This window comes from Corynebacterium sp. HMSC064E10 (assembly GCF_001812505.1).
In the GTDB taxonomy this organism is placed as follows: Bacteria; Actinomycetota; Actinomycetes; order Mycobacteriales; family Mycobacteriaceae; genus Corynebacterium; species Corynebacterium amycolatum.
Genome location: NZ_KV809173.1, coordinates 173,015 through 256,757 on the forward strand (window position 1 = coordinate 173,015; position 83,743 = coordinate 256,757).

The 83,743-nt window shown below is 58.0% G+C and carries 74 protein-coding genes, 3 tRNA genes and 1 pseudogene (1 of these 78 only partly in view); 8 read left to right on the forward strand and 70 right to left on the reverse strand.

Annotated features, from left to right (window positions below; genetic code table 11):
- Positions 1–116, reverse strand: partial view of a GntR family transcriptional regulator gene (locus tag HMPREF2860_RS02540; RefSeq protein ID WP_070628778.1) — the start only. It extends 247 nt beyond the left edge of the window; the window shows 116 of its 363 coding nt (coding positions 1–116); it begins with the start codon at positions 114–116; its stop codon lies off the left edge, out of view.
- Positions 117–349: 233 nt separating this feature from the next.
- On the opposite strand from HMPREF2860_RS02540, the gene zwf reads away from it, so the two are divergent.
- From zwf to pgl, 3 genes are read left to right on the forward strand one after another with little or no spacing between them, the layout of a single operon-like run.
- On the forward strand, positions 350–1,855 hold the full coding sequence (gene zwf, locus HMPREF2860_RS02545) for a glucose-6-phosphate dehydrogenase (protein WP_038629644.1): 1,506 nt from the start codon (positions 350–352) through the stop codon (positions 1,853–1,855).
- A gap of 50 nt (positions 1,856–1,905) precedes the next feature.
- The gene (locus HMPREF2860_RS02550; RefSeq protein WP_038628980.1) at positions 1,906–2,922 is read left to right on the forward strand and encodes a glucose-6-phosphate dehydrogenase assembly protein OpcA; all 1,017 of its coding nucleotides are present in this window, start codon (positions 1,906–1,908) and stop codon (positions 2,920–2,922) included.
- Entirely contained in the window at positions 2,919–3,686 is a 768-nt protein-coding gene (pgl, locus tag HMPREF2860_RS02555; RefSeq protein ID WP_070628569.1) for a 6-phosphogluconolactonase, read from the forward strand. Before HMPREF2860_RS02550 ends, pgl begins: the two co-directional genes overlap by 4 nt.
- Positions 3,687–3,803: 117 nt before the next feature.
- On the opposite strand, the gene secG is transcribed toward pgl, so the two are convergent.
- From secG to aspS, 45 genes and pseudogenes are all read right to left on the reverse strand, one after another.
- Positions 3,804–4,040: a preprotein translocase subunit SecG gene (gene secG / locus HMPREF2860_RS02560; RefSeq protein ID WP_038628976.1), complete on the reverse strand. Its 237-nt coding sequence runs from the start codon at positions 4,038–4,040 to the stop codon at positions 3,804–3,806.
- A gap of 91 nt (positions 4,041–4,131) precedes the next feature.
- Complete coding sequence (gene ppc / locus HMPREF2860_RS02565; RefSeq protein ID WP_070628570.1) at positions 4,132–6,960, reverse strand: phosphoenolpyruvate carboxylase; 2,829 nt, start codon at positions 6,958–6,960, stop codon at positions 4,132–4,134.
- Positions 6,961–7,162: 202 nt separating this feature from the next.
- On the reverse strand, positions 7,163–7,951 hold the full coding sequence (gene tpiA / locus HMPREF2860_RS02570) for a triose-phosphate isomerase (RefSeq protein ID WP_070628571.1): 789 nt from the start codon (positions 7,949–7,951) through the stop codon (positions 7,163–7,165).
- A gap of 69 nt (positions 7,952–8,020) precedes the next feature.
- Positions 8,021–9,232 (reverse strand): phosphoglycerate kinase, encoded by a 1,212-nt coding sequence (gene pgk, locus HMPREF2860_RS02575; protein WP_070628572.1) that lies wholly within the window; start codon positions 9,230–9,232, stop codon positions 8,021–8,023.
- Positions 9,233–9,342: 110 nt separating this feature from the next.
- Positions 9,343–10,347, reverse strand: a complete 1,005-nt coding sequence (gap, locus tag HMPREF2860_RS02580) for a type I glyceraldehyde-3-phosphate dehydrogenase (RefSeq protein ID WP_049181090.1) — start codon at positions 10,345–10,347, stop codon at positions 9,343–9,345.
- A gap of 183 nt (positions 10,348–10,530) precedes the next feature.
- Positions 10,531–11,529, reverse strand: a complete 999-nt coding sequence (whiA, locus tag HMPREF2860_RS02585; RefSeq protein WP_038629636.1) for a DNA-binding protein WhiA — start codon at positions 11,527–11,529, stop codon at positions 10,531–10,533.
- A 191-nt stretch (positions 11,530–11,720) separates the two neighbouring features.
- The gene (gene yvcK / locus HMPREF2860_RS02590; RefSeq protein WP_038628961.1) at positions 11,721–12,668 is read right to left on the reverse strand and encodes a gluconeogenesis factor YvcK family protein; all 948 of its coding nucleotides are present in this window, start codon (positions 12,666–12,668) and stop codon (positions 11,721–11,723) included.
- A gap of 23 nt (positions 12,669–12,691) precedes the next feature.
- Positions 12,692–13,582 (reverse strand): RNase adapter RapZ, encoded by an 891-nt coding sequence (gene rapZ / locus HMPREF2860_RS02595; RefSeq protein ID WP_005510809.1) that lies wholly within the window; start codon positions 13,580–13,582, stop codon positions 12,692–12,694.
- Between the two features lie 112 nt (positions 13,583–13,694).
- Entirely contained in the window at positions 13,695–15,743 is a 2,049-nt protein-coding gene (uvrC, locus tag HMPREF2860_RS02600; RefSeq protein ID WP_070628573.1) for an excinuclease ABC subunit UvrC, read from the reverse strand.
- Between the two features lie 29 nt (positions 15,744–15,772).
- Positions 15,773–16,267: a PH domain-containing protein gene (locus HMPREF2860_RS02605; RefSeq protein WP_038628952.1), complete on the reverse strand. Its 495-nt coding sequence runs from the start codon at positions 16,265–16,267 to the stop codon at positions 15,773–15,775.
- 2 nt (positions 16,268–16,269) lie between these two features.
- Positions 16,270–16,752 carry a 6,7-dimethyl-8-ribityllumazine synthase gene (gene ribH, locus HMPREF2860_RS02610; RefSeq protein ID WP_038628949.1) on the reverse strand — a complete coding sequence of 161 codons (483 nt, stop codon included), beginning with the start codon at positions 16,750–16,752 and terminating at the stop codon, positions 16,270–16,272.
- A complete protein-coding gene (locus HMPREF2860_RS02615) occupies positions 16,753–18,015 on the reverse strand; it encodes a bifunctional 3,4-dihydroxy-2-butanone-4-phosphate synthase/GTP cyclohydrolase II (RefSeq protein WP_049181011.1) in 1,263 nt (420 codons plus the stop codon).
- An 11-nt stretch (positions 18,016–18,026) separates the two neighbouring features.
- Entirely contained in the window at positions 18,027–18,614 is a 588-nt protein-coding gene (locus HMPREF2860_RS02620; protein ID WP_049181010.1) for a riboflavin synthase, read from the reverse strand.
- Between the two features lie 69 nt (positions 18,615–18,683).
- Positions 18,684–19,736 carry a bifunctional diaminohydroxyphosphoribosylaminopyrimidine deaminase/5-amino-6-(5-phosphoribosylamino)uracil reductase RibD gene (gene ribD / locus HMPREF2860_RS02625; protein WP_049181009.1) on the reverse strand — a complete coding sequence of 351 codons (1,053 nt, stop codon included), beginning with the start codon at positions 19,734–19,736 and terminating at the stop codon, positions 18,684–18,686.
- Between the two features lie 16 nt (positions 19,737–19,752).
- Positions 19,753–20,421, reverse strand: coding sequence for a ribulose-phosphate 3-epimerase (rpe, locus tag HMPREF2860_RS02630; RefSeq protein WP_049181008.1), 669 nt, complete (start codon positions 20,419–20,421; stop codon positions 19,753–19,755).
- Between the two features lie 11 nt (positions 20,422–20,432).
- Positions 20,433–21,890, reverse strand: coding sequence for an RsmB/NOP family class I SAM-dependent RNA methyltransferase (locus tag HMPREF2860_RS02635; protein ID WP_049181007.1), 1,458 nt, complete (start codon positions 21,888–21,890; stop codon positions 20,433–20,435).
- On the reverse strand, positions 21,891–22,865 hold the full coding sequence (fmt, locus tag HMPREF2860_RS02640) for a methionyl-tRNA formyltransferase (protein WP_070628574.1): 975 nt from the start codon (positions 22,863–22,865) through the stop codon (positions 21,891–21,893). It abuts the gene before it with no gap.
- Positions 22,866–22,962: 97 nt separating this feature from the next.
- Positions 22,963–23,466, reverse strand: coding sequence for a peptide deformylase (gene def, locus HMPREF2860_RS02645; protein WP_038628930.1), 504 nt, complete (start codon positions 23,464–23,466; stop codon positions 22,963–22,965).
- 60 nt (positions 23,467–23,526) lie between these two features.
- Positions 23,527–25,563: a primosomal protein N' gene (locus HMPREF2860_RS02650; RefSeq protein ID WP_070628575.1), complete on the reverse strand. Its 2,037-nt coding sequence runs from the start codon at positions 25,561–25,563 to the stop codon at positions 23,527–23,529.
- 49 nt (positions 25,564–25,612) lie between these two features.
- Positions 25,613–26,830, reverse strand: coding sequence for a methionine adenosyltransferase (gene metK, locus HMPREF2860_RS02655; RefSeq protein WP_038628923.1), 1,218 nt, complete (start codon positions 26,828–26,830; stop codon positions 25,613–25,615).
- Positions 26,831–26,948: 118 nt separating this feature from the next.
- Entirely contained in the window at positions 26,949–28,229 is a 1,281-nt protein-coding gene (gene coaBC, locus HMPREF2860_RS02660; protein WP_070628576.1) for a bifunctional phosphopantothenoylcysteine decarboxylase/phosphopantothenate--cysteine ligase CoaBC, read from the reverse strand.
- Between the two features lie 27 nt (positions 28,230–28,256).
- Entirely contained in the window at positions 28,257–28,535 is a 279-nt protein-coding gene (rpoZ, locus tag HMPREF2860_RS02665) for a DNA-directed RNA polymerase subunit omega (RefSeq protein WP_005510796.1), read from the reverse strand.
- Positions 28,536–28,652: 117 nt separating this feature from the next.
- A complete protein-coding gene (gmk, locus tag HMPREF2860_RS02670; RefSeq protein ID WP_070628577.1) occupies positions 28,653–29,225 on the reverse strand; it encodes a guanylate kinase in 573 nt (190 codons plus the stop codon).
- 5 nt (positions 29,226–29,230) lie between these two features.
- Positions 29,231–29,557: an integration host factor, actinobacterial type gene (mihF, locus tag HMPREF2860_RS02675; protein ID WP_016422714.1), complete on the reverse strand. Its 327-nt coding sequence runs from the start codon at positions 29,555–29,557 to the stop codon at positions 29,231–29,233.
- A 419-nt stretch (positions 29,558–29,976) separates the two neighbouring features.
- The gene (gene pyrF, locus HMPREF2860_RS02680) at positions 29,977–30,846 is read right to left on the reverse strand and encodes an orotidine-5'-phosphate decarboxylase (RefSeq protein WP_049181002.1); all 870 of its coding nucleotides are present in this window, start codon (positions 30,844–30,846) and stop codon (positions 29,977–29,979) included.
- A gap of 1 nt (position 30,847) precedes the next feature.
- Complete coding sequence (carB, locus tag HMPREF2860_RS02685) at positions 30,848–34,207, reverse strand: carbamoyl-phosphate synthase large subunit (RefSeq protein WP_038628913.1); 3,360 nt, start codon at positions 34,205–34,207, stop codon at positions 30,848–30,850.
- Between the two features lie 24 nt (positions 34,208–34,231).
- Positions 34,232–35,464: a glutamine-hydrolyzing carbamoyl-phosphate synthase small subunit gene (carA, locus tag HMPREF2860_RS02690; RefSeq protein ID WP_370547304.1), complete on the reverse strand. Its 1,233-nt coding sequence runs from the start codon at positions 35,462–35,464 to the stop codon at positions 34,232–34,234.
- Positions 35,465–35,502: 38 nt separating this feature from the next.
- Entirely contained in the window at positions 35,503–36,864 is a 1,362-nt protein-coding gene (locus tag HMPREF2860_RS02695) for a dihydroorotase (protein ID WP_049181000.1), read from the reverse strand.
- Entirely contained in the window at positions 36,865–37,818 is a 954-nt protein-coding gene (locus tag HMPREF2860_RS02700; protein WP_016422709.1) for an aspartate carbamoyltransferase catalytic subunit, read from the reverse strand.
- Positions 37,815–38,384: a bifunctional pyr operon transcriptional regulator/uracil phosphoribosyltransferase PyrR gene (gene pyrR / locus HMPREF2860_RS02705; protein ID WP_038628907.1), complete on the reverse strand. Its 570-nt coding sequence runs from the start codon at positions 38,382–38,384 to the stop codon at positions 37,815–37,817. The genes HMPREF2860_RS02700 and pyrR overlap by 4 nt, the downstream gene beginning before the upstream one ends.
- A gap of 434 nt (positions 38,385–38,818) precedes the next feature.
- Positions 38,819–39,340 (reverse strand): annotated as a pseudogene (gene nusB, locus HMPREF2860_RS02710) (transcription antitermination factor NusB); the annotation flags it as partial.
- A 48-nt stretch (positions 39,341–39,388) separates the two neighbouring features.
- Positions 39,389–39,952: an elongation factor P gene (efp, locus tag HMPREF2860_RS02715; RefSeq protein WP_016422706.1), complete on the reverse strand. Its 564-nt coding sequence runs from the start codon at positions 39,950–39,952 to the stop codon at positions 39,389–39,391.
- An 88-nt stretch (positions 39,953–40,040) separates the two neighbouring features.
- Positions 40,041–41,213: a M24 family metallopeptidase gene (locus tag HMPREF2860_RS02720; protein WP_049180998.1), complete on the reverse strand. Its 1,173-nt coding sequence runs from the start codon at positions 41,211–41,213 to the stop codon at positions 40,041–40,043.
- On the reverse strand, positions 41,210–41,686 hold the full coding sequence (gene aroQ, locus HMPREF2860_RS02725) for a type II 3-dehydroquinate dehydratase (RefSeq protein ID WP_049180997.1): 477 nt from the start codon (positions 41,684–41,686) through the stop codon (positions 41,210–41,212). Before aroQ ends, HMPREF2860_RS02720 begins: the two co-directional genes overlap by 4 nt.
- Complete coding sequence (gene aroB, locus HMPREF2860_RS02730) at positions 41,686–42,792, reverse strand: 3-dehydroquinate synthase (RefSeq protein WP_038628901.1); 1,107 nt, start codon at positions 42,790–42,792, stop codon at positions 41,686–41,688. Before aroB ends, aroQ begins: the two co-directional genes overlap by 1 nt.
- Before the next feature lie 87 nt (positions 42,793–42,879).
- Positions 42,880–43,401: a shikimate kinase gene (locus tag HMPREF2860_RS02735; RefSeq protein WP_038628898.1), complete on the reverse strand. Its 522-nt coding sequence runs from the start codon at positions 43,399–43,401 to the stop codon at positions 42,880–42,882.
- A 40-nt stretch (positions 43,402–43,441) separates the two neighbouring features.
- Entirely contained in the window at positions 43,442–44,629 is a 1,188-nt protein-coding gene (gene aroC / locus HMPREF2860_RS02740) for a chorismate synthase (RefSeq protein WP_210386744.1), read from the reverse strand.
- Between the two features lie 94 nt (positions 44,630–44,723).
- Positions 44,724–45,335 carry a prepilin peptidase gene (locus tag HMPREF2860_RS02745; protein ID WP_049180996.1) on the reverse strand — a complete coding sequence of 204 codons (612 nt, stop codon included), beginning with the start codon at positions 45,333–45,335 and terminating at the stop codon, positions 44,724–44,726.
- A gap of 26 nt (positions 45,336–45,361) precedes the next feature.
- On the reverse strand, positions 45,362–46,177 hold the full coding sequence (locus HMPREF2860_RS02750; protein ID WP_038628896.1) for a shikimate dehydrogenase: 816 nt from the start codon (positions 46,175–46,177) through the stop codon (positions 45,362–45,364).
- Between the two features lie 14 nt (positions 46,178–46,191).
- Positions 46,192–47,418: an endolytic transglycosylase MltG gene (mltG, locus tag HMPREF2860_RS02755; RefSeq protein WP_038628894.1), complete on the reverse strand. Its 1,227-nt coding sequence runs from the start codon at positions 47,416–47,418 to the stop codon at positions 46,192–46,194.
- Positions 47,419–47,676: 258 nt separating this feature from the next.
- Entirely contained in the window at positions 47,677–48,180 is a 504-nt protein-coding gene (gene ruvX / locus HMPREF2860_RS02760; RefSeq protein WP_038628891.1) for a Holliday junction resolvase RuvX, read from the reverse strand.
- Positions 48,181–48,217: 37 nt separating this feature from the next.
- Complete coding sequence (alaS, locus tag HMPREF2860_RS02765) at positions 48,218–50,878, reverse strand: alanine--tRNA ligase (protein ID WP_049180994.1); 2,661 nt, start codon at positions 50,876–50,878, stop codon at positions 48,218–48,220.
- A 128-nt stretch (positions 50,879–51,006) separates the two neighbouring features.
- Positions 51,007–52,392, reverse strand: a complete 1,386-nt coding sequence (locus HMPREF2860_RS02770) for a replication-associated recombination protein A (protein ID WP_370643280.1) — start codon at positions 52,390–52,392, stop codon at positions 51,007–51,009.
- An 88-nt stretch (positions 52,393–52,480) separates the two neighbouring features.
- Positions 52,481–53,662 carry a phosphotransferase gene (locus tag HMPREF2860_RS02775; protein WP_049180992.1) on the reverse strand — a complete coding sequence of 394 codons (1,182 nt, stop codon included), beginning with the start codon at positions 53,660–53,662 and terminating at the stop codon, positions 52,481–52,483.
- A gap of 147 nt (positions 53,663–53,809) precedes the next feature.
- Positions 53,810–55,639 carry an aspartate--tRNA ligase gene (aspS, locus tag HMPREF2860_RS02780; RefSeq protein ID WP_038628885.1) on the reverse strand — a complete coding sequence of 610 codons (1,830 nt, stop codon included), beginning with the start codon at positions 55,637–55,639 and terminating at the stop codon, positions 53,810–53,812.
- Positions 55,640–55,910: 271 nt separating this feature from the next.
- Between aspS and HMPREF2860_RS02785 the strand changes: the two genes are divergently transcribed.
- Positions 55,911–56,798, forward strand: coding sequence for a KPN_02809 family neutral zinc metallopeptidase (locus HMPREF2860_RS02785; RefSeq protein WP_070628578.1), 888 nt, complete (start codon positions 55,911–55,913; stop codon positions 56,796–56,798).
- 27 nt (positions 56,799–56,825) lie between these two features.
- Here the strand turns inward: HMPREF2860_RS02785 and hisS are convergent, their stop codons facing one another.
- The gene (gene hisS / locus HMPREF2860_RS02790) at positions 56,826–58,109 is read right to left on the reverse strand and encodes a histidine--tRNA ligase (protein ID WP_070628579.1); all 1,284 of its coding nucleotides are present in this window, start codon (positions 58,107–58,109) and stop codon (positions 56,826–56,828) included.
- 43 nt (positions 58,110–58,152) lie between these two features.
- Positions 58,153–58,824, reverse strand: a complete 672-nt coding sequence (locus HMPREF2860_RS02795; protein WP_070628580.1) for an MBL fold metallo-hydrolase — start codon at positions 58,822–58,824, stop codon at positions 58,153–58,155.
- Between the two features lie 608 nt (positions 58,825–59,432).
- Here HMPREF2860_RS02795 and HMPREF2860_RS02800 point away from each other — a divergent pair.
- On the forward strand, positions 59,433–60,305 hold the full coding sequence (locus tag HMPREF2860_RS02800; protein WP_210386745.1) for a peptidylprolyl isomerase: 873 nt from the start codon (positions 59,433–59,435) through the stop codon (positions 60,303–60,305).
- A gap of 123 nt (positions 60,306–60,428) precedes the next feature.
- On the opposite strand, the gene HMPREF2860_RS02805 is transcribed toward HMPREF2860_RS02800, so the two are convergent.
- The 8 genes from HMPREF2860_RS02805 to ruvC form a co-directional block, all read right to left on the reverse strand.
- Positions 60,429–62,690 (reverse strand): RelA/SpoT family protein, encoded by a 2,262-nt coding sequence (locus HMPREF2860_RS02805; protein WP_038628875.1) that lies wholly within the window; start codon positions 62,688–62,690, stop codon positions 60,429–60,431.
- 7 nt (positions 62,691–62,697) lie between these two features.
- Positions 62,698–63,234, reverse strand: coding sequence for an adenine phosphoribosyltransferase (locus tag HMPREF2860_RS02810; RefSeq protein WP_070432221.1), 537 nt, complete (start codon positions 63,232–63,234; stop codon positions 62,698–62,700).
- A 110-nt stretch (positions 63,235–63,344) separates the two neighbouring features.
- Positions 63,345–64,562 carry a protein translocase subunit SecF gene (secF, locus tag HMPREF2860_RS02815; RefSeq protein WP_038628873.1) on the reverse strand — a complete coding sequence of 406 codons (1,218 nt, stop codon included), beginning with the start codon at positions 64,560–64,562 and terminating at the stop codon, positions 63,345–63,347.
- A gap of 6 nt (positions 64,563–64,568) precedes the next feature.
- Positions 64,569–66,494 carry a protein translocase subunit SecD gene (gene secD / locus HMPREF2860_RS02820; RefSeq protein WP_038628872.1) on the reverse strand — a complete coding sequence of 642 codons (1,926 nt, stop codon included), beginning with the start codon at positions 66,492–66,494 and terminating at the stop codon, positions 64,569–64,571.
- Positions 66,495–66,803: 309 nt separating this feature from the next.
- Entirely contained in the window at positions 66,804–67,268 is a 465-nt protein-coding gene (gene yajC / locus HMPREF2860_RS02825) for a preprotein translocase subunit YajC (protein ID WP_038628871.1), read from the reverse strand.
- Positions 67,269–67,334: 66 nt separating this feature from the next.
- Positions 67,335–68,447 (reverse strand): Holliday junction branch migration DNA helicase RuvB, encoded by a 1,113-nt coding sequence (ruvB, locus tag HMPREF2860_RS02830; protein ID WP_016422683.1) that lies wholly within the window; start codon positions 68,445–68,447, stop codon positions 67,335–67,337.
- 66 nt (positions 68,448–68,513) lie between these two features.
- Positions 68,514–69,134, reverse strand: coding sequence for a Holliday junction branch migration protein RuvA (gene ruvA / locus HMPREF2860_RS02835; RefSeq protein WP_038628870.1), 621 nt, complete (start codon positions 69,132–69,134; stop codon positions 68,514–68,516).
- 82 nt (positions 69,135–69,216) lie between these two features.
- Positions 69,217–69,774 carry a crossover junction endodeoxyribonuclease RuvC gene (gene ruvC, locus HMPREF2860_RS02840; RefSeq protein ID WP_016422681.1) on the reverse strand — a complete coding sequence of 186 codons (558 nt, stop codon included), beginning with the start codon at positions 69,772–69,774 and terminating at the stop codon, positions 69,217–69,219.
- Positions 69,775–69,889: 115 nt separating this feature from the next.
- Between ruvC and HMPREF2860_RS02845 the strand changes: the two genes are divergently transcribed.
- The gene (locus tag HMPREF2860_RS02845; protein WP_038628868.1) at positions 69,890–70,354 is read left to right on the forward strand and encodes a DUF3817 domain-containing protein; all 465 of its coding nucleotides are present in this window, start codon (positions 69,890–69,892) and stop codon (positions 70,352–70,354) included.
- A gap of 155 nt (positions 70,355–70,509) precedes the next feature.
- Here the strand turns inward: HMPREF2860_RS02845 and HMPREF2860_RS02850 are convergent, their stop codons facing one another.
- From HMPREF2860_RS02850 to HMPREF2860_RS02915, 14 genes are all read right to left on the reverse strand, one after another.
- Positions 70,510–71,262 carry a YebC/PmpR family DNA-binding transcriptional regulator gene (locus HMPREF2860_RS02850; RefSeq protein ID WP_005511479.1) on the reverse strand — a complete coding sequence of 251 codons (753 nt, stop codon included), beginning with the start codon at positions 71,260–71,262 and terminating at the stop codon, positions 70,510–70,512.
- Positions 71,263–71,341: 79 nt separating this feature from the next.
- A complete protein-coding gene (gene pdxT, locus HMPREF2860_RS02855; RefSeq protein ID WP_016422679.1) occupies positions 71,342–71,962 on the reverse strand; it encodes a pyridoxal 5'-phosphate synthase glutaminase subunit PdxT in 621 nt (206 codons plus the stop codon).
- Positions 71,962–72,840 (reverse strand): acyl-CoA thioesterase, encoded by an 879-nt coding sequence (locus HMPREF2860_RS02860; protein WP_016422678.1) that lies wholly within the window; start codon positions 72,838–72,840, stop codon positions 71,962–71,964. Before HMPREF2860_RS02860 ends, pdxT begins: the two co-directional genes overlap by 1 nt.
- 2 nt (positions 72,841–72,842) lie before the next feature.
- Positions 72,843–73,745, reverse strand: coding sequence for a pyridoxal 5'-phosphate synthase lyase subunit PdxS (gene pdxS / locus HMPREF2860_RS02865; RefSeq protein ID WP_005511452.1), 903 nt, complete (start codon positions 73,743–73,745; stop codon positions 72,843–72,845).
- Between the two features lie 139 nt (positions 73,746–73,884).
- Positions 73,885–74,388 carry a hypothetical protein gene (locus HMPREF2860_RS02870; RefSeq protein WP_016422677.1) on the reverse strand — a complete coding sequence of 168 codons (504 nt, stop codon included), beginning with the start codon at positions 74,386–74,388 and terminating at the stop codon, positions 73,885–73,887.
- A 53-nt stretch (positions 74,389–74,441) separates the two neighbouring features.
- The gene (locus HMPREF2860_RS02875) at positions 74,442–75,584 is read right to left on the reverse strand and encodes a glycosyltransferase family 4 protein (protein ID WP_038628866.1); all 1,143 of its coding nucleotides are present in this window, start codon (positions 75,582–75,584) and stop codon (positions 74,442–74,444) included.
- Between the two features lie 2 nt (positions 75,585–75,586).
- Positions 75,587–76,489: a phosphatidylinositol mannoside acyltransferase gene (locus HMPREF2860_RS02880; protein ID WP_070432220.1), complete on the reverse strand. Its 903-nt coding sequence runs from the start codon at positions 76,487–76,489 to the stop codon at positions 75,587–75,589.
- 11 nt (positions 76,490–76,500) lie between these two features.
- Complete coding sequence (gene pgsA / locus HMPREF2860_RS02885) at positions 76,501–77,202, reverse strand: phosphatidylinositol phosphate synthase (RefSeq protein WP_016422674.1); 702 nt, start codon at positions 77,200–77,202, stop codon at positions 76,501–76,503.
- Positions 77,196–77,831, reverse strand: a complete 636-nt coding sequence (locus HMPREF2860_RS02890) for an ATP adenylyltransferase (protein ID WP_042388668.1) — start codon at positions 77,829–77,831, stop codon at positions 77,196–77,198. The genes pgsA and HMPREF2860_RS02890 overlap by 7 nt, the downstream gene beginning before the upstream one ends.
- Positions 77,832–77,981: 150 nt before the next feature.
- Positions 77,982–79,976 carry a threonine--tRNA ligase gene (gene thrS, locus HMPREF2860_RS02895; RefSeq protein WP_222867254.1) on the reverse strand — a complete coding sequence of 665 codons (1,995 nt, stop codon included), beginning with the start codon at positions 79,974–79,976 and terminating at the stop codon, positions 77,982–77,984.
- A 159-nt stretch (positions 79,977–80,135) separates the two neighbouring features.
- On the reverse strand, positions 80,136–81,362 hold the full coding sequence (locus HMPREF2860_RS02900; protein ID WP_038628860.1) for a Dyp-type peroxidase: 1,227 nt from the start codon (positions 81,360–81,362) through the stop codon (positions 80,136–80,138).
- Between the two features lie 286 nt (positions 81,363–81,648).
- Positions 81,649–82,257, reverse strand: coding sequence for a copper chaperone PCu(A)C (locus HMPREF2860_RS02905; RefSeq protein ID WP_016422670.1), 609 nt, complete (start codon positions 82,255–82,257; stop codon positions 81,649–81,651).
- A 4-nt stretch (positions 82,258–82,261) separates the two neighbouring features.
- On the reverse strand, positions 82,262–82,852 hold the full coding sequence (locus HMPREF2860_RS02910; protein ID WP_016422669.1) for a copper resistance CopC family protein: 591 nt from the start codon (positions 82,850–82,852) through the stop codon (positions 82,262–82,264).
- A gap of 185 nt (positions 82,853–83,037) precedes the next feature.
- Positions 83,038–83,112, reverse strand: a tRNA-Val gene (locus HMPREF2860_RS02915).
- Between the two features lie 359 nt (positions 83,113–83,471).
- Between HMPREF2860_RS02915 and HMPREF2860_RS02920 the strand changes: the two genes are divergently transcribed.
- Together HMPREF2860_RS02920 and HMPREF2860_RS02925 are read left to right on the forward strand one after the other, a co-directional pair.
- Positions 83,472–83,544 (forward strand) — tRNA-Gly (locus HMPREF2860_RS02920).
- A 66-nt stretch (positions 83,545–83,610) separates the two neighbouring features.
- Positions 83,611–83,681, forward strand: a tRNA-Cys gene (locus HMPREF2860_RS02925).
- Positions 83,682–83,743 lie beyond the last annotated feature (62 nt).

Here is an 83,743-nt window from a genome sequence, read left to right on the forward strand (position 1 = left end):
TCCTTGGTTGAAGGGGCGCGACTCTCAGCCGCGAGCTCCCCGGACAGAATCATTGATTTCAGATTCTCGGCGATCTGGACGTAGATGGGCCGAGAATCCGCCTCCTTCGCCTGCATATCCACCTCCATGGTGTACGGGTATACCACCTATGCCATAAACCTAAAGCAGAAGAAAGGGGCCCGTCAAGGCCCCATCGAAGGAATCGGAAACGATTCCACCGGACTTTTCTCGATATGACATTATGTAAACCGTGAGTGATTCTCTGCAACGCAACGATCCGAACTCCCCTACTGCCAGTTCTCCGCACAACGGAGATGGCAGCACCAACCACGACGGATACGTCAACCCGCTGCGCGACCCGCAGGATAAGCGCTTGCCGCGTATTGCGGGGCCGGGTGGCATGGTAATTTTCGGAGTGACGGGCGATCTGGCCCGAAAAAAGCTCCTGCCTGCCATTTATGACCTGGCCAACCGCGGTCTGCTACCTGCCTCCTTCGCGTTAGTTGGCTACGGTCGTCGCGAATGGTCGAAGCAGGACTTTGAGGATTATGTGCGTACCGCAGTGGAACAGGGCGCCCGCACAGACTTCCGTGAGAGTGTCTGGCAGCGCCTGGCTGAGGGCATTCACTTTGTTACCGGTACCTTCACCGATGACGAGGCCTTCGATCGCCTGGCCGCGCAACTTGAGGAGCTCGATCGCTCCCGCGGCACCGCTGGCAACTGGGCCTACTACCTGTCCATTCCGCCAGCTAACTTCCCCGATGTCTGTCATCAGCTCGATCGTTCGGGGCTCGCGCAGTCGGGCGAGGATTATTGGCGTCGCGTGATTATTGAGAAGCCATTCGGCCACGACCTGGCTTCGGCCCAGGAACTCAACCGGATTGTGAACTCGGTGTTCCCAGAAGACGCTGTGTTCCGCATTGACCACTACCTGGGCAAAGAAACCGTCCAGAACATTCTGGCCATGCGTTTTGCCAACCAGTTGTTCGATCCGATGTGGAATTCTCACTACATTGACCACGTTCAGATCACCATGGCCGAGGACATCGGTTTGGGTGGTCGCGCCGGTTACTATGACGGTATCGGTGCAGCTCGTGACGTAATTCAGAACCACCTACTCCAGCTGCTGGCACTGGTGGCAATGGAAGAGCCCATCGCCTTTACCCCGGAAGAGCTGCAGGCGGAAAAAATTAAGGTTCTGCGTGCCGTCGAGCCAGTGCGTCCGTTTTCGAAATACACCGCACGTGGCCAGTACACCGCGGATTGGCAGGGCAGCAACTTTGTGCCAGGGCTGCGCGATGAGGAAGGATTCGACCCCGAGTCCACGACCGAGACCTACGCCGCTTGTACGCTCCAGATCAATTCTCGTCGTTGGGCCGGTGTCCCCTTCTACCTGCGCACCGGCAAGCGCCTCGGCCGTCGCGTCACTGAAATTGCGCTGGTCTTTAAGTCCGCACCGCACTTGCCTTTTGCGGAGACAATGACTGCCGCTCTCGGTCAGAACGCCATGGTGATTCGAGTCCAGCCTGACGAGGGCGTGCTCATGCGCTTCGGCTCGAAGGTTCCGGGCTCGGCCATGGAGGTGCGCGATGTCAATATGGACTTCTCCTACTCCGAGGTGTTTACCGAGCAGTCGCCAGAGGCCTACGAGCGCCTGATTCTGGATGCGCTTCTCGACGAGGCCAGCCTCTTCCCCACTAATGAGGAAGTCGAGCTGTCCTGGAAGATTCTTGACCCCATCATCGAGTACTGGGCCAAACGCGGCCGTCCCGAGGGCTACCCCGCAGGTTCGTGGGGGCCGTCCTCCGCTGACCACATGCTTGAGCGCGACGGTCGCGCTTGGCGACGGCCATAGGTTGCCGACCTCTCAGTTCTTAAGAATTTTCTGACAGAAAGAACACTTTCATGATTGTCAATTTGCCAGACACTGACACCGCGAGCATTGCTCGTCAGTTGGTGCAGCTTCGAGAGCAGGGCGGCATCGTTACCACGGGCCGTGTCCTTACCCTGATCGTTTTGGCCAAAAGCGAAGACGACCTGGAAAACATTATTTCCACGGTCAACTCCGTTTCCCGCGAGCACCCATCCCGTGTGCTGGTATTGGTCTCCGATGATCCACGCCTGGATAATCGCCTCGACGCGGAACTCCGCGTCGGTGGAGATGCCGGTGCTGCTGAGATCGTGGTTATGCACATGTCCGGTGAGATTGGTCAGCACCACAGCTCTGTGGTGACTCCCCTGTTGCTGCCCGATACGCCGGTCGTGGCGTGGTGGCCGTCTGAGGCGCCTCAAGTCCCAGCGGCGACACCAATCGGCAGGATTGCCCAGCGCCGTATCACCGATTCGTTGTGTGACCCGAATAGTAACGCTATCTACACGCGCCGTACGGGCTACACGCCTGGCGATTCCGACCTGAGCTGGTCGCGACTGACGAACTGGCGCGGTGTGTTGGCCTCGGCTTTCGACTTGCCGCCGCACTCGCCAGTGACCTCCGTGTCTATCTACGGTCCACAGGAGTCGCCATCGGTGGAGGTCGCCGCCGGCTGGTTGGCAGATCGCCTGGGGCTGCCGGTCAACCGCTACTCCACCGGGGAGAAGAAGATTCCGGTGGACGAAAAGGGCCGCGCCAAGCCACCGGTGACCTCGGTCGCGTTTGAGCGTGAAAATGGCCAGACCCTGCGCATCGATATTGAAAGCGCTACCACTGCATCGGTCACCAACGGAGAAAAGCCCCCGTTCAAGGTCGCATTGTCGCGTCCTACACGCTCCGAGTGCTTGGCAGAGGAGCTGCGTCACCTCGACCACGATACTGCCTACGGACGTGCCCTGCGTGGTCTCAGCCAGATTCACACCGTAGGCATGCAGACCCCAACGTCCACGATCACCAGCTTCGCGAACGAACCAGGAGTCTCTGACAAGTGACAACCGATAACGTCTTGAATACCGTCCCCGCCCCTCAGTTCCACCGCGCCGCCGACCAGGCCGGCATCGTCGAGGCTGCACGTCAACGCTTCATCGATGCGGTTGTCGCCGTCCAGAATGGCAACGTCTCTCCGGTCACCGATGACGGTTTTGTACGCGTCGTTCTCACCGGTGGCGGCGCAGGTACCGCTTTGCTCAGTGCGCTTGCCGACGATTCTGGAGACATCGACTGGAACCGAGTCCTGGTGTTTTTCGGAGATGAACGCTTTGTCGCTGCCGACTCGGTAGACCGCAATGCGCTGGCTGCTCGTGAGCGTCTCTTGTCCCCTGTCGGCGTGCCGGAGGAAAACATTTTCGAGTTCGCCGCTGCCGACAGCGGCATGACTACCACGGAGGCCGCCGAAAGCTACGAAGCTATCGTTCGTCAGAAGGCTCCAAACGGCTTTGACCTGCACCTTCTTGGTATGGGCGGAGAGGGACACATCAACTCGATCTTCCCACATACCGCAGCGCTCGCTGAGCAGGAACGCTTGGTCGTGGACGTGCATAACTGTCCGAAGCCACCACCGACCCGCATCACGTTGACTATGCCGGCCATTGCCAGTTCGCAGCGTGTGTGGCTACTGGTAGCCGGTGGTGAAAAGGCCGACGCGATCGCGGCGATCGCTCAGCAGGACGACCCAGCGCAGTGGCCAGCGGCCGGGGTCCGTGGTGCTCAAGAGACCGTTGTCTTTGTTGACGATGCTGCGGCTGCACAGCTTTAGGCTTCCGCTTCACCGTTAACAGCCAAGAAACAACAAATTCCCGTCGATAAGCGAAATGCTATCGACGGGAATTTTTATTACTTAAAGGCCTTCGGTGGGGCGTGCTGCGTGCGGAACCTACCAGCCGAAGGTATTGAACAGCAGCAACAGGACAATGCAGAGCAACCAGATAATCATGGTCACAATAGTGACGCGGTCAAGGTTCTTCTCCACCACAGTCGAACCGGACAGATTCGACTGCATACCGCCACCAAAGAGGCTGGACAGTCCGCCACCCTTACCCTTGTGGAGCAGGATGAACAGCGTCATCAGGATGGATGTGATGACCAGGACAATCTGAATGGCGAGGTACACGCGCACTTCCTTTTGAAACGTCGCTTCTTTAAGAACTCCAACTATACTAGCGCAATTGCTCCGCTGGCTAGGTATTCCCCAGCCGTCTTTTCTAACCGGAGTTGCGCAGTGCAGTTGCCAGACCGTTCATGGTCAGCTGAATGCCCCGACGCACCTTGTCGCGGTTATCGCCAGCACGGTAGCGACGCAGCATCTCCAGCTGGATGATGTTCAGCGGCATGAGGTATGGGAAGCGCATGTCCACCGAGCGCCTGAGCAGCGGATTGTCTTCAAGAAGGTCCTTGTACTCGGTTACCTTCAGGAACATCTTCAGCGTCAGGTCGAACTCAGCCTTGATGATGCTGTAGATGCGCTCACCGTCGGCCTTATTTTCGCACAGGCTAGCGTAGGCGCGCGCCAGGTTCAGGTCAGCCTTGGACATCACCTGCGCCATGTTCGACAGCACCGAGTTGAAGAACGGCCAGTCCTCGTTGAGCTGACGGAGTTCGGCTAGGCGGGAACCGTCCTCGTCCTCACCAATCCACTCCTGCAGTGCAGAGCCGACACCGAACCAGCCCGGCACCATAGAACGCTGCTGCGACCAGGACAGTACCCATGGAATTGCGCGCAAATCAGAGATGGTCTGAGTCTGCTTGCGTGAGGTCGGACGCGAACCGATGTTGAGGCTACCAATCTCATCGACCGGAGTCGACGATGTGAAGAAGTCGATAAAGCCCGGGTCCTCGTGCATGAGCTTCGAGTAGGCCTCACGAGACAGGTCGGAAATCTCCGACATGATCTCATGGGCGCGAGCTGGGTTCTTCAGGTCATCGACGTCGAGCAGAGTCGACTCGATAGTTGCCGAAACCAGCGCGGCGAGGTTCCTGCGCGCCGCCGCAGGGTGACCGTACTTCGCAGAGATAATCTCGCCCTGCTCGGTGACACGCACCGAACCCTGGACTGCGCCGGAAGGCTGCGCCAAGATTGCCTCGTAGGATGGTCCGCCACCACGGCCGACAGTACCTCCGCGGCCGTGGAAGAGACGCAGGCGAATGTCGTTGTCCTTCGCGGCTGCCACGATGGCGACCTCCGCGTCGTAAAGCGCCCAGTTTGCAGCGAAGTATCCGCCGTCCTTGTTCGAGTCGGAGTAGCCGAGCATGACTTCCTGCAGATCTCCGCGCGCAGAGACGTATGCGCGGTAGACCGGAATGTCCCACGCAGCACGCAGCACGTCGGCGCCAGCCTGCAGGTCTTCGATGGTTTCAAACAGCGGGATGACGTCTACAGAACCGGTCGGCTGGAATCCATTCGGACGAATCAGACCGACCTCCTTAAGCAGAATCATCGGCTCCAGCAGGTCGGAGACTGAGGTACACATCGAAATGATGCAGTGCGGCACTGCATCGCGACCGTACTTGCGAACCGCGCGCGATGCTGCACGCATAATGCCCAGCTCGCGGGCCGTGGCTTCAGAAAGATCTACGGAAGTCGAAACCAGCGGACGGGAGGACTGCAGTTCCTTGGTCAGCAGCTCGACCTTGTCGGCTTCCTTCAATCCTGCGTAATTGTCCACGACACCGGCAGCTGAGAACAGCTCGGTGAGGATTTCCTCGTGAGAGTCCGAATTCTGACGGATATCAATCGAGTACAGGTGGAAACCAAATACCTCAACTGCATCCATCAGATCGCGCAGACGGTGATCGGCGATGAGATCATCGTGGCTGGAACGCAGTGAGTCGTCGATAATCGAGAGCTCTTCAAGCAAGTCCTCGGCGCTGTCATACGGAGTGAACTCCGACCAGTCGCCCTCGATGATGGACTCATCGAAGAAGTTCACCGCTGTTGCCGCCACGCGACCGCGGATACCGTGAACCGCACGACGGTACGGCTCATCTTCACGGTTTAGTACGTCATTGTGGCCCCGGCTGGCCAAGGCGACCAGATCGACGGTGACCTTAGTCAGGCGGTCGCTGAGACTGAGTTCGCGCTCCAGCAGGTGCAGCTGCGAGAAATAGTGACGCAGGATGGTGCCCGCTGCTCGATCGGAGGCGTAGCGCAGCGTCTCCTCCGTCACGTATGGGTTGCCATCGTGATCACCGCCAATCCACGAGCCCATACGAATCGTTGGGTTAGCCTGCAGCTTGTCGCCGCCGAGCTGACGCAAGTGCTTGACGACGTCCCGGTTAATCTGTGGCACAGCTTCCAGCAGAGAAAGCTGGTAGTAGCGAAGACCGACCTCGACCTCATCGCGAATATCCGGGCGGTTCATACGAATCAGAGCCGTCTGCCACAGCGTCAGAATACGGCGGCGGATATCGGCATCAATCTCAGCGAGTCGGTCCGCGGTGCGTGCATTCAGCGGGGCTGCCTGGATCTCGTGGCGGCGCCGCATTGCGGCCGTGATGTGCTTCTGCACATCGAACACTGTACGACGACGAGTTTCCGTTGGATGTGCGGTCAGAACAGGGACGACCTCAATGTGGTCCATCATGTCCGCAATAGCGCTACCAGAAACCTTGGCGTCGCGAAGCTTCTGCCATGTTGCCTCCAGCGTGGAGTCCTGCGGCGGATCGCCAGCATCGAGAGAGGCCTCGATGCCTAGTTCTTCGTGCAGATCCTCAGCGAGGTTAGCCAAAAGTGCGAAGTGCGTGAAAGCACGGATGACCGGGCTTGCCTCGGCCGGGTCTATGTCACGGAAGAGGCCGGCGAGTTTCTCGATATCGCCATCGCCACGATGGAGTTCGAAGGCTGCGCGACGAGCATTTTCGACCAGGTTAAAGACCTCGTCACCCTCTTGCTCGCGGATTACCTGTCCGAGAATTCGACCCAGGTGGCGAATATCCTCCCAGAGCAAGTCCTGCTGCTTCGCGATAGCGGTCGATGAGGATTGCTCATTGCTTGCAGTGTTTCGGTCAGCATCACGATGTACTTGTTCGTTCATTGAGCACGTCCTTTTAAAATTGCCGGGCATTCAAAGTGGAAAGCCTCGGGAAATGTATTGCGCTGAATTATTGCCATTCGGTGTGTCTGGGTTGAGTCCGCCTAAAGGCAATAACCCCGAATCGGTTTTATGAGAATCAATAAAACCAATCCGGGGTCGCGCATGGCGCCTATCTTATCAGTTGATCTGATTTTATATGTAGTTAGGCGTTCTGAGCGGCATCTGCAGCAAGTGCACAGAGCTTGGCGAATGCCTCACCGTCGAGCGAAGCACCACCGACGAGGCCACCGTCGACGTCGGGCTTGCCGACGATCTCAGCGACGTTCTCGGCTTTGACGGAGCCACCGTAGAGAATACGCATCTCCTTGGCGATGGCCTCATCCGCAATTTCAGCGATGGTCTCACGGATAGCTGCACAGACCTCCTGCGCGTCTGCAGCCGATGCGACCTTACCGGTGCCGATAGCCCAGACCGGCTCGTAAGCGATGACGGTCTTGGCCAGCTCAGCGTTGGTCAGGTTAGCCAGGGAGCCCTTGACCTGAGAGACAACGTACTCAACGTGCTCTTCGGCTTCACGGACCTCCAGTGGCTCGCCGACACAGACGATTGGGTTCATACCCTCGCGCAGTGCTGCCTTAGCCTTCTTTGCGACCAGCTCATCGTCTTCTGCGTGCATATCGCGACGCTCGGAGTGACCGACGACGACCCAGGTACAGCCGAGCTTTGCCAGCATTGAGGAGGAAATCTCGCCAGTGTAAGCGCCGGACTCGTGGACTGAGACATCCTGAGCACCGTAGGTAACGCCGAGCTTATCGCCCTCAACCAAAGTCTGGACCGAACGAAGGTCGGTAAACGGTGGGATGACGGCGACGTCAACCTTGTCGTAGTACTCCTTCGGCAGAGCGAACGCGAGTTTCTGCACCACACCGATAGCCTCGAGATGGTTCAGGTTCATCTTCCAGTTACCAGCAATAAATGGTGTACGTGCCATAGTGGTGGAATTCACTTCCCTATCAATTAGTGGATTTTTAAGCGATGAAAACCAAGTGGTGGGAAAATCTTAGTCTTCCAGGACGGAGACGCCCGGCAGAGTCTTACCCTCGAGGAACTCCAGCGAAGCGCCACCACCGGTGGAGATGTGGCTGAAACCTTCCTCGTTCAATCCCAGGGTACGTACTGCCGCTGCGGAGTCGCCGCCACCGACGACGGAGAAGCAACCGTTGTTAGTGGTGGCATCGATGATGGCCTGTGCAACCTCGCGGGTGCCAGCTGCGAAAGCCTCCATCTCGAACACGCCCATCGGGCCGTTCCAGAACACAGTCTTGGACTCAGCCAGCACCTTGCCGAATGCCTCAGCGGAAGCCGGTCCGATGTCCAGGCCCATCCAGCCTTCCGAAATCTCGGTGGCGTCTACAACCTTGTTTTCAGCGTCTGCTGCGAACTTGTCGGCCACGACTACGTCGGTTGGCAGAACAATCTTGTCGCCGTAGCGGTCCAGCAAATCCTTACAGGTGTCAAGCATCTCTTCCTGCAGCAGGGATGCGCCAACGGCGTAGCCCTTGGCAGCCAGGAAGGTGAAGCACATGCCGCCGCCGATGACCAGGGAGTCAACCTTCGGCGCGAGAGCCTCAATAACACCCAGCTTGTCGGAAACCTTGGAGCCGCCGAGCACGACGGTGTACGGCTTTTCCGGGGTCTCTGCAACCTTGCGCAGAACCTCAAGCTCAGCCTGAACCAGGTTGCCGGCGTAGTGCGGCAGCTTCTTCGCGACATCGAAGACGGAAGCCTGGGCGCGGTGAACAACACCGAAACCGTCAGAGACAAATGCACCGTCCGGAACAAGTGCAGCCAGCTCGGCTGCGAACTCGGCGCGCTCTGCCTCGTCCTTGGAGGTCTCGCGCGGATCGAAGCGGACGTTCTCCAACAGAAGTACATCGCCCTCGGTCAAACCATTAGCGCGCTCGTGCGCGTCCTCACCGGAGACATCACCGGCGAGCGCGACGTACTGCTCCAGACGCTCAGAGAGAGCCTCAGCGACCGGGGCCAGGGAGAACTCGGACTTAACCTCGCCCTTCGGGCGACCCAGGTGAGCCATAACAACGACCTTGGCACCGGCGTCGACAAGAGCGGACAGAGTGGGCAGCGAAGCATCGATTCGACCCGGATCGGTGATTACGCCGTCCTTCAGCGGAACGTTAAAGTCGGAGCGGACGAGGACGTAACGGCCTTCAATACCTTCGTTGATCAGGTCTTTGACAGTCTTAACAGTCATCTCAATGAAATCCTTGTGAAAGTGTGTAAAAAACGGGCCGTGGGTGGCGTGCCCTACTCAGGCACAACCACCCCGGCCCGTTCGGGGTCTGGGATTAACCAGGTGTGTTATTAGAGGCGCTCACCGACGTAGACAGCCAGGTCGACGAGGCGGTTGGAGTAGCCCCACTCGTTGTCGTACCAGGAGACAACCTTGACCTGATCGCCGATGACCTTGGTCAGCGGTGCGTCGAAGATCGAGGAACGCGGGTCGCCCTCGATGTCCTTGGAAACGATTGGATCCTCGTTGTAGCCCAGAACACCCTTGAGCTCGCCCTCAGCAGCTTCCTTGATGGCAGCGTTGACGGACTCGACGGTGACCTCGTTCTTAGCAGTGAAGGTCAGGTCGGTGACAGAGCCGGTCGGGGTCGGAACACGCAGTGCGTAGCCGTCCAGCAGGCCCTTGAGCTGCGGCAGAACCAGAGCAACTGCCTTTGCAGCGCCGGTGGAGGTCGGAACAATGTTCAGAGCAGCAGCGCGAGCGCGACGCAGGTCCTTGTGCGGAGCGTCGTGCAGGCGCTGGTCACCGGTGTATGCGTGGATGGTGGTCATGAGACCGCGCTCGATGCCGAACTTGTCGTCCAGAACCTTAGCCATCGGAGCCAGGCAGTTGGTGGTGCAAGAAGCGTTCGAAATGATGTTGTGCTTCTCCGGGTCGTAGTCAGTGTGGTTGACGCCGACAACGAAGGTTGCGTCTTCGTTCTTAGCCGGAGCGGAGATGATGACCTTCTTGGCGCCAGCCTCGATGTGAGCCTTGGCAGCGTTGGCATCGGTGAAGAAACCGGTGGACTCAATGACGATGTCGACCTTGTGCTCGCCCCACGGCAGGTCCTTCGGGTCGCGCTCAGCGTATGCGGCGATGCGCTTGCCGTTGACGGTGAGGGACTCATCGTCGTAGGTGACCTCTGCGTCAAGCTTGCCCATGATGGAGTCGTACTTGAGCAGGTGAGCCAGGGTCTTGTTATCAGTGAGGTCGTTTACAGCAACGACTTCCAAGTCAGCGCCCGCAGCGAGCAGGGAGCGAAAGAAGTTGCGGCCAATGCGACCAAAACCGTTAATACCTACACGAACCGTCACAATAATCTCCTTAATGGATTGGCGAATCGATGCCACTTGTCAGGGCGCTGATTGCGCTCCAACAGGTTCACTACAGAAGTGTACGTTGGGTTTTTCATTCGCGCAGCGATGCTTTGGCGCAAAAATCCCAAATAAACGGAGATTCATCCAAATTTCCGCACCTGACTAGGCATAACAGGTGCTTTACTCGTCAACTTCTTTGTCAAAAAGTTCGTCTGTAACGACTGCAGTTGTGGGGGGAATTCCGAGTTCGTTTGCTCTTTTGTCCGCCATGGAGAGCAAACGCCGGATGCGTCCTGCGACTGCGTCTTTGGTCATTGGCGGATTGGCTAGCTGTCCAAGTTCTTCTAATGATGCCTGCTTGTGCTCGATGCGCAGCTGTCCTGCAGACACCAAGTGATCTGGTACATCGTCGCCGAGAATCTCTAGAGCGCGTTCTACTCGTGCTGCCGCAATAACGGCCGCACGAGCTGAGCGCCGCAGGTTGGCATCGTCGAAGTTTGCCAAGCGGGTGGCCGTAGCTCGCACTTCACGACGCATTCGCTGTTCTTCCCATTGCAGGCGAGTAGTCTGGGCTCCCATTCGCGTGAGGAGCGCACCAATCGCATCGCCCTCCCGGATGATAACTCGATCGCCACTGCGGGACTTATTTTCCTTGCTCTTAGCCGTAATTCCGAGCCTACGAGCACATCCCACCAATGCGAGTGCCGCTTCAGCTGAAGGAGCAGTGACTTCCAAAGCTGAGGAACGCCCAGGCTCAGTCAGTGAACCATGTGCCAAAAATGCACCCCGCCATGCAGCTTCCTGATCAATCTTCTGCCCCATGATCAGCTTGCGTGGTAGCCCACGTACGGGATGTCCTGCAGAGTCAATCAGGCCAGTTTGCCTAACGACAAGTTCCGCGCCATCGGTTACCCGCACGATGTACTTCGAGGTCTTTCGCAACCCACCGGGAGACAAGACATTGAGGCTGGCTTTGACATCGTAGAGTTCGGCCAGCATGGAGCGCAGGCGGCGTGCGACAGCGCCGGAATCCAACTCAGCCTCCAGCACAATCGAACCTGCCACCAGGTGGAGTCCTCCCGCGAAGCGGAACAGGGTCGCAATCTCCGCTGCCTGAGCGCTTTCCTGCGAAACTGACACGCGGGCTAGTTCGTCTTTGACCTTCGCCGTCAATGCCACGATGCTGTCGATCCTCATTTCATGTGTACGAGCTGGGTTTGGGCCTGGCTAATTTAAGTTTAATTAACCCCATTTGAGCTCTAGCAATAAACCTCAAGGATAGTATCCTGAACCAATCGAGTGGCAATTAGCTGATCGCCTGCTGCATCCCCGCAGGAGAATGCAGAAATACCCTCGATTGGCCGGACGCTTTAGAGGAACTGACGAAGTGCAGTAGCTAGCTTCTCCGGCGAATGCCGACCCGTCAGAGCTCCGTAGTCGTCCACTTCTTGCACATCGGCGAAGACCACTTTCGCATCTAGGCTGTCCGCCGCTCGCTGCAGGTATTCCCGTTCGGTATCCGCGAGCGGCGTGTTGTCGTCGACAAGCACGTAATTGAGCTTCAAGTTAGGTGCATGCTGCGTGAGCATATGGATGTGCCGTTCGGAAGAAAAACCGGCGGTCTCCCCCGGCTCGGCGACCAGATTAAGCACTACGACGGTTGTGGCATTGGTTTCTTGCAGAGCGTCCCGCAACCCGGGCACCTGAAGATGTGGCAGAACCGAAGTGAACCACGAACCCGGACCCAGCGTCACCAAATCAGCATTGAGGATAGCTTCAATGGCCTCCTCGGATGCCGGCGGCGCCTCAGGAATCAGCCGGATTCGACGCACCTGGCCAGGCGTGGTGGCCACTGCGACCTGGCCACGGACTTGGCGCACGACGCGAGCATCCTGCTCCAGGCCAACGACTTCGGCCTCAATCTCTAACGGGATTGGCGACATGGGCACGACGCGACCTTGGATTTGCAACAACCGGCCAATTTCGTCAAGCGCGTCGACTTCATTTCCCATCACACTGGTGAGGCCAGCAATGATCAGATTCCCAATCGCATGCCCTGCGAGTGCGCCAGTTCCGCCAAAGCGGTGCTGCAGTGTCTTTTCCCACAGATCTCCTTTTTCCGTATCTGCGGAAAGCGCGGCGAGCGCCATGCGAAGGTCTCCAGGGGGAATCTGCCCCAGCTCACGACGAAGGCGACCGGAGGATCCTCCATCGTCGGCAACTGTGACCACCGCTGTGACATGGTCCGCAACTTGACGGTCAGCTCTCAGCGTGGCAAATAGACCATGACCGCCGCCCAGACTGGTAATTGATGTCAATTTCTACACCTCCACGGAAACCGCTAATTGCGGTCAATATCGCGGTGGACGACGTTGACGTTGATCCCGGAAACTCCCTCGAGCTTCTTAGCCAGCGCCTCCGACATGGCCACACTTCGGTGGTGGCCTCCGGTGCATCCCACAGCGATAGTCATAAAACCCTTGCCCTCACGCCGGTAACCGGGCAAAACCAATTCAATCAAGTTTGTGACGTTGTCCAAGAACCCCTGAGACTCCGGTTGGGACAGTACGTAGTCGGCCACTGCTTTGTTGGTACCACGGCCCGCACGCAGCTCAGGTACCCAATAGGGGTTGGGGAGAAAACGGACGTCGAAAAGCATGTCGGCATCGCGCGGTGCACCGTGCTTAAACCCGAAGGACTCGATGGTAATCTGTTGAATCTTGCTAGCGGTATCCGACAGCTGATGCTCTAACTCACGGCGCAAATCGTGCACGCTCATGTCAGAGGTATCCACTACCAAATCCGACATGCCCTTTATGGGCAGCAGCATCTGACGTTCAGCTGCAATACCCTGTGAAAGCGTGCCATTTTCCTGCAGCGGATGTGTGCGGCGGACTGAGTCGTAGCGGGCGATGAGGGTGTCGTCGTTAGCATCGAAGAAGATGACATAGGGCTGGCGCCCCTCATTGCGGAGTCCGTCGAGCACCTCCCCCAAACTGCCCGCGAATGCGCGCGAGCGAACGTCGGTGACGATAGCGAGGCGCTCTACTGGAGAGTCCGCCTCAAACGACAACTCGACCATGCGCATAATCAACTCCGGGGGCAGGTTGTCTGCGACATACCAGCCCATCTCCTCCAAGACGCTGGCGGCCGTATTGCGTCCGGAACCGGACATGCCGGTAATCAGCACAAGTGACTTTTCAGCCTGAGGGGAATAACCCGAAGTAATCATGCCAATACTCTAATACAATTTCGGCCAACCGCTCTCGGTTTTACTAGCGGAAGTAAACCCGCTAGCACTGTTTCAAGTGCGGTTTTAGCCACTTGTTTACCTACTTCTACGCCTATTCTCCGGTACCGACATCCGAGTTTGGTTGTGAGGATTTTTCGTCTGGGTGGAGGTAATCGTAGACAGTTTTCGCGAGCGTCGGCCCGAAACCAGCTACCTCTTCTATCTGCCCGACGCTGGCCTTTTTCAGCGCCGCAACGGAGCCAAAGTGTTTGACCAACTCACTGCGGCGTGCTGGCCCCAGCCCTTTAATGCCATCGAGTACCGAAGAGCGCATGCGCTTAGAGCGCTGCTGACGGTGATAAGTAATGGCAAAGCGGTGCGCCTCATCACGAATTCGCTGGATAAGGTACATCGCTTCCGAATTGCGCGGCAGAATGAGTGGCTCATCATCGTCGGGAATCCACAGCTCTTCTAAGCGCTTGGCAATACCCACGAGCGTCACATCGGTGACCTCGAGTTCATCGAGGACTGCCTGAGCGGCTGCGACCTGCGGTGCACCACCGTCGACAATGAACAACTGTGGCGGGTAGGCAAATTTGCGGCTACTCCTCGACTGCTCATCGACGGCATCAGTCGTCTCTTCGACGAACATTTCGCTGGCATCATCGGGCATGGCGAGCTTGTCCTCGTTATGGCGCAGAAAACGACGGCGCACCACCTCAGCAATGGAGCCGACGTCGTCGGAGCGACCGTCACCCGCTGCATCCTTGATACGGTAGCGGCGATAGTCGGACTTCTTCGGCAATCCGTCCTCGAAGACCACCAACGAGGCCACCACATCGGTGCCTTGAATATGCGAGATGTCAGTGCATTCGATACGCAGCGGCGCTTCATCCATAAACAGCGCGTCCTGAAGTTCGGAGAGAGCCTGCGATCGAGTAGTTAGATCTCCACTTCGCTTTAGTTTGTGCTGGCGTAGCGCTTCAGCTGCATTTTTCTGCACGGTCTCCATGAGTGTCCGCTTGTCACCGCGCTGCGGGACCCGAATGTCCACATTGGTGCCACGAATATCGGCCAAAAATGCAGCAACCTCGTCAAGATCGTCGGGCGTGGCCTGGACGAGAATTTCGCGTGGCACAACTTGGGCAGCAGTGGTCGATTCATCGCCGTCGACATCCGCGTGCTTGGCGGCATCGCCATAGAACTGTGTCAGGAACTGCGTTAGCAGCCCACCCAAGCTGGGGTCTGTCTCTCCCTCTCGAAACTCTGTAGTCGCGTATTCGCCGGACTTCTCCACTACCCAGCCGCGCTGACCGTAAATACGTCCTGCTCGAACGTGGAAAATCTGCACGGCCGCTTCTAGTTCGTCGGTTGCTAGCGCAATAAAATCGGCATCGGCGGCGTCGGAAAGCACGACTGACTGCCGCTCCATGACCTTGTCGATGGCAGCGAGGTTGTCGCGCAGGCTCGCGGCGCGCTCAAAGTCTAACTCGGCGGCAGCTTCCTCCATTTCCTTCTTCAAGCGCCTGGTGACCGGACCCGTATTCCCGGACATGAAGCTGGTAAAACCACGGACAATTTCGCGGTGTTCTTCGGCACTGACACGGCCGACACAAGGCGCCGAGCATTTGTCGATATAGCCGAGCAAACAGGGCCGTCCCAGGGCCTGCTGCCGGTTGAAGACTCCCTTGGAACAAGTGCGGACCGGGAAAACTCGTGTAAGCAAGTCGAGGGTTTCTCGGATGGCCCACGCGTGTGAATAGGGGCCGAAATAACGCACGCCATTCCGGCGCGGTCCTCGGTAGAGAAACAGCCGCGGGTACAGCTCGCCGACGCTGACGGCCAACATCGGATACGACTTATCGTCGCGGTACATCACGTTGAACCGCGGATTAAAGCGCTTGATCCAGGTGTACTCCAACTGCAGCGCTTCGACCTCATTGTGGACAACAGTCCACGTCACCTTCGAAGCGGACTGCACCATCTGGCGGGTGCGGGGATGCAGCCAAGTTAAGTCCTGGAAGTAGTTAGACAGACGCGCACGGAGATTCTTCGCCTTGCCGACGTAGAGAACGCGTCCGGTTGAATCGAGAAAACGGTACACCCCCGGCTCCGTGGGAATGGTGCCGGGGGCGGGACGGTACTGAGAAGGGTCAGTCACTTACGGTGTCCTTAAAACATGTCCTTGGGTTAATCCTCCGGCATGAACTTGTCTTCAAGTTCACGGAACCGGCGGATGTCTTCCACGACGCGGCTGCCGTCGGCTGACTGGAGCGCGAGCATCGGCACAAACTCAAAGTCTGGCAGCTCCAAGCGAGCCCAGCGGGACTTCTTTGGAAAACTCAGGCCGTAGACATCGACCCACGGGTAGAACTTCGCATTGAGCAGATTGCGGACTTCCACGCCCGTGGCATTTACGCGAACGCGAGCCCGAGTCAGCAGCAGGATTACCCCGGCGATGATCAAACCAATCATTGGGAAAGCCAGCTGGTCAATAGTCGTCACCGAAGCGCCGGTGTTACCAAAGTCCACCACGATGCCCATGAAGATATGGATAGCGAAGACTACAACTGCAGCGATAATCGCCCACAGACGCAGCTTTTGCGAGGTGATTTCCAATAGCCATTTGTCTTCACTACCGGTGTCGACGGCAGTCGAATTGCTGTGGCGTTCGGAGTTACCCATTCTTACTCAGCTCCACCTTCACGAAGAGACTTCAACACGGCGACGGTATGCAGCGCTGCGGCCATGGCCTCGCGACCTTTATTCTCCACAGCTCCCTCACCGCCGGCACGATCAATTGCCTGCTGCTCAGTGTTGCAGGTCAATACACCATTGCCAACAGGTGTCTCACAGTCCAGTGCAATCCGCGTCAGCCCCTCAGTCACCGAGTCGCAGACATAGTCGAAGTGCGGCGTACCACCGCGGATAACGCATCCCAGCGCCACCACGGCGTCGTGAGTTCGCGCGAGCTGCTGTACCACAACCGGAATCTCCAGAGCACCGACGACAGTCACATCCGTGACTACAGCGCCGGCCTCCTCAGCCTGTGCCAGCGCTTCACGACGAAGCTGCCCAGTAATCTCCTCGTTCCAGTGAGAGGTGACCAGACCGACGGTCACACCAGTGGAATCGGGAACGGTAATTTCAGGAAGACCTGCGCCACTCATCTACTGTGCTCCTTCTGTCGAAATGCCGTGGGTCTCCATGTACTCATCCAACCAAGGAAGTTCATGGCCCATGCGTTCGCGCTTTGTCAACAAGTATTTCAAGTTATCCTCGTTGACCTCAACTGGCACCGGTACCCGGCGGCTCATCTCCAGTCCATAACCACCTAGGCCGGCGCGCTTGGTCGGATTGTTCGTCAGCAGCGCCATAGAGGTGACCCCAAGATCCTGCAGAATCTGTGCACCAGTGCCGTACTCGCGGGCGTCCGACGGCAAACCGAGTGCGAGATTGGCATCAACGGTGTCAGCGCCTTCATCTTGCAGGTGGTAGGCCTGCAGCTTCGGCATCAGACCAATGCCTCGGCCTTCGTGACCGCGCATGTAGAGAATGACGCCGCGCCCTGCCTCGTGGACCATGCGCATGGAGTTGTGCAGCTGTTGACCGCAGTCACAGCGGCGAGATCCCAATGCGTCGCCGGTGAGGCATTCGGAGTGCACACGCACGAGGACATCCTGGCCATTGTTGGAAGACACATCCCCCACAACGAGAGCGACATGCTCGACACCGTCGATAAGGCTGCGGTAACCAATGGCACGGAACTCGCCGTAGTCGGTCGGCAGCTTGGTTTCGACAACGCGCTCAATCAAGTGTTCGTTGTGGCGACGGTATTCGATGAGCTGCTCGATGGAAATCAGCGCTAAATCGTGGTCGTCGCAGAAGCGACGTAGTTCCTCCGCGCGCGCCATGCTGGTCGGGTCTTCCTCGGAGACAACCTCACACAGCACACCGGCAGGACGAAGCCCTGCCAGGCGGGCGAGATCGACCGCAGCCTCGGTGTGGCCGGCACGGATGAGGACGCCACCATCGCGAGCTCGCAACGGAACCACGTGTCCCGGTCGGGTGAAATCGTGCGGGCTGGACGTGGGGTCAGCCAGAGTACGAATGGTGTTCGCACGATCTGTGGCGGAAATACCGGTCGTACCGGTGTTGGCATCCACGGTCACTGTGTATGCGGTACCGCGGGCATCCTCATTCTCCGACACCATCGGTGGCAGATTCAGACGCTCGCAGTCCTCGGCGGTCAGCGGTGCACAGATGTAACCAGAGGAATAGCGAACCATAAAGGCAACAAGTTCAGGCGTTACCTTCTCTGCGGCGAAGATGATGTCGCCCTCGTTCTCACGATCTTCATCGTCGACGACGACCACGGCCTTACCGGCTGCGATGTCCGCAATGGCCCGTTCAACAGAATCGAACTTAATCACAGTCTTGTAGCTTATCTTTCCAACATTTTCTCGACGTACTTGGCTAGCACATCGACTTCCAAATTGACCTTGGTGCCTACTGCGGTTGAACCAATAACGGAGTCCGTCAGCGTCGTCGGTATCAGGCTGACCTCAAAGAACCCCTCGCCTACTGCAGAGACAGTCAACGAGGTGCCATCCACGGCAATTGAGCCCTTTTCCACGACATACTTGGAGAGCTGCTTCGGCAGAGAAATCCGCACTACTTCCCAGCGTTCCCCTGGCGTGCGCGAAATAACCTCGCCGGTGCCATCGATATGTCCCTGCACGATATGGCCGCCGAGGCGTTGCCCTACTGCGGTTGCACGTTCGAGGTTGACCTTGGAACCGACCTCAACCTGGCCGAGACTCGACCTATCCAGAGTCTCTTGCATGAGATCAGCGGTAAAGAAGTCATTGTCAAACTCCACGACGGTCAAACAAACGCCATTGACAGCAATGGAGTCACCGTGGTGCACGTCGTCAAGCACGGTGGTCGCGCGAATGGTCAGCGTAATGGAATCGGCTTCGCGGTGGATTTCGCGAATTTCGCCGAGTTCCTCAACAATTCCCGTAAACATAGTGGTCAGGAAAATCCTTTAACATTTGTTATAAATTGAAAGATTTTTACAAAATTAACTCTAGCCGGTCTACCCGCGATCTTTGCCACTGCGGAGTGCCGTGATCAAAATGTCATCCCCCAGAGTCTCTACCGCGGCGGTACGGAAACGGGAGATGTCAGTGATGGTGGTCTCGTGGTTGGCCGATGTCACTGGCAGACCAGCGCCGAGAAAGGCCGGGGCAATATAGGACTCAATCGCGTCGACAGCATCGGCTTCTAAGAAAGCGCTGGCGAGCCGTGGACCGCCTTCTACCAGCACGTCAATAAGCCCCATATCCGCCATTGTCTCCAGCGCCACTTCCACATCGTGAGTGCGAATGTGGCGGAAGTTATCACCACGGATATTCGCATCGGCGGCGACCTCCGAAGTGCCAATCGCGATGCGCAGAGGTTGCGTTGACAGCTCCTCGCCGTCTGGTGTGCGCGCGGTCAATCGCGGATTGTCGGCGAGCACTGTTCCCGTTCCGACGACAATCGCTTGCCGACGTGCACGATCGATATGTACCCGTGCCCGCGCCTGCTCCCCTGTGATCCACTGCGAGGTGCGGTCGGTAGCGGCAGCGAAACCATCCAGCGTGCCCGCAGTCTTCAGCGTGATGTGTGGGCGCCGAGTGCGCTGCCAATGTAACCATGGCCGTAAGTAGCCAGCGGCTACTCGGTTACGCTGGAATTCTTCAACGACCTCGATGTCTTTATAACGCAACCACTCGCTGCCGCCAGCGGCCACGGGATTCGGATCGGCGACTGCAAATATGACGCGGGAAACACCGGCTGCCGCAAGTGCCTCGGTGCACGGTGGTGTACGGCCGATATGATTGCACGGCTCGAGTGTGACCACTGCAGTGCCGCCCTGAGCTCGTGGCCCCGCCATCTCCAATGCCTGTGGCTCTGCGTGTCGCCCGCCTACAGGCTCAGTTCCGGCCACACCTACCGCGATCCCTGCGGTATCGAGGATGACGCAACCAATCGGTGGATTGGGATAAGTGGTGCCTCGAACTCGCTGGCCGGCTTCTATGGCCAATGCCATCGCTTGTTCGTCAGTCAGCGGCTGAGCGGAGACGAGATCCGGAAACTGTGCCACCGTTTCTCACCGCCGTCTACTTAGTTGCAGCAGCGGTTGCCAATGCGCGCAGCTCATCGACAGCCGCCGCACGATCATCAGCGCCGAAAACGGCCGACCCTGCAACGAAGGCATCGCAACCAGCGGCGGCAGCGGATTCGATGGTCTTGGCGGAGATACCACCGTCAATCTCGATCAGAGTATCCAGACCTTCGGCATCAATGCGTTCACGTAGCTTCTCGACCTTGGCCAGCTGATCCGGCATAAAGGACTGGCCCCCGAAACCGGGCTCGACACTCATGACCAGCGCCTCGTCGAATTCGGCGAGGTGATCCAGCCACGGCTCAATTGGGGTACCCGGGCGCAGTGAGAACCCGGCCTTCACGCCCTGGGAACGAATGTGGCGTGCCAGTGCGATGGCATCGTCGGCGGCTTCCACATGGAAGATAACGGAGCTCGCCCCCGCCTTAATGTAGGTGTCGACCCACTTCTCCGGGTTTTCAATCATGAGATGGACATCCAAGTACTTGTCCGTCACCGCAGCTACGGCCTCCAGCACCGGAGCGCCGAAGGACAGGTTGGGAACGAAGTGGCCATCCATGACGTCGATATGTAGCCAATCTGCATTGGCTACAGCCTCAACCTCGCGGTCGAGGCGAGCGAAGTCAGCAGCGAGAATGGACGGGGCAATAATTGGTGCGCTCATAACCTCTGAGCCTAGTCGTTCTTGCGCAAAACTGAGAAGAACATCGCATCGGTCCCGTGGCGGTGTGGCCACATCTGCACAGATGGATACGGTCCGACATCAGTCATCGGCGCTACCAACTCGTGTGCACTCAGCTCAGTCACCGGTAATTCCGTCACTGCCCTGTCGACAATGCCCCTGGTTTCCCGCAGATGCGGCGAACACGTGGAATAGACGATGATGCCACCCGGCCGTGCAAGACGCACAGCTTCGCTGAGCAGTTCAAACTGCAGCGTAGTCAACGAGTTCAGATCGGACGGCGACTTCCGCCAGCGCGCTTCCGGGCGACGGCGGAGCGAGCCCAAGCCAGAGCACGGCGCGTCTACCAAGATGCGGTCAAAGCCTGTCTCGAGCCCGGTATCACGACCATCCGCAACCGTTACAGTCACTGGTAGCCCGGTAGTAGCCTTCTTCACCAGTTCTGCGCGAGTCGCCGATACCTCAACAGCATCGAGCTTCGCGCCCTCAATAGCTGCAATGCCGCCGATGAAAGCTGACTTACCACCGGGGCCGGAACACAGATCTAACCAGCGGCCGCTGTCTTCACCGGCAACGGGTGCCATGGTGACGGCACGCGCAATGAGCTGAGAACCCTCGTCCTGCACCGCAGCCAAACCCTGTCGGACCGGCTCCAACTCTCCTGGGGCACCGGAGTCCAAGCGCACGCAGTACGGCGACCACTGTCCCTCTTCACCGCCAGTGATCAGTGCCAATTCTTCAGCAGTAATCTCGCCCGGACGAGCGACCAAGTGCACCAGCGGGCGGGCATCGTCGGCAGCGAGTGCCTGCTGCAGCTCACCGGCTTGTGCACCGAGTGCGCGGGCAAACTCCATAGCAATCCAGCGCGGGTGGGCATGCTTCATTGCCACGTAGCCAATCGGATCGGTCGCGGGATCCGGCGCAATCTCAGCCACCCATTCGCTTTCGGTCTTCGAGGAGACCTTCCTCAAAATGGCATTGACAAAGCCGCGCGCGCCAGGTCCCGCCACCTTCGCCACTGCCCGCACCGAGGTATCGACCGCTGCGTAGGCGTCGACGCGCGTACGCAGCAGCTGGTACGTGCCCAGGCGTAGCACGTCCATCACCGGTCCAGCAATATCGCTTAACGGGCGTGACGACGATGCCTCAATCACGGCGTCCAACAGGCCTTCCGCCCGCAGTGTGCCGTACGTCAGCTCCGTTGCAAAAGCAGCATCCCGCCCCTTGAGCTTGTGTGTCTTCAGCAACTTGGGCAGCAGCAGGTTTGCGTAAGCATCCTTCTCGCGAACGTCAGCTAGTACCTTCAGCGCGACCTTGCGTGGCTGGTCAATGCCACCGCGATTATCCCCTCCTCGGGTGTCACGGTTACGGTTGCGGTCATCGCGGTTCTGTCCGCCGCGGTTGCTGCGCTGCCGTCCGCCACCGGTGTGGCGGGGTTTGTCGTTGCCCATTTACTCGCAGACCTTTCCGCCGGGTTGGCTACCTCGCGCCCAGTCGGACGCATCCATCATCTTCTTACCCTGTGGCTGCACCTTCACCAGCTGCACATAGCCATCGGCACAACGCACGGATACCCGGTGTTTCTCCACTACCAACTCACCTGGTGTGGCGGCTGCCACCTCTGGAGCAGCTGCCTTTCGCACCTCGTCGACCGCAGCGCTGTCCTCGTCGGAAAGCGGGGTGAGCTCTCCGACCTTCAAACGTGAGCCGTCGAGGGTCGTCCACGCACCTGGAGCAGGCGTGAACGCGCGAGCGCGGCGGTCGAGAAGATGTCGCGGCTGAGTCCAAACGATTCGGGCATCCTCCGGCCCGAACTTAGCGGCGTAGCTGACGTCCTGTTCCGGCTGAGCAGTCGGACGCAACGCACCTGCTTCGATGCCGTCCATGGTGGCGGTTAGAAGATCCGCGCCGGAGAATGCGAGGCGGGTCAAAAGGTCGTCGGCATTATCGGTCGAGCGAATCGCTTCGGTGACGGTACCGAAAACTGGTCCGGTATCCAGGCCCTTTTCAATCCGGAAGGTACTGGCACCCGTGACTTCGTCGCCAGCGGCGATAGCTGCCTGCACCGGCGCGGCACCTCGCCAAGCAGGAAGCAGTGAGAAATGCAGATTTACCCAGCCGTGCGTCGGTACATCGAGCAACTCCTCCGGCACGAGATTGCCGTAGGCGACCACCGGGATGCAGTCGGCGTTTAGTTCGCGGATCTGCTGTTGGATTTCCGCATCGCGCAGGGTAGTCGGGGTGAGAACGGGAATGTCGTGTTCCAAGGCCAGAGCCTTCACCGGCGAGGGCGAAAGCGACTTACCGCGGCCACGGCGGGCATCGGGGCGAGTGAGAACAGCAACGATCTCATGGTGGGAGTCTTTGAGTAACTTCTTCAGTGCAACGACAGCGGGTTCCGGGGTTCCGGCAAAAATCAGGCGCACAGTAAGTGGATTCCTTCCTGGTGGACCTAGTTGTTCTAGTTAATCTAGTGATGAAACTCGGGGCGCCACGCCCGGGGGGGGGCTAGGCGCAGGTGAGTTAACCGCGGTTGAGGAACCATTCCTGCTCACGCAGAGAGCGCATCGCGGTCTTGCGCTCGTCGCCCTCGAGACGCTTCAAAAACAGCACACCGTCCAGGTGGTCGCTTTCATGCTGCACGCAGCGAGCCAGCAGATCGTCAGCTTCGAAGCTCACCGGTGTGCCGTGGCGATCCTGGCCAGTAACGCGCACACGTGCGTGCCGAGTCACGGGTCCATTAATCCCCGGGATAGACAGGCATCCTTCGATTTCGTGGACAGTCTCATCGCCGATGGCTTCCCATTCCGGATTGACGATGTGCCCGCGGGTGCCATTGCAGTCGTAGACGAAGACGCGCTGCAGCACGCCAACCTGGTTTGCTGCGAGCCCGACACCCTGTTGCTCGTCCATGGTGTCGAACATGTCATCAATCAGGTGCGACAGCGTCGCGTCGAAATCAGTGACGGTTTCCGCCTTGGACAGCAACACCGGATCGCCGAAAAGACGTACCTCACGAACTGCCATGAACTTAGAGCCTCCAAGAAAACTGGTGTGAATCAAGCAATAACGCGCTCATTTTAGCAGCTAGCCGAAATTAATCGGATCGACGACAACGCGCACCGGCGTCGGGTCCTTCCTAGTCGCGCGAACGACCTGTGCTGCCTTCAACGCCGCTCCCACTGCCCGTGCTTGACGACGGTCACAGCGAATCAACATCCGCTGAATAGGTGTACCCGGCTCCACGCCCGCTGGTGGCCTGGCGTTGCGGGGAAGGTCTACCGGCCCCAGAATTTCCGCACCCGATGGGACTTCCAGGGACTCCATGAAGTTACGCAGGCCCTCTTCAGTCCCATCCACCGCTGCCACGTGAAAGGCCGGAGGCAGAGCGGCAGCTGTGCGGTCGGCCAATTCCCTGTTCGCAGCGCCTACCGCGTCCCATGCCAGAAGATCGGCCACAGTCGGGACTGCAGCATCCGCATCGATAACCACCGCCCCGCCTTGCTCCCGCGGACGGGCAAGCGTGACAGCCCGAGACCAATGCGCATAGGCCTCTTCATGAGCGCGCAAGTCCTGCCGGCCAAGCATCGCCCAAGTGTCCAGCAGCATCACTGCACCGTAGCCCTCCGGCGAATAAGGCTCGGCTCCCGGCGTGGCCACCACGACCCTCGGGCCTTCGGGAATGTCGTCAACAATGCGTTCTCCAGAGGAAGCGATGACCGGGAATGGACTGAAAATACGGCCAAACTCCTCTGCCGTACGTTCACTGCCGACCACGACCGGCCGAATCTTGGTGGAACCGCAGCTATGGCAACGGTGGTGAATGTCAATACGACCACACCACCGACACGTCGGTGGTGCCGGGTCGTCCGGGTTATCGGACGGTGGAATTCCCAGTGGACCATTACACCAGCGACAGCGCGCAGGCGCGCCACAGGAGCGGCACGACAGTGTCGGCACATATCCCTTGCGAGGTACCTGGACCAGGATCGGAAGCTTTTCGCGCAGCGCGGCCTTTGCCCGTCGAAAAGCGATGGCAGGAAGGCGTCCCCTACTGACGTCATCCGGGTCTTCGGAAGTGTCCGTCGAGGCAATCATCTCCGGCATGGACTCAGCCAGGGTGTCAGTTCCCGCGACCAGATTGTGCGCCCAACCTGAGGAGACGAGCAGCTGCACCTCGGCTGTACGGCTATACGACGCAAAGATGAGAGCGCATCCTTCCTGCGCACTACGCGTCACCAACACCTCGCGAGAGTGCACGTAGGGTGCGCGGGGATCCACGAGGTTGTCATCGCCATCATCGACAATCACTGCTAAACGCAGATTCTTCACTGGCGCGTATGCTGCCGAACGCGTGCCGACGACTATGCGCCCCTGGCCGTGCAGGATATCCAGGTAGCGGCGATAGCGGGACTCGGGACCGAGGCCAGCCCCGAGAAGAGTGAGCTGACGGGCAGAAATAAGCTCGCGAAAAGCGCTCTCAAAGCGCGCCTGTGTGCGTGCGTCCGGCACAATGATGAGAACACCGCCACCATCGCGCGCGACCGAAACGCTGAGTGCGGCGAGCATGGTTGCCACCTGTTCGCCTGGAACTGGCTGCCACGCTGCGCGTGCCGGGGCACCCTTGCGGACGGAATCGACAAAGGATTCGCCGAAGACATAGTTGCCCCAAGCGGAAAGGTCCGGATCTTCGGTGGCAAGCTTTCCCAACTCCTCCCACGTCGGGGGCATGTTCTCCTTGCGAGCACGTTCGGCCCGTGCATGACGGGTTGGGATGGCGGAGCGAATGATGTTTGAGCGCGTTGCGCCGTAATACTCCGCCAGAGAATCCACCAACCGTCGAAGCTGAGGCGGATAGACAACCTCAGAGCTGATGACATCCTTGAGATAGGACAGTTTGCCGTCGTGAGTGGGCGTGGTACAGCGCTCCAGCACCAGCGCATTGACCAACTGGCCGTGGAAGCGAATCCGCACGCGGCAACCGACGACCGCTTCCTCCGCTAGCGCGCGCGGAACCAGGTAGTCGAAGGGGCGATCTAACTGCGGCAGCCCCAAAAGCGGAAGCACCCGCGCGACTGGCAGCTTCTCAGCTGCGGCGGCGGGTGCGAAGGGGGCGTCGGTCATAGAGTCTTACTCTACTGCCCTACCCCAGGGTAATGCTGGCGGGTGGTGTTTATCCCAGGCCAGCGGCTGCGCGGAGCTCTTCAACGCGGTTGAGCTGCTCCCACGGCAGGTCCAAGTCAGTTCGGCCGAAGTGACCGTAGGTGGAGGTCTGTGCATAAATCGGGCGCAGCAGGTCCAGGTCACGAATAATAGCGGCCGGACGAAGGTCGAAGACCTTGTTGATAGCCTCGCGGATGGCGTCGTCTGAAACGTGACCAGTGCCGAAAGAGTCGACGTAGAGGCCCACTGGGCGAGCGCGACCGATAGCGTAGGCGACCTGAATCTCGAGGCGGTCAGCCAGACCCGCGGCCACGGCATTCTTCGCAACCCAACGGGTGGCATAAGCGCCGGAGCGGTCCACCTTTGACGGGTCCTTGCCCGAGAACGCGCCGCCACCGTGACGAGCCATACCGCCGTAAGTGTCGACGATAATCTTGCGACCGGTCAGGCCGGCATCGCCCATCGGGCCACCGATAATAAACTGGCCAGAAGGGTTAACCAGCAGCTTCAATTCATCGGTAACAAAACGCTCGCGCAGGTTAGCGTCGTCGAGCACCCAATCGACGACGTGAGTCTTAATCTGCTCGGTGATCCACTCCTGGGTGACGTCCGGGTCGTGCTGCGTGGACACCACAACGGTGTCCAAGTACGCCGGGCTATTGTCTTCGTCGTAAGCGAAGGTGACCTGAGTCTTACCATCCGGTCGAAGCGATGGGACGATCCCTTCCTTGCGTACCTGCGTCAAGCGGCGAGCCAGGCGGTGCGCCAGTGCAATCGGTAGCGGCATATACTCCGGCGTTTCGTTGGTAGCGTAGCCGAACATCAGCCCCTGGTCGCCAGCGCCCTTGAGATCTTCTGCTTCGACTTCTCCACCAGAGCTGCGTGCTTCCAGAGAAGTGTGCACACCGTCGTGGATGTCTGAGGACTGCTCACCGATCGAAATGGAGACACCACAGGTTTTGCCGTCAAAGCCCTTTTCAGAAGAATCGAAACCGATCTCCTTCAATCGACTCCGGACAATACCGGGGATGTCGACGTAGCTTTTCGTGCGAACCTCGCCAACAACATGGACTAAACCGGTAGTCACCACAGTCTCGACGGCGACCATCGATGCAGAATCCTGCGCGAGCATAGCGTCAAGGATGGAGTCCGAAATCGAGTCGCAAATCTTATCTGGGTGCCCCTCGGTAACAGATTCACTGGAAAACAGTCGAAGATTAGAGGCCACGAGCAGTACAACTTTCTTCTAGATTATTTCCCCACCCCTGCGGTGTCGCTGCAGCGTGGGTTTTCGTTTGATTCGATAATTATAGACCAAGCGGTTCAGTCGCCGTAGTAGGCACCGGCTACTCCGCTGGCTGAGGTTCCTGTCGCAGCTCGGAAACTGCATCCAAAATCGAACCGGCCACCGAGAATTTTGAGCCCCGCGGCACGTCCCACTGCTCGCCATCGAGAGACAGCAACCATCCGACATTGTCAGTCGCACCGAAAGTTTGCCCACCCGAGACGTCGTTACACATGAGCAAATCGCAGCCCTTGCGAACAATCTTCTGCTTCGCAAGCTCGAGCGGCGTCGTCGTCTCGTCACCGGTCTCAGCCGCAAAGCCCACCATCGTCGTGGTCGCCGGAATCTCGCCCGCTTTACGACGCTCCACAGTGGTAGCCAGAATATCTGGGTTTTCTACGAGCTGAATGTTGCTCAACGCGTCGTCTGCGACGCCCTTCTTCATCTTGGCCCCAGCGGTCGATGCCGGACGGAAGTCGGCGACGGCGGCGGCAAAAATGCAGACATCGGCCAGCTTGGAGTGTTCGTGCGCGGCCTCGGCCATCTCCAAAGTGGAATCAACCCTTACAACATTCGCGCCCAGTGGTGTCGGCAACTGATCCGTATGTCCTGCCACCACGGTGACCTGAGCGCCACGCTGTGCTGCCATCTCGGCTAGCGCGAAGCCCTGACGACCTGAGGAGTGGTTGCCGATAAAACGTACCGGGTCGATAGCCTCACGGGTGCCACCGGCAGTAATCATGAAGCGTACGCCCTCGAAGTCGCGGCGGAAGTGGCGTGGATTCTCGACCGCTGCCAATGCTAGTGAAACAATCTGCTCTGGCTCCGGCAGGCGACCTGGACCGGTGTCCTTACCAGTCAAACGGCCATGGGCCGGATCGAGGACAATAGTGCCATGGCGACGAAGAGTCGCGACATTATCCCGCGTAGCTGGATGGTTCCACATTTCGGTGTGCATCGCAGGGGCCAACACCACTGGGCAAGTCGCCACAAGCAAGGTTGCGGTGAGCAGGTCGTCGGCACGCCCGTGCGCGGCGCGCGCCATAAAGTCGGCAGTCGCGGGAACCACGACGACGAGGTCGGCCTCCTGCCCCACGCGGACATGCTGAACCTCATCGACTGCGTCAAAAACTGTAGTCGACACCGGGTTCCCCGACAGCGCCTCGAAAGTAGCTGCACCTACAAAGTTCAATGCGGACTCAGTGGGAACGACACGAACATCGTGACCAAGTTCCTTGAAGCCTCGAACAACGTGTGCGGCCTTATATGCAGCGATGCCGCCGGCAACCCCGACGACAACCTTTAAACATTCGGATACGTCAGCATTACCGGCGGCATGCATACAGATATCTCCCCTTAAGGAAATGCTCTAGCCCTCAGTGTGGTCCAGCAGACCAGCGTTGATTTCACGAAGAGCGATGGACAGAGGCTTCTCAGCGACCCCCGGAGTAACCAGCGGGCCAACGTACTCCAGCATGCCTTCGTCAATCTGCTGGTAGTAGTCATTAATCTGGCGTGCACGCTTGGCAGCGAAGATAGCCAGAGCGTACTTCGAAGAAGCCTTACCAAGCAGCTCATCGATCGGCGGGTTGGTAATACCAATTGGCGGGTCGAACACTGCCTCGGTGGCGGTATTTTCCTGGGTCACGAGAAATCTTTCCTCAATAGAACGTGAGTTACTGGGGTGACAATAAAAATCGTCATAGCAATAGAAACACCATTGCTCGAAAGCGATTTCTACTATCTATGATGTGGAGTCGCCCTGTTACTTACCAGTAGTCAGCGCCCGAGCGATGGCCGCGACAGCATCATCGACGTTGTCGTTGACAACGACCTCATCGAATTCGTGCTGAGCATCCATTTCCACTCGTGCGGTTTCCAGGCGACGCTTGACTTGCGCCTCGGTTTCCGTGCCACGACCAGTGAGCCTGCTGACGAGAATCTCCCAGCTTGGCGGAGCCAAGAACAGCAGGTGAGCATTGGGCGCTACCTTACGGATGGAGCGGGCTCCCGCCAGATCCACCTCAATGAGTACTGGACGCCCCTCGGCGAGAGCTTTATCCACCGGGCCGCGCGGCGTACCAGAACGCTGCAGACCACCGTGGATTTCAGCCCACTCGAGCATCTCTCCTGCATCAATATGCTGTTGGAACTTCTCTGGGGTCACGAAGAAATAGTCGCGGCCATCGACCTCCCCCGGCCGTGCGGCGCGGGTGGTCATGGAAACGCTGAAGTACAGTCCGGGAACCTCGGCACGAAGCCGACTGACAACAGTGGATTTTCCTACACCGGCAGGGCCGGCGAGGACTACCAACTGACCGTTTTCATTCCCGGCCACTGCGACTAGTCCTCCACTGCGTAGCCGAAGCGCTCCAGCAGAGCGCGACGCTGACGGTCACCCAGGCCACGCAGACGGCGGGTCTGAGCAATCTCCAGGTCATTCATGATGTCCTGCGCCTTGACCTTGCCGACCTTCGGCAGAGCCTCGAGCAGAGCGGAGACCTTCATCTTGCCGATGATCTCGTTCTCGTCAGCCTGCTTGAGAACCTCTGGCAGGTCGATAGCGCCACGCTTCAGCTTGTCCTTGAGCTCTGCGCGTACCTTGCGGGCCTGAGCTGCCTTCTCGAGTGCTGCTGCACGCTGCTCCGGGGTCAACTGCGGAAGGGCCACGTGTTCCTCCGTAAAAATAGATTGGTTAGCTTCTTATTTACTAGCACGAGCCTCGCGTCCACCAAAGGCAGGCAACGACACCGTGCTTAACGATTGGAGACCGTACCGCACTCACCGGTTGTTGAGGCAAATGCTGACGGGGTGTCGATAAAAATGACACCGGGGCTTTATCCGCCCCACCTTTCGGTCGTGGTCAACCAACTCCGGCGATTGTAGCACCGTTTGCCCAGGAGAATGGAAATTGACCACGGTTTTTGTACGAAATCTCCTAGGAATTGTCACAGTAACTTGCCTATACCTACGCCACCGCCATCCGAGGGTCATTAGGAAAATCCCGGCAGCTAGGTACGGAAGAGCCCGCAGGGGCACCTGTTCTATGAGGTGTCCCCGCGGGCTTCTGACAATTCGGCGAACTGCTGCTAACTCTCGGAAAGGAACGGAGCTGCAGCTTCAATCGTTGCGCGCCGCAGCGCAGCAGGATCAGGTCCAGCGGAGAGAATCGCACGCGAAATATTCGGCAGTGCAAGCCCCTTGGATTCCCCTGCCAGACGATCTACATCTGCCGGGGTTCCACCCTGAGCTCCCACACCGGGCATGAGAATGGGACCGCGCAGGTCACTGAGCACCGGGGCGTCGTCAAGCGTTGCGCCAACAACAACGCCGATGCTGCCCGCCTTTGCACCACCGTCAATTTGGCGAGCATTAATAGCAGCTGCCTGGTTGACCATGGTCTGAGCCAGAGTCTCACCCGAAACCATCGCCTTCTGCACTGACGCACCTTCCGGATTGGACGTCGCGGCCAGCACAAACAAGCCCCGTCCGTTCTCCAACGCCAACGAAACCGCCGGATCAAGAGCACCGAACCCAAGGTACGGAGATACCGTCAGTGCGTCGGCGGCTAGCGGCGAGCTATCCGACAGCCAGGCTTCGGCGTATGCAGCCATAGTCGAACCGATATCGCCACGCTTGGCATCTGCAATCGACAGCGCACCTGCGTCCTTCAGGTCCGCCAACGTCCGCTCCAGGACGGCAAAGCCCTTGGAACCGTAGGCTTCGAAGAACGCCACCTGGGGCTTGACGACGGCAACGATGTCACCAAACGCTTCGACGCATGTGGTGGCAAAGCGCTCTAGACCTTCTGCCGATCGCGGTAGCTGCCAGGCATCCAGCAACCTAGGGTGCGGGTCGATTCCCACACAGAGCCGGCCGCGCTCGGCGACAACCTCGCTGAGGCGATCGCCGAAACCCTTAATTGTCCGCACTGCGGATCCTTCAGCCTTCGCGGTCATGTTAGACCTGCTCCTGAGCAGCCAACTCTGCCGGGTGGAGCTCCTGCAGAGCCTTAACGCTCATCTCACCGTTGCGCAGTGCCAGGATGCCTTGCAGTGCGGCGACAGCACCCTGAGCGGTAGTCACACAAGTTACGCCCTGGCTCACCGCAGCGGCGCGAATCTCGTATCCGTCAGAACGTGCGCCAGCGGAACCGGATGGGGTGTTGATAATGATGTCAACCTCACCGTCGCGGATCATGTCGACAATGTCGCGCTCGTCAGACGGCGCTTCGGAATCAGTCGTACGCTTTGCGACGACCTCACACTCGACACCGTTGCGGCGCAGCATGCCGGCAGTACCCTCCGTTGCCAGGATGCGGAAGCCCATATCCGCCAGCGTGAGAATCGGGAATACCAGAGTGCGCTTATCGCGGTTGGCCAGCGAGACGAAGATCGTGCCCTCGGTCGGCAACTCACCGAAACCGGCCAGCTCTCCCTTGGCGAAAGCAGCACCAAAGTTGTCGGCCAGCCCCATGACTTCACCGGTGGACTTCATCTCCGGGCTCAGCAGGCTGTCGAGAGCGCGGCCCTCAAAGTCGCGGAAGCGGTTGAACGGCAGGACGGCTTCCTTAACCGCAATCGGAGCGTCAGCGGGCAGAGAACCGCCGTCGAAGTTGGACGGAATCATGCCCTCTTCGCGCAGTTCCGCGATTGTAGTACCCATCATGACGCGGGATGCGGCCTTAGCCAGCGGAACCGAGGTTGCCTTGGAGACAAACGGTACGGTACGAGATGCACGCGGGTTGGCTTCGATGACGTAGAGGGTCTCGTCCTTGAGTGCGTACTGAACGTTCATCAGGCCCTTCACACCGATGCCGTGTGCCAGTGCCTTGGTGGATTCACGCACCTTGTCGATGATGCTTCCGGACAGAGTCATCGGAGGCAGCGCACACGCGGAGTCACCGGAGTGAATACCGGCTTCCTCGATGTGTTCCATGACGCCGCCGAGGTAGACCTCTTCCCCATCACACAGTGCATCAACATCGATTTCGATGGCGCTGTCCAGGAAGCGGTCAACCAGTACCGGGTGCTCATTGGACAGCTCGGTAGCGCGGTTGATGTAGTCCTCCAGGGTGGCCTCATCGTAGACGATTTCCATGCCACGGCCGCCGAGGACGTAGGACGGACGGACCAGCACCGGGTAACCGATGCCAGCGGCAACCTGGCGAGCTTCTGCGAAGGAGGTGGCGGTACCGAACTCCGGCGCCGGCAGGTTGGCCTCAGCCAGGACCTTGCCGAACTCACCACGGTCCTCAGCCAGGTCGATTGCCTCCGGGCTAGTGCCGACAATCGGAACACCTGCGGTCTGCAGACGCTCAGCCAGGCCCAGCGGAGTCTGGCCACCGAGCTGAACAATGACGCCTGCGACCTTTCCAGACTGGCTCTCAGCGTGGTAGACCTCAAGGACATCCTCGAAGGTCAACGGCTCAAAGTAGAGACGGTCTGCGGTGTCGTAGTCGGTGGAGACGGTTTCCGGGTTGCAGTTGACCATGACGGTCTCGTAGCCAACGCGGGAGAGCTCGAGGGCTGCGTGAACACAGGAGTAGTCGAACTCAATGCCCTGGCCGATGCGGTTCGGACCGGAACCGAGGATGATCACCTTTTCCTTCTCGGTCTGCGGAACGACCTCGGACTCAGCAGCCGGGTCCAGTTCGTATGCCGAGTAGTGGTACGGAGTCTGTGCTTCGAACTCGGCGGAGCAGGTATCGACTGTCTTGAATACCGGGTGGATATTCAGGCGCCAGCGCAGCTCACGCACGCCGTCTTCCCCGGCCAACTCCGGACGCAGAGCAGCAATCTGGGCGTCGGAGAGACCCCAGTACTTAGCTTCGCGAAGTAGATCGGAGGTCACCACCGGAGCGTCGATAAGCTCCTTGCGGATATCCTGCAGGTTTTCCATCTCGGCAATAAACCACGGATCGAGGCCAGAAGCTTCGTGGATCTGCTCAATGGAAGCACCCAAACGCTGAGCCAGCTCAACGTCGTAGATGCGGCCTTCAGTCGGACGCTTCAGGTCCTCAAGGACAGCGTTGACATCGTTTGCGCGTTCACCTGCGAAGTCCTCATCCGGAACGGTCCAGAAACCAGCTGGCTTGTTCTCCAGCGAGCGCATGACCTTACCGAGCGCGCCGATGTAGTTGCGGCCGATAGCCATGGCCTCACCGACGGACTTCATGGTGGTGGTCAGCGTGTCGTCAGCACCAGGGAACTTCTCGAAAGCAAAGCGTGGAGCCTTGACAATCACGTAGTCCTGCACCGGCTCAAACGCAGCTGGGGTTTCACCGGTGATGTCGTTGGTGATCTCATCGAGGGTGTAGCCGATAGCCAGCTTGGCAGCAATCTTTGCAATCGGGAAACCAGTTGCCTTGGAAGCAAGCGCCGAGGAGCGGGAGACGCGCGGGTTCATCTCAATGGTGATGATGCGGCCGTCATTTGGATTGATGGCGAACTGGATGTTACAGCCACCGGTGTCAACGCCGACCTCACGCAGGATTGCGATGCCCTGGTCACGCATGGTCTGGAACTCGCGGTCGGTCAGAGTCATCGACGGAGCGACAGTTACCGAGTCACCAGTGTGGACACCGAGGGCATCAACGTTTTCAATGGAGCAGACCACGACAACGTTGTCGTCGCCATCGCGCATGAGCTCGAGCTCAAATTCCTTCCAACCGAGGATGGACTCCTCAATCAGAACATTGGCCTCGGGCGATGCGGCTAGGCCGCCACCTGCAATACGGTCGAGGTCTTCCTGGTTGAAAGCCAGACCGGAGCCCAGACCACCCATGGTGAACGAGGGGCGAACAACGACCGGAAGACCGAGCTCTGCAACAGTCTCATGGACTTCTTCCATGTTGTGGCAGACGCGGGAACGAGCGGACTCGCCACCAATCTTGGCGACGATGTCCTTGAACATCTGGCGATCCTCACCGCGCTGAATGGCCGGAATATCAGCGCCAATCAGCTCGACATTATACTTTTCCAGAATGCCCTCGCGGTCCAGCTGAATAGCTGCGTTCAGTGCAGTCTGGCCACCGAGAGTTGCCAGGACAGCGTCAATCGGGTTGCCCTCTGCAGCTTCCTTGGCCAGGATCTTTTCGATGTACTTGGTTTCAATCGGCTCGATGTAGGTGGAGTCTGCGAACTCCGGGTCAGTCATAATCGTTGCCGGGTTAGAGTTAACCAGCGTGACTCGCAGGCCCTCTTCGCGCAGCACGCGGCAAGCCTGGGTGCCGGAGTAATCGAACTCGCAGGCCTGACCGATAACAATCGGGCCGGAGCCGATAACCAGTACGTGGTTGATGTCTGTACGACGTGGCATGGTGTTAGGTCCCTTAGCCCTTTCCTACTTGTTCGAGTTTCCGGTTGCGGACTTGTTGAAATCGACCTTCTGAATCAGCTCCAGGAAGTCATCGAAGAGAGAGTGCGCATCGTGCGGGCCGGCTGCGGACTCTGGGTGGTACTGCACAGAAAAGGCCATGCCGTTCTTCAGTGCGACACCTTCAACGACGTCGTCGTTAAGGCAAGTGTGCGTAACCTCTGCCTCGCCCCACGGAGTATCGAAACTCTCGCCGGCCTTGCCTTCAAGTGCGAAGCCGTGGTTCTGAGCGGTGATAAAGATGCGGCCAGTGCGGTGGTCCTTCACCGGAACATTGACGCCGCGGTGGCCGAAGACCAGCTTGTAGGTGTTCAGGCCGAGTGCCCGACCAAGAATCTGATTACCGAAGCAGATACCGAATAGCGGCATGCCGTCATCGAGTGCGGCCTTGGCGACCGCAACCATCTCATCAGCAGTTGCCGGGTCACCCGGGCCGTTGGACAAGAAGACGCCATCCGGCTGGTATTCTTTCTTAATATCTTCGTACGGAGTGTTAGCCGGAACCACTACGACTTCCAGGCCACGCTTAGCCAGCTCACGCGGGGTGTTGGACTTAATGCCCAGGTCGTAGGCCACAACACGTGCCTTCTTCTCCCCCTGTGCTTCCACAACATAGGCCTGATCGGTGCTGACCTCGCGAGCCAGATCCGCGCCCTTCATCGCAGGCTGAGCGCGAACGATTTCCACCAGCTTATCGACGGGTTGCTGTGCGTCCTCACCAGAGAAAATACCAGCGGCAATCGAGCCATTGTCGCGCAAATGGCGAACCAGCGCGCGGGTATCAATCTGACGGATACCGATGATGCCCTGTGCCTTCAGCTCATCTTCCAAGCTGCGCTCGGAGCGCCAGTTGGAGGGAATACGCGATAGATCGCGGATAATAAAGCCCGCTGCCCAAATCTTGTTTCCACGGGACTCGTAGTCCTCGTCATTCCAACCGGTGTTACCGATCTGTGGTGCAGTGGCCACAACCAGCTGGCGGTGGTAGGACGGGTCAGTCAGGGTTTCCTGGTAGCCCGTCATAGCGGTGGTAAAAACTGCCTCACCCAGGGTCGTACCGGTGGCGCCAAAACCGCGTCCGCGGAACACTCGTCCATCTGCCAATACCAGGACTGCCGCTGTAGCGGCCGCGGCCTGCGACTCGTTGCTCACGTTATTGCCTTTCAGTTGGGTAGCGTGCGAGGAATTTACATTAATCATACGGGACGCATGTGAGTTTTTATGCGTTGACATGAATATTATCCAGCGACCTCTCCGTTAAGAGCGGTCACCTTACCGCGCAGCACGGTAGCTGCCACGGACACGGCCATCTCCATTTCCTCATAAGGAGTGTTCTCGGACTTCGACGCCAGGTCTTCGCCGCGGACCGTCCACTTTTTGCCCGGGTCAACAACGGTCAGGTTGGCAGGCTCACCGACAGCGATTGGTCGGCCGTGCCCCGGCAGCTTCACAATTTGAGCAGGACGCTCACTCATAACCTTGGCCAGCCAGCGCCAATCACAATCGCCCTTCAAAACGAACTCTTCGGCGATGATTGGCATCGAGGTCTCCAGACCAAGCATGCCGGGCTTAGCGTGCTCGAACTCGCAGCACTTTTCTTCAGAGCCGTGCGGAGCATGGTCGGTAGCGACACAGTCAATAATCCCGTCAATCAGAGCCTGACGCAGAGCCAGGGTGTCGCGCTGCTCACGCAGCGGCGGGTTGACGCGGTAGACGCCGTCGTAGGTCTCCAGCTTCTCATCGGTGAGAATTAGGTGATGTGGGGTAACCTCGGCGGTCAGCGGAATGTCATGCTCCTTTGCCCACTTGACCAGCTCAACAGTGCCTTCGGTGGAAGCGTGGCAGATATGCATGCGTCCGCCGTAGTCGCGAGCCATGATGGCATCTCGGGCCACGATGGACTCCTCGGCTACGCGCGGCCACCCGGTCAGGCCCAGACGTGCGGCGGTCGCACCTTCGTGGGCCGATGCATCTGCGGTCAGACGCGGATCTTCGCAGTGCTGCGCCAGCAATACGTCTTCGCCGCGGGCGTATTCAATCGCGCGGCGCATAATCAGCGGATTGTCGACGCACTTACCGTCATCGGAGAACATGCGTACCTTCGCCTGCGAGTCTGCCATCATGCCGAACTCGGTCAGCGTCTCGCCCTTCAGGCCCTTAGTAATAGAGCCGACCGGGTGAATGTCGCAGAGGTTCAGCGCCTGGCCCTTGAGCCATACCGACTCAGCAATCGAAGGGTCGTCGGTTACCGGAGCGGTATTGGCCATAGTGAACACTGCGGTGAAACCACCGCGTGCTGCGGCAGCGGAACCAGTGGCCAGGGTTTCCGTATCTTCACGGCCCGGCTCACGCAGGTGCACATGGATGTCGACCAGACCTGGCAGAAGAACGAGGGAGTCGAACTCCAGGACCTCTACCCCGTCCTCGGCCGTGAGGTTTTCGCCAATCTCAGCGATAACGCCATCGTCAATCAAGACGTCGACATCTTCGCCTTCACCGTAGGGACGCACACCCTTCAGCAGTAGTTGTCCCCGTGCAGGTGCTGCCAATGGTCCTACCTCGGGGTACGAGGCTTCGTCATATTCATTGCGATTCGACATTTATGCCTGCCCTTCCAAGTTGGCGGAAACGCCTGAGGTCAGCAGTGTGAAAAGAACTGCCATGCGGACGTGGACACCGTTGGCTACCTGCTGCAGCACGGCAGTGCGCGGCAGATCAGCGACGGCATCGTTAATTTCCATGCCACGAAGCATCGGACCTGGGTGCATCACAATGCAGTCGTCGCGAAGCATCTTCTCACGAGCCTTCGACAGCCCGTAGCGAGTGGCGTATTCGCGATGGGATGGGAAGAAACCTCCGTTCATGCGCTCCTGCTGAACGCGGAGCATCATCACGGCATCAGCATCTCGGATCTCGTCTTCCATGCGGTAGGCAACACGCACCGGCCAGGTCTCGATGCCAAATGGCAGCAACGTCGGTGGGGCGACGAAGACGACTTCGGCGCCGAGCTTGCTCAGGAGATCGGCGTTAGAGCGGGCGACGCGAGAATGCAGGATATCGCCAACGATGACGACCTTGCGCCCCTCAATTCCACCGAGACGCTGACGCAACGTCACCGCGTCCAGGAGAGCCTGCGTCGGGTGCTGGTGCTTTCCGTCACCCGCGTTGATGATCGATGGGCCGTTGCCAAATTCCTCAGTCCACTTGGCGATCAGCTGTGCCGCTCCCGACGATGGGTGCCTAACGACGATGGCATCGCCGCCGATAGCATCCAAAGTCAGCGCGGTGTCTTTCAGGCTCTCGCCCTTCTTCACAGAGGAAGAGGAAGCTGAGATATTAATAACATCGGCGCTCATCCACTTACCCGCAGTCTCAAAAGATGAGCGGGTGCGCGTGGAGTTCTCGTAAAAGAGGTTGTAAATAGTGCGGCCGCGCAGGGTCGGCAGCTTCTTAATTTCCCGACCGCGGATGACCTCCTTAAAACGATCGGCCTCATCCATCAGGCCGACAATTTCATCCTTGGTCAAATCCGCAATGCTAATCAGATGTTTCACTGTTCCTCCGCCCGGGTGAGAATAACCGCGTCGCGGCCGTCAAGCGCCTCGACCAGCACATCGACGTCTTCGTCGCGGGAAGTTGGCAGATTCTTACCGACGTAATCGGCGCGAATTGGTAGTTGGCGATGACCACGATCGACCAGCACTGCAAGCTGGATTACTCGCGGGCGACCGATATCAGCAATAGCGTCGAGTGCGGCACGAATCGTGCGACCTGAGAAAAGGACATCGTCTACGAGAACAACGGTGGTTCCGTCAATTCCGGAGTTCGGAATATTCGTGGGCTGCAGGGCGCGGTGCGGGCCCTTGCGCAAGTCATCCCTGTATAGGGTGATATCGAGCGATCCAGTTTCCGGACGTATGCCGGAGAACTGTTCAATCAAATCGGCTAGCTTTTCCGCCAGCGGCACGCCACCAGATGGAATGCCGAGGAGAACTACGCGCCCAGCATTTGGGCTATCCAGCGCAGTTTTTTCAATAATTTGGTGCGCGATGCGCGCGACGGTACGTGCAACTTCGTCTGCATTGAGCAGCTCGGTTGTTTGCGGCGTTCCTTCGCTCATCGTGACCTCCTTCCCCGCCTCTCAGTGCGGTCCGTTAAAGGATGTCTTGATTGTGGATATTTGATTATCAGTCTGCATGACCCGCAACTACGGTCGCGGTGCAAACTTCCGCTGACCAGAATAGCACCCACGCTTAGATTGCCTCTAAATGCAACAAAGCTCCAAGCCCCCAAAAAAGGGACTTGGAGTTTCAGACAATCCGCGAGAAACGACTGCGATTGACTCGCAGTAATCCCGGCCGCTTTTACTGGCTAGGACCCGTTCTCGCTCTTAGCCACGTCTTCAGCCACCAGCTTGGCAATATCGCTCATGTCCAGGCCGGTAATCTTAGCCATCTCATCGGAGTCGACCAATGCCTTGTCAGCTTCCTCATTTGCGGCAGCCTGTGCCTGGATAGCTTCATCGAACTGGGACTCGCCCACCGAAGTGCTCACAGCTGCAGCTGCCAGGCGTGCCTGGTCGGCAATCTTGGCTTCAGCATCGAGTACTGCGTTGATGTACGGTGCCGCCACATCAGTGGAGTATTCCGATGCCAGCTCAACGCCTTCCACCACGGCCACACGCGGAGGCACGTCGGAGTTGTAGAACAGCTCCCAGGTGGAAAGACGCAAAATAGCGCGGTCGACTGCCGGTAGGCGACGCAGCGGCCACTCCTCCGTCAGGTACGAAGAAATCGTAGAGTCGATACCGATGATCTCCGCAGCTACACCGCGCACAATCTGCTCGGTGTACTCCGCAATTGGATTCACATCCAAATCGGGATTACGGACCATTTCCAGCCGCTCTTCAAGAAGCTTGACGACGTCGACGCCTCGCTGCTCGGCCTCAAAAAGCAGATCTACTGCACGACGGCGCGCACGGTAGCGCGCGCCGTGGCGCTTGTAGTTAGGTTCGCGAACGTTCGCGGACTCCTGCGCATCCGAGGTGTCAACGGACTTGTGATCCTTTTCAGTCATGGATGTGTATGTATCGCTCTCAACAAAAGGGTGAACTAGATGAGGGAATTAGTGGTTGACGCGGGACAGGTAGGAACCGTCACGGGTGTCGACCTTCAGAACGTCGCCGGTTTCGATGAACAGCGGCACCTGAATCTCAGCGCCAGTCTCCAAAGTTGCCGGCTTGGTGCCACCGGTGGAGCGGTCGCCCTGCAGACCCGGGTCGGTCTGCTCAACCTTCAGTTCGACCGAAACAGGCATTTCAGCGAAAAGAACGTTGCCCTCATGGAAGGACACCTGGCAGGTGGTTTCCGGAAGCAGGAACTTAGCACCCTCCGGCATCTGAGCATCCAGGATGGAAATCTGGTCGTAGGTCTTGTCGTCCATGAAGACGTATCCTTCACCGTCGTGGTACAGGTACGTCATGTCGCGGCGGTCGACGGTAGCAGTCTCAATCTTGACACCAGCGTTGAAAGTCTTGTCAACAACCTTGCCGGTCAGAACGTCCTTCAGCTTGGTGCGGACGAATGCCGGACCCTTACCTGGCTTGACGTGCTGGAACTCCACGATCTGCTGAAGCTTGTTGTCGTGCTTGATAACTAGACCGTTTTTAAAATCTGCGGTGGTAGCCAACTAAACTCTCCTGAAATTGTTAAAAAGCTCTCTGACGAAACCACGATACTCCGTATCTCATCGAGAGAAAAATAAAAACGCCGTGATGTTAGGCTCGCGGTTTCGGCAGCTGTGTAATAATTTCCGGCTCGGTGTCAGTGATAATCAACGTATCTTCGATGCGCACACCGCCGAACCCCGGAACATAAATACCAGGCTCGATGGTCAACGTCATGCCAGCTGCCAACTTCCCCTTGCCGGTGCGAGCGGCAAATGGAGCCTCATGCACCTCGATACCAATCCCGTGGCCGGTGGAATGGACGAAGTGTTCCCCATAACCAGCATTTTCAATAATGTCCCGGCATGCTGCGTCAACAGCCACAACATCGGCCCCTGGCACGGCCGCTTTTACGCCGGCCAGCTGTGCTTCCAGTACGACGTTGTAAATCTCTCGGGCTTTCTCGTCTGCGAACTCCACACCGGCAACGATCGCGCCGGCCAGATCCGACGACGTACTGTTCGGATTGTTTTCGCTTGACGACGTTGCCGTCTCACCGGCAAAGAGGGTACGTGTCATATCGGAGTTGTAGCCCCCGGCAAAGGCACCAAAGTCAATAGTGACCAGGTCACCTGCCTCGATTACGCGATCTTCCGCTCCGTGATGTGGCTTGGCGGAATTCGGGCCGCTTGCGACAATCGTGTCGAAGCTGGGCCGATCGGCACCATGCATGCGCATCCGGTACTCCAACTCTGCGGCGACTTCGCGCTCCTTGCGGCCGGCGACCACGATGCCGTCGTGAAGCAAGTCCTCGAATGCGCGGACCGCGATGTCGGCGACGTGGCGCAGAGCGACGAGTTCCGTATCGGACTTGATTTCCCGCAGTTTAGAGACGACGCCCGTAGTCGATACCAGCTCGAGTGCCTGTGGACGGGCATCCTCTAGCTCTTGGTAAGCAGCCATGGTGAGGAACTCAGATTCAACACCAAGACGCGAAATATCCAACTTTCGGGCTTGACCGACGAGTGCCACGCCGGTGTTGCGGGCGGTGAGTAACTCCACGTCCGGTGCCTGCTTGCCAGCCTGAACCGTATAGCGGCCGTCGGTGGAAAGCAGCGCTTCCCCACTGGCCGCAACAATCAAACCAGCATTCGAGCCGTGGAAACCCGTAAGCCAACCAACATGCGTCGGATCGACTGTGAGGAAACCGTCGCAGTCGTTGTCGGACAATGCGTCGATAAGAGCGGCTCGGCGGGCGGCGTAGTTCGTGGAGATTTCTGTCATAGTGTCGTACTCACCCTTCTCAGTGCCATGGAATAGCCATCAGTTCCACATCCGACGATAACGCCCGCGGCAAGCGCCGAAAGATACGAGTGATGCCGAAACTCCTCCCGGGCGTGAATGTTTGAAATATGAACCTCGTGGAAGCCCGGGCCGTCGGCAATCTCGGCGAGCGCGTCACGTAGGGCGACGGAGGTGTGTGTCAACCCTCCTGGATTGATAATTACTGGCCAACCGTAATCAGCAGCTTCGTGAACCCACTCGATGAGCTGACCTTCATAGTTGGATTGGCGGCAATCCACTACGACGCCAAGCTCCTTGGCTAGGGTACGAAGTTCAGATTCGACATCGGCCAAAGTAGTGGCACCGTAAATTTCTGGCTGACGCTTGCCCAGACGATCGAGGTTCGGGCCGTTCAAAACAAGCACGGTCGGAATCGCCGTCGTGGCATCCGTTGCTGCACGAAGAGAGGTCATTAGCGGGTTGACTCCTCAGATGCGGCCTGCCCACTGTTGCAGAGCAGTTCGTATGCACGCTCGAGGTCATCCATGCCCGGGCCTTCAAGACGGGCTGTTTCACCGGGGTTTTCCAGAATAACGAATCGGATCGCACCATCGCGGTTCTTCTTATCCCTGGTCATAGCATCGTAGAGCTCGGTAAAACGACCCGCCTGGTAGGTCGTTGGCAGCCCAATGGACTCTAGGATGCGACGGTGGCGGTCTACAAGTTCCTGATTAATATGTCCGGTGATCTTGGCCAGCTCGGCGACATAAACCATGCCTACAGCTACGGCGTGGCCATGGCGCCAACGGTAGTTTTCAAAGTGCTCAACTGCATGACCGAAAGTGTGGCCATAGTTAAGGATCTCGCGGAGGCCAGATTCCTTCAAATCCTCAGCGACAACGCGTGCTTTGACAGCAATCGCGCGCTCGACCAGTTCTGGCAAGTCACCGTCAACATCGAGGCAGGTCTGCGGGTTTGCCTCGTAAAGATCGAGAATCTTCGTGTCCGCGATAAATCCAGCCTTGATGATCTCTGCCGTGCCGGCAATCAGTTCAGCCTTCGGCAAGGTGCGCAGGACATCCAGGTCACAGAACACCGCGGCAGGCTCGTGGAAGGCGCCGACCAGGTTCTTTCCGGCTGCAGTGTTGATACCGGTCTTACCGCCGACAGCTGCGTCGACCATGCCGAGCAGCGTTGTCGGGACCTGGATAACCTTCACTCCACGCATCCACGCGGCGGCGACGAATCCACCGAAATCTGTGGCTGCACCGCCGCCAATCGCGATTACCGCGTCACGCCGGCCCAGACCGCGTTCACCAAAAGTGTCCCAAACTGTTTCAGCAACTGTGAGCGTCTTACCCTCCTCCGCATCAGGAATCTGGATGCTGAAGGCATCGACTCCCTTGTCCGCCAGTGCCTTGATGACGCCGAAGCTCAGCTCTTGAACGCTCCCCTGGTGAATCACCGCAACCTGGGAGGCAAAGGTAACGGCCTCCGCAATCTGCTCGGTGAGTCCATGCCCCATGGTCACCGTGTACGGGGATGGGCCTTCAACACGGATTCTGCGGGTTGAGTTCATTGTCAGTCCCTAGTCGTTAGCGTAAGAAATGTATGGAGTTGCTGGTTATGCGGCAGTGGTTAGCTACCGCCATTTAATAGTCGCCGGTTAAGCCTCGTCGCAGGTTTCATCGAGGTAGCTGAGGATCTCGGCTACAACGCGCTGCGGGGAACGTTCGTCGGAACGCACCTTGAAAGTGGCTGCATCTTCGTAGAAAGCTCGGCGAGCCTCATAGAGTGCGCGGTAATGAGCCTCTGGGTCAGCCGCCTGGAGTACCGGGCGCGAATTGTTACCCGCGGTACGGCGGACGCCCTCTGCAATGCTGATCTCGAGGTAGACGACGTTATGGTCTGCCAGCAGGTCACGGGTCGCCTGCGAAATCACGGCACCACCGCCAAGTGAGACGATTCCGTCGTGGGTCAGAGCCTCCGCCACGACTTGTTCCTCGATGCGGCGGAATTCCGGCTCTCCCAGCTCGGAAAAGACTTCCCCACAAGTCTTGCCCATGCGCTGTTCAATCATCTCATCGGTATCCGTAAGTCTCGTGCTCAATGCACGAGACAGTCGACGACCGATGGTGGACTTTCCCGATCCGGGCGGTCCGACAAGGACAATAGTAGGAACGGACATTCCCCTCGTTTTACCCTTCTTCGTGTGCGCGACAGTGGCGCTATTTCCAATCAAGGCGACGTCGAGTCTGCTCCAAGTAGCCCTCAACGTTACGCTTGGTTTCCTCCAGGCTATCGCCGCCGAACTTCTCCATTACTGCACGCGCCAGTACTAGCGCGACCATTGCCTCTGCGACAACACCGCCGGCCGGGACCGCGCAGACATCAGAGCGCTGGTGGATCGCGGTAGCTGCATCGCCGCTGGCCATATCAACGGTCTTCAACGCACGCGGAACGGTCGAAATTGGCTTCATCGCAGCACGTACAACGAGAGGTTGAGCATTAGTCATGCCACCCTCCAGGCCACCGGCGCGGTTAGTTTCACGATCCACGCCGTCGTCGGTACGCACCATTTCATCATGGGCCTCGGTGCCACGGCGACGGGCTTCCTCAAAACCGTCGCCGATCTCCACGCCCTTGACGGACTGAATTCCCATCAAGGCACCTGCAAGCTGCGAATCCAGACGGGCATCACCGGAAATGTGCGATCCCAGCCCCACCGGCAGACCGTGGACAACGATCTCGACGATGCCACCGAGAGTGTCGCCCTGCTTCTTGGCGGCCTTGATTTCGTCAATCATCGACTCCTCCGCAGCTGCGGAGAATGCACGCACTGGCGACTCGTCAATCTTGTCCTGATCGGCGAAGGTCGGCAGTGGCCCCTCGTAGGGCTCGGAACGACCGATGGAAATAACGTGGCTGACAACTTCCACACCGAGAGTCTCACGCAGAATTGAGCGGGCCACAACTGATGCCGCCACACGTGCTGCAGTCTCACGAGCCGATGACCGCTCCAGGATGTTTCGAGCATCGGTGTGATTGTACTTCAGCATGCCGTTGAAATCGGCATGCCCCGGGCGCGGGCGGGTTAAGGTGGCGCCACGAGCTGTATCCAAAACAGCTGGCGCAACCGGATCCGGGCTCATGACCTCAGTCCACTTGGGCCATTCGGAGTTGCCGACCATTATGCCAATCGGCGATCCCAGCGTCTCACCATGTCGAATGCCAGTCAGCAGCGTGACCTCATCAGCCTCAAACTTCATTCGCGCGCCGCGACCATAACCGAGACGGCGGCGTGCGAGGTGGCGTGATACGTCATCTGTAGTCAGGGGAAGTCCGCCTGGCGCACCTTCTACGAGAGCGATAAGCGCTTTGCCGTGAGATTCACCCGCGGTAGTCCAACGAAGCATAGGTATCATAATGTCACGTTTGCCGTACTTCTTGTGCATTTGGGGGCATACAAGTTTCAAATATGCCCCATTTTATCGCCCCTGGTCTACCGCTTCAGGGGACTTGTAGGTGCCCTCCGCTTATCCCCCACACAATGGCAGTTGCTGCAAGCATTGCAGGCCCATGAGGCACGCTCGCCGGCACACGCGCGGTTTTTGCTTTACGACGGTCACCCCAGCCCCGCTTTCCCGCCGTGACTACTGCGATGAGGAGAGTGAGTCCCGCAGCCAACAGAATTGCCACTGCAATCCAGATCGCTGCCGCCACCGGCTCGCCCGATACCAGACCGACACCGCCACCGAGAATTGCTGCCAGCTTCACATCTCCAGCCCCCATAGAGCGTGGGTTGATTATGAAGACTGCTACATAGAGGCCAAACCAGAGGCCTATTCCTGTTCCTATGGCTGCGACTGCACTGGCGAAATCGTCAGCCAAGGTGCCTTTATGCTGGAGCACCATTCCAGTGATCGCTATCAGGCCCACTCCCCCTAGCATCAACCACCAGTTCGGCAGTCTTCGCCGGATCACATCCAACCAGCAGCCAGTACCGCCCCAGCCGAGAACAAGCAACACGACTAGGTAATAGAAAACCCGGTCAAGGTAGACCGGGTCAATCCTGTGCTGTCCAATCGGAGACAGCCCTATCTCAGTTATGTCCCACCCCATAACTTTGGGATTGTAACGGGTGTGGGTTAGATCGGCAGCGCTGCACGCATCGCCTCGACATCGGGAGTGCGCCCAGTGAACTGCTCGAACTGTCCCACCGCTTGATGTAGCAACATGGACAGTCCACCGACCGCCTGTGTCCCTCCGCGTTCGGCTGCTTTCACAAGTGGGGTTGGCCAGGGATTGTAAATAACATCGAGAATCTTCGGTGCTCGAGCGAGGTAGCCAGCAACCGATTCAATTGCGGCTGACGGCACCGTAGAGACCAGCACGTCGGCATTGCCAGCAATATCTGCCAGGTTTGGAGCGTCAAAAGTCACCCAAACAAATTCCATCCCCAGCGCGGCAGCTAGCGGTTCAATGTCATATGCGCGCTTGGAGCGCGCTATTACAGTCACATGATTGACACCCAGCTGCGATAGCGCCCAAAGTGCCGGTCGTGCCGTGCCACCGGCACCAACAACAACGGCGCGACCACGTGGTGCGTTCGTGCAGTCAATCTCGCGCAGTGCTCCCAATACACCGTCACCATCAGTGTTGTCGGCGAACCAGCCCGAATCGCGACGGACCAGGGTGTTCGCCGAACCAATTAGCCGTGCGCGCTCACTGACTTCATCGGCGAAGTCCAGCGCGGCAAACTTGCCGGGCATCGTGACGGAAAACCCCTGGAAACTGGGGTCTGCGCCACCAACGACGTCGGCAAGCTCTTCGGCGTTGCACCGAATGCGGTCATAGTGCCAGTCATTCATTCCCGCAGCGCAGTAACCGGCGTTGTGAATAGCCGGCGAGTACGAGTGGTCAATCGGATCTCCCAGCACGGCTGCGCGATGAGTTATAGGCATAGGAGTTCTACCTCTTAGCGGTTCGAATCCAGCACGCCATTGCTGCGTGACTCGTCAATAGCGGCCTCGTGCTCTTCGAAGGTCGTGCTAAAGACGGTATTCCCTTCCTTGTCCACCGTGACAAAGTACAGCCAGGTGCCGTCAGCCGGATTTTCCATGGCACGAATCGCCTCGATGGAGGGCGAAGCAATAGGGGTTTCCGGCAGCCCCTCCTTGGCGTAGGTGTTCCATGCGGTCTTTCGCGCGCGGTCCTCATCCGTGGTTGCGATTTCCTGATCCGGCAGATCGTAATTGACTGTCGAGTCGAACTGCAGCTGCATCGGCTCCTCCAGACGGTTCAGAATAACGCGAGCGACCTTATCGAAGTCACCATCTGGCGACTCCATCTGAATCAGAGAAGCTGCGGTAATCAGCTCGTATGGAGACAGACCAACCATGTCCGCTGAAGCCATGAGCCCTGTGTCCTCATAGTTCTTCACCGATTCCTTGACCAATTTTGCCAGCATCTGTTCGGGCGTCTGCTGCGGGTCAAGGTGATGAACACCTGGCGTAATGAGTCCCTCAAGACGACGAGGGTCGTTGCCACGCGCAGTTACCGCGTCCCGTGCCCATTCTGGAACACCGAGCGCGGCCAAATCAGCCTCGCCAGCAGCACGTTCGAGATCGGTCTTGGACACGCAGTCATTGTCCTCAACGCAAGTGGCCTCTGAAATAAGCGAGAAAATTCCCTTACGCACATCCGATGAGGACACAATGCGGGTATCGGCGAAACGGGCGCCAGTCGGAATGTCAACGGTACCGACCTGATTTTCGACATCCAGAAGAGCCTCGACGGTCTCATCGGCCTTCATCCGCTGGTGGAGTCGGTAGAAACCCGGCTGCAATTCACTTGAATGGGAGTTTTCATTCGCGGCCTGGATGAATGCACGGGAAGACTTGACGACGCCGCTTTCCACCAATTGGTTGGACAAATCAGTAAGTGACGTGCCTTCACTGACCTCAACAATCGTCATTGGCCCCTCGGCTTTGCCGTCGTAATCGTCTACAATGCCCCCACGATTCCAGACGAGGCCAATCACTGCGAGGACGAACACGCATAACAGGACAGAAGTCACATTGATTGCCACTGCCGTTTGGCGGTGGCGAACCCGAGGCTTTGTCCCACCGCTGCGAGCACCAGCGCGGTCCCGGTCGTCACCGCCGCTACCAGTGCGGCGCGCAGTCTGCGCGTCTTTACTCATCAATAATCTCCTCGAACGCAGCTCACTCTCCCATCGGTATCAGCGCGGAGTCTTCCCATTTGGGTGCGACACGCGACTAATAGCGACTGGTACGACATAGCTTTACGACGAAGTCGTAGCACTAGGTTGCATTGTAGGTGTGAATCGCCACTTCAACTTTTCAAATCCCATGCACGCAGAAACGTGCTCAGATATTACACACTTAATAATTGCGCAAAGGTGGGTGAATTGTCACCTTTCGGTAACTTTTGTGTGCCCCTAGTCGGTATTTTCGTCCAAAGATTTTGCCCGTCTGTCCAACCAGGATTGTAGAATTTCTACTGCCGCAGCCTGGTCAATAATCTTCCGCCCGGACTTAACATCAATACCTGCTGCGTGCAGCCTTGATTGAGCCATTACCGTCGTCATCCGTTCATCGGCGTAATGCACTACGACTCGGTCACCGAGTCGGCGCTGCAGCCGGAATCCAACGTCAGTAGCTTTCCGCGCAGAAGTCCCGAACGTGCCGTCGAGCATAAGGGGCATCCCGACAACAATCTCGACGACCTCAAGTTCAGTGGCGAGTCCCACGAGCCGGTCAATATCCGGCCCGTCAGGATCTTTTCGCCCCGTTGCTCGAGTGACTGTTTCAACCGGGGTCGCCAGGATACAGTCGGGGTCAGAGACTGCGACACCAACGCGGACATCGCCGACGTCGATTCCGAGCCGCCGACCCCAACCGGGATCATCCTGACCGGGGGTATCAATGCGGGGCTTAGCCATTGTTTACTGCTCTTCCGATAGCACAGCCGTTAATTGACTACTTGGACAGTTCGGCCTCAACAGCGGCCAATGCTGCGTCGATACCGGAGGCATCAGAGCCGGAGCCCTGTGCCATTGCCGGTTTACCGCCGCCCTTGCCGCCGACCTCGGCGCCCATCAGCTTCACCAAATCGCCGGCCTTAATACCGCGATTGACGGCTTCATCCGAAACCGAGGCCACAAATGGAACCTTGCCGCCAGCGTTGGAAATCAACGCAATAACGCTTGGGCGATCCGCAAGACGCTTCGCCAAGTCATTAGCCAGCGAACGGATGTCCTTCATCTCCGTACCGTCGGGAAGCTTAAGGCCGAGGTAAGTAACATCGCCGATGGTGCGAGCGGACTCCAGGTGAGATGCGGCATTGGCCAGCAGCTGTCCGGCCTTGAAATCAGCGAGCTGCTTCTCTGCAGCCTTGAGCTTCTCAGCCAATGCTGCGATGCGGTCTGGCAGCTCAGCAGACGGAGCCTTGAATTCAGTGGCCAGTCGTTCAGCCAGGAGACGCTCGGTGGACAGGTAGCGGAAGGAATCCATACCCGAGTAGGCCTCAATACGGCGCACGCCCGATCCGACAGAGGACTCGCCCAGCACAGCTACCGGACCAATCTGCGAAGAATGCGAAACGTGGGTACCGCCACACAGCTCAATTGAGAACGGGCCACCGACCTCGACAACGCGGACGATGTCGCCGTAGTTTTCGTTGAACAATGCCATGGCACCAGCGGCCTTGGCCTCTTCCAACGGCATCTCGGCAGTATTGACAGCCCAGTCGTTGTCGACAGCCTCATTGGTAATCTGCTCAATCTCACGGAGCTGTTCCGGTGTGAGCTGCTCACCGTACTTGAAGTCGAAACGGAGGTAGCCCGGCTTATTCATGGAACCAGCCTGAGTTGCAGTATCCCCCAGTACCTGACGCAGAGCACCGTGAATCAGGTGAGTTGCAGTGTGCGCCTGACGAGCACCGTGACGCCACTGCTCGTCTACCAAAGCTTCAGCGGAGACGCCCGGGGTAAACTCACCGGCTGTGACGATGCCCTTGTGCAGCCACAGCTTCTTGCCCACCTTTTGGACATCGTTGATGTGGACCACAGCGCCGGAATCAGTCACGATTCGACCACGGTCAGCCAGCTGACCTCCGGCCTCGGCATAGAGCGGAGTGCGGTCGAGGATAACCTCAATCTCATCGCCCTCTGCGGCAAACGCCTGCTTCTGGCCATCGGCAATGATGCCGAGAATCGTGGATTCGTCGGCAAGCCGATCGTAACCAGTGAAGGACGTCGGGTGTTCATCGATGAACTCGCGGTAGACGTGCAGGTCGGTGTGCGACTGTTTCTTTGCCTGGCTGTCGGCCTTTGCACGCGCACGCTGCTCAGCCATCTCGCGATCGAATTCCTCGCGGTCGATGGTCAGGCCAGCTTCTTCGGCCATCTCGATGGTCAGGTCGATTGGGAAGCCGTGGGTGTCATGCAGGGTGAAGGCATCGTGACCGGATAGAACGGTTTTACCCTCTGCCTTGGCCTTGGTGGCCGCGCGCTCGAACAGCTCCTCACCAGCGGACAGAGTCTTGGTGAAGGTCTTTTCCTCGGCGACGGCGACGCGGCGAATACGGTTCCAGTTCTCCGCGATCTCTGGGTACGACGGGGTCATGGTCTCGGCCGCGATACCAATCAGCTTCTCCAGCACTGGACCGTTAGCTCCGAGCAAGCGCGCAGAGCGGATAATACGGCGCAGAAGGCGACGCAGAATATAGCCACGATCGGAGTTCGAGGGAGTGACGCCGTCGAGCATCAGCATCAAGCCGGTACGGCTGTGGTCAGCGATGACGCGGAAACGGATGTTGTCCTGGTGGTTCGAGCTGTATTTCGAACCGGTGAGCCGCTCAGCCTCGTCGATAACCGGACGCAGTAGGTCAGTTTCGTAGACGTTGTCGACACCCTGCAGCAGGAAAGCAACACGCTCGATACCCATACCGGTATCGATGTTCTTCTTCGGCAACGGGCCAAGAATCTCGAAAGAGTCCTTGCCTGTTCCTTCGCCACGCTCGTTTTCCATGAAGACGAGGTTCCAAATCTCGATGTAGCGATCCTCGTCGGCCTCTGGGCCACCATCAGCACCGTACTCCGGGCCGCGATCGTAGAAAATCTCTGAGCACGGACCACACGGGCCAGGTACACCCATGGACCAGTAGTTGTCCGCCATACCTCGGCGCTGAATGCGCTCCTCCGGTACACCAACCTTCTCGTGCCAGATGTCATGGGCCTCATCGTCGTCGAGGAAAACCGTTACCCACAGCTTCCCAGCCGGGATGCCAAAGCCGCCGTCCTCAACAGCACCAGTCAGAAGGCTCCATGCATGAGTGATGGCACCTTCCTTGAAGTAATTTCCGAATGAGAAGTTACCCGCCATCTGGAAGAAGGTGTTGTGGCGGGTGGTGATACCCACCTCTTCAATGTCCAGTGTGCGCACGCACTTCTGAATCGAGGTCGCGGTGGAGAAGTCCGGAGTCTCATTGCCGAGGAAGTAGGGCTTGAACGGCACCATGCCGGCATTAACGAACAGCAGGTTCGGGTCATCCAAAACCAGGGAGGCACTGGGGACCTCGGTGTGTCCCGCCTTTACGAAATGCTGGATGAAGCGATTTCGAATTTCATGAGTCTGCACGGTGTTCTACTTCCTCGTTTCACGTCGAGCGTCCGAGATGTTTAATACAAAACTAGCAGTCTACCCGCTCGGTTCGAGCAACTTTAAAACCACCCCACCGGCACCCCGTAGATCCCGACCGATCTCGCCTACTTCGATTTCCGGCGGCTCCCCCGGATAATTCGGCGAATGCGTCCGAGGTACTCAGCCATGCCGTTTTCACGACCATGATTGGATGGAACGAAATAATCAGTGCCCACCAACTGATCTGGTGGATACTGTTGGGCAACGACACCCATGGGGTCATTGTGCGGGTAGATATAGTCCACCGCGTGACCAAGGTCCTTAGCCCCGCTGTAATGTCCGTCGCGCAAATGCGGTGGCACCGGCCCGGTCTTCCCGGAACGAACATCCTTCAACGCCCCGTCGATTGCGCTTATGACCGAATTGGATTTCGGTGCCGTGGCCAAGTGAATCGTGGCCTGCGCCAGCGTCAGCCGGGCTTCCGGCATGCCTATCAAGGCAACGGCCTGCGCCGCGGCGACGGCGGTTTGCAGTGCTGTCGGGTCTGCCATACCGATGTCTTCGCTAGCCAGAATTACGATTCGGCGGGCAATAAACCGAGGGTCTTCCCCACCCTCAATCATCCGCGCCAAGTAGTGCAGGGCAGCATCGACATCAGACCCTCGAACGGACTTAATAAACGCGCTGGTGACGTCGTAATGCTGGTCGCCATCGCGGTCATAGCGAACCACGGCCCTGTTGATCGAATTGGCAAGCGACTCAGAGGTAATCTGCTCACCGTCGGCTACGGCTTCTGCGGCTGCCTCGAGGTACGTGAGGGAACGACGAGCATCACCAGCTGCCAGCGCAATGAGTTGATTACGTGCATCGTCTGTCATACTGACGCGACCATTGAGGCCGCGCTCATCAGTAAGTGCTCGATCAATGAGCGTGCCGACGGCTTCGTCATCCAGTGGCTGCAACTGTAACAACAGTGATCGACTGAGCAGCGGGGACACCACTGAGAAGGATGGGTTTTCCGTCGTTGCCGCAACGAGAAGGACAATCCGATTTTCCACGGCACCCAACAGGGCATCCTGCTGGGTCTTAGAGAAGCGGTGCACCTCGTCGATGAAGAGCACCGTTTGAATGCCCTGATTAACGAGCGTGCGACGAGCAGTATCGATAACCGCACGCACTTCCTTCACCCCGGCATTAAGCGCGGAAAGCGCTTCAAAGTGTCGACCGGTCGCCGCGGAAATCAAACTGGCAAGAGTGGTCTTGCCAGTTCCAGGAGGGCCAAACAGAATAACGGAGGTGTCGCCGCCCCCCTCGACCAGACGGCGCAACGGTGCTCCGGGTGCTAGCAGGTGGTCTTGACCAACGACTTCATCCAGGTTTCGCGGTCGCATCCGAACAGCCAATGGCGCATGTGCACCTGGGTGGAAATAGGTGTTCGCATCGGAGTTCAGGCCAGTGCTTGCTGGCCCTGCACCCCGACCTTGGCTCTTGGCCGCCGCAGGGCCGGCAATCGAAGGCTCGTCGAAAAGCCCTGGAGCGTCATCGGCGGAGCCGTTTGCACCGCCTGTCGGCAGCTTATTCGGATCCGCCACGTATGCCCTAGCCTTCCTCTTGCTCTAAGAAATCAATTACAGCATGTGCGAACTTTTCCAGCTCGTCGGCACGATCGTCCTCACATCTATGGGCGAACTGCGCAATGGCGCGAGCTGTGTTAGCCATGTCGCGTCGCTCCAATGCTGAGCCACCAACTTCCGGCTTCAGGTCCGTACGTCCTTCATGCCCCACCCACAGCGCTTGCTTCGGAGAACCGAAGACGGAAACCGTTGCGGAGATGAAGAACCAACCGAGCAAAGCCGCAGCAATGAACGCCATCATACGGCGGTCGCTCGTGTCGCGATACCAATGGTCACGAATCTCTTCCATCCATGCACGGACAAATGCGTCGACCTCTGCCTCCGATGGGCGCTCCACGAAAACGTGCAGCGGGAAGCCTGCGACGACGCTGGCCACGTCGAAGATGACATCGCGGTAACCAGCCCACTCATAGTCGAGGAACTGGACCTTGTCCGCCAGCAGAATGTTGTCCGGGGCGAGGTCAAACGGAGTAAACGCCCTATGCGTGCCCTTCTCAATTCGACGAGCAGCATCCTCACCGAAAGAGCGCACAGCGTCGGGAACAGGAATGCCGGAGCCTTCAATAGCTCGCATGCCAAAGCGAATCCCCGACACAATGCCGTGGTCACGCGCCTCGAGAGCCTCACGATCGACCTTGTTCTTCACCCACATACGACGACGCAGGGTCTCAAACCCCTCTTCGCGAGTATGCGTGTGAATATGCATCCGGCCCAGCGACGCGCCGAGACTGCGGAACGCGCGCAATCGACGCTCTTCATCGCCACGAAAGAGTACGTCCGCAAGAGTGTCCACGACACCGACGTCGCTGAGAACCAATAGCTGCTTTGAAACATCGTAAGCAAGAAGCTGAGGCCCCGGGCGAACGTCGTCAGGCAGCGTATTGATGAACTGGTACGCCACGACTTCCCGTAAAACGGCGGGATCGACACCTTCAGTCATCGTAGGAATTTGCTTTACGACGACCGTGCGCTCCTGCATAAAGGGATTTGTGGCGACCCGTACGCGGACAACAAGAGCGTTTGACTGGCCTGTAAGTACTTCTGGATCCGACAACACTGGAGTGCCGCCGAATCGTGCGGAAAGCAGTGTCTCTGCATCTTTAACTACACTGTCAACTTCTGCTGCAGCGTCGTCCGAGTACTCCATTGAATGCCCTTTCAATGAGCCAGTTTCAGTCAGGCGATACGGATGTCGCGTTGTGGCCCGTACCGCCTTAGTTAGGAGGAATCGACCCCGCTCGCGCTGTTCACGCTGGAGTGGCGGAGCACATTCCTCGCAATGTGATTTCTTTGTTTACTTGCTGTCGCCTGCGTCGGCTGCTGCCTTAGCGGCGTCTGCCTTCTGCTTTGGCTTCGGCTTGAAGTCGATACCGGTCTCCTTGCGCTGCTGAGCGGTAATCGGAGTCGGGGCGTCAGTCAACGGATCAACGCCGCCACCGGACTTCGGGAAGGCGATAACATCGCGAATGGAGTCAACGCCGGCCAGCAGGGAAACGATACGGTCCCAACCGAATGCGATACCACCGTGCGGCGGAGCGCCGTACTGGAAAGCGTCCAACAGGAAGCCGAACTGCTCCTGTGCCTCTTCCTCGCCGATGCCCATAACATCGAAGACGCGCTTCTGGACATCTGGGCGGTGAATACGAATGGAGCCGCCACCAATTTCGTTACCGTTGCAGACGATGTCGTAGGCGTAAGCCAGTGCGTTGCCCGGATCCTTGTCGAAGGTATCCATGTGCTCTGGCTTCGGCGAGGTGAAGGCGTGGTGCACAGCAGTCCACTGGGAGTGGCCCAGGGCAACGTCACCGGAAGCGGTAGCGTCGGCAGCCGGCTCGAACAACGGTGCGTCGACGACCCAGGTGAATGCCCAGTCGCCTTCCTTGATCAGGCCGAGCTTCTTGGCAATCTCTCCACGAGCAGCACCCAGCAGTGCACGGGAGCTCTTAGCATCACCTGCAGCGAAGAAGATGCAGTCACCCGGCTTTGCGCCGACGTGCACCGCGATGCCTTCACGCTCTGCGTCAGTAATGTTCTTGGCAACCGGGCCACCCAGAGTGCCGTCCTCCCCGACGAGGATGTAGGCCAGGCCCTTCGCGCCGCGCTGGCGGGCCCAATCCTGCCAAGCATCGAGTTGACGACGAGGCTGCGATGCGCCACCGTCCATAACAACTGCACCAACGTAGTCGTTCTGGAAGACACGGAAAGTGGTGTCCTTGAAGAACTCAGTGCACTCCACCAACGGAATGTCGAAGCGCAGGTCTGGTTTGTCAGAACCGTACTTCTCCATGGCCTCCTTGAAGGTCATGCGTGGAATCGGAGTCTGAACAGTGACACCGGCCTCGGCGAAGATAGCAACCAGAATCTCTTCTGCCAGCGCAATGACATCGTCCTGCTCGGCGAAGCTCATCTCAACGTCGAGCTGAGTGAACTCTGGCTGGCGGTCAGCGCGGAAGTCCTCATCGCGGTAGCAGCGGGCAATCTGGTAGTAGCGCTCCATACCAGCGACCATAAGCAGCTGCTTGAACAGCTGAGGGGACTGCGGCAGTGCATAGAAAGTGCCCGGCTTCAAACGAGCCGGCACTACGAAGTCACGAGCGCCTTCCGGCGTAGAGCGAGTCAACGTCGGAGTCTCGATTTCTGTAAAGTCGTGGCTGTCCAGCACCTTACGTGCTGCGCGGTTGACAGCCGCACGAAGACGCATAATTTTGGCCGGGCCTTCACGGCGTAGGTCTAGGTAGCGGTACTTCAGGCGAGCTTCTTCGCCCACAGTGCCAGAAGTTCCAACGTCCTCGAGCTGGAACGGCAATGCCGCCGACTCGTTGAGGATGGTCAGCTCCGTAACATTGACCTCAATTTCTCCCGATGCCAGGTTCGGGTTTTCGGAGCCCTCCGGGCGCTTCTCAACGACACCGGTGACCTGAATGCAGTACTCGCTGCGCAGGTGGTGTGCACGCTCAGCAACTTCACTGTTGCGGAACACAACCTGGGCGTAACCGGAGCGGTCACGCATGTCAATGAAGATCACACCACCGTGGTCACGGCGGCGTCCTACCCAACCGGTCAGGGTTACTGTGCTGCCGGCGAGGTCAGCGCGGAGGTCTCCGGCAAGATGCGTACGAAGCACTGCGAATTGGTCCTTCCAAAATTGGTGCTATAGGGATTAACGCTGTGGATAGCGGTTTCGTCCGTGTAGTCTACCTTGAAGCCATTAAGGTGAGAAGAAGACCCCGGTTATTTTGCCTATTACCGGTCATCGCCTTGGGTCTACCTCGGGCTTCATGTACTCACTTAGACATAGATTTTTGTAGGCCTTGACGTTGACTTCCATACGGACACTTTGACGCAGCGCTATTCAATGGCCCGTTTTCCGAACCCTATGCAATAGTCTTACTCCTATGACCTTCCGGAATGACTTCCAAAAGAGCTCGGCTCGTGCCGAGCGACGCTCGGGTGGTGGCCGCGCTATTGCAGTAGGCGGTGGCGGCATCGGCGGCCTTGTCCTCATTGGCCTGTACTTACTTCTCGGCGGCGACCCGGGACAATTGGGACAGCTGACAGGTGCCCAGAACAACCAGTCCTCTCAGACTGCACAGCAAACCCCTGGTGAGGATCCCTGTAAAACCGGCGAAGATGCCAACAGCCGCATCGATTGCCGGATGGAATTCACCGGCATTTCGGTCGACCGAGTCTGGGAAGAACAGCTTCCCGCACAGGCCGGCATCGGGTACACGAACCCAGGCCTAGTCCTCTTTGAAGGCTCCACTCGGTCGGGCTGCGGCGCAGCGTCCTCGTCCACCGGCCCGTTCTACTGCCCCGCCGATCAAACGGCCTACTTCGACACGGAGTTCTTTAGCACCCTGGAGCGCATGGGCGGAGGCAACGGCCCGCTCGCGCAGGAGTATGTCGTAGCCCACGAATTCGGTCACCATATCCAAAATTTGGAGGGTACGCTCGGCCGCAGTAACTACAACGAGCCTGGCCCCGATTCCGATGCCGTAAAGATTGAGCTGCAGGCAGACTGCTATGCGGGTATCTGGGCTCATTACGCGGACAAGGGGCCGGACGCAATCCTCGAACCGCTTTCCGACGAGCAAGTTGCCGATGCCCTCAAAACTACGAAGGCCATTGGCGATGACACCATCCAGCAGCATTCCGGCGGTGGTGTTCAACCGGACTCCTGGACCCATGGCTCAGCTGAGCAGCGTACGAAGGCATTCCTCACCGGCTACAAGTCAGGAAAGATGTCTCAGTGCGACACTCTCGAGCGCGGTGTCTACAGCTAGACTCCGCACTCAACAAATGCGCGTTTCCTAGATGCGCGACTGCAACTCCTGAACCAGCGCATCTAGGACCACCGCGTGCTGCTCGTGGGACTCGAGGTCCTTCAGCTGAACCTCGCCCGCAGCCAATTCAGATTCGCCGAGAACCAACGCAAATCGGGCTCCAGCGCGATCGGCACCCTTCATTGCACCCTTCAGCCCGCGGCCACCGTAGGACATATCCGCGCGGATACCCGCTTGGCGCAGCTTATTGATCTGCACCGCCATAGTGTGAGCGGCTTCTTCACCGAGCGCAACACCATACACATCGACGCGTCGACCGTCGCTAGCCTGCTTGCCCTCGGCTTCCAGCGCGAGCAGTGCACGATCCACACCCAAACCAAAGCCAATTCCGGACAGCTCTTGGCCGCCGAGCTGCGCCATCAGGCCGTCGTAGCGACCACCGCCACCGATACCCGACTGAGCACCAAGGCCGTCGTGAACAAACTCGAAGCACGTCTTGGTGTAGTAGTCCAGCCCCCGCACCATTCGAGGATTGATGACATAGGGCACCTTCATGTCATCCAACAGTCCAGTCACAACTTCAAAGTGATTGCGAGCGCTGTCAGAAAGGTGGTCCAGCATCAGTGGCGCGTCAGTGAGCATTTCCTGCATTTCCGGTCGCTTATCGTCGAGAACACGCAGCGGGTTGATGTTTGCACGGTGACGTGTTTCCTCATCCAGCGGCAGGTCAAACAAGAATTCCTGCAGCTTAGCACGATATTCAGGACGACAGGTGTTGTCACCGAGGCTGGTCAACTCAAGGCGGAAACCCTCCAGGCCGATGCCGCGGAAACATGCGTCGGCAAGCGCGATGACCTCAGCGTCCAGCGCGGGATCATCGACGCCGATTGCCTCTACGCCTACCTGCTGCAACTGACGGTAGCGGCCCGCCTGTGGACGCTCGTATCGGAAGAAAGGACCAGCGTAGGACAGCTTGACCGGCAGCTGACCGCGGTCGAGATTGTGCTCAATGACCGCGCGCATCACGCCCGCGGTACCCTCCGGGCGCAGGGTGACCGAGCGGTCGCCGCGGTCGGCGAACGTGTACATCTCCTTGGTGACGACGTCCGTCGATTCACCTACGCCGCGTGCAAAAAGCCCGGTTTCCTCGAAAATTGGCAGCTCAATGTGCTCATAGCCCGCAAGTCGTGCACGGTGCTGGAATGAGTTTCGCACCGCCTCGAATTCGCGGGAGACCGGCGGGACGTAATCCGGCACGCCCTTGGGCGCGGAGAATGGCTTCAACTTCTTTGGCTTCTGGCTAGAGTTCACTCCGCTAACTCTACCTGCCAACTCTCACGACGTGTCAGCCAGGCTAGATGAGGTTTTGCAGGAAGGGGTTGGTCTCGCGCTCCTCGCCTATCGACGATGCGGAGCCATGGCCCGGAAGAATCATGAGGTCATCCGCCAGCGGGAGAACCTTATCCTTCAACGACTGCTGCATGTGCTCCGGACTACTGCCCGGTAAATCTACGCGACCGATAGCCCCCTTAAAGAGGACGTCCCCGCTGAAGATAATCTCATCTTCCCCATCGGAAGCGCGCAGCATTACGCACCCCGGTGAGTGACCCGGTGCGTGAATGACTTCGAAATTCAACCCTGCCCACTTTACTTCGTCGCCATCCTCGAAGAAATCGGCTTTCGTATAAGCCTGCATGGACTCGATGTCAAAGAGGTGTCCGAAAGAAGAACCGCCGAGTTTCGGATTGGCCAGCAACACATTGTCGGTTTCGTGGATGAAGACAGGGATATCCCAGAAGTCGGCGGCCTCCGCGACATCGCGGACGTGGTCGATATGACCATGGGTCAGCAGAATTGCTTCCGGCTTCCAATCTCGCTTTTCAACCTCGCCGCGTATTACCTCGAACGCTCCCATGCCCGGGTCAATAATCACGCACGGGGTAGCCAAATCGTCCATCTCCGGAGCGCCTGTTGCCACGTAGCAGTTGGTCTGAAAAGGGCCGGCTGCAAATCCAAATATCTCCATAGCGCACATTCTATCGAGTGTCTGCTTGGCTCGAGCTGGGTTCATTTATCACGCTGTTAAGTTCCCGCTAAAACGACGGCTGATAGGTGGCGAAACTCGTAGAACTGTTCTTGGCAATTGGAACTGACGATTGGAAGCTTTTATGCAGATTACGTACTCAGCCACTATCACCTTTTTCATCCTGACAGCTGTGGGAACGGCTCTAGCAGGTTATCCGCGACTGGCCTTCATCCTTTTCATGTCAGCCGCAATAAGCCTGGGTGCGAGGAGTCTAACTCGCCGTTGTCGTAGTCGCGTTGTCGAAGGCACAGGCAGAAGTAAGAGCTGCATCACGCCGGAGAAGGTGAAGAAGTACCGTCGCCAACACCCCGGTGTCGGCATCAAAGAAGCTGTCGAAGCTCTACGTGCTAAAGCGGAACGCCCTTTCCCATGCCGACTTGGCCTGTCATCTCGCAAATGAGAACCGACTCCGGGCATAATGGTCGATTGTGTACGCGACGGTGACCGACTGAGCTTTCACCTCAAACTCGGTCACTATCTATGGGCAAAACCGTCCGCTGGTGTGCCGTCACCGGCAATCGATGACTAACAGATACGGAGAGAGACTAGTGGCCAATAATGAGCAAAGGCGCAAAGATGCGATGCGGACGCTCGAGCGCGAACTTAAGCGCCGTGCACGTGCCGAGAAGCTGAAGCCACTGGGTGTTGTCGTAACCACCTTGGCTATCCTGCTCTTTATCGGTGGCGGAATCTACCTGCTGACCACGGCTGGCGGCGCTGACGACAATGAGGCCGCTGATGAATCCACGACTCCAGTCGAACCTGCAGCTCTGACAGCTACTCCCGTCAGCGGTGAAAAGGTTCCGATGAAGCGCTCTTCCGCGCTTCCGGAAACCGTGACCTGTGACTACCCGGATGATGGCGAGGCATCGAAGGATATCGATAAGCCAGCTACCGACAAAGTTCCCGCCACTGGCACTGTAACCATCACTCTGAAGACTAACCAGGGCGACATTCCGATGGAGCTGAACCGCGCTATTTCACCTTGCGGTGTCAATGCGATTGAGCACATGGCCAAGTCCAACTACTTCGACGGCACCGTGTGCCACCGTATTACCGGTGGTGGCCTGAACGTTCTGCAGTGTGGTGACCCGACTGGTACCGGTAGCGGCGGCCCGGGCTTCAAGTTCGCTGGCGAGTGGCCGGTCAAGGATTCCGGTCTGGATCAGAACACCCCGTTGGTGTACCCGAAGGGCTCTATCGCCATGGCAAACCCGAGCGACCCGGATGCCAACGGCAGCCAGTTCTTCCTCAACTGGGCAGATTCTCAGCTGCCACCGCAGTACACCGTGCTTGGCTCCATGACTGACGAGGGCACCAAGACGGTTGCGGACATTGCGAAGAATGGTATCGAGGGTGGCGGTACCTCTGACGGTAAGCCAGCTAAGGAAGTCCGTATTGAGAAGGCGGAAGTCAAGTAGTCGACTCAACTAACTGATTGAGAAATCAGTGACTTAAAAGGGCCAAGGTGTTTGCGCCTTGGCCCTTTCTTAGTGCCAACGTGGCCTCGTCCCTTTTCACATATCGATGCGCTGATAAACCGGCTACTGACCAGAAGTAATGCGGTAGACATCGAAGACTCCCTCGACACCGCGCAGAATGTTGAAGATATAGCCCATCTGCTTAGTGTCCGAAACCTCGAAGCTAAAACGCATTACGGCAACGCGGTCATCGGAGGTATGGGAGGACGTCGACAGGATTGAGACCTTCTGATCAGAGAAGACGCGAGTGATCTCCGAGAGCAGTCCGTGACGGTCAAGTGCTTCGATTTGCACCGTAACCATAAAGACCGCCCCGGAGGAATCTGTTGCCCAGGAGACCTCGATAATGCGCTCGGGCTCCTGGTGGAGTTTTTCCGCATTGGTGCAATCCGTGCGGTGCACGCTGACACCGCCACCGCGGGTGACGAAACCAAAGATGGCATCGCCAGGCACCGGTGTACAGCACTTGGCCAACTTGGCAGCCATATCCGCACTGCCCTCCACAAGCACGCCGGTGCTGTCGGCGCGACGCGGAGTATTGTGCACACTCATCTTCGAAATCGGAGTGCGCGAGACCAACTGCTCTTCTGCATCGTCTGTGCTCGAGAACTGCGCCATCAGACGGTGCGTCACATGCTGAGCCGATACCTGCCCCTTACCAATCGCGGTATAGAGCGCATCGACATCCGCATAGTGCAGCTCGGAGGCAATCTGCTTGATGGACGCCGGAGTGAACAGGCGGTGCATCGGCAGACCACCGCGCTGTACCTCTGCCGCCAGCGCATCGCGTCCGGCATCGAGTGCCTCCTCGCGTCGCTCCTTGGCAAACCACTGGCGAATCTTTGCCCGCGCACGGGGAGTTTTAACGAACTTCTCCCAGTCCTTGGACGGACCAGAATGGGCATCCTTGGACGTGAAAATCTCGACGCGGTCACCGGTTTTTAGCGGTGATTCCAACGCCACCAACTTGCCGTTGACCTTGGCACCAATACACCGGTGGCCAACCTCAGTATGGACCGCGTAGGCAAAGTCGACCGGCGTGGAGTCCGCGGGCAAAGTGATGACATCACCCTTCGGCGTGAACGCAAAAATTTCAGTGACTGAGAGATCATAGCGCAGCGAGTCCAGGAACTCGTTAGGATCTGCGGCCTCGCGCTGCCAATCCAGCAGCTGACGCATCCACGCCATCTGATCGACTTCGGCGGAATCTCCCTTATGAGAGCCTTTTGTTTCCTTGTAGCGCCAGTGTGCGGCAATGCCGTACTCAGCGTTGTAGTGCATCTCATGGGTGCGAATCTGCACTTCTAGCGGGGCCCCACCTGGACCAATGACCGTTGTGTGCAACGACTGGTAAACCCCGAAGCGCGGCGCGGAAATATAGTCCTTGAATCGCCCCGGCATGGGTTTGAACAGCGAGTGGACGGCGCCCATGGCGGCGTAGCAGTCCTTGGTCGTGTCCACCAGAACTCGAAGTCCGACCAGGTCAAAAATCTCGTCGAACTCGTGGCCGCGGACAATCATCTTCTGATAAATCGACCAGTAGTGCTTCGGCCTGCCCTGTACCTCAGCAGCAATGTGAGACTCCTTCAGATCCTTCTGAATCATCTCGGAGACTTCCTGGATGTACCGGTCCCGCTGCGGCGCTCGGTCTGCGACCAAACGCACAATCTCGTCGTACTTCTTCGGGTACAAAATGGCAAAGGAGAGATCTTCCAACTCCCACTTCACGCTGGCCATTCCCAAACGATGCGCCAGGGGTGCAATCACCTCGAGGGTCTCGCGGGCCTTCTTAGCCTGCTTTTCCGGCGGCAGGAAACGCATTGTGCGCATGTTATGCAGCCGGTCAGCCACCTTGATAACCAGCACGCGCGGGTCCTGGCTCATGGCGATAATCATCTTTCGCACGGTCTCTGCCTCGGCGGCGGAGCCCAACGCAACCTTGTCCAATTTGGTCACGCCGTCGACTAGGCGCGCGACCTCTGGGCCGAAGTCCCGTTCCAGGTCCTCCAGCGTGTAATCGGTGTCCTCGACCGTGTCATGCAGCAGCGCCGCCACCAGCGTGGTGGTATCCATACCAATCTCGGCGGCAATAGTGGCGACTGCAAGCGGGTGAGTGATGTATGGCTCGCCGGATTTCCGGTACACGCCGTCGTGAAGGCGCTCGGCGGTATCGTAGGCACGCTGAAGCACAGCTAAATCCGCGCGCGGATGCACCTGCCGATGCACCGCGACAAGGGGATCTAGCACCGGGCGGGTCTTCGTTCTGTTTCCGGTAAGGCTTCGCGCTAGGCGAGCACCATAACGGCGTGCGGGCCCTTCAGCCATGGCTCATTCACCCCTTATTAACCACGTACAGAGGCAGATCAGCAAGCTTCTCCCGAGCGCCCAGGCCTTCAACCTCCAGCACGGTGCACAGCCCGGTCACCTCGACACCAGCTGTCTCTAGCAGGGCGCGAGCTGCACACAGGGTGCCACCAGTTGCCAACACATCGTCGACAAGTACGGCCTTCTTGCCCTTCAGCTCAAACCCACGAGCCGGAATCTCAAGCGCGGCCGTACCGTATTCCAGTTCATAGGTCTCCGTCAGCACAGGTGGTGGGAGCTTGCCCTTCTTACGAATAGCGAGCACTCCCAGTCCGAGCTTGTATGCCACCGCAGAACCCAGCAGGAATCCACGCGCATCGAGGCTGCCGATAATATCGGCCCCGAACTCTTCCACCTTGGCGGAAATCTCGTCCACAAGCAGGGCGAACGTCGTGGCGTCGGCAAGCGCCGGCGTCAGGTCCTCGAACAGTACGCCCTCAACTGGAAAATCGGGCACAAACCGAATCTGATCAGCTAATGCCTCACGCGCGTGTGCATACGACACAGGTTTAAGCTCCTTTTCGGCAAAAAGAAAAAGTGCGGGTACCTGTCAACGATACCCGCACAATGCGCTTTTAAAGTAGTTTCACCCGAACCACTGGGAGGTGCTACCTCCTACTGCCCCGGACGCCAGGACAGCGGCTTGTCTTCATCGCCCTTAAGCTTCGGGGTCTTCACCGTTCGTTTCGGCGTCGACTGTTCCATTTCGCTTGCAGACGATTCCTTCGCGCCCAAGTCCTCCGCGACATCAGCAGTGGCGGAATCGGTGTCCGATCCGGCCCGCTCAGATGCCTTTGCGCGAGCAGACAGTACCGCCTCGTCATGCTTGCGGTATTCACGCTGACGCGACTTGAGCGTTACCAACAGCGGCGAAGCCAGGAAAATCGAGGAGAACGTGCCCTGAATAATGCCGATGAGCTGAACCAGCGCCAAATCCTTCAGCGTACCGACACCCAGCATGCCCACGGCGATAATCATCAGTGCCAGGATTGGCAGCAGCGTCGACACTGTGGTGTTTATAGAACGCATGATGGTTTGGTTGACAGCCAGATTCACCAGCTCGGCGTAACTTCTACGTGTCGATGAACGATATCCTGCCGTATTCTCGTCGACTTTGTCGAAGACCACGACGGTGTCGTACAGCGAGAACGACAGCACGGTCAGGAGACCGATAATGGTGGCCGGGGTGACATCAAGGCCGATCAGCGCGTAGATGCCCATAATCACGATTGCGTCCACGGCCAGGGCGAGGATGGCAGAAATGGCCATGTCACGCTCGAAGCGGATAGTGATGTAGGCGAATACCAAGCCCAAGAACACTACTGCAGCCAGCAGCATGCGGTTGGTAATCGACGAGCCCCACGATTCCGAAACGGTCGAGTCACCAATCGCATCCGGGGTCTGCTCCCCCTGTGCGTCGACGGGTTTGAATGCGTCGTTCAGTGCGACGCGAGCATCATTAATCTCGCCCTGGGTCAGCTTCTCTGAGGTGATTTCCAGAATGCGGCCTTCGCCAGAACCGATGATCTGCACCAACTCCGGCTTGACGCCGGTGGCGTCGGTGAAGACCTCCTCAGCCTGTTCAGTCGTCACTGACGCAGGCGGCATAGTCATCTTGGTGCCGCCCTCGAAATCGATACCGAAGCTGAACCCTCGAATCAGCATCGATGCTAACGCAACGACAATGACGGCAATCGCAATCTGGTACCAGCGCTTCCGCTTACCGACGATATTGATTCCACCCTCGCCGGTGTAGAGGCGGCGGAAGAATGAGTCCTCGTTAGCCGCGTCATTTTCACTAGTCAGCGCCGGATTCGTCTGAGTAGTATTCATGGATTCCTACTTCCCCTCATTCGCGCCGGAGTCAGCCGAACCGGTGTCGGCAACTGCACTGGCGGCTGCATTGGAGGTGACAGCCTTTTTACCGGTAGCTACGGACTTGTTCCTGTTAGCGACCTCCATGACTGAACCAAAGCCGTTCATGGATGGTTTGGACAGTGCCGGCCACTTGCGAGTAGCCAGAATGACCAGTGGCGCAGTCACCAGGAAGGCGGTCACAATATCGAATGCCGTGGAAAGACCAAGCGTGAATGCGAAACCACGCACATCGCCAACAGCCAGGATGTAGAGGACCACAGCCGCAATGATGGACACAAAGTTACCCGACAGGATCGTACGCCGTGCTCGTCGCCAAGCATGGGGTACCGCAGAGCGGAATGTCCTACCCGCACGAATCTCATCCTTAATGCGTTCGAAGAAGACGATAAAGGAGTCAGCTGTCACGCCGATGGAAATGATGATACCGGCGATACCAGCGAGATCGAGTGAGTAGCCAATCCAGCGACCGAGCAGCACAAGCACGCCGTAGACCATCGCACCAGCTGCTGCCAGTGAAACCAGCGAGATGGCTCCGAGGCCTCGGTAAAGAACGATTGCGTAGACGACAATCAGAGCAATACCGATAATGCCGGCAAGCAGACCGGCCTCCAGGGAGGCCGACCCCAGCATGGCTGGAATGGTCGTAGTGGTACCGCCCGGCTCGCCGTCCTCACCTGCGAAGGACAGTGGCAGTGCGCCGTAACGCAAGTTATTCGCCAGCGCCTGTGCCTCATCGATAGTGAAATCACCCGTGATTCGAGTAGCTGAACCGACCGGGGTTGCCTCCTGAATCACCGGGGCGGAAATGACCTTCGAGTCCAACACGATAGCGACCTGCCGCTGCAGGTAGTCATTGGTCAACTTGGTCCATGTGCGAGCGCCGGTGTCGTTCTTACCGGACTTGAAGCTAAAGGAGACCTGAATCTGACCAGACTGCTGATCGTAGCCACCGGTAATCGGCGCGTTAGTATCAATAGCGTCACCGGACAGACGCTGGCCCTTGGCCTCGTCGTTCTGCCCAATCAGCAGCGGAGCCTTGCCCAGGAAGATTGCCTTACCGCCTTCTGGCGCACAGGTCACCAGCGGCTTGGCCGGGTCATCGGCACCCTGTAGCGAATCAACTGCATCGCGGTTATCGCAGGTCATTAGCGCAGCGGCTGCAAACTGTGTCGTTGGATCTTCGGACTGGCGAGTCGCCAACAGCACGTCACGAACCTTCGTACGCAGCTCTGCCGCTTCAATCGAGTTCGCCGGCTTTGCCGGAGCCGTTGCGTCCAGCTTCGGGGCCTCGCCCAGCGACGTGGACAATTCCTCCGGGACCGGCTGGTCCGGGTTCTGTTCCTTGAAGGCATCAATTGCACGCTTCTGCGTTTCATTCATGTCCTTGTACAGGTCATCGACGCGCTTGGTGGCATCCTCCTTCGACAGGACACCGACTGACACCCAATCTTCAGCAGTCTTCTTAACTACCTCGCCAAAGGCAGCCTCATCAGGGCCCTGCGTGGGCTGCTCTACCGGACGGAAGAAGAGCTGCGAGGTCTGGCCGAGCGTACGCGCCTCCTGTGAGTCTTCACCCGGCACGGTAATGACCAGCGTGTCACCGTCGGTGACAACTTGAGCGCCACTGACGCCCATGCCGTTTACGCGGTTCTCCAGAATCTTGCGAGCCTGGTCCAGCTGATCGCGCGTCGGCTTTTCGCCCTGCGGTACCAGGGTTACTCGGGTACCACCCTGCAAGTCGATGCCCAACTTTGGCTTGGCTGATCCGCCGCCGGTGAAAAAGACGAGTGCGTACGTAAGAATGAGGAAGCCAACAAACAGTGCCAACAGCCACTGCGGCCAGTTCCTCTTGAATGTATTCGCACCGGATCTGGATTTGCTGTTCAAAGCAAAGTCTCCTGAATCGTGACGTTTAGGTACTTAAGCGCTTCGGGAAGAAACGCATGTCTATAACCACACCGCGAACTCGCGCGATACCAGGCAGGGGCATTGCGGGCGTCGCTAAGCAAAGCTATAAACACCAACCGCTCGAGAATAACCGATTTAGCGGCCTGCGCCGGTTTTGACTTGTACCTATTTAGTGAAAATCTTGCCCACGCTTGCCGACGGCGAAACCTGGGGCGCGCCCGTAGCCCCACGGCGCACGCTACAGCTTGGATGCATGCAAACCGGCAGGGCGTGGGCGTACGAAAACTGCTACTGCTTCTCGGTGGAAGTGGATCCGTCTGGATCCGAGGTATCCGGATTACTCGGGGTATTCGGGTTCTCGACCTGCTCATTGATGTCCGAAGCTTTATTGTCAGCCGGGCCGTGGCCGGTGATTTCTTGAACATCGCCGACGTGGTCATCTGGCGCATCGGAAACACGGCCACGTCGATCACGGTGAGCGTAGCTAGCTCCGGTACCGGTGGTGAGGTTGCGGGCAATGGCACCCTTTTCCCAACGGGTCACGATGCCGTCAGCGATGATTAGGTCGACGGTTGTTTCGGTCGCATCAACGACCACACCATGCATACCGGAACCGGTGATGACCTCCGCGCCCGGGGCCAACTTATCCTGCATGTCCCGGATGGTGCGCACCTGCTTGTTCTGCTTGATGATCTGCCAAATTGGCAGCGCCAGGAACAAGAAAATAAGTAGGAGGAGAATAGTTTGATTCATGTCTGCCGAGTTTAACGAATTGCCAGCTAGCAATTCCACACTGACCCGGGCGGGTCGATGAGAAAGCTATTCTCCGATAGTTCCCTCCGGGGGCTGCAGCCCCAAGTGCCGCCATGCTCGGGCAGTTGCCACGCGTCCGCGCGATGTACGTGCAATCATCCCGGCACGGACCAGGTAGGGCTCGCACACTTCTTCCACAGTCGAGGGCTCCTCACCCACTGCCAACGCCAGGGAATTCACGCCCACAGGGCCGCCACCGTGCCCCTTGACCAGGGCCGTCAGCACTGCCCGATCCAGACGGTCGAGCCCCAGCTCATCGACATCGAAGACAATCAATGCCGCCTTGGCCGCACCAAGATCAATAACGCCACCGGAGTGGACATCGGCGAAATCGCGGACGCGACGCAGCAGGCGGTTGGCAATTCGCGGTGTACCGCGCGAACGCGACGCAATCTCCACTGCAGCCTCCGGGCTGATGTCTACCCCGAGGATCCCAGCGGCACGGGTAACCACCTTTGTCAGATCTTCGACCTCATAGAACTCCATCTGCGCGGTAAAACCAAAGCGGTCACGCAGTGGGCCAGTCAGCATACCCGAGCGCGTCGTCGCACCGACCAACGTGAATGGTGGAATCTCGAGTGGAATCGACGTAGCTCCAGGCCCTTTGCCTACGATGACATCAATACGGAAATCTTCCATTGCCATGTACAGCATTTCTTCCACTGGCCTGGCAATGCGGTGAATCTCATCGATAAACAGGACATCACCCTCGAGCAGGTTCGACAGCATTGCTGCCAAATCGCCAGCGCGAATAAGCGCCGGACCGGAGGTCATTCGCAGGGAGCTCCCCATCTCCTGCGCAATAATCATGGCCATGGTGGTCTTACCCAGCCCGGGAGGTCCCGACAACAGAATGTGGTCCGGAGTCACATTTCGCCCCCGTGCCCCGGAAAGCACTAAATCCAGCTGTTCGCGGACCTTGGGTTGGCCGATGAACTCCCCTAACGACTTTGGTCGCAGGTTCGATTCCGCATCGGCTTCCTCGACCTGAGCGCGGGCATCGACATCACGTTGTACACCATTTCCACCACCGCCAAAATGGTCGTTGGCTTCCCCACCTAAAGAGTCCCTGAAGGGATTGCCCGACACGTTAAACTCCGTGCGCTCGATATCGCTCATAGTCCCCTCATCCTAGTGCACTGCCAATTTTCATCATCAATGTAGCTGCAGGTCCTCGACCTGGATTTACTTGTCACCCAATGTCTTTAGCGCCGCCTTCAGCGCCATTGAAGTATCCAAGGTCGGATCAATCCGAACAACGGTCTCCGCTGCCTCATTCGCGTCAACTTCCGGGAACCCAAGCCCGACCAAAGCACCAACGACCTGATCCAGATCTGCCTTCAAAACAAGGCCAGGTGCTGCTCCGTTTGCAGCTTCCTCCGGCGGCGATACCGCCCTGTCCGCGAAAACCTCGACCTTATCCTTCAATTCAACCAACAGGCGCTCCGCCAATCGCTTGCCGACGCCGTTAGCTGCTTGCAAGGCCTTCGCATTCTTTGAGGCGACCGCATTGGCAATCTCCGCCGGCGACAGTACCGAAAGAACAGACATCGCGACCTTTGGCCCCACCGTCGAGACAGTGCGCAGGAGCGCAAACATCTCACGTTCCTGTGAATTGGCAAAACCAAAGAGCGTAATCGCGTCTTCACGAACCGCCATTGTGGTCAACATAAAAGTCTGCTCATGCCTCACCAACTGGGAAGCTAGCCTGCCTGTAATGGTGACCAAATGCCCGACACCACCGCACTCGATAACGCAATAGTCCGCACCGAGGTCGATAACTTCACCGCGAAGAGATGCAATCACTTCTCACAATTCCTTTCACTACGGCTTCCCTGAAGACACCGCGATAAACGCCGAACTCACAAGTGTTCTCTAGCAAGCTCCCCTACCGCGAGGGATTCTCACGGCGAGAAAGCTCCAACTCCCGCTCCTCGTGCTGCTTCGCAAGCGCAGCCAAGGTGTCGCGCTGGCGTTGCAGAACCGGACCACGCCAACAGTGGCAGATAGCGATAGCCAAAGCATCCGCTGCATCTGCAGGTTTTGGCGGAGTTTCCAACCCAAGGATTCTCGTCACCATCATGGTCATCTGCTTCTTATCAGCTCGACCGTTGCCGGTGAGCGCCTTCTTTACCTCCGATGGCGTGTACATATGCACTTCCAAGCCGCGTCTCGCCGCAGCGAGGACAAGGACACCAACCGCGTGCGCCGTCTGCATCACGGTGGACACGTTGCCGCGTTCGAATACCCGTTCCATCGCAACCACGTCCGGCTCGTACTCATCCATCCACTGCTCCACGGCATTGGAAAGCCGTAAAAGACGATCCTCCAACGACGCCGTGGTTGGTGTGCGGGCGACCCCCACAGCAATGGGAATGACTTTCCTGCCCTGAGTACCTTCCGCAATGGAGAGACCACAACGAGTAAGGCCAGGGTCGATGCCCATCACCCGCAGAGATCCAGCTCGATAATTCACTCCTCCACTAATACCATATTTCGAACAGCTGTTTGTATCGTAGCTAGAAGGAGTACCAACCGTTGGTTCTGATACGTTTAACACCATGAATTCACCGAAGAAGCTCTACGGCGTTCTCGCTGCAGCTGAAATGGTCACGTGGGCTCTGCTGCTTTTAGGCCTGGCGCTGAAGTACCTGTTCAAAGTCACTGACGCCGCCACCACTATCTTCGGCACCATCCACGGCTTTACGTTCCTGTGCTACGTAGTCACCACCATCATGGTGTGGATCAACCAGCAGTGGAGCTTTGGCCGCGGTGTCATCGGCCTCGCCTCTTCTATCATTCCATTCGCAACCTATCCGTTTGAACGAAACACCCTGAAGGCAGGCCTTCTGGATCGGCCCTGGCGCTTTACCGACGAATCCGAGGAGCCACAGGGCATATTCGAGTGGGCACTCGCCATGATTATTCGTCGCCCCTTTATCTCGGCGTTCGTCATCTTGATTGTTCTCGCGGTGGTCTTCACACTGTTGCTGATGGCCGGACCTCCGACTCAGTGGTTCTCCTAGGACGCCCATAAAAAACCAATCCCCATCGGACTGCTTTCCGATGGGGACTTCCTGTTGACACCAGCTCGCCGAGCAATTCAGCGTTGCCGACTGCCCTACCACGGGCACCCTTTAACGCCGAGAAGCCAGTCAGCAGAACCGTCGACAAAAAACGCCTAGTCGTCGAGTTCGGCGATGACCTCGTCGCTGATGTCGGCGTTCGAGTAGACGTTCTGCACGTCGTCGGACTCTTCGAGAGCGTCAATCAGACGGAAGAGCTTGCGTGCGCCGTCAGCATCGAGAGCGACTGTGGTAGAAGCGCGGTAGTCCTGATCTGCGGAGTCGTACTCCATTTCGGCATCGACAAGAGCGGTGCGGACATTCATCAGATCGGTAAAGGCGGAGACAACCTCGAACTTTTCACCCAGGTCGTTGACTTCCTCTGCACCGGCATCGAGAACCGCCATGAGCAGGTCATCCTCGGTCAGCTCGCCCTTCGGCAACTCGACGACACCCTTCTTTTCGAAGAGGTACGCCACGGCGCCGTTGTCCGCCATGTTGCCGTTGTTCTTGTTGAACGCCGAGCGCACATCGGAAGCAGCACGGTTACGGTTATCCGTCAGGCACTCCACAATCAAAGCGACGCCACCAGGTGCATAGCCTTCGTAGACAATGGTCTCCCAGTCAGCACCGCCGGACTCCTCGCCGGAACCACGCTTGCGGGCACGCTCAATGTTGTCGTTGGGAACCGAGGCCTTCTTGGCCTTCTTGATCATGTCATCGAGGGTGGGGTTACCAGCAGGATCACCGCCGCCGGTACGAGCCGCGACCTCGATGTTCTTGATCATCTTTGCCCACTCTTTGGCGCGCTTGGCGTCATTAGCAGCTTTCTTGTGCTTTGTGGTTGCCCATTTTGAATGACCCGACATGTGCTAGTTCCTACCAATCCTCTCGTCAATACCCATATAGCTGGGAATTAGTCAGGTGTTCATTATACAAACTGGGGATTTAAATTCCGACAAGCTCTCGCAAAAAGAACTCGTGGAGCCGAGTCTCCCCCGTCGACTCCGGGTGAAAGCTGGTGGCCATCGCAGCCCCCTGCCGTACTCCGACCACTGTACCGGCGGTCTCTCCAGCCGATTCTGGCACCCGCGCTAGCACCTCAACGTCGTCGCCGACACGCTCGACCCATGGGGCGCGAATAAAGGCGGCGTGCACAGACGACTGGTCACCACCAATCGCCAGCTGCGGGATATCCAAGTCAGTTTCAAAGGAATCCACCTGACGGCCAAATGCGTTACGACGGACCGTGATGTCAATCGCTCGCAGGTTTACGGCATCCGGACGGGTATCGAGCACTTCGTCGGCAAGCAAAATCATGCCTGCGCAGGTGCCATATGCCGGAAGGCCATCGCGGAGAGCTTCCCGCAGCGGGCCTTCAAGCTCATTGAAGACCATCAACTTGCTCATGGTCGTGGACTCGCCGCCGGGCAAAATTAAGCCGCTAAGTCCCTCCAGGTCACGGGGCAAGCGCACCTTTCGGTGCGGGACGCCGAGCTGGTCAAGGACATATCCGTGTTCGGCAACGTTGCCCTGAAGAGCGAGGATACCGATTGTTTCCTGTGTCATTAATCTAGGTTCTCACTGCGAGCATCGAAGTTCGTCGCCACTGGCACGGGCTCGACACCCGGGGCCAGGCTTCGGGTCAGCCCTTCCTGCGTGACGACGGCCACGAGCTCGCCCTTTTGGTTAAAAATGCGACCGTGAGTCAGTGCGCGACCCGCATGCGCTGATGGTGAAATCTGGTCGTAGAGCAGCCATTCATCCGCACGGAACGGACGCATAAACCACATCGCGTGGTCGAGGCTGGCTTCCTGGACCTCAACGCCTGGATGCGGAACGAGTGCCGATGACAGCAAAGTCATATCCGACATGTACGCCAGCGTGCAGACGTGGAAGGTCTCGTTATCCGGCAGGCGATCCTTGCACCGGAACCACACCAGCTGCTGAGACGGGGTGTATTTGTTGTGTTCGAACTGATCATCCGGCACTACCCGGATATCCCAGTCCGCCCACTCGCGCATTAGTAGACGACGTGTGTTCGTCATCTCAGAGGTGTCGGTGACCACATCTTCAGGATCTGGCACCTTGCGCATCACGTCAGAGTGCTCGAGTCCCTCATCCCCCTTACGGTGGAAGCTGACCTGCATGACGAAAATCGTACGGCCATCTTGCACAGCTTCGACGGAACGGTGGCAGAAAGACCGGCCATCGCGAATTCGCTTGACCATGTACACCGTCGGGATATGGGGGCGGCCCGGGCCTACAAAGTAGGCGTGGAGGGAGTTCACCGCGAAGGTATTACCCACCGTGCGCGTCGCCGCGACGAGGGACTGGCCGGCAACTTGGCCACCGAAAGTGCGCTGTAGGATTGACTTAATGACTGGGCCACGGAAAATGTCCCGGTCAATCTGCTCCAGATCTAATACCTCGCGGATGTTAGCCATTTTTACCAGCCACGCTCAGCGAGTCGGTGCGGCTGCGGAATCTCGTCGACGTTGATACCGACCATTGCCTCGCCGAGCCCGCGGGAGACATCAGCGATGACCTTCGGATCATCGTAGTGCTGAGTTGCCTGGACTATAGCCTTGGCGCGCTTCTCCGGATCACCGGACTTGAAGATACCGGAGCCAACAAAGACACCCTCAGCACCGAGCTGCATCATCATTGCAGCGTCAGCCGGCGTTGCAATGCCACCTGCGGTGAAGAGTACGACCGGCAGCTTACCGGTCTCAGCGACCTCGCGTACCAGCTCGTACGGTGCCTGCAGCTCCTTGGCGGCAACGTAGAGCTCGTCCGGAGCCATAGAACGCAGACGGTTAATTTCAGCGCGGATGGTGCGCATGTGAGTCACAGCGTTGGAAACATCACCGGTACCGGCCTCACCCTTCGAGCGAATCATGGCAGCGCCCTCGTTGATGCGGCGCAGAGCCTCACCCAGGTTGGTCGCACCACAGACGAACGGCACGGTGAAGTCGAACTTGTCGATATGGTTCGAGTAATCGGCCGGGGTCAGAACCTCGGACTCGTCAATGAAGTCAACACCGAGGGACTGCAGAACCTGTGCCTCAACAAAGTGGCCGATACGGGCCTTGGCCATAACCGGGATGGAGACGGCATTGATAATGCCCTCGATCATGTCCGGGTCGGACATACGCGACACGCCGCCCTCTGCGCGAATATCGGCGGGGACGCGCTCCAACGCCATCACGGCAGTTGCGCCGGCATCCTCAGCGATCTTGGCCTGCTCCGGAGTAACGACGTCCATAATGACGCCGCCCTTCATCATCTCAGCGAAACCACGCTTCACGCGTGCAGTGCCCTGCCCGGAGTTGTTCTCAACCGTGCTCAACGAACCCTACTTCCCTAATACAACTGGTGAATGTGACTGTTTGTAGTCGTTTAACACTATAACGCCTGGACTAGACAGTGCTGTTCATTGAGTCAGAAAACACGGCGAACTTCCAGCACAACGGCGGGATTTCCCACAATTAAGCTGTTGTCAGTCCATCTGCAACATCGAAATATTCCGGTTCAGGTGCAGTACCCGCCAGCCGCAGCGCGCGCACTAGCGGCCTGGCTCGCAGTGCTTTCGTATCCGTCACCGCATCATTGTAGAAACGGCGGGCGAGCTCGAGCCGCGTGTGGGCGTCAGAAAGCTCAATTGCCATCGTTCGGTCCACAGGCTGTTCCTCATAGAGCGCCACAATTTTCCTAGTCAGTTCGTTTTCCACGTCAGCGCGCTGTCCAGTGTTGTTGGCTCGAAGTGGTGTGGCTTCCACCTTCGTCACTACGCCGGCGAGTTCCGGGTAGGCGGCACGAGCGACTGCAGCCCTTCGCCCCAACGCCGCTTCCAGTGAGGAACGCGCCAAGTCGGTGCGAATGTGCATACGGTTCAAACGCGTCGCTGTCGATGAAGCCACCAAACCGCTAACGAGTACGACAATCAGCGCAATGACCAGGACAACGACCCAGATTGGAACGGTTACGTCCACCGAAAACCCACTTTCACTCCGCTGCGTTTAATCAGCTGCCACGACGGAAATCTTTATGGCGCAATGACGACCTTTTCGCCATCCATGCGCACCGTATCGTACACACGCAGAACGCCGTCGGCGACCTGCGACCAGTCATATTCCCAAGCCCGTTTATGCCCGAGTGCGCGAAGCTCCTCCCCCAACTTTGGCTGCGTCAAAAGGCGTACGACTGCATCCGCAAGGTCTACGGAGTTACCGTTTTCAAAGTGAAGCCCGTAATGGCCGTCGTCAAGCACGAGTTTGAACGCATCGATGTCGCTGGAGATCACCGGCGCACCCGCCGCCATCGCCTCTACCAGCACGATGCCGAAACTCTCCCCACCACGCTGTGGGGCAATGTACGCATCCGCATCGGCGAGTATTGACGCCTTAGCATCCTCCGAGAGTCTGCCGACGAAATGCAGGACATCTGCGTTTCTGCCCGCTTTACGACGAGCTGCCGCGACATCACCATCACCAACGACACAGACCTCAAGCTGTGGAATCTCCGCACGTATTGCTGGCAGCGCGTCGAGCAGAACGTCAAAGCCCTTGCGAGATTCGTCGAAGCGTCCGAGGAACACAAGCCGATAGAACCCCTCACGCCGCGGCGGGATCTCGGGCAACGATGAGGCGGCCGGACAGGACTCGAAATCTCCAACACGGACACCATTGGGAATGAGTACCGGGTCGCCGCCGAGTTGCTCAACCTGCCAGCGACGTGCCACTTCCGAGACAGCGATGCCTCCCCGAATGCGTTCAAGGTACTTCCGCAAAAATGGCGTGGCCAGCTTCAATGCCAAGGAGTCCGTCGCCGCAGAGTGATAGGTCGCGACAATTGGACCGACCGAGTTTACTAACGACAACATTGAAAAACTGGGCGAATTCGGCTCATGGATATGAAGAATGTCAAAGCTACCTTCCTCAATCCATGTGCGGACTCGACGGCTCGTGCGGGGACCAAAAGACAGCCGAGCGACCGAGCCGTTATACGGAATCGGGATGGCGGCACCACCTCGAACAACGAAATCCGGAACGTCCGCCTGCACGCTAGCCGGGCCGATAAGACTGACCTCGTGGCCGCGACGGATGAACTCCTCACACAGGTCAATCGCGTGAGCTTGAACCCCACCTGGGACATCGAACGAGTACGGGCACACCATTCCGATTCGCACGGCTACTTTGACCTCTTCTTATCCGCTGGCCACAGTGGCTGCATCATGTGCCAATCCGCTGGATGCTGGGCAATATCAGATTCAAAAACAGTAGCGATGTCCTGGACAATGTCAGCTAGATTGCGCCCCTCAGTCGGCACGAATGGATGCGCTACAAAACGCCAGCCATCGCGCGTGTAGGACAGGCCCGCGGGCATAAGCCGAGCGCCGGTGTCCAGTGCCAGCTTTGCTGCACCGACCGGCATGGTAGTCTGCTCTCCGAAAAAAGTGACCGGGACCCCGTGGCCGCCGAAGTCACGATCAGACAGCAGGCACACAACGCCACCGTCTTCCAATCGCTTCTGCAGTTCCGGCATCGCGGGTTTGCCACCGGTAAGCGGGAGAATGCGGAATCCGAGGGATTCGCGGTACTCCACGAAAGCGTCGTAAAGCACTTCTGGCTTCAGCCGTTCCGCCACGGTACTGAACCGGCCATGCCGGGAAACAAGCCACATACCTGCCATATCCCAGTTACCAGAATGCGGCAGCGGGATGACGATGGAATCTCCTGCCTCGAGGGCCTCAGCAACTCGTTCGAGTCCATCGCTGGTGGACTCGACCGTGTCTGCCAACTCTGGCGACGCGATGGAGGGCAACCGGAATGCCTCCACCCAATAACGTAGATAGGAACGCATGGAAGCCCGAATAAGACCTTGCGGCACTTCCTCAGGTGGGCAGCCCATAACGCGAGCCAAGTTCTTGCGAAGCTGGCGGGTAGTCGCGGGATTTGCTGCTACACGATCGGCGGCTATGTTGCCGATACGGTAGGCCACGCGTTCCGGCAGCAGACCAAAAATCTTCCACCCGGCCATATAGCCGAGCGCAACGAAATCATTTTTAGAGCGAGGCAGGAAGAAACTAGTCATTGTATCCTCCTTTAGTTGTAGGAATCAGCCGAACCCGTGGACTTCGGAGCAGAGTCAGGGTTAATAGATGAACTATCAGCTGCGCCTTCTGGCGGGGCGATGGGATCCAACGCTCCTGGCTGCTTAGCCACCATGTACAAGCGCTGGACGACGGTGAATACCGACCCAATCGCCAGGAGCCACATCGCGACGTAGAGGACATAGTCCACGCCAAGCCCCTGGAGCCCAATGCCGATTAGACCGATAATCAGGCGCTCCGCACGTTCGACGAGACCACCGTTGACCTTAAGGGCGCTGGCCTCTGCCCGAGCCTTAACGTAGGAAATGACCTGGGAAGACCCCATGGTAATCAGTGTCAGAATAAGCAGCACTGGATCCGCGTCATGGTGATACACCACCCAATACGCTATCGCCCCGAACAGTGCAGCATCAGTAATGCGGTCACAGGAAGCATCCAGCGTCGCTCCGTATTTCGTTCCCTGCCCTCGAAGTCTGGCCATCGTGCCATCGAGCAGGTCAAAAGCTGTGAAAATAGCGATTGAAACCGCAGCTGCAAAAAGATGGTTGGTAGGAATCAGGATTACCGCAAGCAGAACGGAAACTGCAGTTCCCACCAGGGTGACCGTGTTCGGGCTAATCCCGACCCGCAAAAGTGCAGCGGCTACCGGTTCAACTACTGGGCGGATTGGAGCCCTGCCACGGACACTCAGCATGCTGCCCCATCCTCCTGATTGAGGGCACGCCAGCCGTCGGCAAGCAATTCGCGCGTCTGACGAAGCGCCTGCGGTAGCACCTTGGTGCCGTCGATCACGGTCATGAAATTGCTGTCGCCGGACCAGCGCGGCACAACGTGCATGTGCAGGTGGTCAGCAACCGAACCGCCGGAGGCCTTGCCCAAGTTGAAACCTACGTTGACGGCGTGCGGACGCGAAACCGATTTGAGAGTACGAACCGCATGCTTGGCAAACCGCATCATCTCGGCCGTTTCTTCGTCGGTCAAGTCCTCAAGGTTGGCGACTTCGCGATATGGAACCACCATGAGGTGCCCTGGGTTGTACGGGAACAGATTCAGAACGGCGTACACCCACTCGCCGCGAGCGATAATGAGTGCTTCCTCATCGCTTTGCTTCGGCAAATCAACGAAGGGGTTACGGGATGGCTTGGAGTTATGCACACCACGCTTGACGATGTAGTCCAGCCGGTACGGTGCCCATAAGCGCGTGAGCCGATCCGGTTCGCCGTAACCGCTGTCGACGTATACGCCATCAGACGATTCCTGCTGGCCGGCATTGCCCTGCTGCTGCGGAGGCAACTCTTCACTTCCCGACTGATTCACTGCCATCCCCTTCGTTGCGTAACCGGGCCCCATTCGAGCCCCGACCACATATGTTTCTCTGCTGTAGTTTACGACCTCGCGGTCAACTTCTTTGGATTACCACGCGTGGTTCACCAGTTAAAACAACGCGGTCGAATAAGAGAGCGTTAGCGACCTCTAGAGAGCAGAGACATTCTCCTTGTTCGGCTGTTCGTTATTCCGCGAAGCAACCCAATCACAGATGATGTCCACAGCCTTCTCAACTGCCACCCCGTTAATCTGGGTGCCATCGAGGAACCGGAAGCTGACGGCACCTGCCTCAATGTCGCGGGCACCAGCCAGAATCATGAACGGAACCTTGGCCTGGGTGTGGTTGCGTATCTTCTTCTGCATGCGGTCATCCGACGTATCCACGTGGACGCGGATGCCACGAGACTTCAGCTGTGCAGCAAAGTCCTCCAGGTGCGGGATACAGTCATCCGCAACCGGGATACCAACAACCTGTTCCGGCGCCAGCCAGGCGGGGAAAGCACCCGCGTAGTGCTCCAATAGGACGCCAAAGAAACGTTCGATGGAGCCGAACAGCGCACGGTGGATCATAATCGGGCGCTTCTTGGTGCCGTCAGGTGCGGTGTACTCGAGCTCGAAGCGCTCCGGCAGGTTGAAGTCGAGCTGAACGGTCGACATCTGCCAGGTGCGGCCGATGGCATCGCGGGCTTGGACGGAAATCTTCGGGCCATAGAAAGCGGCTCCGCCCGGATCAGGAACGAGCTCGAGGCCAGAAGCATCGGCAACGCGCTGGAGAATTGCCGTGGACTTCTCCCAAATTTCATCCGAGCCGACGAACTTCTTTTCGTCCTTCGTAGACAGTTCCAGGTAGAAGTCATCCAGGCCGTAGTCACGAAGAAGCGAAATGATGAAGTCGAGGACACTAGTGAGCTCTTCTTCCAGCTGATCCTCGGTGCAGTAGATGTGGGCGTCGTCCTGCGTAAAGCCACGGGCTCGGGTCAGACCGTGGATAACACCCGATTTCTCGTAGCGGTAGACGGTGCCGAACTCGAACATACGAATCGGAAGTTCACGGTAGCTGCGACCACGCGATGCAAAAATGAGATTATGCATCGGGCAGTTCATCGGCTTGACGTAGTAGTCCTGCGGAGCCTTGGTGCAGTTGCCGTGTTCGTCATATTCGCCGTCGAGCTGCATCGGCGGGAACATGCCATCCGCGTAGAAGTCCAGGTGACCGGACTTCTTGAACAAGTCGCCCTTGGTTACGTGCGGGGTGTTCACAAAGTCATAGCCCGCTTCGATATGACGGCGACGGGAATGCTGCTCCATCTCGTTGCGGATGATGCCGCCCTTGACATGGAATACCGGGAAACCAGAACCAATCTCATCTGGGAAGCTGAACAGATCCAGCTCAGAGCCCAAGCGGCGGTGATCGCGCTTCTCAGCCTCGAGCATGCGGTCAAGGTACTCATCTAGCGCTTCCTTGGACTCCCACGCAGTGCCGTAAACACGCTGCAGGTTATCGCGAGACTGGTCACCACGCCAGTACGCAGCGGAAGAACGCGTGATCTTAAAAGCAGGGATGTAGCGGGTGGTCGGTACGTGCGGGCCGCGGCAAAGATCAAACCACTCGGTCTCACCGGTACGCGGATTGACGTTGCGGTATCCGGTCAAGGTCGTGCCTGCACCACCGACGTCGACATTGGCCTCATCATCTTCGGACACCTTGCCGGCCGACTTTTCAACAATCAGCTCGAGCTTATACGGCTCGTCGGCAAGCGCTTCCTGCGCCTCATCAGCAGACTCGAACGCGAAGCGTTCGAACCGCTGACCAGACTTGATGATCTTCTTCATACGCTTTTCGATGCGCTTGAGATCCTCCGGCGAGAAAGGCTCATCGACACGGAAGTCGTAGTAGAAACCATTGTCGATGGCAGGGCCGATGCCCAGCTTCGTCCCAGGGAACTCCAACTGCACGGCCTGAGCCATCACGTGAGTCGCAGAGTGGCGAATGACATCACGACCGTCCGGAGTATTCGCCGGAACGGGCTCGAAGACGGTTTCCACTTCTGGCTTAAAGGACAGATCCTTCAAATTGCCTTCAGGATCGCGGACACAAACGATGGCGTCAACGCCCTTGTTCGGGAAACCCAGGTCTCTCATCGCCTCGCCCGCAGAAACTCCTACGGGCACGGAAAACGGTGCTGGGGTTGCAAATTCTTCTGACACGGCGTGCGTGTACTCCTTTTCAAAGTGTCTTCGAAAATCACATACCTGGTGACCTTCGTCAGTCGTTCACACACTTTACCGCACGGTCAAAACTCAGGCCTCGAAAAGGTCCTGCGCCCAGTACTCCTCCTCAGAAGTTCCTCGCGGCATAACAAACACGGCGGATCCAATGTGGAAAATCCACTGATTGAGACGGTCGTTCTTGGACAGCCGCTCCTGAATCGGATTGAACTGCTCCAACGGGTCCTTCTGGAAACAAATGAATACCAGGCCGGTGTTGGTCTCGAATCGACCATTCGGTTCCGGTGGCAGGTCATAGTTGTAGACCCGTCGCAGAATCCGCTGATTAGGTTTCTCCTTCGGAGGCATGGACAGTGCAACATGGCTGTTCGGATCCGTCAGAGGCAGACCATATTCATCAGTCTTCGCCAGGTCGACGGTCTCAAACTCGTCCTTACCTCCAATTGGCGCACCGGTGCCGATATCTCGGCCGGTAATAACAGTGCGGCTTTCGCGGTCCAAGACATCCCAGCCTGGAATATCCATTTCGATACGGCGGACAACCATCGCTGTACCGCCCCGCAACCAATCCGGGCCACTGTCAATCCACACTTGCTTGTCGAATTCTTCACGAGTGCGCGGGTTGACCGTACCGTCCTTCTGACCGAAGAGATTGCGCGGGGTCTCGCCTTCCTGCCTAGAACCATTGGCGTGCTGGAAGCCAGCTTGCACCCAATGGACGTCCAAATAAGAGCCCGAATTTCGGATCATCATTCGGGCCGCGTGGGAGACCATTACCGGGTCATCCGCACAAATCTGCAGGCACAGGTCTCCACCGTTCCACTCCGGGCGGAGCTCATCGTTAACGTACTTTGGCAGATCCTCCAGCCACTCGGGCTTCTGGTCTTCCCTATCGATGATTGTGAAGAAGTTTTCCCCATATCCAACTGTGATAGTCAGATTGGCCGGACTCCCCATGAGCTCAGGCTCCAAGTCCGTTCGAGTAGCCTTGCCGGCTGTCATTCGGCGAGCGTCATCGGTCCAGGCACGCATGAGGTTTTGGAGACGATTGCGATTAACCCCCTTCTTTACGTTGAAGGCTATTAGCCATAGATTCGCCTGTGCGGGCGTCGCAATCCCCGCCTGATGAGCCCCATCAAAAGGTACGGTTGCTGTCTGCAAAGGCGGTTTCGGCGGCTCTTCCTGTGGACGTTCCAACCCAATCGCCTGGGCTTCCGGCACCCCCAGGGCGAGCGCTGAAGCTCCTGCGGCGGTGCCGAGCCCGCCAAGAAAACGCCTTCTAGAAAAGCCTTCGGACATGTTGTGCACTCTTACCTTTCTGATTACTTCAAACTGGAGCACATAAGGTGGCTGGGAATCCAACGATTTTTCAATGGCTTCAACACAACCACTGGCCTATCCAATTCGACCGTATCAAAAACCTTTTTCGGAAAAAGAAAGGCGCCGGAGTTCGATGCATATGCCGCAATAACCTGCCAACTCCAGCGCTTCTGCCACCATTAGATCCAGTTAATCAATTCCTCGACGTACCTGAGCTCACGCCCGCTTTACGACGAGCCATTGCTTGACCAACTTGTCACAAGAATTAATGGTGCGAGTGATCCATCTCACCGCCGCCCATATGCTCTGGGTTGTTCAGGTCACCGTCATTACCGTAGTCCTCTTCGCCCGCCGGCTGGACACGAACCTCAACGTCCTGGGTGATGCTAGAGCCGTCGGAAAGCTCAATGACGAGCTTGTACTCAGCTCCCACATCCATAGCTTCATCATTGTCCATGATCATGAAGTGAGTGCTACCCGGTTCGAGAACGAGTTCGCCATTAGCCGGAATCGTCAGACCTTCCGGCACCTCGAACATCTTGCCGTCCTTGGTGTCGTGCTGCTCGAACTTCGTGCCCTCCTTCAGCCCCTCAAGCTTGAAGGAGGAAACCTTGATGTCCTTATCGGTGTTGTTGGTCAGCGTACCGAAGATGGCGGTCATGCCCTTGTCAGCCGGCTTTTCCTTGATGTAGGCATCGGCCAGCTGTACAGCAGCATCGCTCTTCTCCATCTCAGAAGTAGCCTCGGTCGCAGCGGAGGTTGCGGACTCAGTCACCTCAGCAGCAGTGTTATCGTCGGATGAGCAACCTGCTAGAGCAAGGGTCAGAGCTGCGGAACCAGCAATCAGTGCAGTTGCAGTGCGATTGAGTTTCATGTGCCTATTTTGCCTTTCGATTAATAACGGTGACGACAGCGGCGATGATGACGATAAGTCCACCACCGAGGCCATAAGCCCATAGCGGTATTGACTTCGTTTCCTCGGCGTGTGCACCGGTTTGACGAGATTCTGCCCCAGCTTCGGCTGCGCCAGCAGCATCCGGATCAGCCACTGAGAAAGAGGTCTTTCCTCGGGTGGAGTGACCATCAGAGGAGGTAATCTGGAAACCAATAATGTAGTTGCCAGGCCCTGGATTAATCTCCTCAGGAATATCCAAAGAGACCTCATTACCCACTACTTCTGGCTCGTGGGAGTACAGGACTTCCTTGGCATCTGCATCACTAATTGCAACGGTGTTGAAGTTGTTCTTGGGGTTGCCGGAGAACTTGAGAGAAACGTGGTGCGGAAATTCATCGAGAACCTGCTTGTCGCCTGGATTCGATGACAGGACGGAATCATGAGCACTCGCAGGGACTGCATTGATAACGGACGCGCCGGCAAAGACCGCAAGCGCCGCAGCGGCGGCTACCGCACGTCGGAAACCCGACTTTGAGAACCGAAACGTTTCGCCTGAAGCGACCCGGGGACTCACTAGAACAGTTCAACTCCTTTAAGCGGGACAGTTCGAGAAGAACAGCAGTAGTATGACCGCTGCCCTTGTACCTATTGTCGGATGGTAGCCCAGAAAAGTTCCCGAGAGAGACGAATATAGTTCAGGTCACACAGCAAAACCCCGGCCGCGCCGTTTTTATACGATGCGTCGACCGGGGTTTTAAATGGTAGTCCCAACTGGGTTCGAACCAGCGACCTTTCCGGTGTGAACGGAACGCTCTTCCACTGAGCTATGGGACTGGAACAGAAAAGCACTAAGCCTTTGCTGCTCTGCGGAATAAGTTAGCACGCGTTTTGGAGATTTCCCTAATTGAGTTGCGTTGCGTTTGCGATTGCGCAGTTCGAAGATTTTTTACCGCATCGATGGAACTCCATGACGATAGCGACTCGATAGGCGCCCAGTAACAAACCCGCGAAAGCGAATAAATGACATTGTTGCGATTCAGAGGCATCAAAGATTGGTCTTTAGCCCTACGCCCACAGGGACAATACAGATGTTCACCTGGTAATTTGTAATCAATCGCACAATCACGCTAAAGTATCTTTCGCACCGCAAGGGAGCAATTGAGATTTTCTTTTCGCCCTCCTTGCAACGCGATGCGGATGTAGCGCAGCTGGTAGCGCATAACCTTGCCAAGGTTAGGGTCGCGGGTTCGAGTCCCGTCATCCGCTCTGGTTTCTCAAGAAGTTAGGCCCTGTGGTATAACTTCGAGGCAACCACTGAGGCGGCAGCCTCACGGTGGAATGGCCGAGTGGCGAGGCAACGGCCTGCAAAGCCGTGTACACGGGTTCGATTCCCGTTTCCACCTCAGCAGAGATTCCTTACCGGTTTCGATGTATTGCGCGATTAGCTCAGTGGGAGAGCGCTTCC

Coding starts and splice junctions, on each gene's coding strand:
- HMPREF2860_RS02805 (WP_038628875.1), bottom strand. CDS start 62,690: ATGGCTGAAGGGCCCGCACGCCGTTATGGTGCTCGCCTAGCGCGAAGC.
- HMPREF2860_RS02890 (WP_042388668.1), bottom strand. CDS start 77,831: ATGGCAGTGAATCAGTCGGGAAGTGAAGAGTTGCCTCCGCAGCAGCAG.
- ruvX (WP_038628891.1), bottom strand. CDS start 48,180: ATGGCTAAGCCCCGCATTGATACCCCCGGTCAGGATGATCCCGGTTGG.
- secF (WP_038628873.1), bottom strand. CDS start 64,562: ATGAATACTACTCAGACGAATCCGGCGCTGACTAGTGAAAATGACGCG.
- HMPREF2860_RS02695 (WP_049181000.1), bottom strand. CDS start 36,864: ATGTCGAATCGCAATGAATATGACGAAGCCTCGTACCCCGAGGTAGGA.
- HMPREF2860_RS02860 (WP_016422678.1), bottom strand. CDS start 72,840: ATGGCTAACATCCGCGAGGTATTAGATCTGGAGCAGATTGACCGGGAC.
- HMPREF2860_RS02750 (WP_038628896.1), bottom strand. CDS start 46,177: ATGCCTATAACTCATCGCGCAGCCGTGCTGGGAGATCCGATTGACCAC.
- aroQ (WP_049180997.1), bottom strand. CDS start 41,686: ATGACCTCTCTTCGTGCAGCAACGGATGCCACGACGGCGATTCCGACC.
- pyrR (WP_038628907.1), bottom strand. CDS start 38,384: ATGAGCGAAGGAACGCCGCAAACAACCGAGCTGCTCAATGCAGACGAA.
- HMPREF2860_RS02850 (WP_005511479.1), bottom strand. CDS start 71,262: ATGTCGGGTCATTCAAAATGGGCAACCACAAAGCACAAGAAAGCTGCT.
- HMPREF2860_RS02550 (WP_038628980.1), top strand. CDS start 1,906: ATGATTGTCAATTTGCCAGACACTGACACCGCGAGCATTGCTCGTCAG.
- mltG (WP_038628894.1), bottom strand. CDS start 47,418: ATGAGTAAAGACGCGCAGACTGCGCGCCGCACTGGTAGCGGCGGTGAC.
- HMPREF2860_RS02745 (WP_049180996.1), bottom strand. CDS start 45,335: ATGGGGTGGGACATAACTGAGATAGGGCTGTCTCCGATTGGACAGCAC.
- ribH (WP_038628949.1), bottom strand. CDS start 16,752: ATGAGTGGCGCAGGTCTTCCTGAAATTACCGTTCCCGATTCCACTGGT.
- aroC (WP_210386744.1), bottom strand. CDS start 44,629: ATGCTTCGTTGGACTACCGCGGGTGAATCTCACGGCAAAGCGCTTATC.
- thrS (WP_222867254.1), bottom strand. CDS start 79,976: ATGAGAGACCTGGGTTTCCCGAACAAGGGCGTTGACGCCATCGTTTGT.
- HMPREF2860_RS02880 (WP_070432220.1), bottom strand. CDS start 76,489: ATGACTAGTTTCTTCCTGCCTCGCTCTAAAAATGATTTCGTTGCGCTC.
- ppc (WP_070628570.1), bottom strand. CDS start 6,960: ATGAACGAACAAGTACATCGTGATGCTGACCGAAACACTGCAAGCAAT.
- tpiA (WP_070628571.1), bottom strand. CDS start 7,951: ATGGCACGTACACCATTTATTGCTGGTAACTGGAAGATGAACCTGAAC.
- coaBC (WP_070628576.1), bottom strand. CDS start 28,229: ATGCATGCCGCCGGTAATGCTGACGTATCCGAATGTTTAAAGGTTGTC.
- HMPREF2860_RS02720 (WP_049180998.1), bottom strand. CDS start 41,213: ATGACAGAAATCTCCACGAACTACGCCGCCCGCCGAGCCGCTCTTATC.
- HMPREF2860_RS02650 (WP_070628575.1), bottom strand. CDS start 25,563: ATGACCGACGCCCCCTTCGCACCCGCCGCCGCAGCTGAGAAGCTGCCA.
- HMPREF2860_RS02775 (WP_049180992.1), bottom strand. CDS start 53,662: ATGGAGTACTCGGACGACGCTGCAGCAGAAGTTGACAGTGTAGTTAAA.
- ruvC (WP_016422681.1), bottom strand. CDS start 69,774: ATGGGCATCGACCCTGGCCTTACTCGTTGTGGTCTCTCCATTGCGGAA.
- HMPREF2860_RS02905 (WP_016422670.1), bottom strand. CDS start 82,257: ATGAAACTCAATCGCACTGCAACTGCACTGATTGCTGGTTCCGCAGCT.
- HMPREF2860_RS02785 (WP_070628578.1), top strand. CDS start 55,911: ATGACCTTCCGGAATGACTTCCAAAAGAGCTCGGCTCGTGCCGAGCGA.
- rapZ (WP_005510809.1), bottom strand. CDS start 13,582: ATGATTACTTCGGGTTATTCCCCTCAGGCTGAAAAGTCACTTGTGCTG.
- def (WP_038628930.1), bottom strand. CDS start 23,466: ATGGCAGTTCGTGAGGTACGTCTTTTCGGCGATCCGGTGTTGCTGTCC.
- HMPREF2860_RS02735 (WP_038628898.1), bottom strand. CDS start 43,401: ATGTCCGTTCCTACTATTGTCCTTGTCGGACCGCCCGGATCGGGAAAG.
- HMPREF2860_RS02635 (WP_049181007.1), bottom strand. CDS start 21,890: ATGGGCAACGACAAACCCCGCCACACCGGTGGCGGACGGCAGCGCAGC.
- pgk (WP_070628572.1), bottom strand. CDS start 9,232: ATGACTGTTAAGACTGTCAAAGACCTGATCAACGAAGGTATTGAAGGC.
- pdxT (WP_016422679.1), bottom strand. CDS start 71,962: ATGACACAGGAAACAATCGGTATCCTCGCTCTTCAGGGCAACGTTGCC.
- pgsA (WP_016422674.1), bottom strand. CDS start 77,202: ATGCTGAGTGTCCGTGGCAGGGCTCCAATCCGCCCAGTAGTTGAACCG.
- HMPREF2860_RS02845 (WP_038628868.1), top strand. CDS start 69,890: ATGAATTCACCGAAGAAGCTCTACGGCGTTCTCGCTGCAGCTGAAATG.
- HMPREF2860_RS02605 (WP_038628952.1), bottom strand. CDS start 16,267: ATGGGTAACTCCGAACGCCACAGCAATTCGACTGCCGTCGACACCGGT.
- HMPREF2860_RS02795 (WP_070628580.1), bottom strand. CDS start 58,824: ATGGAGATATTTGGATTTGCAGCCGGCCCTTTTCAGACCAACTGCTAC.
- rpe (WP_049181008.1), bottom strand. CDS start 20,421: ATGAGCGCACCAATTATTGCCCCGTCCATTCTCGCTGCTGACTTCGCT.
- ruvB (WP_016422683.1), bottom strand. CDS start 68,447: ATGAGCGATATCGAGCGCACGGAGTTTAACGTGTCGGGCAATCCCTTC.
- HMPREF2860_RS02620 (WP_049181010.1), bottom strand. CDS start 18,614: ATGTTTACGGGAATTGTTGAGGAACTCGGCGAAATTCGCGAAATCCAC.
- HMPREF2860_RS02900 (WP_038628860.1), bottom strand. CDS start 81,362: ATGTCCGAAGGCTTTTCTAGAAGGCGTTTTCTTGGCGGGCTCGGCACC.
- yajC (WP_038628871.1), bottom strand. CDS start 67,268: ATGAATCAAACTATTCTCCTCCTACTTATTTTCTTGTTCCTGGCGCTG.
- aroB (WP_038628901.1), bottom strand. CDS start 42,792: ATGAACTCAACCCGCAGAATCCGTGTTGAAGGCCCATCCCCGTACACG.
- carB (WP_038628913.1), bottom strand. CDS start 34,207: ATGCCACGTCGTACAGACATCAACCACGTACTGGTTATCGGCTCCGGC.
- pyrF (WP_049181002.1), bottom strand. CDS start 30,846: ATGACCGCGAAGGCTGAAGGATCCGCAGTGCGGACAATTAAGGGTTTC.
- carA (WP_370547304.1), bottom strand. CDS start 35,464: ATGATTAATGTAAATTCCTCGCACGCTACCCAACTGAAAGGCAATAAC.